This is a genomic window from Streptomyces sp. NPDC056361 (genome assembly GCF_042262805.1).
GTDB lineage: Bacteria > Actinomycetota > Actinomycetes > Streptomycetales > Streptomycetaceae > Streptomyces.
In genome coordinates this window covers 1-110,014 of record NZ_JBHJQI010000010.1, presented here as the reverse complement: position 1 = coordinate 110,014, position 110,014 = coordinate 1, and the positions used below count along the sequence as shown (strand labels likewise).

The 110,014-nt window shown below is 71.0% G+C and carries 80 protein-coding genes and 7 pseudogenes; 43 read left to right on the top strand and 44 right to left on the bottom strand.

The window, feature by feature from the left end:
- Positions 1–476 precede the first annotated feature (476 nt).
- Positions 477–845: a low affinity iron permease family protein gene (locus tag ACFCY7_RS05560; RefSeq protein WP_376481561.1), complete on the bottom strand. Its 369-nt coding sequence runs from the start codon at positions 843–845 to the stop codon at positions 477–479.
- 247 nt (positions 846–1,092) lie between these two features.
- Here ACFCY7_RS05560 and ACFCY7_RS05555 point away from each other — a divergent pair, with 247 nt between their 5' ends.
- Positions 1,093–2,715, top strand: coding sequence for a phospholipase D family protein (locus tag ACFCY7_RS05555; protein ID WP_376481559.1), 1,623 nt, complete (start codon positions 1,093–1,095; stop codon positions 2,713–2,715).
- A 147-nt stretch (positions 2,716–2,862) separates the two neighbouring features.
- Here ACFCY7_RS05555 and ACFCY7_RS05550 read toward each other — a convergent pair whose 3' ends face one another.
- The 5 genes from ACFCY7_RS05550 to ACFCY7_RS05530 form a co-directional block, all read right to left on the bottom strand.
- Entirely contained in the window at positions 2,863–3,018 is a 156-nt protein-coding gene (locus tag ACFCY7_RS05550) for a DUF6131 family protein (RefSeq protein ID WP_376481557.1), read from the bottom strand.
- A 43-nt stretch (positions 3,019–3,061) separates the two neighbouring features.
- Positions 3,062–3,448: a flavin reductase family protein gene (locus ACFCY7_RS05545; RefSeq protein WP_376481556.1), complete on the bottom strand. Its 387-nt coding sequence runs from the start codon at positions 3,446–3,448 to the stop codon at positions 3,062–3,064.
- Positions 3,445–4,491 (bottom strand): iron-containing redox enzyme family protein, encoded by a 1,047-nt coding sequence (locus tag ACFCY7_RS05540; RefSeq protein WP_376481555.1) that lies wholly within the window; start codon positions 4,489–4,491, stop codon positions 3,445–3,447. Before ACFCY7_RS05540 ends, ACFCY7_RS05545 begins: the two co-directional genes overlap by 4 nt.
- Positions 4,488–4,712 carry a CDGSH iron-sulfur domain-containing protein gene (locus ACFCY7_RS05535; RefSeq protein WP_376481576.1) on the bottom strand — a complete coding sequence of 75 codons (225 nt, stop codon included), beginning with the start codon at positions 4,710–4,712 and terminating at the stop codon, positions 4,488–4,490. The genes ACFCY7_RS05540 and ACFCY7_RS05535 overlap by 4 nt, the downstream gene beginning before the upstream one ends.
- 85 nt (positions 4,713–4,797) lie before the next feature.
- Positions 4,798–5,457: a HemK2/MTQ2 family protein methyltransferase gene (locus ACFCY7_RS05530; protein ID WP_376481554.1), complete on the bottom strand. Its 660-nt coding sequence runs from the start codon at positions 5,455–5,457 to the stop codon at positions 4,798–4,800.
- 547 nt (positions 5,458–6,004) lie between these two features.
- On the opposite strand from ACFCY7_RS05530, the gene ACFCY7_RS05525 reads away from it, so the two are divergent.
- From ACFCY7_RS05525 to ACFCY7_RS05515, 3 genes are all read left to right on the top strand, one after another.
- A complete protein-coding gene (locus ACFCY7_RS05525; protein ID WP_376481552.1) occupies positions 6,005–6,178 on the top strand; it encodes a CsbD family protein in 174 nt (57 codons plus the stop codon).
- A gap of 151 nt (positions 6,179–6,329) precedes the next feature.
- The gene (locus ACFCY7_RS05520) at positions 6,330–7,451 is read left to right on the top strand and encodes a glutamate--cysteine ligase (protein WP_376481550.1); all 1,122 of its coding nucleotides are present in this window, start codon (positions 6,330–6,332) and stop codon (positions 7,449–7,451) included.
- A 118-nt stretch (positions 7,452–7,569) separates the two neighbouring features.
- A complete protein-coding gene (locus ACFCY7_RS05515) occupies positions 7,570–7,866 on the top strand; it encodes a DUF2188 domain-containing protein (protein ID WP_376481549.1) in 297 nt (98 codons plus the stop codon).
- A 951-nt stretch (positions 7,867–8,817) separates the two neighbouring features.
- Here ACFCY7_RS05515 and ACFCY7_RS05510 read toward each other — a convergent pair.
- A complete protein-coding gene (locus tag ACFCY7_RS05510; RefSeq protein ID WP_376481574.1) occupies positions 8,818–10,863 on the bottom strand; it encodes an alpha-galactosidase in 2,046 nt (681 codons plus the stop codon).
- A gap of 274 nt (positions 10,864–11,137) precedes the next feature.
- Between ACFCY7_RS05510 and ACFCY7_RS05505 the strand changes: the two genes are divergently transcribed.
- From ACFCY7_RS05505 to ACFCY7_RS05450, 12 genes are all read left to right on the top strand, one after another.
- Positions 11,138–12,295 carry an ROK family protein gene (locus ACFCY7_RS05505; RefSeq protein ID WP_376481547.1) on the top strand — a complete coding sequence of 386 codons (1,158 nt, stop codon included), beginning with the start codon at positions 11,138–11,140 and terminating at the stop codon, positions 12,293–12,295.
- A gap of 180 nt (positions 12,296–12,475) precedes the next feature.
- Entirely contained in the window at positions 12,476–13,747 is a 1,272-nt protein-coding gene (locus ACFCY7_RS05500; RefSeq protein ID WP_376481545.1) for an ABC transporter substrate-binding protein, read from the top strand.
- The gene (locus ACFCY7_RS05495; RefSeq protein WP_376481544.1) at positions 13,747–14,736 is read left to right on the top strand and encodes a carbohydrate ABC transporter permease; all 990 of its coding nucleotides are present in this window, start codon (positions 13,747–13,749) and stop codon (positions 14,734–14,736) included. Before ACFCY7_RS05500 ends, ACFCY7_RS05495 begins: the two co-directional genes overlap by 1 nt.
- Before the next feature lie 5 nt (positions 14,737–14,741).
- Complete coding sequence (locus ACFCY7_RS05490; protein WP_376481542.1) at positions 14,742–15,587, top strand: carbohydrate ABC transporter permease; 846 nt, start codon at positions 14,742–14,744, stop codon at positions 15,585–15,587.
- 84 nt (positions 15,588–15,671) lie between these two features.
- Positions 15,672–17,639 (top strand): glycoside hydrolase family 5 protein, encoded by a 1,968-nt coding sequence (locus tag ACFCY7_RS05485; protein WP_376481540.1) that lies wholly within the window; start codon positions 15,672–15,674, stop codon positions 17,637–17,639.
- Between the two features lie 39 nt (positions 17,640–17,678).
- Positions 17,679–19,436, top strand: a complete 1,758-nt coding sequence (locus tag ACFCY7_RS05480) for a beta-galactosidase (RefSeq protein WP_376481539.1) — start codon at positions 17,679–17,681, stop codon at positions 19,434–19,436.
- Positions 19,437–19,518: 82 nt separating this feature from the next.
- Positions 19,519–22,659: an alpha-mannosidase gene (locus ACFCY7_RS05475; RefSeq protein ID WP_376481538.1), complete on the top strand. Its 3,141-nt coding sequence runs from the start codon at positions 19,519–19,521 to the stop codon at positions 22,657–22,659.
- Positions 22,660–22,694: 35 nt separating this feature from the next.
- Complete coding sequence (locus ACFCY7_RS05470; RefSeq protein ID WP_376481536.1) at positions 22,695–24,845, top strand: DUF5054 domain-containing protein; 2,151 nt, start codon at positions 22,695–22,697, stop codon at positions 24,843–24,845.
- Between the two features lie 118 nt (positions 24,846–24,963).
- Positions 24,964–27,849 (top strand): AAA family ATPase, encoded by a 2,886-nt coding sequence (locus ACFCY7_RS05465; protein ID WP_376481534.1) that lies wholly within the window; start codon positions 24,964–24,966, stop codon positions 27,847–27,849.
- A gap of 348 nt (positions 27,850–28,197) precedes the next feature.
- A complete protein-coding gene (locus ACFCY7_RS05460; RefSeq protein WP_376481533.1) occupies positions 28,198–30,198 on the top strand; it encodes a glycoside hydrolase family 5 protein in 2,001 nt (666 codons plus the stop codon).
- Between the two features lie 496 nt (positions 30,199–30,694).
- Entirely contained in the window at positions 30,695–31,942 is a 1,248-nt protein-coding gene (locus tag ACFCY7_RS05455) for a hypothetical protein (protein WP_376481531.1), read from the top strand.
- 169 nt (positions 31,943–32,111) lie between these two features.
- Entirely contained in the window at positions 32,112–33,290 is a 1,179-nt protein-coding gene (locus ACFCY7_RS05450) for a GDSL-type esterase/lipase family protein (RefSeq protein WP_376481529.1), read from the top strand.
- Between the two features lie 112 nt (positions 33,291–33,402).
- Here the strand turns inward: ACFCY7_RS05450 and ACFCY7_RS05445 are convergent.
- Positions 33,403–33,618, bottom strand: a pseudogene (locus ACFCY7_RS05445) (ATP-binding protein); the annotation flags it as partial.
- Here ACFCY7_RS05445 and ACFCY7_RS05440 point away from each other — a divergent pair.
- Positions 33,553–34,036: pseudogene (locus tag ACFCY7_RS05440) on the top strand (sensor histidine kinase); the annotation flags it as partial. The pseudogenes ACFCY7_RS05445 and ACFCY7_RS05440 sit on opposite strands and share 66 nt — an antisense overlap.
- On the opposite strand, the pseudogene ACFCY7_RS05435 reads toward ACFCY7_RS05440, so the two are convergent.
- Positions 34,017–34,494: pseudogene (locus tag ACFCY7_RS05435) on the bottom strand (IS110 family transposase); the annotation flags it as partial. The pseudogenes ACFCY7_RS05440 and ACFCY7_RS05435 overlap by 20 nt on opposite strands.
- Positions 34,495–34,651: 157 nt before the next feature.
- Here ACFCY7_RS05435 and ACFCY7_RS05430 point away from each other — a divergent pair.
- Both ACFCY7_RS05430 and ACFCY7_RS05425 read left to right on the top strand, forming a co-directional pair.
- A complete protein-coding gene (locus ACFCY7_RS05430; protein WP_376481527.1) occupies positions 34,652–36,253 on the top strand; it encodes an FAD-binding oxidoreductase in 1,602 nt (533 codons plus the stop codon).
- Positions 36,254–36,623: 370 nt separating this feature from the next.
- Positions 36,624–36,860: pseudogene (locus ACFCY7_RS05425) on the top strand (transposase); the annotation flags it as partial.
- A 440-nt stretch (positions 36,861–37,300) separates the two neighbouring features.
- Here ACFCY7_RS05425 and ACFCY7_RS05420 read toward each other — a convergent pair.
- The 11 genes from ACFCY7_RS05420 to ACFCY7_RS05370 form a co-directional block, all read right to left on the bottom strand.
- Entirely contained in the window at positions 37,301–40,507 is a 3,207-nt protein-coding gene (locus ACFCY7_RS05420; RefSeq protein WP_376481525.1) for a glycoside hydrolase N-terminal domain-containing protein, read from the bottom strand.
- 304 nt (positions 40,508–40,811) lie between these two features.
- Positions 40,812–41,507 (bottom strand): FadR/GntR family transcriptional regulator, encoded by a 696-nt coding sequence (locus tag ACFCY7_RS05415; RefSeq protein ID WP_376481523.1) that lies wholly within the window; start codon positions 41,505–41,507, stop codon positions 40,812–40,814.
- A gap of 39 nt (positions 41,508–41,546) precedes the next feature.
- A complete protein-coding gene (locus ACFCY7_RS05410) occupies positions 41,547–42,425 on the bottom strand; it encodes an amidohydrolase family protein (protein WP_376481521.1) in 879 nt (292 codons plus the stop codon).
- Positions 42,413–42,724 carry an L-rhamnose mutarotase gene (locus ACFCY7_RS05405; RefSeq protein WP_376481519.1) on the bottom strand — a complete coding sequence of 104 codons (312 nt, stop codon included), beginning with the start codon at positions 42,722–42,724 and terminating at the stop codon, positions 42,413–42,415. Before ACFCY7_RS05405 ends, ACFCY7_RS05410 begins: the two co-directional genes overlap by 13 nt.
- Positions 42,721–43,371: a lactate utilization protein C gene (locus ACFCY7_RS05400; RefSeq protein ID WP_376481517.1), complete on the bottom strand. Its 651-nt coding sequence runs from the start codon at positions 43,369–43,371 to the stop codon at positions 42,721–42,723. The genes ACFCY7_RS05405 and ACFCY7_RS05400 overlap by 4 nt, the downstream gene beginning before the upstream one ends.
- On the bottom strand, positions 43,371–44,840 hold the full coding sequence (locus ACFCY7_RS05395) for a LutB/LldF family L-lactate oxidation iron-sulfur protein (protein ID WP_376481516.1): 1,470 nt from the start codon (positions 44,838–44,840) through the stop codon (positions 43,371–43,373). The genes ACFCY7_RS05400 and ACFCY7_RS05395 overlap by 1 nt, the downstream gene beginning before the upstream one ends.
- A complete protein-coding gene (locus ACFCY7_RS05390) occupies positions 44,837–45,577 on the bottom strand; it encodes a (Fe-S)-binding protein (RefSeq protein ID WP_376481513.1) in 741 nt (246 codons plus the stop codon). Before ACFCY7_RS05390 ends, ACFCY7_RS05395 begins: the two co-directional genes overlap by 4 nt.
- On the bottom strand, positions 45,577–46,569 hold the full coding sequence (locus ACFCY7_RS05385; RefSeq protein WP_376481572.1) for an aldo/keto reductase: 993 nt from the start codon (positions 46,567–46,569) through the stop codon (positions 45,577–45,579). The genes ACFCY7_RS05390 and ACFCY7_RS05385 overlap by 1 nt, the downstream gene beginning before the upstream one ends.
- Positions 46,570–46,571: 2 nt before the next feature.
- Positions 46,572–47,333 carry an SDR family NAD(P)-dependent oxidoreductase gene (locus ACFCY7_RS05380; RefSeq protein ID WP_376481511.1) on the bottom strand — a complete coding sequence of 254 codons (762 nt, stop codon included), beginning with the start codon at positions 47,331–47,333 and terminating at the stop codon, positions 46,572–46,574.
- The gene (locus ACFCY7_RS05375; RefSeq protein ID WP_376481509.1) at positions 47,330–48,667 is read right to left on the bottom strand and encodes an L-fuconate dehydratase; all 1,338 of its coding nucleotides are present in this window, start codon (positions 48,665–48,667) and stop codon (positions 47,330–47,332) included. The genes ACFCY7_RS05380 and ACFCY7_RS05375 overlap by 4 nt, the downstream gene beginning before the upstream one ends.
- A gap of 11 nt (positions 48,668–48,678) precedes the next feature.
- Positions 48,679–49,530 (bottom strand): fumarylacetoacetate hydrolase family protein, encoded by an 852-nt coding sequence (locus ACFCY7_RS05370; RefSeq protein WP_376481507.1) that lies wholly within the window; start codon positions 49,528–49,530, stop codon positions 48,679–48,681.
- A gap of 385 nt (positions 49,531–49,915) precedes the next feature.
- On the opposite strand from ACFCY7_RS05370, the gene ACFCY7_RS05365 reads away from it, so the two are divergent.
- The 4 genes from ACFCY7_RS05365 (at position 49,916) to ACFCY7_RS05350 (ending at position 54,403) form a co-directional block, all read left to right on the top strand.
- Positions 49,916–50,959, top strand: a complete 1,044-nt coding sequence (locus tag ACFCY7_RS05365; RefSeq protein ID WP_376481506.1) for a sugar ABC transporter substrate-binding protein — start codon at positions 49,916–49,918, stop codon at positions 50,957–50,959.
- Positions 50,960–51,060: 101 nt separating this feature from the next.
- Positions 51,061–52,617: a sugar ABC transporter ATP-binding protein gene (locus tag ACFCY7_RS05360; RefSeq protein WP_376481504.1), complete on the top strand. Its 1,557-nt coding sequence runs from the start codon at positions 51,061–51,063 to the stop codon at positions 52,615–52,617.
- Positions 52,601–53,632, top strand: a complete 1,032-nt coding sequence (locus ACFCY7_RS05355) for an ABC transporter permease (RefSeq protein WP_376481502.1) — start codon at positions 52,601–52,603, stop codon at positions 53,630–53,632. The genes ACFCY7_RS05360 and ACFCY7_RS05355 overlap by 17 nt, the downstream gene beginning before the upstream one ends.
- An 87-nt stretch (positions 53,633–53,719) precedes the next feature.
- Complete coding sequence (locus tag ACFCY7_RS05350; RefSeq protein ID WP_376481501.1) at positions 53,720–54,403, top strand: FadR/GntR family transcriptional regulator; 684 nt, start codon at positions 53,720–53,722, stop codon at positions 54,401–54,403.
- Positions 54,404–54,626: 223 nt separating this feature from the next.
- Here the strand turns inward: ACFCY7_RS05350 and ACFCY7_RS05345 are convergent, their stop codons facing one another.
- Positions 54,627–58,262 carry an NACHT domain-containing protein gene (locus tag ACFCY7_RS05345; RefSeq protein ID WP_376481499.1) on the bottom strand — a complete coding sequence of 1,212 codons (3,636 nt, stop codon included), beginning with the start codon at positions 58,260–58,262 and terminating at the stop codon, positions 54,627–54,629.
- Positions 58,263–58,271: 9 nt separating this feature from the next.
- Positions 58,272–58,631 carry a hypothetical protein gene (locus ACFCY7_RS05340; RefSeq protein WP_376481497.1) on the bottom strand — a complete coding sequence of 120 codons (360 nt, stop codon included), beginning with the start codon at positions 58,629–58,631 and terminating at the stop codon, positions 58,272–58,274.
- A 775-nt stretch (positions 58,632–59,406) separates the two neighbouring features.
- On the opposite strand from ACFCY7_RS05340, the gene ACFCY7_RS05335 reads away from it, so the two are divergent.
- Positions 59,407–63,315 carry a Pls/PosA family non-ribosomal peptide synthetase gene (locus ACFCY7_RS05335; RefSeq protein ID WP_376481495.1) on the top strand — a complete coding sequence of 1,303 codons (3,909 nt, stop codon included), beginning with the start codon at positions 59,407–59,409 and terminating at the stop codon, positions 63,313–63,315.
- A 44-nt stretch (positions 63,316–63,359) separates the two neighbouring features.
- Entirely contained in the window at positions 63,360–64,739 is a 1,380-nt protein-coding gene (locus ACFCY7_RS05330) for a M1 family metallopeptidase (protein ID WP_376481494.1), read from the top strand.
- Positions 64,740–65,006: 267 nt separating this feature from the next.
- On the opposite strand, the gene ACFCY7_RS05325 is transcribed toward ACFCY7_RS05330, so the two are convergent.
- Complete coding sequence (locus tag ACFCY7_RS05325; protein ID WP_376481492.1) at positions 65,007–66,146, bottom strand: PP2C family protein-serine/threonine phosphatase; 1,140 nt, start codon at positions 66,144–66,146, stop codon at positions 65,007–65,009.
- A gap of 532 nt (positions 66,147–66,678) precedes the next feature.
- Here ACFCY7_RS05325 and ACFCY7_RS05320 point away from each other — a divergent pair.
- The 10 genes from ACFCY7_RS05320 to ruvB all read left to right on the top strand — a co-directional run bounded on the left by ACFCY7_RS05320 (position 66,679) and on the right by ruvB (position 75,777).
- Positions 66,679–67,122 (top strand): SRPBCC family protein, encoded by a 444-nt coding sequence (locus ACFCY7_RS05320; protein WP_376481570.1) that lies wholly within the window; start codon positions 66,679–66,681, stop codon positions 67,120–67,122.
- Positions 67,123–67,371: 249 nt separating this feature from the next.
- On the top strand, positions 67,372–68,016 hold the full coding sequence (locus ACFCY7_RS05315; RefSeq protein WP_376481490.1) for a dihydrofolate reductase family protein: 645 nt from the start codon (positions 67,372–67,374) through the stop codon (positions 68,014–68,016).
- A 379-nt stretch (positions 68,017–68,395) separates the two neighbouring features.
- Positions 68,396–69,001 carry an antibiotic biosynthesis monooxygenase gene (locus tag ACFCY7_RS05310; protein ID WP_376481489.1) on the top strand — a complete coding sequence of 202 codons (606 nt, stop codon included), beginning with the start codon at positions 68,396–68,398 and terminating at the stop codon, positions 68,999–69,001.
- Between the two features lie 345 nt (positions 69,002–69,346).
- Positions 69,347–70,264, top strand: a complete 918-nt coding sequence (locus tag ACFCY7_RS05305) for a RecB family exonuclease (RefSeq protein WP_376481487.1) — start codon at positions 69,347–69,349, stop codon at positions 70,262–70,264.
- Positions 70,265–70,516: 252 nt separating this feature from the next.
- Complete coding sequence (locus tag ACFCY7_RS05300) at positions 70,517–71,473, top strand: ATP-binding protein (protein ID WP_376481485.1); 957 nt, start codon at positions 70,517–70,519, stop codon at positions 71,471–71,473.
- Positions 71,470–71,985, top strand: coding sequence for a hypothetical protein (locus tag ACFCY7_RS05295; protein ID WP_376481483.1), 516 nt, complete (start codon positions 71,470–71,472; stop codon positions 71,983–71,985). The genes ACFCY7_RS05300 and ACFCY7_RS05295 overlap by 4 nt, the downstream gene beginning before the upstream one ends.
- Positions 71,982–72,764, top strand: a complete 783-nt coding sequence (locus tag ACFCY7_RS05290) for a hypothetical protein (RefSeq protein ID WP_376481481.1) — start codon at positions 71,982–71,984, stop codon at positions 72,762–72,764. The genes ACFCY7_RS05295 and ACFCY7_RS05290 overlap by 4 nt, the downstream gene beginning before the upstream one ends.
- A gap of 118 nt (positions 72,765–72,882) precedes the next feature.
- On the top strand, positions 72,883–73,389 hold the full coding sequence (locus tag ACFCY7_RS05285) for a single-stranded DNA-binding protein (RefSeq protein ID WP_376481480.1): 507 nt from the start codon (positions 72,883–72,885) through the stop codon (positions 73,387–73,389).
- Positions 73,390–73,450: 61 nt separating this feature from the next.
- Complete coding sequence (gene recA, locus ACFCY7_RS05280; protein WP_376481478.1) at positions 73,451–74,620, top strand: recombinase RecA; 1,170 nt, start codon at positions 73,451–73,453, stop codon at positions 74,618–74,620.
- A 62-nt stretch (positions 74,621–74,682) separates the two neighbouring features.
- Complete coding sequence (ruvB, locus tag ACFCY7_RS05275) at positions 74,683–75,777, top strand: Holliday junction branch migration DNA helicase RuvB (protein ID WP_376481567.1); 1,095 nt, start codon at positions 74,683–74,685, stop codon at positions 75,775–75,777.
- Positions 75,778–75,983: 206 nt separating this feature from the next.
- On the opposite strand, the gene ACFCY7_RS05270 is transcribed toward ruvB, so the two are convergent.
- On the bottom strand, positions 75,984–77,267 hold the full coding sequence (locus ACFCY7_RS05270) for a DUF2254 domain-containing protein (protein WP_376481476.1): 1,284 nt from the start codon (positions 77,265–77,267) through the stop codon (positions 75,984–75,986).
- 223 nt (positions 77,268–77,490) lie between these two features.
- Here ACFCY7_RS05270 and ACFCY7_RS05265 point away from each other — a divergent pair, with 223 nt between their 5' ends.
- Positions 77,491–79,371, top strand: coding sequence for a glycoside hydrolase family 15 protein (locus ACFCY7_RS05265; protein ID WP_376481565.1), 1,881 nt, complete (start codon positions 77,491–77,493; stop codon positions 79,369–79,371).
- Positions 79,372–79,395: 24 nt separating this feature from the next.
- Here ACFCY7_RS05265 and ACFCY7_RS05260 read toward each other — a convergent pair whose 3' ends face one another.
- The 7 genes from ACFCY7_RS05260 to ACFCY7_RS05230 form a co-directional block, all read right to left on the bottom strand.
- Positions 79,396–81,171 carry a cation:proton antiporter gene (locus ACFCY7_RS05260; protein ID WP_376481475.1) on the bottom strand — a complete coding sequence of 592 codons (1,776 nt, stop codon included), beginning with the start codon at positions 81,169–81,171 and terminating at the stop codon, positions 79,396–79,398.
- A gap of 44 nt (positions 81,172–81,215) precedes the next feature.
- Complete coding sequence (locus tag ACFCY7_RS05255) at positions 81,216–82,274, bottom strand: cytochrome d ubiquinol oxidase subunit II (RefSeq protein WP_376481474.1); 1,059 nt, start codon at positions 82,272–82,274, stop codon at positions 81,216–81,218.
- Positions 82,271–83,752: a cytochrome ubiquinol oxidase subunit I gene (locus ACFCY7_RS05250; RefSeq protein ID WP_376481472.1), complete on the bottom strand. Its 1,482-nt coding sequence runs from the start codon at positions 83,750–83,752 to the stop codon at positions 82,271–82,273. The genes ACFCY7_RS05255 and ACFCY7_RS05250 overlap by 4 nt, the downstream gene beginning before the upstream one ends.
- A gap of 33 nt (positions 83,753–83,785) precedes the next feature.
- Positions 83,786–84,625: an SDR family oxidoreductase gene (locus ACFCY7_RS05245; protein ID WP_376481471.1), complete on the bottom strand. Its 840-nt coding sequence runs from the start codon at positions 84,623–84,625 to the stop codon at positions 83,786–83,788.
- Positions 84,626–84,787: 162 nt separating this feature from the next.
- Complete coding sequence (locus ACFCY7_RS05240) at positions 84,788–86,392, bottom strand: GMC oxidoreductase (protein WP_376481469.1); 1,605 nt, start codon at positions 86,390–86,392, stop codon at positions 84,788–84,790.
- Between the two features lie 123 nt (positions 86,393–86,515).
- On the bottom strand, positions 86,516–87,433 hold the full coding sequence (locus ACFCY7_RS05235; RefSeq protein WP_376481563.1) for a cyclase family protein: 918 nt from the start codon (positions 87,431–87,433) through the stop codon (positions 86,516–86,518).
- Between the two features lie 38 nt (positions 87,434–87,471).
- On the bottom strand, positions 87,472–89,001 hold the full coding sequence (locus ACFCY7_RS05230; protein WP_376481468.1) for a gluconokinase, GntK/IdnK-type: 1,530 nt from the start codon (positions 88,999–89,001) through the stop codon (positions 87,472–87,474).
- Between the two features lie 508 nt (positions 89,002–89,509).
- Between ACFCY7_RS05230 and ACFCY7_RS05225 the strand changes: the two genes are divergently transcribed.
- From ACFCY7_RS05225 to ACFCY7_RS05205, 5 genes are all read left to right on the top strand, one after another.
- A complete protein-coding gene (locus tag ACFCY7_RS05225) occupies positions 89,510–90,361 on the top strand; it encodes a universal stress protein (protein WP_376481466.1) in 852 nt (283 codons plus the stop codon).
- A 284-nt stretch (positions 90,362–90,645) separates the two neighbouring features.
- A complete protein-coding gene (locus ACFCY7_RS05220) occupies positions 90,646–91,995 on the top strand; it encodes an MFS transporter (protein WP_376481465.1) in 1,350 nt (449 codons plus the stop codon).
- A gap of 33 nt (positions 91,996–92,028) precedes the next feature.
- Positions 92,029–93,360 carry a hydantoinase/oxoprolinase family protein gene (locus ACFCY7_RS05215; protein WP_376481463.1) on the top strand — a complete coding sequence of 444 codons (1,332 nt, stop codon included), beginning with the start codon at positions 92,029–92,031 and terminating at the stop codon, positions 93,358–93,360.
- A 16-nt stretch (positions 93,361–93,376) separates the two neighbouring features.
- Positions 93,377–94,513 (top strand): DUF917 domain-containing protein, encoded by a 1,137-nt coding sequence (locus ACFCY7_RS05210; protein WP_376481462.1) that lies wholly within the window; start codon positions 93,377–93,379, stop codon positions 94,511–94,513.
- Complete coding sequence (locus ACFCY7_RS05205; protein WP_376481460.1) at positions 94,510–96,024, top strand: PucR family transcriptional regulator; 1,515 nt, start codon at positions 94,510–94,512, stop codon at positions 96,022–96,024. Before ACFCY7_RS05210 ends, ACFCY7_RS05205 begins: the two co-directional genes overlap by 4 nt.
- 103 nt (positions 96,025–96,127) lie before the next feature.
- Here the strand turns inward: ACFCY7_RS05205 and ACFCY7_RS05200 are convergent, their stop codons facing one another.
- The 3 genes from ACFCY7_RS05200 to ACFCY7_RS05190 all read right to left on the bottom strand — a co-directional run bounded on the left by ACFCY7_RS05200 (position 96,128) and on the right by ACFCY7_RS05190 (position 100,457).
- A complete protein-coding gene (locus tag ACFCY7_RS05200; protein WP_376481458.1) occupies positions 96,128–97,822 on the bottom strand; it encodes a hydantoinase B/oxoprolinase family protein in 1,695 nt (564 codons plus the stop codon).
- On the bottom strand, positions 97,819–99,852 hold the full coding sequence (locus tag ACFCY7_RS05195) for a hydantoinase/oxoprolinase family protein (RefSeq protein WP_376481456.1): 2,034 nt from the start codon (positions 99,850–99,852) through the stop codon (positions 97,819–97,821). The genes ACFCY7_RS05200 and ACFCY7_RS05195 overlap by 4 nt, the downstream gene beginning before the upstream one ends.
- Positions 99,853–99,980: 128 nt before the next feature.
- Entirely contained in the window at positions 99,981–100,457 is a 477-nt protein-coding gene (locus tag ACFCY7_RS05190) for a YybH family protein (RefSeq protein WP_376481454.1), read from the bottom strand.
- Between the two features lie 747 nt (positions 100,458–101,204).
- On the opposite strand from ACFCY7_RS05190, the gene ACFCY7_RS05185 reads away from it, so the two are divergent.
- Positions 101,205–101,534 carry a hypothetical protein gene (locus ACFCY7_RS05185; RefSeq protein WP_376481453.1) on the top strand — a complete coding sequence of 110 codons (330 nt, stop codon included), beginning with the start codon at positions 101,205–101,207 and terminating at the stop codon, positions 101,532–101,534.
- 359 nt (positions 101,535–101,893) lie between these two features.
- On the opposite strand, the gene ACFCY7_RS05180 is transcribed toward ACFCY7_RS05185, so the two are convergent.
- Positions 101,894–103,252, bottom strand: coding sequence for a chloride channel protein (locus tag ACFCY7_RS05180; protein ID WP_376481452.1), 1,359 nt, complete (start codon positions 103,250–103,252; stop codon positions 101,894–101,896).
- A 463-nt stretch (positions 103,253–103,715) separates the two neighbouring features.
- The gene (locus ACFCY7_RS05175; RefSeq protein ID WP_376481450.1) at positions 103,716–103,940 is read right to left on the bottom strand and encodes a three-helix bundle dimerization domain-containing protein; all 225 of its coding nucleotides are present in this window, start codon (positions 103,938–103,940) and stop codon (positions 103,716–103,718) included.
- Positions 103,941–104,867: 927 nt separating this feature from the next.
- Between ACFCY7_RS05175 and ACFCY7_RS05170 the strand changes: the two genes are divergently transcribed.
- Positions 104,868–105,044 carry an integrase gene (locus ACFCY7_RS05170; protein WP_376481449.1) on the top strand — a complete coding sequence of 59 codons (177 nt, stop codon included), beginning with the start codon at positions 104,868–104,870 and terminating at the stop codon, positions 105,042–105,044.
- Between the two features lie 161 nt (positions 105,045–105,205).
- Here the strand turns inward: ACFCY7_RS05170 and ACFCY7_RS05165 are convergent.
- The 8 genes and pseudogenes from ACFCY7_RS05165 to ACFCY7_RS05130 all read right to left on the bottom strand — a co-directional run.
- Positions 105,206–105,522, bottom strand: a pseudogene (locus ACFCY7_RS05165) (transposase family protein); the annotation flags it as partial.
- A gap of 56 nt (positions 105,523–105,578) precedes the next feature.
- Positions 105,579–105,823, bottom strand: a pseudogene (locus ACFCY7_RS05160) (ester cyclase).
- Positions 105,824–106,581 (bottom strand): annotated as a pseudogene (locus ACFCY7_RS05155) (transposase).
- A gap of 287 nt (positions 106,582–106,868) precedes the next feature.
- A complete protein-coding gene (locus tag ACFCY7_RS05150) occupies positions 106,869–107,789 on the bottom strand; it encodes a peptidoglycan-binding protein (RefSeq protein ID WP_376481447.1) in 921 nt (306 codons plus the stop codon).
- Positions 107,790–107,820: 31 nt separating this feature from the next.
- On the bottom strand, positions 107,821–108,774 hold the full coding sequence (locus ACFCY7_RS05145) for a penicillin-insensitive murein endopeptidase (RefSeq protein ID WP_376481445.1): 954 nt from the start codon (positions 108,772–108,774) through the stop codon (positions 107,821–107,823).
- A 128-nt stretch (positions 108,775–108,902) separates the two neighbouring features.
- Positions 108,903–109,058, bottom strand: a complete 156-nt coding sequence (locus ACFCY7_RS05140; RefSeq protein ID WP_376481444.1) for a hypothetical protein — start codon at positions 109,056–109,058, stop codon at positions 108,903–108,905.
- A 372-nt stretch (positions 109,059–109,430) separates the two neighbouring features.
- Positions 109,431–109,583 carry a hypothetical protein gene (locus ACFCY7_RS05135; protein ID WP_376481442.1) on the bottom strand — a complete coding sequence of 51 codons (153 nt, stop codon included), beginning with the start codon at positions 109,581–109,583 and terminating at the stop codon, positions 109,431–109,433.
- Positions 109,580–109,756 (bottom strand): hypothetical protein, encoded by a 177-nt coding sequence (locus ACFCY7_RS05130; protein WP_376481440.1) that lies wholly within the window; start codon positions 109,754–109,756, stop codon positions 109,580–109,582. Before ACFCY7_RS05130 ends, ACFCY7_RS05135 begins: the two co-directional genes overlap by 4 nt.
- Positions 109,757–110,014: the final 258 nt, after the last annotated feature.

The window sequence follows — 110,014 nt, the reverse complement described above, 5'->3', positions numbered from 1 at the left end:
GCCCCACCCCGGTTCGCCCCGGGGTGGGGCCCTTCCTGTTCGTGCTGGGTAGCGGCTGACCGGACGCCCATGCGGGATCGACGTCCGGTCGTGGGCCCGAGGGTTGCTCCAAGGCCCGGGGAGTCGGACGGCCGCGGGCCGGCGTCGAACGAGACGAAGCAGTGGGCGCCTGCCTGGAAAAATCCAAGGTCAGACGTCCTTTTTGTATCCCTGCCGGATCTTGATCGGGGTCCTCGCAAGGTCGGTGGTCCGGACGAGGCCCTCGGGCCGCCAAGGGGCATTGGCGCCGACGCCGCCAGGCCGGTGACTGCCCGCGGCCCTGCTTACCACCCTGCGTTCCCTTCTGCCGGTGCGAACGCAGCGACAAGGCATGGTGGTCGCGCTCGTTCCGGCCGGCACAGGCTTTCGTCCGAACCTATCGGCCTGCTCGTGCGTGCCCAGTCGATGCCGGGGCGCGGACGATGTCACGGCGTGGTTCAGGAATCCTCCTCCAAACCGATGGCCTCCTCGAGAGAGTCGAATACCTCGCCAGTAGTACGTCGGTGTTCCTCCAACAGTGCCAGCGCAATCGCGTCGAGCTTGCGCTGGACAGCACGGTCTGCCCGCCGCTCGGCGTTCTTGAGGAGGGCCAACAGCAGCAGGGTCACCGACACCATGGTGTCCCCGACAAGAAGCTGCCAGCTCAGTGACAAACCCGCGGCATGGACCCCGATGAAGGCTCCGACGAGCAGCAGGCAGAACGAGAAGAACAGAGGGGAGCTCGTCAGGTTCGACGCTCGCTCCGCGAGGCGTTCGAACGGGCCTCGCCCTTTGCTTCCTCGTTCCGAAGGGTGCTGCAGGGTCATACTCCGTGAGTACCGCAGGAGGACGTGGACCGCATCCTGCCAGTGCGCCCGCAGTGCGTGCCCGGTCTGCCGCACGGGTGATCCGCTCCGGTCCGCTACCGCGCGCACACTGCCCGGCAGCTTGAGCCGTAGGCCGCCCTGGAGTGGGAGGCTGAAGGGTGAGGGTGCCGACGAGACTCGGGACAGCCGAACGGGATGGGGCATCCCGTCTGCCGCAGAAGGTGGCAGGAGCGCCTTGGAGGCCGACGTGACGCGCGCAGAGTGGCTCCTGGTCCCCGGTGAACGCGGCAACACGGCGACGGGCCTGGACAGGCGTCGCCCGGACGCGAAGGCATGGTCCGACGGGAATCAGGCACACGCCCTGGTTCACGGCGCCGCGTACTTCAGCGAACTCCTGGCGGCGATCCGAGTGATGCGCTCGGGCGACCTGCTTCTGTTCACCGACTGGCGCGGCGATCCCGAGGAGCGGCTCGCCGGGCAGGGCACCGAGATCGGCACGGTCCTGTGCCGGGCGGCGAGGCGTCACGTCGTCGTCAAGGGGCTGCTCTGGCGTTCCCACCTGGACGGTCTCCGGTTCAGCCAGGAGGAGAACCGCCGATTCGGCAAGGAGATCGAGGAGGCGGGCGGCGAGTGCCTGCTCGACATGCGGGTGCGGCCCGGAGGCTCGCACCACCAGAAGATGGTGGTGCTGCGTCACCCCGGCCGCCCGGAGTTGGACGTGGCGTACGTCGGAGGGATCGATCTCTGCCGCAACCGCAACGACGATGACATCCACCGCGGCGACCGCCAGTCTCTGCCCATGGCCTCCGCCTACGGTCCGCACCCACCGTGGCACGACGTCCAGCTCGCCCTTCGCGGCCCGGTCGTCGGGGATGTCGAAGCCGTGTTCCGCGAACGATGGCAGGACCCCGCCCCGCTCAGCCGCAGTCCGGTCACCCGCCTACGCGCGCTGATGCACCGGGAGGACACCGACGCGGACATCCTGCCGCCGCAGGTCGCCGATCCGGTTCCGTGCGGCACGCACACCGTGCAGGTGCTGCGCACGTATCCGAACCGACTGCTGCTCGGGTACCCCTTCGCACCCGACGGGGAGCGGAGCATCGCACGGGGGTATCTCAAGGCGCTGCGCCGGGCCCGGGCGCTGGTCTACGTCGAGGACCAGTACCTGTGGTCGCCGAAGGTCGTGGCCTGCTTCGCGCAGGCACTGTCCAGGAACCCCGGACTGCTGATGATCGGAGTCATCCCCACGGTCCCGGAGCAGGACGGCCGGCTCACCCGGCCCATGAACCTGGTCGGCCGGGTCACCGCCCTGGACGAGCTGCGTCGCGCGGGCGGCGACCGGGTCGCGTTGTACGGACTCGAGAACCATGCAGGGACCCCCGTGTACGTGCACGCCAAGGTGTGCGTGATCGATGACGTGTGGGCCTCCGTGGGCTCCGACAACATCAACCTCCGCTCGTGGACCCACGACTCCGAACTCAGCTGCGCCGTCGTCGACGAGTGCCCGGACTCTCGGCAGCCACGCGACCCCGGAGGGTTGGGCGACGGTGCCCGCGTCTTCGCCCGGGAGCTGCGTCTGGGGCTCATGCGCGAGCACCTCGACGTGCAGGGGGCCGAAGGGCAGCAGGCGGCGGACCCGGACGCGCTGTGTGACCCGGCGACCGCCTTCGGCGCCTTCGAGGAGGCTGCCGCCGCGCTCGACGCATGGCACGAAGGCGGCCGCCGTGGTCCACGGCCGGCGGGCCGTCTGCGCCGGTACACAGCCCCGGACCTCTCCGGAGCGCAGAGGGCGCTGTCGACCCCCCTGCACCACGTCCTGGTCGATCCGGACGGTCGTCCGCTGGGGCTGCGGCGCCGCAACACGTTCTGAACGAGTGAAGGGCAAGCCGAAGGAAGCCGCCGGAAAGGCGACGGGCACAAGCGCCTGGAGCCGGAAGGCAAGACGGACCAGATGGAGGGCAAGGCCCGGGAAGCGGGCGAGGCGGTCCGTGACCGTGCCAAGGGCGCAGCAGGCTGTCTACCAGTAGTGCCGGCGTCCGCCGACCTCGCGACCGACCGCGCCGAGGATCCAGAGGATGGCGCCGATGACCACGAGGATGATCCCGATGGTCCAGAGAATACTGATGCCGGCCACGAGGCCGATCACGAGCAAGATGATGCCGAGGACAATCATGGTGTCCTCCGATTCCGCTGAAGATTCCCTCCCAGCGTAGGCGTCACTTCCGCTCGTGGCTTCCGGGACCGGAGCTTCGGCCGGGGACTGTCCGGCACCGTGATCTCAGGACGGGTGTCCTGGTGAGAGCTTCTCCCGGCCGCCAGGCCACCCTGCCGAACTCGTCGATGTCGTCGCCGGTCCGCCCGCCGAACAGCTCGGCGACCTGTTTCTGGTCGCGGCGCAGGGCGTGTACGGCGAGGTGGGAGGCGTGGTGTGCGGTGCGGTAGGTGCGGTTGGCGGTGGAGATCCACACCATGAAACGGGGCGGCTCGATCGAGCATGGTGACGCGAAGCCCACCAGGCAGCAGCCCTGCTCGCCGTGTGCTGCCGCCGTGACGGCGTACATCGGGTGGTCGAGCACGTCGGTGAAGCCGTCGAGGCCGGTCACGTTCGGCTCCTCGGCTCCGTAGGCAGCAGGGGACTGCGGAGCGCTGAGCGCCCCGACCTCCAGGCTTCGTGCAGGTGGGCACCCAGTTCGTCCTCCAGCAGGACGGTGGCCGCGCACCCGAAGGCGATGTCCGGCTCCAGTGCGGGTTCGTCGGCGAGGAGACCTCCGATGACCTCACGACGTACGACCTGTTCGTGGACGGCGTCCGCTTCGGCGTGCTCTGCGTAGAAGTGCTCGGCGGCCGGCCCCGCGCCGCAGCGCCGCACGGCCTCGGCGAGCCTTCGGGAGCCGGGAGGTGAGGTGACCTCGACACAGGCGAAGTGGCCGACCAGGGCTCCGCGCAGGGCCCGGTGGAGTCCGAAGAGGGACATCAGGTTGACCGTGGCGAGCAGCGGGGCGGGGGCGTGGTCCAGGTAGTGGCCGTAGGTCGGATCCAGGTCGAGGTCGGTCATGAGGTCCGCGAAGAGCTGCGCGTGAATGCGCTCGGGGTGACCGGCGCCGAACTCGTCGTACTCGACGGCCACCATCGCGGCCTTGGCTCGGCCGGTCAGCCTCGGGATGACCCAGGCGTGCGGGTCCGCCTCCTTGAGGTGGTAGAGGGAGCGCAGGGCGGCGTACTCGCGCAACTGCCACAGCTCGCCCTCGGTTTCCAGGTAGTGGGTGACGCTGTCGGCCGGATTCACCTGTTCGACGAGCAGCGGGGCGAAGGCATCCTCGACGGATCGGGGCCCACCGGTGAGTGTGGCGCGCAGCGCGTCGAGGAACAGGGATTCCGACTCCTGCCGCAGACGGAGCAGGTCCGGGTCCCATTCGCGATCGTCGTCGACGCCCTCGAAGCCCCGGTAGTGGAGTTCGTACAGCAGGTACAGCGCGAGCTGGAGGTCTTCTCCCCAAGGGTCCGCTCTTCGGATGCTGGCCTCGGTGTACGCGGGTGGCCGGTCGGTCCGCAAGGCTCTCTCCACGGCGCTCGACAGGTCGCCCCGCGCGGCGGCGAGGCGGGGGCCGGTGGTGGTTTCCGGGGCGCTCGGGCTGGGAGGGGTCATCGGGGTCTCCCGTCCTCGGTGGGCGCGACGGCTCGCTCGCGGGATCGGTGGCTGGTGTCGCACCAGGGATACGCACGGCTGCGGCGGCACATGCAGACCGCGACCATGAACCGATCGGATCGGGCGAGGGTCCCGTCGGCCAGCACGATTTCCACCGGGCCCTCGATCAGGATCGGGCCCTGCGGGTCGATGGCGATCCGGCGGGCAGGAGGTGAGGGGATCGGGGCGGTCGCGGAGGTGGCCGACGGGGCCGTGGCGGAGGGTGCTTCGACGGCCGCCGCGGTGATGGCGCACGGCGCCACACCGTCAGGGGTGCGCGGCACGGATGATCACCAGTTCCTCGCGCTCGTCGCCGTCGCCCGCCAGGCCCTGCCTCCGCAGCCAGGTCCGCCGCGCACGCAGTACCGGACCCCACGGGACCGAGGCGCGCGCCGTCACCTCGGCGGCCAGCCCGCCCGCTTCCAGACGGGCCACGGTGGCCGGTGGACCGCACATCCCGGAGTGCACCATCAGCAGGACCCCGCCGGGTCGCAGCAAGGCCGGCGCACACGCGCAGACGCGGTCGATGACTCTCCGCCCGTCGGGGCCGGCGTCCCAGGCGCGGGTCGCCCCGTGCGGCGGCGGCCGGGGTCGCGCCGAGGGAACGTAGGGCGGGTTGGTGAGGACGACGTCGAAGCGTCGGCCCTGGGTACGGGTCGCGAAATCGCCGTGCATCACTCTCAGTGGCAGTCCCTGCCGGAAGGCGTTCAGGCCGGCCGCGATGACCGCGGGCCACGAGACGTCGACCGCTTCGACTCGGGCCCCGGTACGCGCTGCGGACAGGGCGAGAGCACCTGTTCCGGTGCCGATGTCCAGCACGTAGGTGTCAGCGTCCATCCGTTCGTGGGAGAGAGCCTCCGCGAGGAGCCAGGTGTCGGCCTGCGGGCGATAGACGCCAGGCAGGGCGATGAGCCGTCTGGGAGGCATGCCGAAGCTCAGAGCCGTAGTGGGCACCATGAACCTCCGGATCTCTGGGGCCGTCGGGCTGGGAAACGTCGTCGATGACGAGGGAACGAGTGTCCGGGATCGCGACCCCTCACCGGCGTCCGCCGTTTCCTGCGACTCGGAGGGAACGGGGTCGCCTGCCTTGCTCGGCCGCCGACATACGGGAGGGGACTCCTTCGTGTCAGGACACTGCTCCATTGTTGCGCGGAGCTACGTCGTCCGCTTGCTCGGTGCGTCCGCATCACCTGTCGGGGCGTTGGCGGGCCGCGGACGGTGGACGCAGGGCGGCTTCGACTTCTCGCGGGGGTTGCCAGGTGGCCAGGGTGGAAATCGAGCGGTTGTTCGCTCTATCCGGTCAGGTGTGGCGGACCACGACGGCGTTCGGCATCGCCCGGCTCGCCGCGTTGGGTCTCTCATTCGGCACGGCGGTGGTGGTGCGGAACGGCGCTTCCTCGGGTTCCTCGATAGGCGTGCCCAGTCAGAACTAATATGTACGGGTAGTCCTAATTTGTTAGGGAAGTGGTCGATCATGTCGGGCAAGGAGAAGGGTCGGGCCAAGGCCGAGCAGGCCAAGGGCAAGCTCAAGGAGACGGCGGGCCGTGCGGTGGGCAACGAACGCCTGACCGCCGAGGGACGTACCGAGAAGGCGAAGGGGAACGCCCGCCAGGCCAAGGAGAAGATCAAGGACGTCTTCAAGGGCTGACCCGTCGGCGGTGCGAGTCGTGGTCGAGGAGCTGCGGTGGGTGCCGAGCATGGTGGGTCGGCGAAGAGCTGTTCGCCCACGAACGCAGAGGAGGCGCCCATGTGAGACGGCATGTTCCTGCTCGTGGAGAGGGGCGAACGGCGGTGGCTGAATGAGAAGCGTGGGCGTGGAGGAAGAGCTGCTTCTCGTGCATGCCCGCAGTGGGGAGCCCCTCGCTCTGGCCGGTGCTGTCCTCGCGGCTGCGGACCGGTCCGCAGGGCAGCGGCCGCGCGGTGATGGCGCGCCAGGACACGCCTTCGAGAAGGAACTGCAGAAGGAGCAGCTGGAGTTCGCCACCAAACCGGTGACGGAGATGGGCGAACTCGCGGATGAAGTCACCCGGTGCCGCGCCGAGGCCGGTCGGCACGCCGCGTCCGCAGGCGCCGTCGTGGCGGCCCTCGCCACCTCGCCGCTACCCGCCCGGCCCTCGCTGAACGCGGGCAAGCGATACGCATGGCTGGGCGAACAGTTCGGCCTGACCGCACAGGAGCAACTCACCTGCGGCTGCCACGTCCACGTCTCGGTCGAGTCTGACGAGGAAGGTGTCGCCGTACTGGACAGGATCCGGCCCTGGCTCTCCGTGCTGACCGCGATGAGCGCGAACTCGCCCTTCTGGCAGGGGCAGGACAGCAGGTACGCGAGTTATCGCAGCCGGGTGTGGAACAGGCTGCCCTCGGCCGGCCCCATGCACGTCTTCGGCTCGGCCGATCGCTACCACGAGCAGGTCCGTGCCATGCTCGACACCGGAGTCCTGCGAGACGAGGCGATGATCTACTTCGATGCCCGGCTGTCCGCGACCTACCCCACGGTGGAAGTCAGAGTGGCGGACGTGTGCCTCGAAGCGTCGACGCCCGTACTCCTCGCCGCCTTGGTGCGCGCCCTCGTCGAGACCGCCGCCAAGGCTTGGCGCGAAGGAGATCCGCCCTCCCGCGTCAGCACGGACCTGTTGCGGCTGGCGTCATGGCAGGCCGGCCGTTCGGGTGTGGACGGCCCCCTCCTCCATCCCGAAACCATGAGGGAGGCGTCGGCGGCGGAGGTCGTCCAGGCGCTGTACGCCCATGCTCGGGACGCCTTGGTCGAGAGCGGCGACGACGAACGGGTCCGCGAAGGCGTCGCCGGTCTGCTGGAAGGGGGCAATGGGGCTCGCATCCAGCGCGAGCTCCTGCGCACGCATGGCAGCCTCGCCTCGGTGGTCACCCAGTGCGCGCGCATCACGAGCGACTCCCGAGCCTGAGATGCCAGAACCGACGGAGGAGGCGGGCGCGAGGAAGCCCCAGGCCACGAAGCCGGCTTCGTAGCGGGCGGCGACGCTCCGGCGCCGGGCGTCCGCCTGGAAGGCGAGGAGAAGGATCATGGCAGCGAAACGGACCGTCTACCACGTCGCACCGTCCGGCGAGCGGGCCGCCGCCGCGGGGGTGAAGTGGCAGGTCGAGGGCAGGGAAGGCCGCCGGCTGCTGCACGAGCCGCACCGGACCCAGGGAGACGCGATCGACTCCGCACGCCGGCATGCCAAGGAGCACACCCCCGCACAGGTCGTCGTGCATGCCCGCGACGGGCACATCAGAACCGCCTACACCTACGGCGACGCCCCCGCGGCATCCCCCGATGAACGTGGCCGTAGGGCAGGGGAACGCGGGGGCCTCTTCTAGGGCATCCCTGCGCGCTTCCTGTCCTGGCCGCCACCGTGCGGCATGCCGGACCGTGGCGGCGTCCACTGGAGCGCGGCGCCATTCATCCTGAAGCGGGTCACCTCGGCGAGCGGCGCGCCCGAGGTGATCACCGGGTGGTCTGCAGCACGCCCGAGGGCCCGTCCGGCGCGGTGCGTGGTGGGGCCTGGATGCGGTGGCGGCGTCATTCGCGCGTAGGACACCAGCAGATTCTTCGTCTGCTGGTGGTACGGAGTAAGCATCCCCCTGACCAGTGGGAATGATGGTCTATCACGTCATTGTCGGGGCACTGGACCGCGTATGGTCCGGATCTTCGTGAGGGACAGCGAAGGCGCAGGCGGCGTCGGCAGAGCTGGCGTATGGGGCCTGGGCTCGGGGGGCATGCCGGCTCGGACTGCATTCGGCGCCCGTCGAGGGCCATCCTGTAGCCGGACACGGCGAGCCGAGTGTTCCGCTGCTGACTCCAGTGTCGGGCGACGCAGCGCCATCGGGTACACCGGGCAGTCCTGGTCCGGGATTGGTGCGCGATCCCGCTGATTCGCCGGCGCCCGCGGCCTCGCCGCCGCTGGACACAGCGACGTGGCGAAATTCGCGGCGGCCGCCTCTGTGGCTGCTCTGGCCTACCGGTCGTCCGACGAGGCCGGGCGGCTTCATTCGGCGGCCACGGGGATGCTCGAACCGGAGCGCGCCCAGGAGCTGTTGCGCCGACATCTCCCACCTCCCTCCGTGAGGATCCTCGACGTCGGTGGTGGCCCGGTGCCCACGCGCGCTGGCTCGTTGAAGACGGCCGCACCGCGCACCTCGTGGGTCCCGTGTCGGAGTCCCACGGGCACGCAGCGCATGCTCCCAGGCGGATCAGCCCCGCAGCACGGTCCTGGCCAGGAAGTGGTGGCGCGTGTCCTCGTATTCGTGGGAGCGGTGCACCTGTGGTGCTCAGGCCATCCGGCGAAGCCGGATCACCGAGCTGGCGTAGTCGCCCTCGGGCAGGGCCGGGTCGATGCCGCGCCGGGCCAGGACGGCTCCGCTGTGGGCGGTGCCCTCCTCCACGTCCAGGTATCGGGCCGAGGGGTCCAGGGCCGGCAGGGCGAGTGCCGTCGGCGGGTGGCCGAAGCGGGTGGTGGGGCGCCAGGCGAGGACGGCGTGTTCGGTGCCGTCTTCGGAGGCGTAGTGCACGCCCGTCACGCCGCCGGGGCCGCTGAGGCGGTGCTGTCGCCCGTGCTGGACGAGGGGGCGGATCTCCTTGTAGCGGGCGACGAGCGCCGAGGCCTCGTCGAGTTCCTCCTCGGACCAGTGGGTGAGGTCTCCGCCGAGGCCGAGCGCTCCGGCCATCGCCACGTGGAAGCGGAAGCGCAGGGGCGTGGCGCGGCGGGTGGTGACGTTGGGGCTGTCGGTCACCCAGGCGGCCATGGCCTGGGCGGGGAAGAGCTGGCTGAAGCCGTGCTGGATGCCGATCCGGTCGACGGGGTCGGTGTTGTCGGAGGTCCAGGCCTGGTCGGTGCGGGCGAGGATGCCGAGGTCGACCCGGCCGCCGCCGCCCGCGCACGCCTCGATCCGCAGGCCGGGGTGGTCGGCTCGGAGGCGGTCCATGATGCGGTACACGGCGCGGGTGTGGTCGATCCACAGGCGGTCGGGGTCGGGGTGTCCCGGCCAACCCGCTTCGGTGACGACCCGGTTGGCGTCCCACTTGAGCCAGTCGACGGCATTGCCGCGGACCAGTCGGTCCAGGGTCCGGAGCGCCCACGCCTCGACCTCGGGGCGAGCGAAGTTCAGCATGAGCTGGTTGCGGAGCTCGGTGGGCTCCCGGGTGGGTGTGTGGACGACCCAGTCCGGATGGGCGCGGTAGAGGTCGCTGTCGCGGTTGACCATCTCCGGCTCGACCCACAGCCCGAAGTCCATGCCCAGGCGGTGCACCTCGTCGGCGAGCGGCCGCAGGCCGTCGGGGAAGGCGGCGGGGCGGGGTGTCCAGTCGCCGAGGCCGGCCAGGTCGCTGGTGCGTGCGCCGAACCATCCGTCGTCCACGACGAACAGCTCCGCTCCCAGGCGGGCGGCGAGGCGCGCCAGGTGCAGCTGTCCGGGATGGTCGACATCGAAGCCGGTGGCTTCCCACGAGTTGTAGAGGACGGGCCGGTCGCGGTCGGGGGAGGGGAGCACATGGGCACGGAGGTACGTGTGCCAGGCGCGACTCGCGGCACCGAAGCCGCTGTCGGTGTAGAGGCCCGCGAAGACCGGGGTGTGCAGGGTCTCGCCCGGGCCGAGCGTCCAGCCGACCCCCTCGTGGCCGAAGCCGCCGGTCCAGGTGGTGCGGCCGACCGGATCCCGGTGCACGGTGACGCGCCAGCTTCCGCTCCAGGCCAGGGCGGTGCTCCAGACCTCGCCGTCTTCCTCGCCTGCGGTGCCGTCGTCGAGGGCGAGCCAGGGGTTGGCGTGGTGGCTGGTGAGGCCGCGGCGGCTGGTGAGGACGGTCTCGGCGGCCGGGAGCCGGTCGCGGTGCAGCTGGAACTCGCTGTTCCAGCCGCCGACGAGGTGGCTGAGCCGGTAGTCGGGGAGGGCGGGGGCTGTCCAGGAGGCGGAGTCGAACCGGTCGACCGTGATCGGACCGGAGTCCTCGGTCCCGGTGTGGGTGAGTTCCGTCCAGCGTTCGATGACGTCGCCGTCGGGGCGGACCCGGTAGCAGAGCTCGGCGGCCAGCGGGTAGTGGCGGTCGGCGAGGCGAAGGCGCAGCTCGCCGCCTTCGACGTGATGGCCGGCGAAGTGCCACTGGGCGCCCCGCGTGCCGTCGGCGAAGCGGACCTGGAGGCCCGCGGGCCCGAAGCGCGCTCCGGTCTCGGGGGCCAGTTCGTCCGGTGCGGCGTCGGCTTCGAAGCTGCTGGCCGCGGGGGAGGCCGCGTCGGGGAGCGCCTGGAGCTCTGCGGTGTCGAGGGCAGGCCCCCAGTGCAGATGTCGGGGGCTGCCGTCGGCGCCGATGCGTACGGCGTACATGGTGTGCGGGGTCCGGAGGACCGCGAGCCCGAGGGCGCGGTCGAACGAGACGTTCGAGGACGTTCGAGGCACGAGTGGTCCCAGGGAGAGGTCGAGCGAAGGTGAGGGTCGGCGCGCAGCGCAGAGGCAGCCGTCGCCGCAGCAGCGCAGAGGCAGCCGTCGCCGTAGAGCCTCGTAGAGCCTCCGACGGCACGTAAGTGACCCGAGAGTAGGATCGCCGGCCGCCGAAAATCAATACTGGACGAACTTATTTATTTGCCGGTACGTTGCCGCCGTGTTTCCCAACCAGACAAGGCCGTTGGTCACCGCTCCGGCCGAAATCGCCATCCTGAGCAGGCTGTTGGCCGAGAGCCCGCTCAGCCGGGTCGAACTGGCCCGCCGTACCGGGCTGTCGTCGACCGCGGTGACGAAGGCCGCCCGGCCTCTGATCGACGACGGCTACCTGCACGAACTCCCACCGGAGCGCACCGCTCCAGGGGCCGGACGCCCGGTGAACCCGCTGTCCGTCACCCCCGACCGGGAGTTCTTCGTCGGAGTGAAGATCAGTGCCGACACCCTGTACGGCACGGTGTGCGACCTGCGGTCCCGGCCCCGCGTCCATGCGAGCCGCCCGCTGGTCGACCGTGGACCGACGGCCGTGTGTGCCCTGATCGCCGACCTCGTCGACGAACTCCTCGACTCGGAGCCCGAGTTCCGGTCCCGTACGAGGCACGTGGGCATCGCCGTCTCCGGTGACGTCGACCGTCCCGGTGGGCGCGTGCGCTACTCGGTGCTCCCCGGCTGGCGCGACGTGCCGCTGGCCGAGACCGTGGCCCGTGCCACGGGGCTGAACGTCGTGATCGACAACGATGTCAAGGCCCTGACCGCCGCCGAGCACTGGTTCGGCGACGGCATCGGGACCGAGTACTTCGCGCTCGTCACGATCGGCGCGGGCATCGGCTCCGGGATCGTCGTCAACGGCCAACTGGTCCAGGGGGCCTACGGTGTGGCCGGCGAGATGGGCCACATCAGTGTCGATCCGGCGGGGCCGCGCTGTCACTGCGGCTCGATCGGCTGTGTCGAGGCGATCGCCTCCAGCGACGCCATCCTCGGCACGGTACGCCGGGCCACCGGCCGCACCGACCTCGACTTCGACGGCACGGTCCGCCTCGCCCGCGACGGAGATCCCGCCGCGCGGGAGGCCTTCGCCCGGGCCGGCAAGGCCATCGGCGTCGGCATCGCCAATCTCGTGAGCCTCCTGGGGCCCGAACGCGTCGTCGTCACCGGAGAGGGACTCGACACCTACGACCTCTTCGGCGTGCACATCAGGGAGGCGTACGCCGCGCACTGCTTCAAAGCGGCCGCGAAGTGCCCGCTGACCCTGCAGCCCCTTCCCTGGGAGGAATGGGCCCGAGCGGCGGCCGTCGTCAGCATCCAGGCGCTCTTCCCGTGAGGGCGCCACGGACAGCGACGAAGGGGCACCCCATCGACGCCGTGTGACCGGGACCCCGATCACCGGCCCACGTCACCGACGTGACCGATGTCCGTCACCGCCTGCCAGCCGTGAACGCCGGACACCGGCCCCGCCGGACAACACAACCCGCACGCCCACATCACCACGCAAGGAAGCGACATGAACGGACAGAGAGCCCAGCTTAGCCGCAGAGGATTCCTCGGCGGATCCCTCCTCTTCGTCGCCGGCACGGCGATCGGCTGCACCACCAGCCCGACCGGCGGTTCCTCGTCCGGGGCGAAGACCACCCTGAACGTCTGGTCCCACGCCTACGGCGAGGCCGGCACCCAGCAGGCCCTGACCCGCTACGCCACCGAGTTCACCAAGGCGAACCCGGACATCGCGGTCAAGGTCACCTGGGTGCCCGGCGACTACACGGCCAAGCTCAACGCCTCGCTGCTCACCGACGCGGCGCCCGACGTCTTCGAACACGGCGACTTCACCCAGGGGCTCGCCCGGCGCGGCCAGGTCGCCGCGCTGGACACGGAGTACGGCGGCGCCAAGGACGACTTCAACCAGGGCGCCCGCGACCTGGTGACCGTCGACGGGAAGCTCCACGGCGTCAAGATGATCGACGACGTGCAGATGCTCTACTACCGCAAGAGCGCTCTCGCGAAGGCCGGCATCACCCCGCCCACCACCTTCGACGCGCTCGTCGCCGCCGCCAAGGAGCTGACCACCAAGAAGAGCAAGGGCCTGTTCGTCGGCAACGACGGAATCGGCGAGACCCCGGCCCTCTCGGTGTTCTCCAACGGCGGCGAGCTGGTCGCCGACGGCAAGATCGCCTTCGCCTCGCCCCAGGGCGTCGAGGCCATCACGGGCCTCAAGCGCCTGCACGACGACAAGTCCCTGCTGCTCGGCTTCACCACCGACTGGTGGGACCCTTCGGCCCTCGTCCAGGGCGTCGTGCCGATGCAGTGGGGCGGGCTCTGGTCCATGCCCGCGATCGAGAGCGCGCTCGGCGACGACTTCGGCATCCTGCCGTGGCCCGCGTTCAAGGCCGGCGGCACCCCGGTCCTGCGGGTCGGCGGCTGGACGAGCTGCGTCAACGCCAAGGGCAAGAACGTGGAAGCGGCCAAGAAGTTCGTCAAGTGGCTCTGGATCGAGAAGACCGACCTCCAGCAGGACTGGTCCGAGGGCTACGGCTTCCACGTCCCGCCGCGCACGTCCGTCGCCGCCACGGCGACCAAGCTGAGCAAGGGCACCGCCAAGCAGGCCGTCGAGCTGGCCGCGAAGTACGGCCGGAGCAACCCGAACACCTGGGACTCCGCCTCCGGCGCCCCGTTCGGCGCCGCGGTCTCGAAGATCGTCACCGGCCAGGGGGACGCCGCCACACTGCTGGCCGACGCGGCCAAGCAGGCTCAGGGCGCCGTGGACAAGCAGCTGTCCTGATGAACGCCACCACGCACTCCGTGCCACGCTCCGAGAGTGCCGGGCGCCCCGCGGACATCCCGCGGGGCCCCGCCCGGACCCGGGGTCGTCGGGCCGACTGGCGCTCCTGGGGCGCGTTCGCCCTGCTCACGGCGCCGATGCTGATCGGCCTCGGCCTGTTCAAGTACATCGCCATCGGCTGGAGCTTCCTGCTCAGCCTCAGCGACGCCCAGGGCACCATCGCGCTCGGCGAGTGGGTCGGGTTCGACAACTACCGGCAGCTGCTCGAAGACGCCGTGTTCCGGACCTCGCTGGTCAAGATCCTGCTGTTCACCGTGATCATCGTGCCGATCACGTTCGCGGCCTCGCTCGGCCTCGCGCTCCTCGTGCACCGGATCCGCCGGGGTCGGGCCGTCCTGCGGACCGCGTTCCTGATCCCGGCCGCCGTTTCGTACGTCGCGGCCTCGCTGGTGTGGAAGATGTCCCTGTTCAGCGGCATGCCGGCGGGCATCGCCAACATGATCGGCGGCTGGTTCGGGATGGAGGTGACCCCCTGGCTCCAGGCCGGCTCGCCCCCGTTGTACTGGATCGCCCTGGTGACCCTGCGTCTGTGGCTCCAGGTCGGCTTCTACATGGTGCTCTTCCTCGCCGGACTCCAGGCGATCCCGAAGGAGCTCTACGAGGCCGCCGCCCTGGACGGAGCCACCGGGCTCCGTCTGCTGCGCCGGATCACCCTGCCGATGCTGCGCAACACCTCGGTCGCCGTCCTGATGCTGCTGTTCATCGCGGCCTTCCAGGCGTTCGACGAGTTCTACAACCTGTTCGGCGGCGGCCTCTCCGGAACGAGCACCGCGCCGGTGAAGACCCCGCTGATGTACCTCTACGACACCGCGATGGGCGTCCAGAACTACGGTCTCGGATCGGCCGGCGCCTTCGTCCTCACGGCCCTGATCGTCGGAGTGACGCTGGTCCAGGGACGGATCACGGGCTTCGGAAAGAGCGAGGAGTGAGCCCGGTGACGACCGTACGAGACGGGGCGCGTGCCCTGCGGCGCCCCGCGCGCGGCCTGCTGGCCGGAGTCCTGATGGTGGCGTTCCTCGCCCCCTTCTACCTCATGCTGCGCAACGCGCTGATGGACACGCGGACCCTGACATCGCCTGAGTGGAGTTGGTGGCCCTCGACGATGCACTGGGAGAACTTCACCTCCTTGTTCAGCGACCCCATGGTGAACATGGGCCAGGCCCTGGCCAATTCCCTGCTGATCGCCGCGATCACGGCCCCGGTGTCGACGCTGCTGGCCTCGGCCGCCGGATTCGCGCTCGCCCGCATCCCCGTGCCCGGACGCGGCGTCGTACTCGGCCTCGTCCTGGCCACGCTCATGATCCCCGGCTCGGCGACCTTCGTGCCCACCTTCGTCGTCGTGGGCTCGCTCGGTGGCATCAACACCCTGTGGGGGATCATCGCCCCGGGACTCTTCAACCCCTTCGCGGTCCTGCTGTTCCGCAACTTCTACCTGCAGTTCCCCCGTGAGATCGAGGAAGCCGCCCGCCTCGACGGCCTCGGGTGGCTCGGCATCTACCGCCGGATCGCCCTGCCGTCGTCCGGAGCCATGCTCGCCTCCCTCGGCGCACTCGCCTTCATCGACAGCTGGAACGCCTTCCTGTGGCCCCTGGTCATCGGCCAGGACCCGACCGCCTGGACGGCGCAGATCGCCCTGTCCACCTTCCTGACGGCGCAGACCGTCAACCTGCCCGGCCTGTTCGCGGGCGCCGTCGTGACCATCACCCCTCTGGTGGTCATGTTCCTGGTCGCCCAGCGCCACATCGTCGAAGGCATCGCCCACACCGGCCTCAAGGGCTGACGGCGCCTTCGGTTTCCCCCGGTTCCGGACCGCCGGTCCGGAACGCGAGCACCTCCTTCACACCCCACCCTGGAGGACTGCACCATGAGATCACGTACGCCCGGCGGCGGCCTCGCGCGCACCGTCACACGGGCCCTGACCACCGCGCTGGCCACCGGCGCCCTGCTCGTCGGCGCACTCCCCGGCACGGCGACCGCCCTCGCACCCGCCGCCGTGACCGACGCCCCCGTCGCGCTGACCGGCCCGCAGCTGGCCGCGTCCTGGACCGGCCCGCTGAGCACGCGGGGCCGGTACATCGTCGACGCGCAGGGCAACCGCTTCAAGCTCAAGGCAAGCAACTGGGCCGGCGCCCAGGGCACCTATGAGGGCAGCGGCAGCGAAAGCGACGTGGCCAACCACCAGGCCGACCAGATGTCGAACAACATCCCGCTCGGCCTGGACCGCGTCCCGATGGCCGAGATCCTCGCGGACTTCCACGCGCTGGGCATCAACAGCATCCGCCTGCCCTACTCCGACGCGATGATCGACGACGAGACCCTGGTGCCGAACTACGCCGTCGCGGCCAACCCGCAGCTGGCGGACAAGACCCCGCTCGAAGTCTTCGACGCGGTGGTCGAGGCGCTGACCGCCGACGGCTTCGCCGTCATCCTCAACAACCACACCACCACCTACCGTTTCTGCTGCTCCCTGGACGGCAACGAGCGCTGGAACACCAGCCAGACCACCCAGGAGTGGATCGACAACTGGCTGTTCCTGGTGAACCGCTACAAGTCGAACAAGCGGGTCGTCGGCGCTGACCTGCGCAACGAGGTCCGCCGCGACTGGAACGACGACCCCAACTGGGGCTGGGGCAACGACCACGACCTGTACGAAGCCTTCCAGCAGGCCGGCAACGCGATCCTCGAAGCCGACCCGGACATGCTGATCATCATGGAGGGCATCAACTGGCAGGGCATCCCGCAGGGGATGTTCCCCCACGGCCGGCCGACGCTCACCCCGGTCCGCAACCTGTCCAACACCCTGATCCACTCCGGCAAGCTGGTCTACTCGGCCCACTTCTACGGCTTCACCGGCCCCCACCACACCGGTTCGAGCGGCGGCTGGCAGAACGGTGAGACCAACGACCCGCGCTACCGGGACCTCTCGCCCGAAGACCTGATCAAGGTCGTCGACGACCAGGCCCTGTTCGTCACCGAGGAGGGTCAGCACTTCACCGCTCCCGTCTGGATCAGCGAGTTCGGTACCGGCGGGCGCGGGCAGACCGACCAGAAGGAGAAGGACTGGTTCGCGCGCTTCACCGACATCCTGGTGGAGAACGACACCGACTTCGCCCAGTGGCCGCTGGTCGGCTGGACCACCAACGGCAAGATCAACGACAACTGGGCGCTGATCTCCTACGACGACGACGGCACGCGGCAGAGCGTCCTCGACCCCGGCGACTGGCGCACCACCGCCTGGAACAAGCTCGTCAACGCCACCGGCAAGACCGGCAAGGTCGCCAAGGCCGACCACTGGAACATGCTCAACCTCGACTACGGCGACCAGATGCTCTCCCTCTACCTGGGCAGGAAGACGGAGTGGAGCCACGGCAACCGCAAGGGCGTCTGCCCCGACGGCCAGCGTGTCGTCGGCCTCGCCCGCAGCAACAACCGCGGCCTGTGCACCGACGCCGGCCGGCCCGCCAGGGCCGAGGGCGACGCGATCACCGTCCCCGACGAGCGCTACGTCAAGAACGGCGACTGGGCGAGCGGCTACAACAAGCTCGAATGCCCCAAGGACACCTTCGCCGTCGGCTACAGCGTCAACGGCAACTCGATGGTCGCCCTGCTCTGTGCCCCGTCCGCCAGGTCGCTGTCCATGACGAACCGGCTGCTCTGGTTCGACAAGGGCGACAACCGGCCCGCCTCCGGCGGCTCGACCGCCAGCGACTGGGCCCCCGGGGCCTACAAGGGCCAGTGCAGGGACGACGAGTACCTCGCCGGTGTCGCCTTCACCTGGCGGTGGCAGCACGGCGGGGCCCCCGACGCCCTGCTCTGCCGCCCGCTGAACTGACCCACACCTCAAGCACCGCAACCTAGGAGCACCACAGCCATGCCTCGACTGGAGATCGCCGCAGACGGCTTCCGTCTCGACGACCGACCGTTCCGCATCATCTCCGGCGGACTGCACTACTTCCGCGTCCACCCGGAGCAGTGGGCCGACCGGCTCCACAAGGCGCGGTTGCTGGGGCTGAACACGGTCGAGACCTACGTCCCCTGGAACCTCCACGCCCCCAGGCCCGGTGAATTCCGGCTGGACGGAGGTCTCGACCTCCCCCGCTTCCTCGACCTCGCCGCCGCCGAAGGGCTGCACGTCCTGCTCCGGCCCGGCCCGTACATCTGCGCCGAATGGGAGGGCGGCGGCCTGCCCTCGTGGCTGCTCACGGACGAGGACATCGAACTCCGCAGCCGCGATCCCCGCTACCTGAAGGCGGTGGACCACTACCTCGCATCCCTCATGGCGGCCGTGGGGCCCCACCTCGCGACCCGCGGGGGACCCGTCATCGCCGTCCAGCTGGAGAACGAGTACGGGGCCTACGGCGACGACTCCGGCTACCTCGCCGATCTGGCCGAACTGCTCCACCGGCACGGCGTGGACGTCCCGCTGTTCACCTGCGACCAGCCCTCCGACCTCAAGCGCGGCGGCCTCGACGGCGTCCTGCGCACGGTCAACTTCGGCAGCCGCGTGGACGCCGGGCTCGCCGAACTCCGCACCCAGCAGCCCGAAGGCCCGCTGATGTGCTCCGAGTTCTGGATCGGCTGGTTCGACCGGTGGGGCGGCACCCATGTCACCCGCAGCGCGGAGGACGCGGCAGCCGACCTCGACCGGCTGCTCGCGGCCGGCGCCTCGGTCAACCTCTACATGTTCCACGGCGGCACCAACTTCGGCTTCACCAACGGTGCCAACGACAAGGGGACCTACCGGCCCACCGTCACCTCCTACGACTACGACGCCCCGCTGGACGAGGCCGGCGACCCCGGACCCAAGTACACGGCGTTCCGCGAGGTCATCGCCCGGTACGCCCCCGTCCCCGACGAACCGGTCCCCGCGCCCGCACCCAAGCTCACCGAGGCCGTCGCCGAACTCACCACCTGCGCCGGCCTCCTGGACCAGATCGACCTGCTCGGCGGCCCCGCGGTGCACGCCGACCACCCGGTCGCCATGGAGCAGCTCGGCCAGTCCTTCGGATTCGTCCTCTACGAGACGACCCTCCCGGACGCCGGCCGCACCGTGCTCCGCGTCGAGGAGGTGCACGACCGGGCCCAGGTCTTCGTCGACGGGCAGCCGGTCGGCGTCCTGGAACGGGAGAACCACGAGCACGCGCTCAGCTTCCTCGCCCCCCGGCGGGGCGCCCACCTGGCCGTGCTCGTGGAGAACCAGGGCCGTGTGAACTACGGGCGGGCGATGCACGACCGCAAGGGGCTGATCGGTGCCGTCACCGCCAACGGCCTGGTCCTCGTGGACTGGTACAGCCGTCCACTGCCGATGGAAGACCCGAGCGCGCCGACCTACACGGCCCTCGACACGTCCGCGCCCCCGGTCGGACCGGCCTTCCACCGCGGACACGTGGACATCGCCAGCCCGGCCGACGGCTTCATCGCCCTGGACGGCTGGACCAAGGGCCAGGCGTGGATCAACGACTTCGCACTCGGCCGCTACTGGTCCCGAGGCCCGCAGACCACGCTCTACGTCCCCGCCCCGGTCCTGCGCGCGGGGCGGAACGAGATCACCGTCCTCGAACTGCACGGCTCCACCACCCGGACGGTGGAGCTCCGCGGCACACCCGACCTGGGCCCCCTCGAGGACTGAGACCCGACTCGGCCCCGGACCAGGCCCCACGGGCCGGTTCACCGGACCCTGACATCACTCCCGTACGATCCCGGAGACGTCCATGCACAGCAAGCAACGCCTCACCGAGCAGCGGCTCGCCCGTGTCCTCGACGAGCGGATCAGGCCCGCCGTACACGCCCGTACCGTCCCGCTCGACATCGCGATCTGGAACGTCCCGGGCGAGCCCGTCCCCGTCGCCGAGGGCCTGGCCGCGCCGTACGAGCCGGTGACGCTGGGCCACCGCTGGGGGCCAGCGTGGACCACCAGCTGGTTCCGGGTCAGCGGCAGGGTGCCGGAGGAGTGGGCCGGCCGCCGTGTCGAGGCCGTCGTGGACATCGGCTTCAACTTCACCGGTGCGGGCTTCTCCAGCGAGGGCCTGGTCTACCGCGCCGACGGCACCGTCGTGAAGGCCCTCAACCCCCGCAACGCCTACATCCCGGTCGCCGACCCGGCGGTCGGCGGCGAGGAGTTCACGTACTACGTCGAAGCCGCCGCCAACCCGAACCTGAACGACGACCACCTGCCCAGCCACACCGGCGACCGGCCCGCCTGGCTGACCGGCGGCGCCGGCGACCACGGCAGCCCCTTCGCCGACAGCCGCGACGTCGGCAACCCCCACATCGGCCGCCCTCACGTGGACGCCCCGATCTACCAGCTGCTCCGCTTCGACCTGGCGGTCTTCGACCGCGAGGTCTGGGAACTCGCCCAGGACCTCGGTGTCCTCGGCGAGTTGATGCGCGAGCTCCCCGAGTCCGAGCCGCGCCGCTGGCAGCTCCAGCGGACCATCGAGCGCGCCCTCGACGGCATCGACCTCCAGGACGTGCCCGGTAGCGCCGCCGCCGCCCGTGAGGTGCTCCGCCCCGCCCTCGCGGCCCCCGCCGCCCCCAGCGCCCACCGCATGTCCGCCGTCGGGCACGCCCACATCGACACCGCCTGGCTCTGGCCGCTGCGCGAGACCGTACGCAAGGTCGCGCGGACGCTCTCCAACGTCACCCACCTCATGGACGACCATCCCGACTTCCGCTTCGCCATGTCCCAGGCCCAGCAGCTCGCCTGGCTCAAGGAGCGGCGCCCCGAGGTCTACGGCCGCGTCCAGGAGAAGGCGAAGACCGGGCAGTTCCTTCCCGTCGGCAGCCTCTGGGTGGAACCCGACACCAACATCATCGGCGGCGAGGCCCTCGCCCGGCAGCTGATCCACGGCAAGCGCTTCTACCTCGACGAGTTCGGCGTCGAGACGAAGGAGATGTGGCTGCCCGACACCTTCGGCTACAACGCGGCCATGCCCCAGCTGATGAAACTGGCCGGTGTGCGCTGGTTCCTCACCCAGAAGATCTCCTGGAACACCACCAACAAGTTCCCGCACCACACCTTCTGGTGGGAGGGCGTCGACGGCACCCGGATCTTCACCCACTTCCCGCCCGTCGACACCTACAACGCCGAGATCACCGGAGGTGAACTGGCCCACGCCGTACGGAACTTCCAGGACAAGGAAGCCGTCAACAGCTCACTGCTCCCCTTCGGGTACGGAGACGGCGGCGGCGGCCCCACCCGCGAGATGCTGGCCCGCCTGGCCCGCGTGGAGGACCTGGAGGGCTCGCCGAGGGTCACGATCGAGAGCCCGTCCGACTTCTTCGAGCGGGCGCAGGCGGAGTACCCCGACGCCCCGGTGTGGGTCGGCGAGCTCTACCTGGAGTTCCACCGCGGCACGCTCACCAGCCAGTTGCGCACCAAGCAGGGCAACCGGCGCGGCGAGCACCTGCTCCGGGAGGCCGAGCTGTGGGCGTCGACCGCGGCCGTACGCTCCGGATTCCCGTATCCGTACGATGAGTTGGACAGTCTCTGGAAGACGGTCCTGCTCCACCAGTTCCACGACATCCTGCCCGGCTCCTCCATCGGCTGGGTGCACCGCGAGGCCGAGGCGACCTACGCCGCCGTGACCGCCGAGCTTGAGGAGATCATCGCCGGGGCCCAGCGCGCGCTCGCGGGTGAGGGGGAGGAGCAGGTCGTCTTCAACGCCTCCCCGTACCCCCGGGACGGCGTCCCCGCCCTGGGCGCGTCGCCGTGCGCGGACACCTCGGCCCGGCCGGTCGCGCCCGCGCCGGCCGACGGCGGCGAGCACGTCCTCGACAACGGGCTCGTCAGGGTCCGTGTCGACCACCGGGGCCTGGTGACCTCGGCGTACGACCTCACGGCCGGCCGCGAGGCCCTGGCCCCCGGCACGACGGCCAACCTCCTCCAGCTCCACCAGGACTTCCCCAACCAGTACGACGCCTGGGACATCGACGCCTTCTACCGCAACACCGTGCACGACCTCGTCGACGCCCAGTCGGTGCGCGCGGAGTCCGACGGCGTGCGGATCGTGCGGACCTTCGGCGACTCCCGCATCGAGCAGTTCCTCTCCCTCCGCGAGGGATCCAGGCGTCTGGACATCGACACCGAGATCGACTGGAACGAGCGGGAGAAGCTCCTCAAGGCCGCCTTCCCGCTCGACGTCCGCGCCGACCACTCCAGCGCGGAGATCCCCTTCGGGCACGTCCAGCGCCCCACCCACACCAACACCAGCTGGGACGCGGCCAAGTTCGAGTTCTGCGCCCACCGCTTCCTCCACGTCGGCGAACGGGGCTGGGGCGCGGCCCTGGTCAACGACTCGACCTACGGACACGAGGTCACCCGCGACGTCCGCGCCGACGGCGGGACGACCACCACCGTCCGCCTCTCGCTGCTCCGCGCCCCCCGCTACCCCGACCCGGACGCCGACCGGGGCCGGCACCACCTGCGGTACGGGTTCGTGATCGGCGCCGACATCGCGGACGCGGTACGCGAGGGGTACGGCTTCAACCTGCCCGAGCGCTCCGTGCCCGGCGCCCCGGCCGAGGTCGCGCCCCTGGTCGCCACGGACGACGACGCCGTCGTCATCGACACGGTCAAGCTCGCCGACGACCGCTCCGGCGACCTCGTCGTACGCCTCTACGAGGCGCACGGAGGACGGGCCACGGCCCTGCTGACGACCGGCTTCCCGCTGGACTCGGCCACCGTGACCGACCTGCTGGAACGCCCGCTCGCCCCCGAGGAGGACTCCGGCGCCGCCCGGGAGACCGCCGCCGGACAGGTGTCCCTGACCCTGCGCCCGTTCCAGATCCTGACCCTCCGGCTGCGTGGCAGCGGGGCTCCGGCGGCCGGTGAGGCGCGCGGGAGCCGGTGACCCGACCCCCGGACCGAACTCCATGAAGGACCATCATGCTCCGAGAGAGCCGCATGCCCCACGCCGCCGATCCCGTGGCCCGTGACGCCGCCGCCGGGCCGAGCCGGGTTCACGTGGTCTACAAGACCCATCTCGACCTGGGGTTCACCGACCTCGCGGTCAACGTCCTCAGCCGGTACCGGGACGAGTTCATCCCCGCGGCCATCCGGCTCGGACGTGACCTGCTCGACGCGACCGGGAAGCGCGAATTCGTCTGGACCACCGGATCCTGGCTGATCGCGCACGCGCTGGAGCACGGTACGGCGGCCCAGCGCGCCGGTCTCGACGCGGCCATCCGGGACGGGGTCGTGGCCTGGCACGCCCTGCCGTTCACCTGGCAGACCGAGCTCATGAGCCGGGCCACGATCGAGCACGGTCTCCAGGTGGCGAAGCGGCTCGACGCGCGGTACGGCCGCGAGACGTGCGCCGGCAAGATGACCGACGTCCCGGGGCACACGATCGGCATCGTGCCGCCCATGGCGGAAGCGGGAGTGCGGTACCTCCACATCGGGGGGAACCCGGCCTCGCCCATGCCGGACGTGCCGGACCACTTCGTGTGGCGTGCGCCGGACGGCAACGAGATCGTGGTCTCGTACGACCCCGTGTACGGCTCGGACCCGGAGACGGCGCGGGTGCGCCGACTGCCCGGATCGGACGAGGCACTGTTCCTCGCGTTCACGAACGACAATCACGGTCCGCCCACCCGGGAGAGCGTGGAGCGCCTGCTGTCGGTGCTGCGCGAGCAGTACCCCGACGCCCGGGTCGGCGGGTCGACCATGGACGCCTTCGGCCGGGCGGCCTGGGCCGCCCGCGAGCACCTGCCGGTGGTGGACCAGGAGATCGGTGACACCTGGATCCACGGCGGCGCGGCCGACCCGATCCTCACCTCCCGGCTGACCCGGCTCCAGCGCCTGCGCGACCGCTGGCTCGCCGAAGGCCGACTGGAGCGTCACGGCGAGGTGGACCGGGCGCTCGCCGTCGCCGCCGAGCACACGGGTGGCTACGACGTGAAGCGGTACCTGCCGGACTACACGGTCTACACCAAGCCCGAGTTCCGGGCGGCCCGCGAGCGGGACGAGATCGACCTCGACCAGAGCATTCCGGCCGGCCTGGCCCCTCTGCGCCCATGGGCGGTCGGGCCGGTCGGCTATGCCGCGACCCTCGCCTCGTTCGAGGAGAAGCGCGCGCACACGCGGACCGCGCTGGACGTCCTCCCGGCCGACCTGCGCGCCGAGGCGGACGCCGAACTCGTGGTGGTGCCCGCCGCACCGCCGGCCGACGCCGCCGAGGTGTACGGCAGCGCGGTCCACGACGGCGTGGAGCTGGAGATCGACGCACACGGCGCGCTCGTCGCCCTGACGGTCGCCGGGCGCCGGGTCCTCGCGGCGCAGCCGACCACCGGTGATCCGCGCGGCCACGGCGAGCTGGGCGGGTACTCCTACATCGCGTACGGCGCGGGCGACGAGCAGCGCTGGATGCGCGAGTACGTGCAGGACCCGGAGCGCCACGGGGAATGGGCCTTCCCCGACATGGGCAAGCCGGGTCTTGAACTGGTGCGCCCCGAGCGGGTGACCGAGGTGTTCCGGCCGTCCGTGCGGACGGCACACAGCTGGACCGACGCCGACGGTTCCCCGGTGCTCCAGGTCACGGCGGGCATGCCCGCGCGGGCCACCGAGGAGTTCGGGGCGCCCCGCACCGTCACGCTGGAGTACCGGGTGTCGCGGGGGGACGTGCTGCGGCTGGGCGTCACCGCGTTCCTGTCCGACAAGGACGCGTTCTACGGCCCCGAGGCATCCTGGCTGCACCTGCGGCCGATAGGGGCGACACCGTCCCGATGGCGCCTGCGGAAGTCGGGCGTGCCGGTGAACCCGCTCGATGTGGTGCGCGACGGCGGGCGGGCGTTGCACGCGGCGCATGAGCTCGTGTACACCGACTCCCGGAGCTCGGTGCGGATCACGCCGCTGGACACTCCGGTGCTGGCCGTGGGCGGGCCGCGGTTGTTCAGCCACGACAACACGTTCGGCGACCCCGGCGAGGGGTTCGCCTTCTGCCTGCACAACAACGCGTGGGGCACCAACTACCGGCAGTGGTTCGAGGAGGATCAGCGCGCGGAATTCCTGCTCGAATTCGCGGAGCGCACCTCCTGACCCCACGGTCAGGGGCCGCCGCAGCATCGACACCGGGGTGCCAGGCCGCCCCTCCAGGACCACGGGGCCGGCCTGGACCGCACCCGGCCCCCCATGACAGCGCAGGAGGCTGACTCCCTTGGCGAACGTCCTCGACCGCGGTCACCCCGCGCACGGCGGAGGTTTCCCGTTCGTGGGGCGGCAGCGTGAGCTCGACCGCCTCCTGGCCGCGGTCCGGCGTCCTCCGGCGGTCGTCCTGGTCGAGGGCGAGGCGGGGATCGGCAAGTCCCGACTCGTGCACGAGGCGGCGCGCGTGCTGGCCGGGGAGGGCGGCCGGGTGCTCACCGGCTCGTGTCATCCGCTGCGCGAGCCGTTCCCGTACGGCCCGGTGGTGGACGCGCTGCGGGAGGCCGGCGACTGGCTGCCCACGGCGGGGGTGCCCCCGACGGCGGGCGCTCTCGCCCCGCTGCTCCCCGACCTGGCCGACCGTCTGCCGCCCCCACCCGACCCGGTCGAGGACCCCCACACCGAGCGCCACCGGCTGGTCCAGGCGGTGCGGTCCTTCCTCGCCGTGCTCGGACCGGCCGTCCTGGTCGTCGAGGACCTTCACTGGGTGGACGGTGCCACGCGGGATCTGCTGCTTCTCCTCGCCCGCGACCTGCCCGAGCGGCTCTCGCTCGTCCTCACCTACCGTGCCGAGGACCTGCCGGCGGGGACCCCGGTGCTCGGCGCCGCCTACCGCCACCCGCCGGGGGTGGGCGGAGCCACGGTCCGCCTCGGCGCCCTCACCGAGGAGGACATCCGGGAACTGGCCACCGCGACCCTCGGCCACCACGCCACCCGGGCGATCGGCCGGGCCCTCTACCAGCGCAGCGAAGGACTGCCGCTGGTCGCGGAGGAGGACCTGATCACGCTGGTGGAACAGGGCCGGCAGAGCAGCTCCGACGACGACGCCGTGGAGAGACTGCGCCGGGCGGACGTGCCGCACGGGCTGCGCGAGGCCGTCACCGAGCGGCTCGCCGCGCTGACGCCCGCCGGTGCGGCCGTCGTGCACGCGGCCGCGGTGCTGGCCGTCCCGGCCTCCGAGCCGCTGCTCGTCCGGGTCGCCGGGCTCGACCCGGACGAAGGCGCCACGGGCATCATCGAGGCGCTGGCGGCCTCGGTCCTCCGCGAGGCGGATGCGGGCCGCTACGCCTTCCGGCACGTACTGGCCCAGCAGGTCGCGTACCGGCACGTTCCCGGACCCCGGCGCCGACGGCTGCATCAGAAGGCGGTCGAGGAACTGCAGGCGCAGCGCCCCGTGCCGCTGGTGCAGGTCGCCCATCACACGCTCGCCCTCGGCGACCGGGAGGAATGGCTCCGCCGCACCGAGGAAGCCGCCGACCAGGCCGTCTCCGTCGGCGACACCGGTACGGCGGCCACGCTGCTCCGGCAGATCCTCGAACAACAGCACCCCGACGAGGCCCTCCGCTCCCGGGCGGCGCTCGCCCTCGCCCGCATCGCGACCTTCGGCGCGGACCACACGGCGAACGCGGCGCTGCTCCGCCGCATCCTGTCCGACCGGCAACTTCCCGAGGTCAGCCGGGGCGAGGTCCGGCTCGGCCTCGGACTGCTCATGGCCACGCAGGCCGGGGACCGCGCCGGCTTCGGCGAGATCGAGCGGGCCGCCGCCGAGCTGGAGAGCCGTCCGGAGCGGGCGGCCAGGGCGATGATCGCGCTCGCCACGAACGAGTGGGGCGGCGCGGTCGAGCAGGCCGGGGAATGGATGGACCGGGCCGAGGCCGCCGTCGCCGGCAGCCGGAACGAAGGCATAAGGGCTGCCGTCCGGGCCACCCGGATCACCCTCATGGCGCGGGAGGGCGACCCGGCGGTCTGGTCGCTCCTTGAACGGCTGCCCTGGGAGTCGGATGACCGGGCGGTCATCCGGCAGACCGCCCGCGCCGTGCACAACGCGGGCACTCTGACCGCGGAACTCGGCCACGACAGGCGCGCCCGGCAGCTTCTCGCCGGAAACCAGGAACGGGCCGACACGTCGGGCATCCCGTACCTGGGGGTGTACGGACAAGCCACCCTGCTGAGCCTGGACTTCCTGGGCGGCCGATGGGACGGCCTGGAGGAGCGCCTCGCCGCCCTCGCCGACGAATACCCCGACATCACCCTGGTCGGCGTCGAACGCGCCCTGCTCCTCGGAGGCCTGGCCGCGGCCCGGGGGCGGCGCAGCCTGGCGCGCGAGCACTTCACCACCGCGGCGGCGTACGGGGAGGGCCACTCCGAGGTGAGCGTGGCGCTCAGGGCGGCCACCGGACTCGTCAACCTCCGGCTCGCCCAGGGCAGCGCCGAGCAGGCCGCGGCCACGGCCGCGCCCGCCGTCGCGCTGCTGCGGGAGGCCCGGGCCTGGCCGAGGAGTGCCGGGCTGCTCCCCGCCACGGTCGAGGCGGCTCTGGCCACCGGCGACCGCGGCGGCGCCGAGAACCTCGTGCAGGACGCCGAACGCGGACTGTGCGGACGGGACACGCCCGCCGCGGACGCCGAACTCCACCTCGCGCGCGGCCTGCTGCTGCGCCACGGCGCGCCCGCCGAGGCAGCCGAGCGGTTCGGGCGGGCCCGTCGTGCGTGGCAGGAGATCGGCCGCCCCTACGAGGCCGCCCGCGCCGCCGAGCGCCTGGGGCGCATCGAGACGCGTACGCGGCCCGGCGGCGAGCCGCGGCACCTCGTCGAGGCGCTGGACGCCTACACGCGGCTCGGCGCGTCGGGCGACGCCGCACGCTGCCAGCACGCCCTGCGCGAGCTCGGTCTCGGGCAGCGGGCGTCGCAGGGGCGCCGGGGGTACGGTGACCGGCTGTCCCCTCGCGAGCTCCAGGTCGCCGAGCTGCTGTCGCGCGGAGCGACCAACCAGGACATCGCCACCGGGCTCTTCCTGTCGACCCGCACCGTCGAACAGCACGTCGCCCGGGTCCTGCGCAAGCTCGGCACCACGCGGAAGACGGTGGGCGAGGCGCTGCGCAGGCACGGGCAGGTCCACTGATCCGGGGACCGGTTCCGTTACGTATACCTACTCCGGCCACCCCTGATTGCCCCTGGAAACCGGTTGCGGAAGGGTCAGGTCCGCCCCGGCAGGCACGGGGCTGCCGGGGCGGACCGGGAGCTGGCATGGCCACGGCGTGCCGGACGTAGCCCGCACCTTCCGCCGACCTGGTCGCAGAGCGCCGCGTCGTCGGAGGTTCGCCGCCGGCGGCCCCAAGGGCCGAGCCGCACGAACAGCCCGCCCTCCCGACTCCGGACCGACGGCCCGGACCGCCCCCATGACGGGCCGTCGGTCCGGTCCGCACCATCCGCAGATCCACGTTCCCACCCCCACTCCGGAGGGAAAGACATGACGTTCAAGAGGCCGGCTTCCACCGGCGGAAGGGCCGTGACCCGCGTCCTGCCCGCCACTGTCGCCGTCTCGGCGCTGGTGCTCGCAGGAATCACCGCGGCCGATGCGGCACCGCTCGCCACGGACGCGAGGGCTGCCGCCGTGATGGCCCCCACCGCTCTCACCGGGCCGCAGCTCGCCGCTTCCTGGCGAGGGCCGCTGAGCACGCAGGGCCGGTACATCGTCGACGCCGACGGCAACCGCTTCAAGCTGAAGGCCGGCAACTGGGCCGGCGCCCAGGGCACCTGGGAGGGCAGCGGTAGCGAAAGCGACGTGGCCAACCACCAGGCCGACCAGATGTCGAACAACATCCCGCTCGGTCTGGACCGCGTCCCGATGGCCGAGATCCTCGCGGACTTCCACGCGCTGGGCCTGAACACCATCCGGCTGCCCTACGCCGACGCCATGATCGACGACGACACCCTGGTGCCGAACTACGCCGTCGCGGCCAACCCGCAGTTGGAGGACAAGACCCCGCTCGAAGTCTTCGACGCGGTCGTCGAGGCGCTGACCGCCGACGGCTTCGCCGTGATCCTCAACAACCACACCACCACCTACCGCTGGTGCTGCGGCCTGGACGGCAACGAGCGCTGGAACACCAGCCAGTCCACCCAGGAGTGGATCGACAACTGGCGGTTCCTGGTGAAGCGCTACAAGTCGAACGAGCGGGTGGTCGGCGCGGACCTGCGCAACGAGGTCCGCCGGGACTGGAACGACGACCCGAACTGGGGCGAAGGGAACGATCACGACCTCTACAAGGCGTTCCAGGAGGCCGGCCTCAGGATCCAGGACGCCAACCCGGACATCCTGGTCATCATGGAGGGCATCAACTGGCAGGGCATTCCCCAGGGCATGTTCCCCCACGGCCGGCCGACGCTCACCCCGGTCCGCAACCTGTCCAACAGCCTGATGTACTCCGACAAGCTGGTGTACTCCGCGCACTTCTACGGATTCACCGGCCCCCACCACACCGGCTCGAGCGGCGGCTGGCAGAACGGCGAGACCAACGACCCGCGCTACCGTGACCTGAGCCCCGAAGACCTGATCAAGGTCGTCGACGACCAGGCCCTGTTCGTCACCGAGACCGGGCAGCACTTCACCGCCCCGGTGTGGGTCAGTGAGTTCGGCACGGGCGGGCGCGGGCAGACCGACCAGAAGGAGATCGACTGGTTCAACCGCTTCACCGACATCCTGGTGGAGAACGACACCGACTTCGCGGTCTGGCCGCTGGTCGGCTGGACCACCAACGGCAAGATCAACGACAACTGGGCGCTGATCTCCTACGACGACGCCGGCAAGCGGCAGAGCGTCCTCGACCCCGGCGACTGGCGCACCACCGCCTGGAACAAGCTGGTCAACGCCACCGGCAAGACCGGCAAGGTCGCCAAGGCCGACCGCTGGAACATGCTGAACGTCGCCTCCGGCAACCAGAACGCCGCGTCCTGGATGCGCGCCAACGCCCCGGTCCAGACCCCGGGCAACCGCCAGGGCTCCTGCCCTGACGGTCAGCGCCTGATCGGCATCAGCCGGGAGAATCGCCGCGGCCTGTGCACCGACGTCAACCACCCCGCCACCGGCTCCGGCAACTGGGTGGTCGTCAAGGACCAGAGCACCGTCACCAACGACTGGGCCCCCTGGTACGAGAAGTTGGAGTGCCCCACGAACCACTACGCGGCCGGGTTCGCGTTCTGGGACACCGCGATCTCCGGCCTGCTCTGCGCGCCCGCGACCGGGACGCTGCCGAAGACCAACCGCGTCGCCTGGTTCGACCGGGGTGACAACCCGGCGCTGAACGAGACGCAGATCAAGAACGACTGGGCCCCCTACGACTACAAGGGGCAGTGCGACACCGACGAGTACCTCGCGGGCGTCGCCTACACCTTCAACCGGTTCCAGGGCGCCCCGGCCCACGGCAAGCTGGGCGTCCCCGACGCCCTCCTCTGCCGCCCGCTGACCTGACCGGCCAACACGCCGCCAGAGCGCCCAGCAGCCGTGCCATGCCAGCAGCCCCGCCGCAGACGCTTCCGTCTCGACGACCGGCTCGACAAGGCACGGCTGCTGGGGCTCCCACAGGGTCCGCCGGGCGGGCTGCGGCCCGGCGGCACCCACTCGGTTGAAGAGGTGGCTCTACGGGCCCTCGGTGACGTGCCGCTCCACTGTCCCCGCGGGAGGGGGAGCGCGCGGGTGGCTTGTCACCACGCTTCCCCGAGCCGTCGTTCGCAGGGGCCGTTGCGTGGTACCGCGCCGATTTCTGCGTAGTCCGCGGACCGGTCTACGGATAGCAACCCTGATCGTTCGCCGACCATGATGCCGCTCGGCGATGTGACGGGTACGGGCGGCCGGCCCGCCCGGCAGTGACTCTCGAAGGCCGTACCGGGCACTTCGATGTGGCGATCCGTCAGTTATTTCGTAACGCCGTTTCTCCCTGCCCCCCACCAGAAGGCGGCACTACCTCATGTCCATACGCAAGAAGACCGCTTCCGTCCTGGCGGTCACCTCGGTGCTCGCGCTCTGCGGCCTGGCCGCGGCGCCGTCGGCGAGCGCCGCCGCGGCCCCGGTCGTCGCACCCCTCGTCACCGGCGCGGGTGGAGTCGAGTTGCTCTCGTACGACGAGGAAACCGGCGACGCCGTGCTCTCCGCCGGTGCAGCGTCCACCGTCAAGGTCGGCCAGGTGATCGACAGCCTGCCGTGCGAGGCGGCTCCGGACGGCGTGCTGCTCGTGGTCACGGCCGTGCGGAAGACTGCTGACGGCACGGTGGCCGTCAGCACCCGCCCGGGCGCCATCAACGAGCTGCTGGGCTCCCAGACCGCCTCCGTGCGGACGACGCTGTCCCCGTCGAGCTTCGACATCACGCCGGAGGTGTCCGGGCTCAAGGTCAGCTACGTGCCCCGGATCGACGGCGCCTCGGCCTCGGCCTCGCTGGCCCTGAGGCTCAGCGCCGACACCGACATCGAGCTGCCCGACGGCAGCTCGGCCGAGTTCTCCGGCTCGATGGAGGTCGTCCCGGCCATCGAGTTCGACTACACCGGCGCCGTCTTCGACGTCCAGAAGGCCCACGTCGGCTTCTCCGCCGACACCACGGCGGACTGGCACGTCAAGGGGAGGTTCAAGACGGACGACACCTCGATCAAGGTTCCGATCGCGTCCCTCAACGCCGCGCCGGTCGTCAAGGCGGCCGGGCTGCCGGTCGTCGTGAACCTGGACCTCACGCTCTACGCCCACATCACTGCCAACGGCAGGGTCACCGTCGACATCGAGCAGAGCTACGCCGACGACTGGGGCGTGTACGCCGACTACACGAAGGGGCAGGGCTGGCGCAAGGGCACTGACTCCGGCAGCAACACGGAATCCCCGGTCACGGGGGCGATCTCCGGCCAGGGCGACATTCGCACCGGTCTGCTCACCGAGGGCACCGTCGCGATCTTCGACAGCCTGGGTGCGAGGGCCGGCATCGAGCCGTACGTGCGCACGGTGGTCAGCGGCAGCGTCGTCTTCGACGGCGAGGGCGGCGTGGAGTCCCAGACCGGTCCGGTCGAGCTGTACGGCGGCCTGGACATCGGCGGCGCGCTGTTCGCCCGGCTCCGGATCCTGGGCACCACCCTGTTCGAGCGGGAACTGCCGTTCACCATCTACCACGAGGAGTGGCCGCTGCTGGGCATCCCGGGCACCTCCTCCGACGACGACGTGTTCGCGGCGAGCTGACCCGGCGACGCGCGTAGGTGCGGACCGCTCCACGAGCGGTCCGCACCCATCCCTCCGCGGCCCAGCCGCGTCGACGGGACTGCGGACACGGTCCTCCCCGCAGCCCGGACCCATCCCTCTCATGTCTCGCTGTGTCAGGCAGCCGAGGCGGATCGCAGGAGTTCCCCCCATGTCAGAGCGCAAGGCCGGCGCCGCATCCGCCGGCCGATCCAGGCGGCTCTCCGCCGCCGCACTCACCCTCCCCCTCGTCGCCGCGGGCCTGCTGCCGGCGGCGACCTCCACGGCCCACGCCGCCACGAGCGACGAGCCCGGCATCGCCGTGGCGATGGGCGACAGTTACATCTCCGGCGAGGCCGGCCGCTGGATGGGCAACAGCGTCACGTTCACCGGCTCCCGCGCCGGCACCGACCGCGCCTGGACCGGCATCGGCTACAGCACGAGCAAGGTCTACGGCACCAGCTACACGAGCGGGTGCGACCGTTCCGACTCCTCCGAGGTGGTCAGCGCCTTCGGCGCCGAGGCCGTGAACATCGCCTGCGCCGGCGCCCACACCGAGGACCTCTTCCGGGCCGGCAGCGGTGGCGAGTCGTTCAAGGGCGAGGCCCCGCAGGCCGATCAGCTCGCCGCCATCGCCGAGCGGGAGCGGGTCGGGCTGATCGCGCTCTCCGTCGGCGGCAACGACCTCGGCTTCACCGACATCATCGCGGAGTGCGTGAAGAGCTACGAGCTCTCGGCCCCCGACTGCGTCCCCGACGTGCGGAAGGCGGTCGACGCCGAGATCGACATGGTGATGGAGAACGTCGGGACGGCCGTCGACGAGATCCGCGCGGTCATGTCCGCCCGCGGCTACTCCGACTCCGACTACCGGATCGTGCTCCAGTCGTACCCGTCACCCGTCCCGCGCAGCTCGGAGGCCCGCTACCCGGAGAGCGGCTGGAGCCGCACCGACCAGGGCGGATGCCCGCTCTCGGACGACGCCCTGGACTGGGCCCGCGACGGCATGGTCCCGCAGGTCGCCGAGCGGCTCGCGCAGGTCGCCGCCGACCGGGGCGTGCAGTTCCTCGACGTCCAGGACCTCCTGCAGGGCCACGAGGTCTGCTCGACGTCGGCCCGCCTGGCCACCTCCTCGCAGAAGCCCTCGGCCGCCACGAGCGAGTGGGCCCGCTTCCTCACCACCGGCCTCACGCAGGGAACCGCGCGGGAGTCCTTCCACCCCAACCACTACGGGCAGTCGGCCCTCGGACGATGCCTCAGCCTGATCGCCGACGAGCCCGCCGACCGGCACTACGCCTGCCACAACAAGCCGGGCGAGGGCGCCTACGGGGTGTACCTGGACGAGGTCTCCTGAGGCCGGATCCACGACCTGCCGCGGGCGGACGGGCGTTCCGCCCGCGGCACTTCCGCTGCGGGTGATCGCCCGCGCCCCTGGCACGGCGACCGGTCATGACCTCCGGACGGCCTCAGCTACCGAAGCCGAGACCGAGGCGGTCCAGTGAGCGCAGCCACAGGTTGTCGTGAGCCTCCCGCTCAAGCCGCCCGTCCGGCAGGGGCAGTTCGCACCAGATGACCTTGCCCTCCGCCGTGTAGCGGGTGCCCCAGCGGTGGGCGAGCTGGGCGACCAGGAAGATGCCTCGGCCGCCCTCGTCCGTCGTGGCCGCCCAGTGGTCGAGGAACGGCTGCGCACCTTCGCCGCCGACGCCGGACACGAACTGCTTACCCCCGTGGCCACGGTGCGGTCCCGCGCCGAGCTCGTCCTGCGCAGCCATGGCGACACCCTGCCCGGCGATGTCCGGCACGCCCTGGAAAGCATCGACGCCGAGTCCCGCCGCATGAGCCTCCTGGTGGACGAACTGCTGCTGCCCGCCCGGCTGGACGCGGGCCGCAGCCTGCGCCGGGACGACGTGGACCTGACTCGTTTGGTTCTCGACACCGTGGCGGACGCGACCGCCCGGCATTCGGGGCACCACTGGGAGATGGACCTTCCCCGAGGAACCCGTTCACGTCACCGATGACGACGACCGGCTTCACCAGGTCCTCACCAACCTCCTCACGAACGCCGGTCGGCACACCCGGGCCGGCGGCCGGCCTTGCGTATCTGGGCCGGTGACCCGAACCGTTCCAGCAGCGTGAGGATGGCCGGGCGCTGCAACCGTGGCCCCAGGACCCGTTCCAGCGATGGATGGATCTGGGTCAGCAGCCCGTGGAGCCGGTTGGCGACCCTGGTCGCCTCGCCGGCCAGGTCGTCGTCGAACCCGACGATCATCTCCAGCTCTCCAGCTCTCCAGCTCTCCAGCTCGGCGATGGTCTCGTCCTCGCCGTCGATCGCCCGCAGCGTGTGCGGCATCGTGCGGGCCGTGTCCGCGATGATGAACGCGTCCTTCGCGTCGGTCTTGGCCTCACCGGGGTAGAGGTCGGCGATCCGTCGCATCGTCAGACCTGGCAGGTGGGCGACCGGGCAGCTCATGTCCGGGCGACCGTCAGGGGAGAGCCCCGATCGAGGCCGGCAGGTCGACCACGACGAGCACCGTTCCGTGCTTGGCCTGGAGTTTCGCGAACAGCTCGCCGGTGCGAGCACCGGCTCGGTCTACGCCACAGCACGGTCAGGCTGCGGGGTGAATCCTCGGAGCGCAATTGTCCACCACGCGGAACCATCACCCTTCATTCGCACTCTGCCTAAGAGACAGCAGGGCATCGTGAACGGAGGCCGCCATGAATCGGCGCACACTGCTCGCAGCGGGTACCGGCTACGCGGCGGCCGCCTGGACAGTGGGCTGGGGTAGCGGTCAGGTGAGGGCCGCGCCCAGCGGCGGTTCTGCCCCTGCTACCGGCGGGCAGCGGCCCCTGGGCTCCGCATCCGCCGCAGTCGGCAGCCATGCGGTCGCGCCCCGCGCCGCTGACTGGTCCGCGCTCGACAGGGGTCTCCAAGGTGGTCTGATACGTCCGGGTGATGCCGACTACGCCACCGCCCGCCTGCTGTACAACACCCGCTTCGACAGTCTGCGCCCCGCCGCCGTCGCCTACGTGTCCAACACCGCCGACATCGCCGAGTGCCTGGCCTTCGCACGCCGCCACGGTACCTCCGTCGCCATTCGCAACGGCGGCCACTCCTATGCCGGTTGGTCCAGCGGCAACGGACGCCTGGTCATCGACGTCTCTGCGCTGAAGTCCATTCGCAGCGGCTCCGGCAGTGCCGTCATCGGGGCCGGCGCCAAGCTCATCGACGTCTACACCCAGCTCGGCGCACGAGGTGTCACCATCCCCGGCGGATCTTGTCCCACGGTCGGCATCTCCGGCCTGACGCTCGGGGGCGGTCACGGTGTGGTCTCGCGCGCCTATGGGCTCACCTCCGACAACCTCACCGGCGCCCGCATCGTCACTGCCGACGGCAGGACCCTCGACGTGTCCAAAGACCGGGAGACTGACCTGTTCTGGGCACTGCGCGGCGCAGGAAACGGAAATTTCGGCGTCGTCACCGAACTCCGGTTCCGCACCCACAAGGCCGCCGACGGCGTCACCGCGCACATGACCTGGCCCTGGTCCAAGGCCGCTGCCGCACTCCGCTCCTGGCAGGAGTGGGGCCCGGCCCAGCCCGACGAGATCTGGTCAGCGCTGCACCTGTCCGCTGTCGCCGGCCGGACTCCCACCGTCTCCATCAGCTGCTTCTCACTCGGCACGTACGGCGCTCTGCAGAACGCCGTCGACCGGCTGGCGGACCGCGCCGGCGGCCCCGGCGCCGCCTCCCGCATCACCATGCGGCGCCGCGGCTACCTCGACACCATGCGGATGTACGCGGGTTGCGCGACGAAGTCCACCACCCAGTGTCATCTGCCCGGCAGAACCCCGGGGCGCCAGCCCACCGGCGTGCTCCAGCGCGAGACGTACGCGGCGCGCTCGGACTTCTTCGACCGCTCGCTCAGTACCGCCGGCATCCGGTCGCTGCTCGACCAGGTCGAACGCCACGGGCGCAGCAGCAGCGGCGGCGCCGTATCCGTCGCGCTCACCGCCTTGGGCGGAGCTGTCAACCGCGTTTCCCCGCAGGCGACCGCCTTCGTACACCGGAACTCGCGCTTCCTGGCGCAGTACACCGCATCCTGGCCCGCCGGTCATACCGCGGGGGCGGCGACGGCCTGGCTGGACGGCACGCACACCGCGATGCGCCGGCACGCTTCGGGCGCGGCGTACCAGAACTACACGGACGCGAGTTTGAGCAACTGGCGCTCCGCGTACTACGGCTCGGCCGCTCACCGGCTGGCTGAGCTGAAGAGGCGTTACGACCCGGGCAGGGTTTTCGACTTCCCGCAGGCTCTGTGAGCCGACGTGGGTGTCGTCACGCAGCAGCGCCCCGGACCACCGGCGCCGGAGGTGCGATGTGCGCTGCCCGCGCACGCGGGACCTGCGGTGTCCTCGGTGGCGAGGTCGGCGGACTGCGCCCCGCGAGTGGTGGGGCGGGCGCCGTCGGTGAAGTACGGGTAGTGGTTGCAGAGTTCATCGCACGATCTGCCGGGTGGCGCCCGGCCTCCGGGCCCGGTAGGTGCCGTCGGAGACGCTGATGAGAGGCCCGGCCACCGCCCGGTCCGGCGCAACGCCGGGCAGCTCGCGGGCGACAGGTCTGCATAACGTGGATGCGCGCGTACGACACCACTGCCGAGGCCGGCACGTTCAACTCACGCGGAAAGGTGCGATGTTCGACACCGAAGACGTGGGCGTGTTCCCCGGCCTGGACGTCGGCAAGAGTGCTCACCACGGCCACGGGCTCACCCCGGCCGGAAAGAAAGTCTTCGACAAGCAGCTGCCCAACAGCGAGCCGAAACTGCGGGCCGTCCTCGACAAACCGACCGCGAAGTTCGGCACGGTCCTCGTCATCGTGGACCAGCCCGCCTCCATCGGCGCCCTTCCGCTGACCGTCGCACGCGACGCCGTGCCGAAGGTGTGGATGCCCGCGGCCCAGGCGGCGTCGACGGCCAGCGCGGTGGTGGTGACCACAGCGGACTGCGGCGGCGCCGGGTGGGCGATCGCGGCGGCGACCTCATCGGCCGTCACGAGCTGTCCGGTGGGCCGGCGGTGAGGTCCGAGAGTCCGTGCACGGTGCCGTCACGGGTGCGGACCGCCGGGATCTCCTTGTCGGGCGCGCCCAGGCGCATCAGTTCATGGTGTAGCCCCCTGACGGCCCGGAGGACGTTGCTCCGGGCCTGGTCGGTTCGGATGAATGGCCGGCTCGGTTGACGGAGAGGGGATGTGTCCGGCGTAGGGGAACGTGGGGCGTCCATGGCGCTGCGGCGGGCCCGGTCTTCGGGGCCGGTGCTCCCGCGACACGCGTTCTGTGGCGACGGCTGTCGGAGGAGCACCGGTCCGGCCGGTTCACCCGGAAGGTTGGAGCGGCTTCACCTTCCGGGCTGTGCCGTTCATTCGCACCGTGACGTTCCCTCGGTTCCGCGCCCGGTCGGCCACGATCCTGTATGACGTCACCTTCCCGTCCCGCCACTCGCAGCTGACCTCGTAACCGCCACGAGCGCGGAGCCCGGTGAACGAGCCGTTGGCCTTCCACGTGTCCGGCAGGGCGGGCAGCAGGTGGATGACGCCGTCGTGGCTCTGCAGCAGCATCTCCGCCACCGCGCCCGTGATGCCGAAGTTTCCGTCCATCTGGAAGGGCGGGTGGTTGCAGAACAGGTTGGGCAGCGTGTTGTAGGTCAGCAGTCCGCGCAGCATGATCTGGGCGCGCTGCCCGTCACCGAGCCGGGCGAAGAGGGCCGCCCGCCAGGGCCAGGTCCACGAGCGGCGGCTGTCGCCCGACACGGTCGCGGCCGTGAAAGGGACGCCCTCCCGCTCGCCGCAGCGTGCTTTGAGCGAGACGAGGGCCGCGGCGGCGAAGTCGGGCGTCTTCGGGGTGATCTGGCGCCCCGGGTAGACCGCGAAGAGGTGCGAGGTGTGGCGGTGGATGTCGGTGGGGCTGTCGATGTCCTCCTGCCACTCCTGCAGCTGACCCCACCGGCCGATCTTGTTCGGCGCGAGCCGGGCCTGCATGTCCGCGACCTTGGCCCGGTAGACGGCATCCGCGTCGAGCGCCGCCTCGCAGTCGAGGTAGTTCTGGAACAGGTCCCAGATGAGCTGCTGGTCGTACATGACGCCGTCCTCGCGCGGACCGTGCTCGGGAGACCAGCCGTCCGGCGCGACGAGGAGTCCGTCCTCGCGTTCCTTGAGGCGGTCCTCCCAGAACTCGCAGATCTCCTTGATCATGGGGTAGGCGACGGTACGCAGGTAGCCAAGGTCCTGGGTGAACGCCCAATGCTCGTAAAGGTGTTGTGCGTACCAGGCGCTCGCGACGGTGTTCCACTCCCACGCGTTGCCGCCGAAGACGCTCTGGCTGGTACGGGCGGTCCAGCCGCGCGTGTCCTGGCCGAAGGCGTTGCGGGTCGCCACCCGGCTGGGTACCGCCACCTGCCGGATGAACCCGACGAGCGCCTCGTGGCACTCCGGCAGGTTCGTCGTCTCGGCTCCCCAGTAGTTCATCTGGACGTTGATGTTGGTGTGGTAGTCGGAGGCCCACGCGGGCTGGTTGCTGTCGTTCCAGAGACCCTGGAGGTTGGCGGGCAGTCCTTTCGGGCGCGAGGAGCTGATGAGCAGGTACCGGCCGTAGTCGAACATCGACTGCTCGAGTTCCGGGTCCGCCCCGCCTTCCGCGTACCGCACCAGCCGGGACTTGGCAGGCAGCGCGACGACGGCGGCGTCGGTGGTGCCCCAGGTCACCGAGACGCGGTTCATCAGGGCGCGCGTCTCGGCGGTGTGCTCGTCGCGCAGCTCGCCGTAGGAACGGGCGGCCGCCCTGCCGAGGGTCTTCGTGACGACCGGGGCCGGATCGGCTCCGCGCCACCCGGCGGCGGCGTCGAGCTTGTAGTCCGTGCGGGCGTCGAGGAGCAGGGTCAGGGTCGTGCAGCCGTCGAACCGGAGCACCGAGCCGTCGGCGTGGAAGGTGCCGTCGGTGTGTACGGCCTGGACGGTGCACGCGTGCTTGAGGCCGTTGCCCATGACGCCGGTGAAGGCGATCCGTCGGGCGCCGGCGTCGACGGTCGTCGGGGTGTTGTCCTGTGCGGACGTGAGCGAGATCGCTCCGGTGAGTCCGCCGACCCTGTCCGACGTGTACCGGAAGACCATGACGTCCGCGGCCCGGCCGGCGAAGGCCTCTCGCAGCACGCGCCGTCCTGGCGCGCCGAAGCGGGTGACGTGGATGCCGTTCACGAAGTCGAGGGCGCGCTGGTAGTCGACGACCGCGCGCTGCGTGCGCGTGTCGAAGCCCGCGCCTTCCAGCGCGATCTCCGCGATCTGCAGGCCGGTGGAGGCAGTGCCGGGAGTCAGGGTGAGCCGGTAGCTGCGGTAGGCCGTGGTGTTGGGGATCCGGAAGGTCCGGGTCTCGCCGCGGCCGGCGAAGGGCGCTCCTGGGTTCTGCGTATCGAGGGTCACCCAGGCGTCACCGTCCTTCGACGCCTGGAGCGCCCATCGCCCGGGGTCGTCCTGCGGACGGTCGCCTGCCGCTGTCAGGGAGTAGGAGGCGACGACGACCGCGCGTGCCAGGTCGATCTGCCAGACGACCGCAGGCGCGGCAGCGTCGACCCGCCAGACGGTGGCCGGGTCGCGGTCCACGGAGCACGAGAGGTCCGTGGCCGGGCGGTTGGTCCCCGCGCCGGATCCCTCGGCGTGCCCGCTCGGCGACGAGACGTACATCGCATCGCCTCCGAGGTCGACACCGGTCAGCCCGATCTCACTCACCTGGAAGTGGCTGACGCCTGCCTTGGGGACGAAGTCGAACCGGTAGAAGCGGTAGGACCCGGCGTCGGCGCAGGTGAATTGCTTCGTCTGGAAGCGGCCCTCGAAGGGTGTCGCCAGAGTGCGGCTGTCCAGCGCGGTCCACTCGACGCCGTCGGCGGAGCCGGAGAGCGTCCATTCCTGCGGGTCGCGCTGGGGCACGTCGTTGGCGCTCGTCAGGCGGTAGGACGGGACCGGGACGGGCTCGGGAAGCTCCACCTGCCACTGCACCTTCGAGCCGGGTGCCTCGATGCACCACTTGGTTCCCGAGTTGCCGTCGTAGGTCTTGTCGACCTCTTCCGACGGGGAGGTCCGGTACGGCCCTCCCGGGGCCGTGACCTTGGGGGCGGGAGTGAAGGCGACGACGACGTCACCGAAGTTCCGGTACGAGCCGAAGCCGGTCATGCCGGTGTCGAAGTCACTGTCCGGCTTGCCCGCGAGGGCGTTGTCGTAGTCGTTGACGCCGCCCCACAGACTCTGCTCGTTGAACTGGATGCGCTCCACATGAGGATCGGCGAAAAGCATGGCGCCGAGTCGGCCGTTGCCGATCGGCAGGGCCTGCGACTGCCAGTCCGTGGCGGGGGCGGTGTACCTCAGCGCCTTGCGCGACAGGGTCGGCCACTGGACGGGGGGCGGGGCGGCGGTGCCTGCGGCGGACGCCTGGGCGACCGGGGTACCGCCGGTCAGCTGAGTGACCAACGGCGCGAGGGCGAGGGCACCGCTGAACTTGAGAAGGCTTCTGCGCTTGGGTTCGTTTTCATGGATCACGACGAGATCTCCCGGCCAATTCATCGGTTCTTTCACGGAGAAAGTGGCGGCCACGGCGCCATGGAGCGAAGCGTCGTCATCATTTCCAATGAATAGATCCGATGTCTAGAGGCGTGCAATGATGACTCACCGAACGCGGACGGACGCAGAGCGTGACTCGTCGAGGGGTGGGGCGAGCAGGGGCGTACCGGTTGGACCCGGAGTCGTACGGCTTCGCCGGCCGTTCTGCGCCGCTGCCCGAGGGCAGTCCTCGGCCGGAATCCGACACGCGGATCCACGTCCCGGCCTCGGCCTCTCGGCTGGGTCAGGCGTGCGCGGACCCGTCCACGCCGAGGGTCTCGCGCAGCCACTGCTCGACCTCTCCGACGTGCACCGTCGCCCACGCCTGCGCGAGTTCGGGCCTGCGGGCGGCGATGGCCTCGTAGATCGCCCGGTGCTGCTGCTGGGTTCGTTCCACGGCGCCGTCGTCCGCACGGCCACGCCACAGCCGGGCGCGTGCGGTGGGCCCGGACAAGCCCTCGATCAACGACGCGAGCACCGCGTTGCCCGAGCCCACTGCCAGCAGACGGTGGAATTCGAGGTCGTTGTCGATCAGGGCGTCCAGCGAAGGCGCGTCATCGAGCCGGTCGAGGACCTCGCCCAGCGCGGCGATCTGCTCGTCCGGCATCACGCGGGCGGCCATCGCCGCGGCGGCCGGTTCGAGGATCCGCCGGACCTCCAGGAACTGGAGCACGGTGTCGTCCTGCTGGAGGTCGGCGACGAACGTCAGCGCGTCGAGGAGCAGGTCGGGTTCCAGGCTCGTCACGTACGTGCCGTCGCCCTGGCGGACGTCGAGGACCCGGATGAGCGAGAGCGCCTTCACCGCCTCGCGGAGGGAGTTGCGGGAGAGGCCGAGCCGCTCGGCCAGGTCGGCCTCGCGCGGAAGCTTGGAGCCGGGACCGAGTTCACCGCCGACGATCATGGCCTTGATCTTCTCGATCGCCTCATCGGTGACTGGCACGACCTCGCCCCTCTCGAGTTCTGGTCCGTGCAGGATAGGTCACTCCCGTGGGTGGGGCCCAAAACCGTAGACATCGATCGCGTTGTCATGGAAGACCGCGTCCCGCTCCGCCGGGCTCAGTCGGTCGGTGAGGCGTTCGGCGGTCCGGACGACCTCGCGGTAGGAGGCCTGGAGCGTGCAGACCGGCCAGTCCGAGCCGAAGAGCAGCCGTCGTGGGCCGAAGGCGTCCAGGACGGTGTCGGCGTACGGAGCGAGTTCCTCGACCCGCCATGTGTCGGGGGCGGCCTCGGTGACCATGCCGGAGAGCTTGCACACGGTGTGGGGCAGGGCGGCGAGACGGCGTACGTCGGCGGCCCAGGGTTCGAGTGCGCCTGCGGCGATCGGCGGTTTGCCGAGGTGGTCGAGGACGAAGGTCAGCCCGTCGAGCCGCGCCGCCGCCTCCTCGCAGGCGGCCAGTTGATCCGGTGTGACGACGAGGTCGTAGGCGAGCCCGGCGTCGGCGACGGCGGCCAGCCCGCGCTGTACGTCGGGCCGCAGCAACCAGTCGGGGTCCGCTTCCTCCTGCACCTGGTGGCGGATGCCCACCAGCCGGTCACCGCCCGGTCCTTCGCGCAGGGCGACGAGCGCGTCGGCGACGCCGGGGGCGGTCAGGTCGGTCCAGCCGACGACGCCGGCGACGAGATCGCTCTCGGCGGCGAGGGCCAGGAGCTCGGGTGTCTCGTCCGGGACGCAGACCGTCTGGACGACGACGGTGGCGGCCACGCCGGCCGCCCGCGCCTCGGGAGCGAGGTCGTCCGCCGAGAACGAGCGGGCCAGCGGTGCGAGCGCGTCGCCCGTGATCCAGGGCTGCGGGCGCACCGACAGATCCCACACGTGGTGGTGCGCGTCGATGATCTGCCGGTCGTTCACAGCTGCCACACCACCGGAAGTCCGGCTCCGGCCCCGAGCTCGGAGTAGTCGTGGGTCACGTCGAGGAGGTCGGCCATCCGCGCCTGCCAGCCCACGTTGACCGGAAGGTGTTCGAGCTCGCCGAGCAGGCGGGCGTAGTCCTCGCATTCGAGGACGTGGAAGAGTTCGCGGCCGCTGCGCCAGATCGTCCAGGAGTCGACCCCGGCGGCGCGGATGGCGGCGGTGAGTTCCTCGGGCACCGCCCGGTGTGCGGCCTCGTACTCCTCGATCCGGTCCGCGCGGACGCGCGTGTGCAGGGCGATCCTCATGGTTTCTCCGGGTGGGTGGGGTCGACGACGATGACGTCCAGGGTGCGCGGGCCGTGGACGCCTTCGACGCGGTCGAGTTCGATGTCGCTGGTGGCGGAAGGCCCGGAGACGAAGGTGAGCGGCCGGGTCGGGTCGAGCCGGGCGAGGGCGTCGGGGACGTCGGCGGCGATCTGCTCGGCGTACACGACACAGAGGTGATAGTCGGGGATGAGGGTGAGTGCGCGGCGGCCCTGTCCGGGGCCGGTGTCGAGGACGACGGTCCCGGTGACGGCGATGCCGGCCGCCGCGAGGGTGAGCGTCCCGTCCAGCGCGTCCAGGTCGGAGACATCCTGGGGTTCCCTGTGCCAGGTCCAGGGGCCGGGAGGCAGCAACTCGACGGGAAAACCGCCCGGTAGGGCAAGGTGGTGAACACCGCGGGAGGCGAGCGTGGCGGCGAGGGTGGCGGGGAGCCCGGCCTCGTCGGTGCGGTGGACGGTGGCACGGTAGTCGGCGACCCGTTCGGCGAACAGGGCGACGAGATCCTCGCCGGGCGTGGTGTGGCTGCGGAGGTACGCACGGGGTACGGGCACGTCGTCGGGTGTCTCGTCGGGTGGGACGTCGGCGAGTGCGGCACGGATGCGGCCGAGTACGGCGTCGCGGCTGCTCATCACTCCTCTTCCTTCGCTCTGTTCTCGCGCCACCAGGTACGGAAGGACTCGGCGGGCGGGGCCGGGGTGTCGCGGGTGTCGGACCAGCCGTGCAGCGGGCCGGGCAGGTGGCCGATGCGCCCGCCCCTGGCGAGGGCGCGGCCGCCGATGCTCGCGGCCTTCTGCGCGGCGGTGAGCAGTGCCGGTGAGTCGAGGACGGTGGCGGCGGCCTTCATGGCCAGGGCCTCAGTGGTGGGCAGGCGTTTCGCGGACCGCTTGGCCTCGACGACCTCGGCCCGCAGGTGGGCCAGCACCTCCGGGATGTCGATCTTCACGGGGCAGGCGTCGTAGCACGCGCCGCACAGTGTCGAGGCGAACGGGAGGGAGGCCGCGTTCTCGACGCCCACGAGCTGTGGAGTGAGGACGGCGCCGATCGGGCCGGGGTAGACCGATCCGTAGGCGTGACCGCCGGTCCGCTCGAAGACCGGGCAGACGTTGAGGCAGGCCGAGCAGCGGATGCAGGCGAGTGCCTGGCGGCCGACGGTGTCGGCGAGGGTGTCGGTGCGGCCGTTGTCGAGGAGGACCAGGTGGAACGCGGACGGTCCGTCGCCGTCCGTGGTGCCGGTCCAGGTGGACGTGTACGGGTTCATCCGCTCGCCGGTGGAGGAGCGGGGGAGGAGCTGGAGGAAGACCTCCAGGTCGGACCAGGTGGGGATGACCTTCTCGATGCCCATGACCGTGATGAGGGTCTGCGGCAGGGTCAGGCACATGCGGCCGTTGCCCTCGGACTCCACCACGACGACGGTGCCGGTGTCGGCGACGGCGAAGTTGGCACCGGAGACGGCCACCTTGGCGGTGAGGAACTTCTCCCTCAGGTGGCGGCGGGCCGCCTCGGCGAGTTCGGCCGGGTCGTCGCCGAGGCCGTCGGGCGCCGGCTCCCCCCAGCGGCCCATCTCGGCGGCGAAGAGGTCCCTGATCTCGGTGCGGTTCTTGTGGATGGCGGGGACGAGGATGTGGGAGGGGCGGTCGTCGCCGAGCTGGACTATGAGCTCGGCGAGGTCGGTCTCGTACGCGGTGATCCCGGCGTCGGCGAGGTGCTCGTTGAGGCCGATCTCCTGGGTCGCCATCGACTTGATCTTCACGACCTCGCGTTCGCCGGTGGCCCGGACGAGGTCGGTGACGATGCGGTTGGCCTCGGCCGCGTCGGATGCCCAGTGGACGGTGCCGCCGGCGGCCGTGACGGACTGCTCCAACTGGACGAGGTAGTGGTCGAGATGGCGGGCGGTCCGCTTCTTGATCGCGGCGGCCGACGTCCGCAGCTCTTCCCAGTCGTCCAGCTCGGAGGCGACGGCGAGACGCTTGTCGCGGATCGTGGACGTGGCCCGCTTCAGGTTGGCCCGCAGCTGAGGGTCCTTGAGCGCGTCGCGGGCGGCGTCGGGGAAGGAGGGGGAGCCGAGCCAGACGACTCCGCGGTCACCAGGGGTGCTCATCGTTCGGCTCCTTCGACCTGCGCGAGGATCTCCGCCAGGTGCATGGTCCGTACGGTGCTGTCCTGGCGGGACAGTCCGCCGCCGATGTGCATCAGGCAGGAGTTGTCGGCGGCGCACAGCACCTCGGCGCCGCTGTCCAGGATTCCTCGGGTCTTGTCGGCGAGCATCGCGCTCGACGTCTCGGCGTTCTTGACGGCGAAGGTGCCGCCGAAACCGCAGCAGGAGTCGGCGGCCGGGAAGTCGACGAGCTCGATGTCCTTCACCGCACGCAGGAGTCGATGCGGCCGATCGCCCAGGCGCAGGCCGCGCAGGGAGTGGCAGGTGGGGTGGTACGTCACCCGGTGCGGGAACCGCGCGCCGACGTCCGTGACTCCCAGCACGTCGACGAGGAACTCGGTGAACTCATGTACGCGGGGCACCACTTCGGCGACCTTCCGCTGGAGCGCGGCGGATCCGTGGTCCCGGGCGAGGACGGGGTGCTGGTCGCGGATCATGCCGGCGCACGACGCGGAGGGCGTGACCACCGCGTCGTACCCGTCGAAGGTCCGCGCGAAGCGGTCCACCAGGGGAACGGCCTCCGGCCGGTAGCCGGTGTTGAAGTGCATCTGCCCGCAGCAGGTCTGCTCCTGCGGGAAGTCCACGGTGTGGCCGAGCCGTTCGAGGACGGTCACCACGGCCCGGCCCGTGTCCGGGAACATCGTGTCGTTGAAGCAGGTGAGGAAGAGGGCGACGCGCATCAGCCGGCCTCCCCGGGGGTCGGGACGTCCGAGGGCAGCAGCCCGCGTTCCTTGAGTTCCGCCCACAGCGCGTCCGGGACGGGGTGGCCGAGCATGGCGCCCGCGTCGCGGGCCTCGGCGGCGCTGCGGGTGCCGACCAGGACACTCGCGACAGCCGGGTGCCCCAGGGGGAAGCGGAGGGCGGCGGCGCGCAGCGGCACCCCGTGGCGTTCGCAGACGGCCTTGAGGCCCAGTGCCCGGGCCAGCAGGTCGGGCGGCGCGGCGGTGTAGTCGTACGTCGCGCCGGGTCGCGGGTCGGCGAGCAGGCCGGAGTTGAAGGCGCCGCCGATGACGACGTCCACGCCGCGGTCGGTGGCGAGTGGCAGCAGCTCGGTGAGGCCGCGCTGGTCGAGGAGGGTGTAGCGGCCGGCAAGGAGGACGGCGTCGATGTCGGTCTCGCGGACGAAGCGGGCGAGGAGGTCTGCCTGGTTCATGCCCACGCCGATCGCGCCGACCATCCCCTCGTCCCGCATCCGGGCCAACTCGGGGTACGCCTCGTCGAGAGCCGGCCCGGCGTGGTCGTCCGGGTCGTGGAGGTAGACGACGTCGATCCGGTCGAGGCCGAGCCGCTCCAGGCTCCCTTCGATCGATCGTCGTACACCCCGTGCGCTGAAGTCCCAGCGCCGGCGGTGGGTGGCGGGCACGGCGAAGCCGTTCGCGAGGTCGTCGCCCGGGGCTCCCGGCGTCGGCTCCAGGAGGCGGCCGACCTTGGTGGACACGACGTAATCGTTCCGGGGGCGGGAGCGCAGGGCGGCGCCCAGGCGCCGTTCGGACAGGCCGAGGCCGTAGTGCGGGGCGGTGTCGAAGTACCGTACGCCCGCGTCCCAGGCGGCGTGCACTGCCTGCTCCGCCTCGGCGTCGGCGACGGCGGTGAACAGGTTGCCGATCCCGGCCGCGCCGAAGGCGAGCTCGGTGACCCGTACGGCGCTGCGACCGAGTGCGTTCTGGTCCAGGGTCAAGGCTTCGGCTCCGGTCGCAGACGCAGTCCGGCCATGCCGCCGTCGACGGCGAGGGCGGTTCCGGTCACCGAGGCGGCGGCCGGGGAGGCGAGGTAGGCGATGGAGGCGGCGACCTCGTCGGCGGAGACCAGCCGTCCGGTGGGCTGGCGCGCTTCGAGTGCGGAGCGCTCCGCGGCGGGGTCGTCGGCGGCGCCGAGAAGGCGGCCGACCCACGGGGTGTCGACGGTGCCGGGGTTGACGCAGTTGACCCGGATGCCTTCGCGGACGTGGTCGGCGGCCATGGCGAGGGTGAGGGACAGCACCGCGCCCTTGCTGGCCGAGTACAGCGCGCGCTGCGGCAGTCCGGCGGTCGCGGCGATCGAGCAGGTGTTGACGATCGCGGCGTGTGCCGACCGCCGCAGGTGCGGCAGGGCGGCCCGGGTGGTGCGGACGACGCCGAGGACGTTGACGTCCAGGACGCGGTGCCACTGTGCGTCCGGGTTGTCCTCGACGGTGCCGGCGGCCCCGATACCGGCGTTGTTGACCAGGATGTCGATCCCTCCGAGAGTCTCGGCTGCCGCCTGCACGGCGCCGTGGACCGATTCGTCGTCGGAGACGTCGGCGGTGAAGCCGCGCAGGGGGGCGGGGACGCCGCTCGGGTCGAGGTCGAGGACGGCGACGTCCGCTCCGCGCTCGGCGAGCAGCCGGGCGGTGGCGAGGCCGATGCCGGAGGCACCGCCGGTGACCAGGGCGGTGAGCCCCGCGAGTTCGGTCGTCATGCCCGTCCCTCCGTGTCCTCGGCCGCGTCGGCGACCCAGAAGGCGCCGTGCGGGAAGGTGTACGTGTCGATGCTGGCCTGCTTCATGGTGGCGGAGAAGCCGGGCGTGACGGGGGCCCGGTAGTGTCCGCGGTCGATCACGACCGGGTCGAGGAAGTGCTGGTGGAGGTGGTCGACGAACTCGACCACCCGGTCCTGGGTGGTGCCGGAGAGCGCCACGTAGTCGAACATCGACAGGTGCTGGACGAGTTCGCACAATCCGACGCCGCCGGCGTGCGGGCACACGGGGACGCCGAACTTGGCGGCGAGCAGCAGGATGGCGAGGTTCTCGTTGACACCGGCGACGCGGGCGGAGTCCAGCTGGAGGACGTCGACGGCGCCGGCCTGGAGGAGCTGCTTGAAGACGATGCGGTTCTGCACGTGCTCGCCGGTGGCGACCTTGACCGGCTGGACGCCGCGACGGATGGCGGCGTGGCCGAGGACGTCGTCCGGGCTGGTGGGTTCCTCGATCCAGTACGGGTCGAACTCTGCGAGCGCGTTCGTCCACTCGATCGCCTCGTCGACGTCCCAGCGCTGGTTGGCGTCGATCGCCATGCGGATGTCCGGTCCGACGGCTTCCCGAGCGGCGCGGCAGCGGCGTATGTCGTCGGCGAGGTCGGCGCCGACCTTGAGTTTGATCTGGGTGAAGCCGTCCGCGACGGCCTTCTTGGCGAGGCGGGTGAGCTTCTCGTCGGTGTAGCCGAGCCAGCCGGGAGAGGTGGTGTAGGCGGGGTAGCCCTGCCGCAGCAGGCCGGCGGCGCGCTCGGCCGCACCCTGCCTGCCCTTGGTCAGCAGCTCCAGGGCCTCGTCCCGGGTGAGGGCGTCGCTGATGTACCGGAAGTCGATCTGGCTCACCAGCCATTCCGGGTCGGAGTCGGCGAGGAACTGCCAGACCGGCTTGCCCTCGCGCTTGGCCGCGAGGTCCCAGACCGCGTTGACGACGGCGCCGATCGCCATGTGCATCACCCCCTTCTCCGGCCCGAGCCAGCGCAGTTGGCTGTCGCCGACGAGGGCGCGGTAGACGTCTCCCGGATCGGCGCACACCTCGTCGACGCTCCTGCCGACGACGTGCTCGCGCAGGGCGTCGATGGCGGCGACCTGGACGTCGTTGCCGCGGCCGATGGTGAAGGTGAAGCCGTGGCCTTCGTGCTCGCCCGCGGACGTGCGCAGGACGACGTAGGCGGCGGAGTAGTCGGGGTCCGGATTCATGGCGTCGGACCCGTCCAGCTCCCGCGAGGTGGGGAAGCGGATGTCGTAGGTGTCGACCGCGGTGATCCGGGCTTCGGCTGAGGACAACTCGGTGCCTTTCACGCGTTGATGAACGTCTGGCGCTGGGTGCCGAGGCCGTCGATGGACAGCTCGACGGTGTCACCCGCGCGCAGGTAGGGGGTGCCGGGCAGGCCGAGGGCCACGCCGGCCGGGGTCCCGGTGTTGATGACGTCTCCGGGGCGCAGCACCATGTACTGGCTCAGGTACCAGACGAGGTGCGCGACGTCGAAGACCATGTTCTTGGTGTGACCGTTCTGGCGGACCTCGCCGTCGACGGCCAGGGTCAGGCCCAGGGTCTGGGGGTCGCCCGCCTCGTCGGGGGTGACCAGCCAGGGGCCGAGCGGGTTGAAGGTCTCGCAGGACTTGCCGAGGTCCCACTGGGCGGAGAACTCGAGCTGGAACTCCCGCTCGGACACGTCGTGGCTGACGGCGTAGCCGGCGATGTGGCCGTGGGCGTCGGCGGGGCTCGCGAGGTAGCGGGCCTCCCGGCCGATGACGACCGCGAGTTCGACCTCCCAGTCGGTCTTGACCGACCCGCGCGGGATCAGCACGTCGTCGTACGGGCCCACGACGGTGGAGGGGTCCTTCATGAACACCACCGGCCGCTCGGGGACGGGCGCGCCGGTCTCCTCGGCGTGGTCGCGGTAGTTGAGGCCGACGCAGACCACCTTGCCGGGACGGGCCACCGGGGCCCCTGTCCGCCGGCCGGCGACGTCGAGGCGCGGCAGCTCGCCTCGCGCGAGCGCCCGCCGGACGCGGTCGATCCCGCCCGAGGCGAGGAACGGCCCGTCGATGTCCGTGGTGAGGGTACTGAGGTCGAACGCGGCGCCGTCCTCGTCCAGGACCGCCGGGGTCTCGTCCCCGGGCATGCCGATACGCATCAGCTTCATGTCTCGTCTCCTGTCGTCGCTTCGGGGATCACGCCCCTCAAGCCGACACATCTGATGAATCCGCGGCGGCATGACCATACGAGCCTCCCTCGCCTCACCGCAAGGAGTCATCCGATGTTTGTCGACCGAGCGAGGCGCTCATCCCTCTCTCCACAGGTCAGCACGCTTGTGCCTTCACCTGACTATGCATCAAAGGCGCCCGGAAGCTGTTTCGTCATTCATCCGAGGTTTCCTCTTGTCAGTCAGGTTTCCGACTCGTAAGGTCCTCGTTGCCCCGAGCCATCCGATGACTCGGGAATCTCCGGCCGTTCCGCATCGCCGGATCACGCCCCCGGCTCCCCACCCCGTCAGGGGCACCCGCACTCCAGCCAAGGAGATCAGCACGATGAAGCCTCGCTCCTCCAGAATCGCGGCCACGGCCGCCGCCGTGGCCGTCCTGGCGGGGTTCGCCACCGCCTGCAACCGCGGCAGCGACACGGCCTCCTCCGGCGGCAAGCCGGCACTCGGCATCGACCTGCCGCGCGCGGACTCCGACTTCTGGAACTCCTACGCGCAGTACATCGAGCGGGACGCCAAGGGCCAGGGCCTCAACACCCTGCCGGTGAGCAACTCCCAGAACGACGTGACGAAGCTCGTGGCCAACGTCCAGGTCTTCCAGAACACCGGCGCCAAGGCCGTCGTCATGGCCCCGCAGGACACCGGCGCGATCGCCTCCACCCTCGAGACGCTCGCCTCCAGGAAGATCCCGGTGGTCAGCGTCGACACGCGTCCCGACAAGGGGGACGTCTACATGGTGGTGCGCGCCGACAACAAGGCGTACGGCACCAAGGCCTGCGAGTTCCTCGGCAAGCAGCTCGGAGGAAAGGGCAAGGTCGCGGAGCTCCAGGGCGCCCTGAGCTCCATCAACGGACGCGACCGCTCCGAGGCCTTCGCCGCCTGCATGAAGGAGAACTACCCCGGCATCAAGGTGATCGAGCTCGCCACCGACTGGAAGGGGGACGTCGCCTCGGCCAAGCTCCAGTCCACCCTGGCCGCCCATCCGGACCTCGGCGGCATCTACATGCAGGCCGGCGGCGTCTTCCTCCAGCCCACCCTCGCACTGCTCCAGCAGAAGGGCCTGCTCAAGCCCGCCGGACAGCCGGGACACATCAGCATCGTCTCCAACGACGGCATCCCGGCGGAGCTCAAGGCGATCCGCGAGGGCCAGATCGACGCGACCGTCTCGCAGCCCGCGGACCTCTACGCCAAGTACGCCCTCCACTACGCGCAGGCCGCCGCCGAAGGCAAGACCTTCAAGCCCGGCCCGACCGACCACCAGTCGACGATCGTCGCCCTGCCCAACGGCCTCGAGGACCAGCTCCCCGCCCCCTTGATCACCAAGGAGAACGTCGACGACAAGGCCCTGTGGGGCAACAACGTCGGCAAGTAGTCCCTCCCGGACCCCGTGAGCGGCGGCCTGCCGAGCACCTTCCGGCGCCGCCGCTCACGGTCCTGACCGCACGCCGCTCCAGCCGAAAGGACCCTCCCGCCATGGCGGACCCCAGCCCCGTCCGGGGCCCCGTCGTCGAGGCCGACGGGATCAGCAAGCGCTTCGGTGCCACGGTCGCCCTCAGCGACGCACGCATCTCCGTGGCACCGGGCGAATCCCACGCCCTCGTCGGCCGCAACGGCGCGGGCAAGTCCACGCTCGTGTCGATCCTCACCGGCCTGCAGCAGCCCGACACCGGCACCCTGCGCTTCCAGGGGCAGCCGGCGCCTGCGCCCGGTGACACCGACGCGTGGCGCTCCAAGGTGGCCTGCGTCTACCAGCGCTCCACGATCATCCCGGGCCTGACCGTCGCGGAGAACCTCTTCCTCGACCGGCAGAGCTCCGGTGCGCTGCGCCCGATCAGCTGGAAGCGGTTGCGGCACCGCGCGAGCGACCTGCTCGCCGAGTACGGCGTGGAGGTCGACCCGACCGCCCGCGCAGAGGACCTCACCGTCGAGCAGCGCCAGTTCGTGGAGATCGCCCGGGCCCTCTCCTTCGGCGCCCGGTTCATCGTCCTCGACGAGCCCACGGCCAAGCTCGACGCCCGCGGCATCGAGAAGCTCTTCGACAAGCTCCGCGCCCTCCAGCGGCAGGGCGTCGCCTTCCTCTTCATCTCCCACCACCTGCAGGAGGTGTACGAGCTCTGCTCCACGGTGACGGTCTACCGGGACGCCCGGCACATCACCACCGCCCCGGTGGCCGAGCTCGACCAGCAGGCCCTGGTGGAGGCGATGACCGGTGAGAGCGTCCGGGGTACCGAGCCCGCCTGGTCGGTGACCGGCCGCACGTCCGCGCACGGCGCTCCGCTCCTCGACGTCTCGGGCCTGAGCCTGACCGGCGTCTATCACGACGTCACCCTGACCGCACGCGCGGGTGAGGTCGTGGGGCTCGCCGGAGCGGCGGCCAGCGGCAACGTCCAGCTCGGCGAGACCCTGGCCGGACTGCGGCGCCCCCGGTCCGGCACGGTCACGGTCGCCGGCCGTCCCGTCCGCACCGGACGCGTTCCCGACGCCCTCGCGGCCGGCATCGGCTTCGTACCCGAGGACCGGCACATCCAGGGACTCGTGCCGGAGCGCAGCGTCGCCGAGAACGCCACCCTCACCGTCACCGATCAGCTCGGCCCGTTCGGCATGGTGCTGCCTTCACGGACCAGGGCCTTCGCCGAGCGGATGATCGCCGACCTCGACATCAAGACGCCCGGGGCCTCCGCCTCCGTCTCCGACCTGTCCGGCGGCAACCAGCAGAAGGTCGTCATCGCGCGCGCCCTCGCCACGGAGCCGCACGTCCTGGTCGCCGTCCGGCCGACCAACGGCGTGGACGTCAAGTCCAAGGAGTCCCTGCTCGGTACGGTCCGCGAGGTCGCCGACGACGGAAGGAGCGCCCTGATCGTCTCCGACGAACTCGACGACCTCCGGGTGTGCGACCGCGTCCTGGTCATGTTCCACGGACGCGTCGTCGCCGAGTTCCCGCACGGCTGGAGCGACGAACAACTCGTCGCCGCCATGGAGGGCATGACCGGCCTGAACCACACGAAGGAATCAGATGTCTCCCACCACTGAGATCCGCGCGGTCCCGACCGCGGCCGTTCCCGCGCCGGCGGACCGCCGCTTCACCCTGGCCCGCTACCGCGACCTGTCTCTCGTACCCGTCCTGCTCGTCCTGTGCGTCATCGGGTTCGCCGTGTCACCGGCCTTCCTCACGTCCGACAACCTCCTCGGCGTCGCACAGCAGGCCACCGAACTCAGCCTGCTCGTCCTGGCCCAGGCCCTGATCCTGATCTCCGGCCGGATGGACCTCTCCCTGGAATCCACCATCGGCGTCGCCCCGGTCATCGCCGTCTGGCTGGTCCTGCCCGACCACGGCGCCCGGTTCAACGGCCTCGGTCTGTTTCCCTACTGGGCCGCGATCCCGCTGTGCCTGCTGGTCGGCGCGGTCATCGGAGCGGTCAACGGCTTCCTCATCCTGAAGCTGCGCCTCAACGGCTTCATCGTCACGCTCGGCGCGCTCACCCTGCTCCGGGGCCTCCAGGTCGCTGTCTCCGAGGGCCAGTCGATCGTCAACCTGCCCAGCTCCTTCACGTACCTCGGCCGCGCGAGCTGGCTCGGCGTACCCGCTGCCATCTGGATCTGCGGACTCCTGTTCCTCGTCACCGGCAGCGCGCTCGCCTGGTTGCGCCACGGCCGCGCCCTCTACGCGATCGGCGGCAACTCCGAGGCCGCGCGCGCCGCGGGCATCCGGGTCGACCGCGTCGTGTGGACCGTTCTGATCCTCGGCAGTCTGATTGCCGCCTTCGCCGGAATCCTCTACACGGGTCACTACGGGTCCATCTCCGCCGACCAGGGCAACGGCTGGATCTTCCAGGTCTTCGCCGCCACCGTCATCGGCGGCGTCAGCCTCAACGGCGGCCGGGGCACTCTCTTCGGCGCGCTCACAGGCGTGCTCACACTCCAGCTCGTGGTCAACGTCATGACCCTCGCCGGAGTGCCACCGTTGTGGAACCAGTTCCTCAACGGCGCGATCATCATCGTCGCGCTGATCATTTCCCGCTTCGCCTCCGGCGAGAAGCAGGAATAGACCTCCGCCCTCACCGCCGAAGCGACGCTGTCCGTCCCTCGGGTGCGGGCAACGCCGCTTCGGCGCTCACCCCAGGAGAACCACAGCATGGCGGTCACCGACCTGGCCATCGAGAAGATCAAGGAAATGATCGTCTCCGGCGCCCTGCAACCGGGCGCCCGCCTCCCCAACGAGGCCGATCTGGCCGACCAGCTGGGCCTCTCCCGCAGCTCGTTGCGCGAGGCCGTCCGGGCGCTCACCGCGATGCGGATCCTCGTTCCCCGGCAGGGCGACGGCACGTACGTGTCCGGCCTGGAGCCCCATCTCCTCCTGGAGTCGCTCGCCTTCGCGGCGGACGTCTCCCACGGCCACACGGCAGGTCAACTCCTCCAGGTACGGAGGCTGCTGGAGCCGCAGGTCACGGCTCTCGCGGCCGGCTGCCTCACGGACGAACAGCTGAAGGAGCTGCGCGGCATCCTCGACCGGAGTGCCGAGGAGGGCATCGACATCGAGACGTTCGTCGCCCTGGACATCGAGTTCCATCGCGCGATCGCCGATTCCGTGGGCAATCCGGTGCTCTCGACGCTCCTCGGCATCCTCTCGACGCACACGCAGCGCCTGCGCATCGTCCGCGGCACCCAGCACGCCCCGGCCCGCGAACAGGCCCACCGCGACCACGAGGCCATCTGGCGGGCATTGTCCGCGGGCGACGCCCAACTGGCGGCCTCTGCCAGCATGGTGCACGTCGTAGCCGTCGAGGACTGGCTGGCATCCGGCCTCCCGGTCGAGTGACCGGCATGCGAAAGCGGACCGCACGGGCGTGGCGATAGGCGGGCGCTGCACAGAGCGGGCGCATGTGCGGCTCTGCCCGGAACCCAGGCCCTTCCACAGTGATGCAGCACCGCCGCCTGGCGCGTGACTGCGAATCGAGGGGTGGCCGGTGTGGCGGCGGCCCATGCGGGCTGGTGTGGGCGGGCTGGGCCCCGCCGGCACGGGTGGCCGGCCCTTCACGGCGTCACAGCACGCAAGGGTGATCCGCCGTAGGGAAGGCGCAGGTCTGCGCGAACGCATCGTTCACGATCTTCTGCGCCAACTCGGCCTGCTCTTCCGGCACGTCGACCCTGATCCAGAGGAGATACGCATGCGCCCTGCCGTCGCCGCCCCTGAAGCCCCACCGCTGTTTCAGGGACATGCGGTATCGGCCGGGCTCCGGGTGGTCGATGCCGTAGTGCGTCGCGTCTCCGTGCTTCAGCCACCGGCTCTGGGCTTCGCCGGGGATTGATTCCTGGAAGACGCGGACCTCCTTCGTGTCGCACCGCGCACCGCAGTAGTGCGACCGGGCATCGATCCCGAGCCGTGGGATGAGCTCCGCGCGAACGGCCTCCTCCTCGCCCTCGCAGCGGGAGATGCCGTTCGCCTTGTCGTCGGGCTTCAGTTCGTGGTGCTCGTCCAAGACGCACTTCAGGTATTTCGGGACGCGGGCGGTCAGTGCCGTCCCCGGGATCCGGCGGATCACAGACCGCTCTGCGCCCTTCCACCGGGCGCCGTACACCGGCTGGTACGGCGTCCCGATGTACTGGACAAACCGGTTGTCCCCAGCGGGGATCCGAGCGCGCGGCAAGTCCTTCAGTGCGCGGGTGCCCCCCAAAGCGATGGCATCCGTGAGCCCCGCCTTGCGCAGGGCGGCCCCGGCGAGGATCCGGGCGACCTCGGTGACGCGGTCGAGGTCAGCGAACTCCTCGGCGTACTGGACGTCGATCACCGCGTTGCCCTTCCTGATGATCACCTTGGCCACCTTGGGGAACGGATATCCGGCTTCGACGATCCATTGGGATCCCGTGATCAGTTCGGCCTCGTCGCCGAGCCCGTCGATGGCCCGGGCCGTCCCGCCCGTCAGGCCGAGATCCCGCATCCCGAATCTGTCGAATGTCGACTTGGCCATGGTCACGGCCCCCGTGGTGTGGAACGCCGTCACGACTTGCGCCGACAACTTGATTTGTACCGCCGGGGCGAAGGGTGACTGTTCATCGACGATGCATGAGCTCGGCGAATGCCGACCCAGGACCGTCGGAGGAGTCTGCTCCAGGGTCCGTTCCTGGGCGTCGTCGATGAGGGCTGCCACGTCTTCGTCTTCCAAGAGGTCGCACGCGGCGGGCAGTGCGCGCACCGGACCGGGGGGCGCGTCGGCTTGTGCGGCGCCCTTGACGATCACGGTGTAAGCCCCCGCGAGGAGGACGAGGGCCAATGCGCCGGCTGCCAGCTGGCGTCGTTTCCCTGGCGATCGGGTCGCGTCGTGAGCGTCTGCGCTTGCCGTGTTCGCCAGTCGGTCTCGCAGCTCGATGTGGCGGAAGCGGTACGCTCCGCCCGACTGGCGCAGCACCCCCCGCTGGTGCGCATCCTTGAGGAACGCCATGATCCGCAGCGGGAGTCTGCCGGTGGCTGCGAAGTACAGGCGGGCCACCTGAAATCTTCCCCACGCCGAGACCGCGATGACGTACAGCAGCCAACTGGCCAGTGTTCCAGCCACGGTGAGCACCCAGTCGCCGGTGTCGACGAAACCCTCTGCCGTGCCGTGGACCGCCCACAGGCCGAGCAGTGCCGGCGGCAGCAGAAGAGTGAGAGGCACGAGGCGTGCGCGATGTTCCCAGGCGGCGAACAGCAAGGGGGCGAAGACGATGAGCAGCGACTCGGCCAGGTCGAGCGCGAATCCGATCACGCGCTCATCGGCGGTGAAAACGACCGTGTTATCGGCGAAAGGCGTGAAAGGCAGCATTCCCACGGGCACAAGGCACAGCAGAAACAGCGCGGGGCGCCCTGCTGGGGTGAGCCATCCGAGCACCGCCACCGCTTGCCGATCGGTGCGCAGAAGTGCGGCCGGGGATGGCGCCAGGGACGGGTCCGCGGCGCCGAGCAGCAGCCGACGACAGCATCGCTGCAGGGTCGTCAGGCTCGCGGCGACCATGGCCCACAGCCACAGGCCGGAATCGCCGGCTGTCGCGGCGGTCCAACCCGCCGTGAGAAGCGCCGCCACGAGGACGCCCACGACCCGGCCGCGCCGGCTGCCAAGGGCCTCCCGCAGCCGCTTCCCGGTGAGGCGCACGACCTCCTGCGGCGGCCGATGCTCCGTGCCCTCCGCGGAGGTAGCCGCGTACAGGAAGGCCACGAGGCACAGCAGAGCGTAGGCACCCCACAACGGCAGGCCCCATCGCGCGTGCCAGGCGGGGGCTCCGTGCACGCTCGACGAGACCAGGGCGGTGCTCAGTGCGAACGGAGGCACCAGGCCCAGGGCGCGCACCCGCCATGGCATGTCCTCGTCGAGGCGCCACCAGGCGAGGTCCTGCCGGTTGTCGGCCTTCATGCGCGCGGCCAGGAAGCCCGCCCACGCGCGTGCCTGCTCCGGGTCCCTGGCGCCGCGTGCGGCACGGATGTCGTGGGACGCGCTGTACACGGTGTCGAGATAGGCGTCGTACAACCGGCGCTCGATGTCCTTGATGTCGGCGAAGCCACCCGGCTCGAGCAGTTCGCCCGGGTCGGCACTGCCCGTGCCGTATGCCTCCCGGGCCAGGCTCAGGTGCAGCGGCACCCGCAGCACCATGCGCAGCCGCGCCTCAGGGGATTCGTCGTCAGCGGCGGCCAGGCGGTCGAGGACGGCGGACCAGCGGGCCTTGGGTCTGCCGCCCGGGTTCAGATACGCGGCCACCGCATCGTCCGTCAGCGGGCACAGAACGATCTCGGTGCGGGCGAAGCGGCTCTGGTCGAGCGCGTGCTCGGTGTATTCCTCCGCCCGGCTGGTCAAGACGAACGGGTTCCCGCCCTTCGTGCTCGCCTGAAGCTGCCGCATGGCCTCCTCCCGTACGCCGTGCGGCAGTTCGTCGAAGCCGTCCAGGACGGGCAGGATGCGCTGTGACCGCAGCAGTTCCAGGGCGACGCCGGCGGGTGGGGCACCCGAGACCGGTGTGCACGCGCGCGGATGGTCGTCCGCCACCTGCCCTGCGATCCAGTGGTACAGCCCTTGGCGTGGGTTCCAGGAGGCGAGCGATACGATGACGGGCACGGGCCCTTGCCTCGCAGTGAGGCGCTCGCGTTCTCTGAGCAGCCCCTCCGCAAGGCGCAACACCAGGATCGACTTCCCTGCGCCCGCACCACCCAGGATGACCAGCCGCTGCGGGGGTTTCTTGGAGATGTACTCCAGGAAGGAGCCCAGTTGGGGTTCCGGTGGGCCGTCCGCCTCCCGCCAGGCCACCTCGATGGGCTCTGGATCGTGGATCTGCGCCCAGCGTTCGTCCCGTCTGTACCGCACGCACAGGTCCTCGGCCAGAGTGTCGGCAGCCCCCGCGAGATTCTTCTCGGACCGCCAGGCGCCTTCGCGGCGCTCCCGGACCCGATCCAGCACGCGTTGCGCGAGGTCGACGGCCATGAGGGCCGCGAGGAGCAACCAGCCGACGGTCGCGGGCCCGGGGCCGAGACCGGACGGCAGCGGCAGGGCGGGCTCGGCGACGAGCAGCACCACGGCGAAGGCGGCGAGGCCGAACCAGCCGCCCACGTCGACCGCGATCACGATGTTGTCGACGTGCCCGGCCTGGACGACCGTCTTCTGCCGTCCACCCGAAATCCCGAGGCGCGGCCATCCCCACCCCCGCTGCCCTGCCACCGCGCTGCCTCAGCTCAAGTTGATGGGGCCATGAATGTTCTCGGCCTGGATGACGTTGTGCTGGGTGCCGCCGGTGATCCAGAAGCCGCCCGAGTGCCCCTCGGCCTGTCGCTGAACCTGCGCGAGCGCTTCGGCGAAATCGGGGTCCTGCGCGGCCCTGAGCCGCAGGACGTTCGCCAGCTCGCGAGCACGTTCGGCGCTGTCCGGGTGCTCTTCCAGGCCTGTGAGCTCCGCGTCTTCTGCGCGTTGTCCATCGCCGTGTGACCTGCGTGTCACCAGAGTGCGCAAGGACTCCCACAGCTGCTGCCCGGCGCTCCCAGCCGCGGCTCCCGCCAGTGTCATCAACAGTTGTGCCGAGATGGGTTCCACGGAATCTCCTCCGCCTCTGAGCATGGACACGCAGCCTCCGTGTGAAGAACGCGACGCAACCGTACTGCGGTTCCAACTCCTCCAGCAGCACAGTCCGCGGTAACGGAGCACCCCCCCGCATTTCTCATCGAGGTCGTCACGGGCGTCGATGAACACGGCCGAACCTATGGCCATCGGCCGCGGCGTTCGGTTCAGGGCGGTACTGGACCGGGCTGTGCTGGCAGAGCCGGGCGTCCTCGACGAGGGTGGTGGCGGTGGACGCGAGTTCGGCGGGAGGTCCCCGCCCACGCCGGCGGACAGTGGATCGTCCGTGCTGCGCGGTCGAGGTTGTCTCCGCAGGACGAGGTCCAGTGGTCGTCCCTCATAGGACTCCGGGAATTGCATCCGCTGCGTGAATGCGGGGCAGACGTGATGGTCGGCGGGGGATTCGCCGTGAGTCGACGTGGTGAGGTCGTCGAGCTGCCAGTCGGGGTCGAGGCCTTCCGCGTGCCGTCTGGTTTGAGGTTCGTGGCGCCTCCCGTCACGAGTGTCGGATCCGGTGACGCCGGGTCACCGAGCACGGACGTCGGCGGCACTGCGCTGTCAGGTTTTGGCCGGAACCCCACGGAGAGAAGTCGCTTTACCGGATTTCCTCGGCAACGCGCAAGGGATTCGACAAGGAATTCCCCGTCGGCGCACTAGACTGGCGGGCTGTTTGGCGCCGGATCGGAACAACCCGGGCAGACCCGGGCTCCACCGGCGACCCGGACGTTCCGGGAGCGAGACGCGAGGGCCGATGTCAGCCACACCTGAGCGCGGTGAACTCACTCTGCTCGACGACGGGGAGACGCACGAAGAGTCCGACAAAGCGGCCCGGTTCTCCGCCGGGCCCGCCGCCCCGCCCCGTACGCTCGTCGACATCCTCGACGCGACCGTCCTGGCGCACCCCGACGAACTCGCCCTGGACGACGGCTCCGCCCAGCTGACCTATCACGCGCTGGCAGCCGAGGTCGAGCGGCGGCGCCGCGCCCTCGCCGCAGCCGGGGTCGGGCTCGGCGACCGGGTCGGCGTACGCGTGCCCTCCGGGACCAACGAGCTGTACGTGGCCATCCTCGCCGTGCTCGCCGCGGGGGCCGCCTACGTGCCGGTCGACGCCGAGGACCCGGACGAGCGGGCCGACCTGGTCTTCGGCGAGGCCGGGGTGCGCGCGGTGCTCGGCGCCGGACAGTCCGTCGAGGTCACCGGGGACCCCGAGCCCGGCCACGCCCCCGCTGCCCGCCCCGGGCCCGAGCACGATGCGTGGATCATCTTCACCTCAGGCTCCACCGGCACGCCCAAGGGCGTCGCCGTCGGCCACCGCAGCGCCGCCGCCTTCGTGGACGCCGAGGCCGCGCTCTTCCTCACCGAGGAACCGATCGGACCCGGCGACCGGGTCATGGCCGGACTGTCGGTCGCGTTCGACGCCTCCTGCGAGGAGATGTGGCTGGCCTGGCGCCACGGGGCCTGCCTCGTGCCCGTCCCGCGCTCCCAGGTGCGCAGTGGCGCCGACCTCGGTCCCTGGCTGGTGGAACAGGAGATCACGGTGGTCTCCACCGTGCCGACCCTGGCCGCGCTCTGGGAGCCGGAGGACCTGGGCGAGGTCCGGTTGCTGATCTTCGGTGGGGAGGCCTGCCCGCCCGAACTGACCCAGCGCCTGGTGACCGAGGGGCGCGAGGTCTGGAACACGTACGGTCCCACCGAGGCGACCGTCGTCGCCTGCGCTTCGCTCCTGACCGGTGAGGAACCGATCCGCATCGGTCTTCCGCTGAACGGATGGGACATGGCAGTCGTCGACGAGTCCGGCGAGCCGGTGCCCATGGGCGGCAGCGGCCAGCTCGTGATCGGCGGCGTCGGCCTGGCCCGCTACCTCGACCCCGCCAAGGACGCCGAGAAGTACGCCCCGCTCGCCTCCCTCGGCTGGCACCGCGCCTACCGCAGCGGCGACCTCGTCCGCGCGGAGCCGGAGGGGCTCGTCTTCCTCGGCCGGGGCGACGAGCAGATCAAACTCGGTGGACGCCGCATCGAACTGGGCGAGGTGGACGCGGCGCTCCAGGCCCTGCCCGGCGTCGCCGGAGCGGCCGCCGCCGTCCGCACCGCGCGCGGCGGCAACCAGCTCCTTGTCGGCTACCTCATCACAAAGGAGGGATGGGACCATGCCGCGGCGGTCGAGCGGCTGCGCGCCGAACTGCCGGCGGCCCTCGTGCCGCTCCTCGCGCCGGTCGACGACCTGCCGACCCGTACCTCCGGGAAGGTGGACCGGAACGCGCTGCCCTGGCCGCTGCCCGACCTGGAGTCCACCGGCTCCGCCGAGCAGCTCTACGGCACCGAGGCCTGGCTCGCCGAGCGGTGGAGCGAGACCCTGGGCGTGACGGTCACCCGTGCCGACGACGACTTCTTCGCGATCGGCGGTGGCAGCCTTTCCGCCGCCCAGCTCACCACCCGGCTGCGCGCCCGCTACCCGAGCGCGGCCGTGGTCGACGTCTACCAGCAACCCACCCTCCGCAAGCTCGCCCGCCACCTAGAGCAGTCCGTACAGGTCGGCGGCGCGGCCCGGACCGTCGCTCCCGTCCCGCTCCGGTTCCAGGTGACGCAGTCGCTGCTCCTGCTCCCGCTGTTCACCCTGGTCGGACTGCGCTGGACGGTGGCGCTCCTCGCCCTGGGCAACGTCCTGCACCGGTTCGGGTCCTACCCCTGGGCGCCCACCGCCTCCTGGTGGCTCGTCGCCGTCGGCGCCACCCTGCTCTACAGCCCGCCCGGCCGGCTGGCCCTCGCGGCCGGCGGCGCACGCGTCCTGCTGCGCGGGGTCGAGCCGGGACGCTACCCGCGCGGCGGAAGTGTGCACCTGCGGCTGTGGACGGCCGAACGACTGGCCGACCACGTCGGCGCGACCTCCCTCACCGGGGCCTGGCTGGAGCGCTACGCACGGGCCCTCGGTGCCAAGATCGGTCCGGAAGTCGACCTGCACTCCCTGCCTCCGGTGACCGGCATGCTCAAGCTCGGGCGCGGCTGCGCCGTGGAGTCCGAGGTGGATCTCAACGGGCACTGGCTGGACGGGGACCGGCTGGAGATCGGCCCGGTCAAGGTCGGCGCGGGCGCGGTCGTCGGCACCCGCAGCGTGCTCTTCCCGGGCGCGCGGGTCGGCAAGCGGGCCGAGGTGGCCCCGGGTTCCGCCGTGACCGGGCAGATCCCGACCGGTCAGCGCTGGGCCGGAGTACCGGCCGTAAAGCTCGGCAAGTCCAAGCGGAACTGGCCCAAGGAACGCCCGCCGCGTGCCTTCCGCTGGCGCGCCGTGTACGGAGCGACCGGCTTCTGTCTCCCACTCCTGACCGTGCTCGCCGCCCTGCCGGCGCTGCTCGTCGTCAGCCTGTTCGTACCCGCGGACGCCAGGCTCGCCGAGGCCCTGCGCAGCGCGCTGACGGCCGTGGTGCCAGGAGCGCTCGCCTTCGGGTTCGTGTACGCGCTGCTCCTGCTCGTCTCGGTGCGTCTGCTCAGCCTCGGGCTGCGGACCGGGACCCATCCGACGCACAGCCGGGTCGGCTGGCAGGCCTGGACCGTCACGCAGTTGATGGACCTCTCCCGGGAGACCCTGTTCCCGTTGTACGCGGGGCTGATCACTCCCGTGTGGCTACGGCTGCTCGGGATGAAGATCGGCCGGGGCGCCGAGGTGTCCACAGTGCTCGCGCTCCCGAGCCTGACGACCGTGGGTGACGGCGCGTTCCTCGCCGACGACACCCTGACCGCTCCTTGCGAACTGGGCGGAGGCTGGGTCCGCATCGGACATTCCGAGATCGGCCGCCGGGCGTTTCTCGGCAACTCCGGAATGACCGCGCCGGGCCGTAGCGTGCCCGACGAGGGGCTGGTCGGCGTCCTGTCGGCCACTCCGAAGAAGGCCAAGAAGGGCAGTTCCTACCTGGGCCTGCCGCCGGTCAAGCTGCCGCGATCCGCGGCCGGCGCGGATCGGAGCCGTACCTACGACCCGCCCGCGCACCTGCTGTGGGCCCGGGGCCTGGTGGAGCTGTGCCGGCTCGTCCCGGTGTTCTGCTCGGCCGCGCTCTCCGTCCTGACCGCGGCCGCGTTGTGCGCCCTGATCGCGACGAGTGGCGTCGGGGCGGTGGGAGCCGCGGCGCTGTCCGGTGTGGTCCTGCTCGCCGCCGGGGCGACCGCCGGTGTGGTCTCCGTGGCCGGGAAATGGCTGCTGGTGGGCCGGCACCGAACGGGGGAGCACCCGTTGTGGAGCGGCTTCGTCTGGCGCAACGAACTGTCCGACACGTTCGTCGAGGTCCTGGCCGTGCCCTGGCTCGCCGGTTCGGTGCCGGGGACGCCGGTCCTCACCCTGTGGCTGCGTGCTCTGGGGGCCCGGATCGGCCGGGGCGTGTGGTGCGAGAGCTACTGGCTTCCCGAGACCGACCTGGTGCGGCTGGGCGACGCCGTCACCGTGAACCGCGGCAGTGTGTTGCAGACTCATCTCTTCCACGACCGGATCTTGAGGACGGATACTGTGGTCCTCCGTGAAGGCGCCACCCTGGGCCCGAACGGCATCGTCCTGCCCGGAAGCACGGTCGGGGCCCGCAGCACACTGGGACCCGCCTCTCTCGTGATGGCCGGGGAATCCGTCCCCGCCGACACCCGCTGGCTGGGCAATCCGATCGAGGCGTGGCGGTCCTGAAGGGGCTACGGCGTACGAGCACAGTGCAGGGAGCGGAAGCGGCAGTGAGCGGCCAGAGGACAACGGCGTCGGACTCGTACTTCCCGGCCAGCGGCGATCCCCGATACCGCGTGCACCGGTACGAAATCGCTCTGGACTACCGTCCCGGCCCCAACCGGCTGGCCGGGACGGCCCGGCTCAGCGCGATCGTCGGCCGGGCGCAGCTCACCGAGTTCGCCCTCGACCTGGCCGAGTTCAAGGTCGGCCGGGTCCAGGTGAACGGCCGGGCGCCCCACTACACCCACCGGGGCGGCAAACTGCGCATCCGGCCGGCCAAGCCCCTCGCCGCCGGCGTCGCCTTCACCGTGGAGGTGCACTGGTCGGGCAACCCCAAGCCGGTACGCAGCCCCTGGGGCGGCCTCGGCTGGGAGGAGCTGTCCGACGGCGCGCTCGTCGCGAGCCAGCCGGTCGGCGCGCCTTCCTGGTACCCGTGCAACGACCGGCCCGCCGACAAGGCCTCCTACCTGCTCTCGGTCAACACCCCTTCTGCGTACGCGGTGGTGGCCGGCGGCCGGCTGCTGACGCGGACGACCAAGGCCTCCACGACCACCTGGGTGTACGAGCAGACCGCCCCGACCTCCAGCTACCTGGTCGGCCTGTCCATCGGCATGTACCAGACCGTGCTGCTCGGCGACCCCGGACTCGGCGGTGTTCCGCAGAGCGCCCACGTACCGGCGCATCTGCTGCCGAAGTTCTCCCGGGACTTCGCCCGGCAGCCTGCGATGATGCAGCTCTTCGAGGAACTGTTCGGCCCCTACCCCCTGGGCGAGTACGCGGTCGTCGTCGCCGACGAGGACCTGGACGTGCCGGTGGAGGCCCAGGGGCTGGCCCTGTTCGGAGCCAACCATGTGGACGGCGTGCGGGGTTCGGAGCGGCTCATCGCCCATGAGCTCGCGCACCAGTGGTTCGGCAACAGCGTGACCATCGCCGACTGGCGGCACATCTGGCTGAACGAGGGCTTCGCGAAGTACGCCGAATGGCTCTGGTCGGAGCGCTCCGGCGGTCGCACCGCGCATGAACTGGCACTTGCCGCACACCGATTGCTGGCCGTGCGGCCGCAGGACCTGGTGCCGGCCGACCCCGGTCGCAAGCTGATGTTCGACGACCGCCTGTACCAGCGTGGGGGCCTGGCGTTGCACGCGATCCGCTGCGCGCTGGGTGACGGGGCGTTCTTCCGCATGCTGCGCGACTGGGCCGGCGTGAACCGCCACGGCGTGGTGACCACCGCGGGCTTCGCCGCCCATGTGGCCCGCTACGCGGCCGACCCGCTGGACGGCCTGCTCTCGTCCTGGCTCCATGAGCCCTCCCTCCCCCCGCTGCCCGCCCCGCCGACCCCGGCCCGCCCCGGGAATCCGCCCGCGATCGGCGGGCCGAGGGGAGTGTGAGACGAGCCGTCCAGTGAGGGTCCTTCGTCTCCTGGCGGTACGTACACGTCTTGCGCGGGGGCCGGATTGCGGCACGGCGGCGGGACCTGTCAGTGCTGCGATGTCCCGTTCGTCCCCTGCGGTGAGGAGGGCGGGCGGTCCGGCGATGGATTCGAGGCCGTGGTCGGGTGTTCCGGAGGCGGCGCGCTGATCCTGTCGAGGATGCGCTCGGTCGTTCCGGGGGTGGCCCGAACACGAGAGAACCGTGCGGCAGGTTCGTGGACCGGGTCACAGGGCCGGCGGATGGCCAGACGGCAGGCGCCGGATCGCGACGACGGCTGCGTCGTCGTCGAGGTGTCCGTGGACGTGGGCCAGTAGGTCGCTCTGGAGACGGCGCAGGAAGTCGTCGGGGTCGTCCGTGGTCCACTGCGGCGCGCGCTCGGTCAACGGGTAGAAGAGCCCTTCTCTGTCGCGTGCTTCGATGACGCCATCGGTGTAGAGGAGCAGCAGGTCGCCGACCTCGAACGGGAACGTCTGGACGGCGTAGTCGGTGATGCCGAAAGCCCCGCCGAATCCGATCGGGAGGTGGCTCGCCTCGGCCACGAGCGGGATGAGCCGATTTCCGCGGAGGACGAGCGGCGGCGGGTGACCGCAGCTGATGAGATGGACGACCGGCTCGTCGTCGGGGATGTCGAGCAGGACGGCCGTGGCGAAGTCCTCGATGGTGTCCTGCTCTGCCTGCGGCCGCCACTGGCTGGTGTCCCAGCGGAACGCTCCGTCCAGGTGGACGGCGAGGCGCGGCAGGGTGGCCTGCCGATGGGCGGCCGCCCGGAACGCACCGAGCAGCAGGGCGCTGTTGCTGATGGCGCCCAGGCCGCTGCCACGCACATCGCCGATGAGGAGCCGGGTGCTCCGGTGGGCGGTGCGCGCGGCCGCGTAAAGGTCTCCGCCCAGCTCGGCTTCCTCCTCGGCGGGGATGTACAGGCCGGCGATCCGCAGGGGGCCGGATTGTGCGGGCAGCGGCCGCAACAGCACTCTTTGGGCCGCCTCGGCCACCGACCGCATCTGGTGCAGCTGCCGCTCGTGGCGGTCCCTCACCACGCAGACGGCGACGCAGACGGCCGAGACGACGATCAGGGCGGCGATCTGGGCCTGGATGTTGGCGGTATCCGAGACCCCTCTGAGCACGCCGATCAGCACCTGGGCTGCTACCGCGAGCGCCCCCACTGCCGCCGTGGTGCGGGCGCCGGCGAACGCCACCGTGATCGCGGGCGCCGCCACGAGCAGTGGACCGAGGTGGATGTGCGGCGGAGACAACACGTCCACCACGCACACTGTGACGATCAGCCCGAGCGGGATCACGAGCAGCGCGGGCGCGTGTCCCGGCCGCCAGGAACGCCGGACGTCCGACCATGCTCGAAGGACCATGCCCCAAGCCTTCCACCCGCCTCCGCAAGCCGAGGACGCGGCGCTCCGGGGGAGGAGGCGATGCCTGTGGTCGTGTGAGACGGGACAGGAACGCGAAGAGTGCCCGACCGCCTCCCCTTGCGATGGAAGCCGCTTCTGCTGAGTCCGTCGTCGGACCAGGTCTCCTCGCCACGTTGGCGGCGGACCAGGCGACTGCTGCCCATCGACAGGGGGATGCACCGGGCCCCGCCTCCATGATCGAGCGGATCAAGGCCACGGCCGGGACCCGGCTCGGCGAGCCTGAGCGAGCCGTTGGCGTGAGGGCGCCCGTGCACGGCGGAACTCCGCGACGCCCTGACGGTGACCTGGTAACGGAGCCGGCCGAGCAGAGTGGCGCGCAGGTTCGGTACGAGGTGCCGGATATCGGCGCAGCGTGGAGACGCGCACGGGGGACCGGCGCCCACCCCGCTGCCCTGCGGCCGGGAGGCAGCAGTCGGATCTCTCTGGGATCCTGGCCGTGAAGCGTGTGCCGGGCACACAGCGAGGAGACGCAATGTCCGGAGAGTTCGAGGCCAGCGTCGAGGTCGACCGTCCGGTGGAGGAAGTCTTCGCCTACCTCGTCGACGGCCGCAACGATCCCGAGTTCAGCCCCAGGGTCCTGGAGATCACGAAGACTCCGGACGGCCCTACCACTGTCGGGACGGTCTTCCGCAGCACCGTGAAGGACGCCGGGATGAAGACCTCCCGCGAGTTCCGCATCACCAGCCTGGACGTGCCACGCACGATCCGCTGGAGTGAGCAGAGCAAGAACATCATCACGGCCGAGGGAGGCTATGACCTCGAACCGCTGCCTGACGGCCGCACCCGGGTGCGGATCTTCAACGTGCTCGAGGGTCACGGACTTGGCCGAATCCTGCTGGGACCGGCGCTTCGCGCGGCTCGTAAAGATGCTCCCGACTTCGGTCTCCGGATCAAGGCCGCCGTCGAGCGGTCCTGACCCGGCGGCGGCCCGAGGCCGCGTGACGTGCAGCTCCTGGAGCGAGGGTTCGCTCTCGAATGTTTCTTGGCGATGGGGACGTGAACCCGGCAACCAGTTCCGGTTTGGGTAGTGGTGGGCGAGATCGGACGAGCGTCCGCCCGACTGATGACCGTGCCGGAGGTGAACGTGGTCTCCGTGAGGGCGACGCCCGGCGGCCGCCCGCGAGTCGATCTCCGACGGACGTAAACGACTCATCAGGAGCAAGTCATGGGCCTCATCCAGATCGAACTGTTCGCGACCCTCGACCTCGTCGCGCAGGCGCCCGGCGGCCCGGATGAGGACCCCGTGGGCTTCCCGTTCGGCGGCTGGCAGGCGCCCCTGCTGGACGAGGTCGCCGGGGCGCAGATCCTGGCCGCGTACGAAGGCACGGATGCTCTCCTGCTCGGCCGGCGGACGTACGACATCTTCGCCGCCTACTGGCCGCACCAGGAGGGCGGCGAGGACAACGAAATCGCCACGCTCTTCAACAGGGTGCCGAAGTACGTGGCCTCGCGCGGCACGCCCGACCTCTCGTGGGCCGGGTCCACGCATCTCGGCCCGGACCTCGCCGACGCCGTGCGCGAGATCCGCGACCGGCACGAGCACGTGAAGGTCGTCGGGAGCCTGAACCTCGTGCAGACCCTCCTGCGCGAGAAGCTGTTCGACCGTCTCGACCTCTGGCTGCACCCCATCGTGCTCGGAGTGGGGAAGACGGTGTTCGACGCCGGCGCGGTGCCCAGCAACCTCACACTCCTCGCACCTCCGGTAGCCAGCCCGAAGGGAACCGTGTTCCTGCGCTACGGGCTTGCCGACGGCATGCCCGCCACGGGAGACATGAGCGCACCCGATCGCGGTGTCGGAAGCGACGACTGAAGCCCCTTGGATCATGCGAACCGGTTGATCGACGAGTCCATGCGGTGCTGGGAGGATCCGGCGGCTGATGTGGAGGACGCTTGAGCGGCGTTCTGGCCCGGAAATGCCCCGGAACAGCTGGTCAGGACTGGGATGCGGGTGGGCCGAGTATGGTCCGGATCTTGGTTCCCCATTGCCGGACCTGTGGGCGTGGCTGGGCCGTCCGCGCAGCCGGGTGAGTGTGGTCTGCAGGATTCTCTTCGATCGGTCCTGCTCTTCCTGCTGTTCGCCCGAACGGGCCGTCCGTGTTGCTCCCGGCCGCGTGGGCGCCTCGGATGGAAGAGGTGAGAACGAGAGTCGCCCCGGCGAGCGTCGGCCCGATGAACAGGAGCGCACCCCCATGTACGTTCGCACCATCTACGCCATCGGTGATCCCGCCAAGATCGACGCATGTGTGGACGCGCTCCGCGAGGAGGCCCCCAGGGCGTTGGCCGGCCAGCCCGGATACCGGGGCTTCGCGCTGTTCACCGACCGCGAGCTCGGCAAGATTCTCACGGGTTCCTGGTGGGAGAGCGAACAGGCGCTGCGGAACAGCGACGATCAGCTCAAGGAGCGACGCGCGACGATGCTGGCTCCGTTCGCGAACACCGTGACGGTCGACAGCTGGGAGGCAGCGGTGTTCACTTCTCCCGCGGAGGTCGGACCCGGCGCGGGTTTCCGCCTGACCCGGTTCGAGATCGACCCGTCCGGCGCCGACCTGCTGGTGGAGACGTTCCGGGGCACCACGCTGCCCAAGGTGCAGGCCATCGCGGGCTTCGAGACCGCGGCGATGCTCCTGGACCGGGCCAGGGGTCGGGGCTGCGTGGGCGTGCTTTATGCCGATCAGACCGCGCTGGCGGCCTCCCGCGGCAAGCAGTCGGCGGCCCGCGGCGAAGCGGTCACGAAGACGGGGGTGTCCATCTGCGGCCTTGAGGAGTTCGAAGTGGTCACGCTCGAACGCCGGTAGGCCGTCTACGCGTGAGCGGGTAGCAGAGTACGGCGTGGCACCGGCCTCCTGGGTCGCCCGAGCACGGGTGCGATGTGGTGGCGTACATCGGGCGCGGATCGATGGTCCTGATTCCCTCGGGGCAAAGGTTCCGGAGGTGGTGCCCATCGGAAGCGACAGCAGCCGGAGGACGCTGTTGCCGGTCGGTGCGGGCGGGGGTGCCGGTGGAGAGGATCTGCTCGACGACGGGGCGTCCGATCTCGAAGGCGTCGGCGGCCTGACGGCCCCGATGGGGTGGTCACGTGGCCTCCGCAGGCGGAGGCGGTGCCGGAGCGGTGCGTCGGCCTCCGGCGTAAGGTCAGGGGTGTGCAGCCGATCAGCACCTCCGGCGCACCGGCCCCGCCCGCAGCACTCCGGCCCGCCGCGCCGCCGTCGTCGCTGTCGCCGTCGCGGGCGGGCGACTTCATGCAGTGCCCGCTGCTCTACCGGTTCCGGGTGATCGATCGACTGCCGGAGAAGCCGAACGCGGCGGCGGTTCGGGGCGTGCTGGTGCACGCGGTGCTGGAGCGGCTCTTCGACGTCCCGGCGGCGGAGCGCACGGCCGTCCGGGCCCGGGCCATGGTGGCGGGCGAGTGGGAGCGGTTGCTGGCGGCGCGGCCGGGGCTCGCGGAGTTGTTCGCGCGGGACGGCGGGACGCCCGCCTCGGAACGGGTCGCGGAGTGGCTGGCCACGGCGGAGCAGCTGGTCGAGCGGTGGTTCACCCTGGAGGATCCGACCCGACTGGAGCCCGCGGAGCGAGAGTTGTTCGTCAGGACCACGCTGGATTCCGGGCTGAGGCTGCGCGGGATCATCGACCGGGTGGACGTGGCGCCGACCGGCGAGGTGCGGATCGTCGACTACAAGACCGGCCGGGCGCCCCGGCCTGAGTACGAGGCGGAAGCGCTGTTCCAGCTGAAGTTCTACGCCCTGGTGCTGTGGCGGCTGCGTGGCACCATGCCACGCAGCCTGCGGCTGGTCTACCTGGGCAGCGGGGACGTGCTCACCTACGACCCGGTGGAGGCCGATCTGCGGGCCGTGGAGCGCAAGCTGCTGGCGCTGTGGGACGCGATCGGGCGGGCGACGCGGACGGGCGACTGGCTCCCGAGCCCGAGCCGACTGTGCGACTGGTGCCCCCATCGGGCGCTGTGCCCGGCCTGGGGCGGCACTCCGCCGCCCTATCCCCTGGCCGTCACCACGGACCCGGCCGCGGGGGAGGGCGAGCGCCCGGCCGCCGACGCCGGCTGAGGCCGGAGGTGTCCGACGCGTGCGGAGGGCATTATACGCCTCCTTTCTGACATTTCATCCTTTCCTGCATTTTTCTTGCCGAAAAGGGTGGATTGCTACCTCTTGGGCGCCTAGTGTGGGTGTAGACAGTAATTCGAATACATATTCGATCCGAGGGTGGTCGCGCGGGGGGCACGTCCTGCCGGACGAGGACCGCGTCCCCTGCCGGCCGGACCCACCCGGAACCGCCGTCGCAGACGCCAGGAGAACGGCGTGAACCTCACCTTCACCACCGCCACCAAGGAACAGGCCAAGGCCCGCATCGCGCTCGCCGGCCCCACCGGGTCGGGCAAGACCTACACCGCCCTGGTCACCGCCGCCGGGCTCGGCGAGCAGGTCGCCCTGATCGACACCGAGCACGGCAGCGCCGCCAAGTACGCCGACGAGTTCGCCTTCGACACCCTCCCGCTCACGACGTTCCAGCCCACCACCCTCGTCGACGCGCTCGCGGTGGCCGCCCACGACGGCTACGACGTCATGATCGTCGATTCCCTGAGCCACTTCTGGTCCGGCACCGGCGGGATGCTGGAGCAGGTCGACAACGCGGCCAAGCGCCTCGGGGCGGGCGGCAGCTTCGCCGGCTGGAAGGAGGCCCGCCCCCAGGAGCGGGCGATGATCGACGCCCTGCTCGCCTACCCCGGTCACCTCATCGTCACCATGCGCACCAAGACCGAGTACGTCGTGGAGGCCGACGAGCGCGGCCGCAAGGTGCCGCGCAAGATCGGGCTCAAGCCCGAGCAACGGGAGGGCATCGAGTACGAATTCGACATCGTCGGCGATCTCGACCACGAGAACACCCTGGTGATCTCCAAGTCCCGGGCGAAGCTGCTGTCCGGGACGGTGCTCCACACGCCGGGCCCGGAGTTCGCCGAGGCCGTCCTCGGCTGGCTGGAGGCCGGCAAGCCCGCCCCCTCCGTTTCCGACTACGTCACGGCGGCCACCGCGCCGGGCGTCGGCCACGAGGAGCTGCGCACCCTGTACGAGGAGGCCCGCCGGCACAACCTGCTGGGCGCCGCCGTCCTGGACGACACCGGGGAGACCCGCACGCTCGGCCAGCTGATAGTGCGCCACGGCACCGCGGCAGCGAGGAACAGGGTCGCCGAGGACGTCGAGTCCGGGGCCGGGACCAGGCGGGAGAACGGGACCGAGCGGAAGGGCAAGTCCGCATGAGCCTGAAGGAGCACGCCACCCGGGTCGCCGTACTCCGGGTGCTGCGCGACGCCGTCGACGCCGAGTACCGGACCGAGCGCCACGAGGTCCTCGAAGGGCTGCGCGCGGCCCGCGCCGAGCTGAACCTGAAGTCGGTCCGGGTGGCCCTGCCGGACGACACACCGGTCGCCACCCTCACCCTCGTCGACCCCAAACCGACGGTCGTGGTCGCCGACGAGGAGGCCTTCACCGCCTGGGTGGCCGACAACCACCCCGGCGAGGTGGAGAAGCTGGTCCGGGTGCACCCCGGCTGGCAGCGGCAATTCCTCGCCCGGCTGACCTGCCTCGATCCGGTCGCCGACCCGTACACCGGCGAGGCGATCCCGGGGCTGGGTGTGCTGTCGGCCTCCGAACCGCGGTCGTTCAGTCTGCGCCCCCTGCCCGGCGGGCGGGAACGGATCGCCCGCGCCTGGCACACCGGCACGCTCGACCTGCGCCGTCTGCTCCCCCTCAAGGGTGGCGAGGATCCATGACCGCTGTCATCGCCCACCCCGACCGGGACACGCTCGGCACGGTGTGGTTCCTGGTCTCCCAAGCCGGTCACCTCGATTGCGGCCGCTGGACGTTCGAGGACGACAAGCGACTGCGGTGCGCCTGCGGGGCCGTCCTGTACGTGTACCAGCAGCCGGTGGACGCGGCGGGAAGCGGCACATCGGCGTCAGCCGGGACGTTCCCCCGCGGAAGGGAGGAACGCATGCTGCCGGCCGAGACGGCCCAGCTCGTCGCCCTGGTCGCGGCGATGTGCCCGTCGATGCACCTGGAGGACACCACGACGGATGCCTGGCACCTGCTGCTCGCCGACCTGGACGTCGCCGATGGGCGGGCGGCTGTGACCAGGCTGGGCAGGCAGCGGTCCCGTATCGCCGCCGCCGACATCCGCGCCGAGGTGCGCGCGATCCGGGAGGAGCGGCTCGCCCGCAACCCGCTGCCACTCCCGGACAGCGACCCTGACGACCCGCGCCGTTATCGTGCGGAACTCCTCGCGCTGGTGACCGCGATCGCCTCAGGACAGCGAGTCGAGCGCGTACCCGCCGCCCCGGTCGGTCCGCCCTCCCACCTCACCCGCTCGAAGCGCGACCCGCGCGTCCGCTTCCTCCGCGTGCCCTGTCCCTGGTGCGGGGCCGCCGTAGGCCGTCCCTGCACCGTCCCCCGGCTCGGGATCCCGCTGAGGAGGGCCCCTGCCCACCAAGCACGACTCCTCGCAGCCGGGCCCGCCGAGCCCGGGCCGAGGCAGGAGGGGGAAGCGAGGTGAACCCGATGATCGCCCCCCATTCGATGAAAGGCCGCCGTACCGGAGCCCTGCGAGGCTGCCCGTCGAACTCGAACAGGCACGGGTGAGGAATCACCCGTCGCACGAGAGGAAAGCCGCCATGGTCGGTGAAACCGTCATCACCGTCGTCGGCAACTTGACCGACGACCCCGAGCTGCGCCTCACCCCGTCCGGCGACACGGTCGCGCACTTCACCGTCGCGTCCACGCCCCGTACCTTCGACCGCCAGAGCAACGAATGGCGGGACGCCGAGACGCTGTTCCTGCGCTGCTCGGTCTGGCGGCAGGAGGCGGAGCACGCCGCCGAGTCCCTGACCCGCGGCACCCGCGTCATCGTCCAGGGCCGGCTGCGCCAGCGGACGTACGAGACCCGGGAGGGCGAGAGGCGGACCGCCATCGAGCTGGAGGCCGACGAGATCGGCCCGTCGCTGAGGTTCGCCGCCGCGATGATCACCAAACCCCCGCACACCGGCGTCCCCGCCGGTTCACGCGGCGGCCCCCGTGCTCCCGCAGAGGACCCGTTCACCCGGCCCGACGGCGGCGGCGAGCGACCGGTCCCCGCCGAGGACGGACGACATGCCCCCCGCGAGGAGACGGAGCCCTTCTGACGGGTCGGCGCACCCGTGCGCCGGCCGCGACCACACACCGCACCCATCCGAGGCGGACCCCATGAAGGAACAGGACCGCGAGGAAGCGCTCGAGCTCGCCCTCGCCCAGATCGAGAAACGGTTCGGCGCGGGTTCGGTGATGCGCCTGGGCGATGAGCCGGGGGTCCCCATCGAGGTCATCCCCACCGGCTCGATCGCCCTGGATCTCGCCCTCGGCGTCGGCGGCCTGCCGCGCGGCCGCGTGGTGGAGATCTACGGCCCGGAGTCCTCCGGCAAGACGACCCTGGCCCTGCACGCCATGGCCAACGCGCAGAAGGCAGGCGGGACCGCGGCGTTCATCGACGCCGAGTACGGCCTCGACCTCGAGTACGCCAGGCGGCTCGGCGTCGACATCGACGCCCTGCTGGTCTGCCAGCCGGACAACGGCGAACAGGCCCTGCAGATCGCCGACACCCTCATCCACTCCGGCGCCCTGGACCTCATCGTCGTCGACTCCGTTGCCGCGCTGGTGCCGCGCGCGGAGATCGAAGGCGAGATGGGCGACCCGCACGTCGGCCTGCAGGCCCGGCTGATGAGCCAGGCGCTCCGGAAGATCGCCGGTGCGCTGAGCCACTCCGGAACCACGATGATCTTCATCAACCAGCTGCGCGAGAAGATCGGTGTGATCTTCGGCTCGCCAGAGACCACCCCTGGCGGCCGGGCGCTGAAGTTCTACGCCTCGGTCCGTCTGGACATCCGCCGGATCGAGACCCTCAAGGACGGCACCGAGCCGGTGGGCAACCGCACCCGCGTCAAGGTGGCCAAGAACAAGGTCGCCCCGCCGTTCAGGCAGGCCGAGTTCGACATCCTCTACGGCCGGGGCATCAGCCGCGAGGGTGAGCTGATCGACCTGGGCGTCCAGCAAGGCCTCGTCCGCAAGTCCGGCACCTGGTACACGTACGAGGGCGACCGGCTCGGCCAGGGCAAGGAGAACGCCCGCGCCTTCCTCAGGGACCACCCCGACCTCACCGACGAGATCGAGAAGAAGACCAGGGAGAAACTGGGCATCGGGGCGAAGCCGGAGGTCCCGGCGGCGGAGCCCCGGGCGGATACGGTGAACCGAGTGGCCGCACCCGGCACCGTGCCGTTCGACTCGGCTGCGGCCGGTCGGCGCTCCACCGGGCCGACCCCGTCGGCCCCGAGCGGTCCGGCCCCCCGCGTCCTCCTCGACGGCACCCCGGCCGGGCCATGAAGACCAGCCCGCCGCTCCCTCACCCCGGCGCGAGGCGAACGCCGGTGAACCGGGGCGGCACCATGTTCCCCGGCGCCGCCACGCCCCGGGACGAGACGCCCACCCCGGGCAGGACCGCCGTCGGCCGGCCCACCGCGGCGGAGCCGGTCCACCAGCTGGTCGCAGCCCCCGCCGACGGCGAGGACCGGGCCACCGAGGCGGCGTTGCGCCCCAAGGACCTGGACGGGTTCATCGGCCAGGAACGGGTCCGCGAGCAGCTCGACCTCGTCCTCAGGGCCGCGCGGCAGCGGAGCGCCACCGCCGACCACGTGCTGCTCTCCGGTGCCCCGGGGCTCGGCAAGACCACCCTGGCGATGATCATCGCCGCGGAGATGGGAGCCCCGCTGCGCATCACCTCCGGCCCCGCCATCCAGCACCCCGGGGACCTGGCGGCGGTCCTGGCCTCGCTCACCGGGGGCGAGATCCTCTTCCTCGACGAGATCCACCGCATGTCCCGGCCCGCCGAGGAGATGCTCTACCTGGCGATGGAGGACTTCCGCGTCGACATCGTCGTCGGCACCGGCCTCGACGCGACCGCCATGTCCCTCGAGCTGCCGCCGTTCACCCTCGTCGGCGCCACCGTCCGGGCCGGCCTGCTCCTCCCGCCGCTGCGCGACCGCTTCGGCTTCACCGCCCACATGGAGTTCTACGACCCGGCCGAACTGGAGCGCGTCATCCACCGCTCCGCCCGGCTGATGGAGGTGGAGATCGAGCCCGCGGGCGCCGCCGAGATCGCCGGCCGCTCCCGCGGCACTCCCCGCATCGCCAACCGGCTGCTGCGCCGGGTGCGGGACTACGCCCAGGTCACCGCGGACGGAGTGGTCACCCGCGAGATCGCGTCCGCGGCCCTGGGGGTCTACGAGGTCGACGGCCGTGGCCTGGACCGCTTGGACCAGGCCGTGCTGCACGCCCTGCTGAAGCTGTTCGGCGGCGGACCGGTGGGCCTGGCCACCCTCGCGGTCGCGGTGGGGGAGGAGCGGGAGACGGTGGAGGCGGTCGCCGAGCCGTTCCTGGTTCGGGAGGGGCTGCTGGCCCGGACGCCCCGGGGGCGGGTCGCGACGCCCGCCGCCTGGGTCCACCTCGGGCTCGTACCGCCGCCCGGGCCGCCCCGGTCATGAGCTGGACAGGGTCCTCGGCGGGGGCCCGGTGCACGGTGCCGTCGTGCTGCTCGCGGGCGAGCCCGGCGTAGGCAAGTCGCCACAGCGCCCTCACACGACGCCGAGAACGGCACCTCCACGATGCTGCCGGGCCGGCCCTGTCGACGTACACGTGGACGAGGTCGCGCCCCTGATCGAACCGACGCCCTGGCGACCCGTGCGTGCTCCTACAAGGGGTACCGTCCGCCGATGCCCTGGTGGTCGGGTTGTTGCGCCATGGCCCGGCGGGCCGGGTCGGTGAACTCTCGCTCGACCGTCTCCTGCAGCAGACGCATCTCCGCTCGCACAGCGGCGTGCTGGGGTGGCGGCAGGGTGTCGAGCAGGCCTTCGAGCATGGCGCGGAGCCGACGGCAGACCTGCACGGACGACCCTCCGTACTCGCGGATCTCGCATACGGCGAGCTGAAGGAAGTTCTCCCAGTCCCGCCCTGGGAGCACGAGCCGGGGGCGCTCGTGGCGATCGGCCAGCACGTATCGACCGGGGAGACGTGTGCTGCCGACCGTGTGCAGGAAGGACTCGATGTAATTGATCACCTGCACCGCGGTCGTAGGGTCGTTCACCGCGGGGGAGAGGGCCCTGATGGCGATGTCGACGAGGACCCTCAGGGCGAATGCGGGATCCTGCTCGATGGTGCGCTCGTCCCCGAGGGCGACGAGATCGGTCACCCGGTCCGGGTCCGGTTCCGACGTGCCCCCGTGGACCTCGATGAGGACGGAGCCGGGCGGTACGAAGTCGCCGATGAGCCGGGTCACCACGAAGACGCAGTCGTGGCGCGCCGCCTCGGCGACCAGCCCGGCCACGTTGAACGCCTGGATGGCTCCGCCGATCCCGGTACGCAGGCTCAGCACCGGACCGTCGGACGTCACGGTCCCGTCTCCGCGTGGTGCCGCACCCCGGATCGCCGCGGCCCCGCTGGTGAAAACTGCCTCTCCCATGCGGGTGACGAGATCGGCGATGGCCACCGGCCTGAGGTTGTGGGTGAACCGGTTGAGGTAGACGAGCAGGAGTACGAGGCTGACGGCCACCGCCATGCCGGCCAGGGTGACACCGAGGTCGGGGACGGAGTCGGTTTCGACACTGCGCAGCAAGGAGAACGCGAACGCGAACGTCCCGGTGAAGGTTGCCAGCACCGCCTTCTGCAGCCGGTCCCGGTACCACAGGCGCATGTAGCGAGGGGAGAGGGTGCCCGTCGCCTGCTGCACGACGAGCACGCCGATGGTGACGACGAATCCGAGCAAGGCCACCATCGCCCCCACGATGGCGGAGAGGACACCGCTTGCCGTCGTCGCCGAGTAGTGCCAGCCGCTCGGCCAGTCCGCGCCGTCGGCCGCGAGGGCAAGCTCGGCGAGCAGGACGCCGAGGACCAGGCCCGACAACGGCACGATCCACAGGCTTGCCTTGACGTATTGCCGCAGCCTGAACCTGGCTGCCCAGGACGTCAGGACACCCACGTCACGCCTCCTTACCCGGAGGAGCCCGGTGCTCTTGGGACACACGAGACCGAGGGCCTGAGCGGGAGCACTGACACCTCACGGTAGAGCCCTTCTCGGAGCGGCGCAGTGGGAGGGCAGCCGCGTCGCCGGTGCGACCGGCTCACCAGGCCGGGACGACACCGTCGGCCTAAGCTGGCCGAGTGGTGCCCGGACCACTCAGGGCGCCGCGCAATGGTGCCCGATCGTTGTCCGTCGGCGCCGAAAGGGGCTCAAGATGGATGAATACCCCCTGATCGAGAACCACGGCCTGATCGGTGATCTGCAGACCGCGGCCCTGGTGACAACCGATGCGACGATCGACTGGTTCTGCTGTCCGCGTTTCGATTCGCCCAGCGTCTTCGGTGCTCTGCTCGACCGGCGGAAGGGCGGCCATTTCACCGTCAGGCCGGCCGCGGATGCCTACACCACCAAGCAGCTCTACCATCCGGACACCGCCGTTCTGGTGACGCGTTTCATGACCGAGGCCGGAGCGGGCGAGGTGGTCGACTTCATGCCGGTGACCGGTACGACGGCGACCGACCGGCACCGTCTGGTCCGCATGCTGCGCTGCGTGCGGGGCAGCATGACTTTGGAAGGGGAGATCGCTCCGCGCTTCGACTACGGGCGCAAGCCCCACGAGCTGCACATCACGGAGCACGGAGCCCTGTTCACCTCGGAGGACCTGGACCTCGCGGTCCACGTCGTCCGTGAGCCGCAGGACGACCGGCTGCTGACCAGCCTCTCGGGTGGCAAGGACCTCCGCTTCAGTCTGACCCTGCAGGCGGGGCAGCAGCGCGGCATCGTCGTGGAGTCGTCCCCCGCCGGGCCGCCGCACGAGGTCCGCTCGGCGGAGTTCGACCAGCTCTTCGACGGGACGGTCGGCTTCTGGCGTTCGTGGCTCGGTCAGTCCACCTACTCGGGTCGGTGGCGGGAGGCGGTGGAACGTTCCGCCGTGGCGCTGAAGCTCATGACCTACGCACCGACGGGTGCCCTGGTCGCCGCGCCGACGACGGGTCTGCCGGAGCAACTGGGCGGAGAGCGCAACTGGGACTACCGGTTCACCTGGATCCGTGACGCGTCGTTCTCGGTGTACGCGTTGCTGGGACTGGGTTTCAAGGAAGAGGCTTCCGCGTTCATCGGCTGGTTGCACGACCGGGTCAAGGAGAAGGCCGGCGAGGGGAACGGCACCGGACCGCTGAACATCATGTACCGCGTCGACGGCACCTCCGATCTGGTCGAGGAGACCCTGGACCATTGGGAGGGGTACCGCGGTTCCGCGCCGGTCCGCATCGGCAACGGAGCCGCGAGCCAGCTGCAACTGGACATCTACGGCGAGGCGCTCGACAGCATCTACTTCGCGCACCAGCACGGCATGCATCTCGACACCGGGGGCTGGACCGCGCTGCACACGCTGCTCGACTGGCTGGTCGACCACTGGGACCAGCCCGGAGAAGGGCTGTGGGAGACCCGGGGAGGCCGGAAGGACTTCACCTACGGCCGCGTGATGTCCTGGGTCGCCTTCGACCGTGCCCTGCGGATCGCCTACGACGACGGTCGTCCCGCGGCCGGCGGCCGCTGGGTGGACGCGCGCGACGAGATCTACGCGCAGGTCCTCAGCCGAGGATGGGACCCGGGGAAGCAGGCCTTCGTGCAGCATTACGGCGACGACGTACTGGACTCGTCGTTGCTGCGCATGCCGACGGTCGGCTTCATCACGCCGGACGATCCGAAATGGAAGACCACCCTTGAGGCGATGGACCGTGAGCTGGTCAGCGACAGCCTGGTCTACCGCTACAACCCCGAGGCGTCACCCGACGGACTGCGCGGCTCCGAGGGCACTTTTTCCCTCTGCACGTTCATGTACGTCGACGCCCTGGCGCGGGCCGGACACACCGACACGGCCCGGTTGGTGCTGGAGAAGATGCTCACCTACGCCAACCACCTGGGCCTGTACTCCGAGGAGATCGCCCTGACGGGGCAACAGCTGGGCAACTTCCCCCAGGCCTTCACGCACCTGGCCCTGATCGACGCGGCCATCACCCTGGACGCGAAGCTCAAGGAAGTACGCGGGGGCGGGAGGTAGTCGCACGCGGCGGGCTCGCGGGGTTCACTGCTCTCCGGTCGTCGGGACCGAACCGAGGAGAACGACCGTGTCGCCCTCGTGGAGGACGGTCTCCTGCCTCTCGGTGACCGGGTCAAGCCGCTGGTCGGCCCGCACCACGAAAAGAGCGTCCTGCTCCGACGACAGCGGGGTGGAGGCCGGCTGCACCACGAACCGGGCGCCCTGCTCGTACCGCTCCGCCAGGACACGGCGGACGAGGGAACGGCCGAAGAGGATGTCGCCGCCGGTGTAGGGAGCCACCACTCCATGGCTGTCGTGTGGGGGGCCGACCCGGTACACGGGCCCCTCGACGTTGTCCTGCATCACGACGGAGGCGAGCGCGTTGAAGTCGTCGTCGTCGGTGGCCAGGAACACGGCCGTCACTCCCTCGAGCCGCGCCCCGGGGTTGATGGCCGTGGCCAGCAGATCGCCCTTGGCCAGGTCGAGCCCCGCCTCCTTGATCCGTTCCCGTTCCTCGTCGAGCCCCGCCCACATCAACACGTCGAGTCCGGCGGACCGCAGGGCTCTTCCCAGGTCGACCACCCACGCCTCCCCGCCCACGAGGAGGATGCGCGTGCCCGCTGGTTTGACGACGCCCAGGCGCCTGGCCATGGGTGCGGCCGTCAGCGAGTAGAGCAGGACGGTTCCCACGATCACCAGGAACGTGACGGGAAGGATCTTCGCGGCCCCGCTCTCCCCTCGCTGGACCAGGCTGGCGGAGAACGTCGACGCCGTGGCGGCCGCGACGATGCCGCGTGGGTCCATCCATCCGATGAAGGCCCGCTCCTGGCGTCCCAGGCCCGAGTGCGTCGTCGCGGCGAAGGCCACGAGCGGTCGCACCACCAGGACGAGGATCGCGATGAGGGCGAGCGCGGGAAGGAGCACCGGTACCAGGGATGCCGGAGTGACGGTGGAGGAGATCGAGACGAAGAGCAGCCCGATGATCAGTTGTACAAGGGTCTCGAAGAAGGGACGCCGAGCCGGCATGTCGAAGCCGCGGATGTTGGCGACGGCCAGGCCCGTGAAGATGGCGGCGATGAGCCCCGTGTCGTCCCGCACGATGTCGCAGCCTGCGGACACGGCGATCACGGTGGCGAGTTGCGCCAGCGTACCGAGGATCTCGCCGAGCCGAAGGGTCCGCAGGGTGAACCACAGCAGCGCGGTTCCCACGAACCCGCCGACCAGCCCCACGGCCATGCTGATGCCGAACTGGCCCAGCTGGTACCCCCGGCCGATGTCGACCTGGTGCGTCGTGGCGATGGCGTGGAAGGTGAGCGCGCCGAGAATGCCGCCGATCGGGTCGGTCAGCGTCCCTTCCCAGATCAGGATGCGTCGCACCTTGTCGGTCGGCCGCACGAAGTCGAGCAGGGGACCCACGACGGTGGGGCCGGAGACGACGAGGATGACGCCGAGCATCGCGGCCACGCGCAGAGGCATGCCGAACATCGCCGGTGCGATGGCCGCGATGACGAGGAACGTCAGCAGCACGCCGTACAGGAGCAGCCGTCCCACGGTCCCCCGGGTGTGGCCGGTGAGCTTGCGCAGGTCGAGCCCCTGGCCGGCGTCGTAGAGGATCACCGCCACGGAGAGCGACACCAGGGCGTCGAACGCCGACCCCATCAACCTGTCCGGATGGATGACATCGGTGATCGCGCCGGCGGCGAACCCGACCGGCAGCAGGATGATGAGGGCCGGGAGGCGCACCTTGCTCGCGAGGATCTGCGAGCCGGTGGCGAGCACCACCGTCAGGGCGAGCCCGAGAAGGATCTCGTCGTCGGTCACAGCGGCTTCCTTCGTCGGATTTCAGGCGCGAGGAGGGTGGGCGGTCAGCCGCCCGGTGCCGTGTTCTCGCCGTCCGTGCCGCTTCCTCCGCGCAGCTCGGCGTCGGTGAGTTCTTCCAGCTCTCCGCGGGTGTCCAGCCAGTAGAGGAGGACGACGGCCGGCACGACGAGCACGAGGGCCACCAGGGTGACGATCGCCAGCCACGCCAGTGTGGCGGGCGCGCCCGCGGCGTCGGCCACGGTCAGCGAGGTGGGGAGGAGGTACGGGCGCTGGGCCATGCCCCAGGCGACGACGGCGGAGGCGACGACCCCGACCGCCGTGACGCGCATCCACGCGCCGGGCGTCCGCCGGAGCAGCCAGGCTGTCGCGAGGGCGGCCACTCCGGCCAGGACCACGAAGAACAGCCCGAGACCGTGGGTGAGTCCGTGCCACACGTAGGGGGAGTCCTCATGGGTGACGAACCCGGTGATCACGGCCAGGACGGTGAGGACGGCGAGGCTGCTCAGGGCCCGCCACCTGAAATAGCCGACCAGATCGGTCGCGTCGAAGCGGCGGGCGTCCCCCGTGAGGAAGACCGCGCCGACGAAGGCCGTCGCCGCGATGGCGATCAGACCGAACATCAGAGACGTGGGATTGGCCCAAGCGTCCACCGAGGCTTCGGTACCGGGTGCCACCCGCCCTGACGCGACGCCGCCGACGGCTGCGCCGAGGAAGAACGGCGTGACGACCGAGGCCACGGCGAACACGGCACCGTACAGCCGTCGGCCGGCGAGCCGCCGGGAGGGCTTGCGGAACGCGAAGCCGGCGCCGCGCAGGACCATGCCCACGGCAGCCAGTGCCAGCGGGAGCCACATCGCCGAGAACACGGTCTGGAACAGAGTGGGGAATCCCGTCCACATGATGACGAGAACGAAGATCAGCCAGACGTTGTTGACCTCCCACACGGGAGCCATGGCGTGGTCGATGAGCCATCGGGGGCGTCTTCCGCGCTCGGTGCCCCCTGCCGTGAGATCCCAGAAGCCGGCCCCGTAGTCGGTGCCGCCCGCTGAGGCGTACGCGGCCACGGCGAGGAGCAGCACCACGGCGATGAGGTCGGCGGTCATCGGTGGTCGCCTTCGGCCCCGGCGTCGCCGGACGCGGCGGGGGCGTCACCCGCGGGGACGGGTGCCCGTGGCCCGTAGGGAGTGTCCGCCTCCGGCGCGTCAGTCGGCGGCCCTCCTGCTGCCCGCTGCTCGTCGGCGAGCCGCCAGCGGGTGCGCATCTTGAGCAGGATGACGAGGAACGATCCGAACAGGAGCACGTACACCAGCATCACCACACCGAGCATGATCCACAGGGTCGTGGAGCGGGTGAAGGTCACGGCCTCGGCGACACGCATGTTCTGGTAGACGATCCAGGGCTGGCGTCCCACCTCGGTGGCGATCCAACCCGACTCGACGGCCACGACGGAGGCGACGCCCGCACAGGCCGCGGAGCGGTAGAACCACTTCGACGCGGGAAGCCGTCGGTACCGCAGCCAGACCAGGCCGTACCAGAGGGCGAGCAGCACCAGTACGGACCCGATCAGGACCATGAGGTCGAAGGCCCAATGGGCGATGGTCGCCTGTGTGGCCGTGGGGCGCTGGTCCGCCGGGACGGAGGTCAGCCCCACCACCTTCGTGTCCGCGCTGAATCCGGCCAGGAACGAGTCGAGCAACGGGATCTTGATGCCGCCCTTGACGCTCCCGTCCTCCTGTAGGCGCCCGAAGAGGTACTCCGGTACCCGGGTGTCGGTCTTCCAGACGATCTCCATCGCGGCGAACTTCACCGGCTGCTTGTGGAACACCGACCGGGCGATGGAGTCGCCCAGGACGAACTGCACCGGAGTGGCCACCGCGGCGATCGTGAACGGAACGGCGAAACCGAGCCGGTGGTAGTGGTCCCGGCGGCCGCGCAGCCAGCCCACGGCGTAGACACCGGACACCACGAAGCCCGCGGTGAGGATCATCGCCACGACGAAGTGCCAGTACTGCGGCCCGAACATCGGCGTGAAGATCGCCTTCCAGACGTCGACGTCGACCGGGTTTCCCTCGGAGTCGAGGGAGAAGCCCTGCGGCGTGTTCATCCAGGAGTTGGCGGCCAGGATGCCGAACGCCCCGAGCAGCGCGGCTGCCGGGAGCGGCAGCCCGAGCAGGAAGTGCGTCCGGGGCTTCAGCCGCCGCCATCCGTACAGATAGATCGCGATGAGTACGGCCTCCAGGAAGAACGCCCAGGCCTCCACGCCGAATCCGATGCCGAAGACATCACCCCACCTCCCCATCATGCCGGGCCAGAGCAGGCCGAACTCGAAGGACAGCACGGTGCCGGTGACGATGCCGAGCGCGAACTGCACCGCCATGACGGCCGACCAGCGCCGCGCCAGGAGCAGCGCCGTGGCGTCCTTGCGGCGCAGCCCGCGGTAGTGCATGACCAGGGTGATGAAGGGGAAGGCCACGCCCAGGGGTACCAGGATGATGTGGGACGCCAGGGTGAAGGCCATGAGTTCCCGGGCCGGTAGAAGTTGGGCCGGGGCATCCGCCAGCAGGTGGAACGAGGTGGACATGCTCGCCTTTGCTGTTCGTGACGTCCGGGAGGGTCAGCCGCCGGTGGCGAAGCCCGGGAAGAGGGTCATTCCGCCGTCGACGTAGAGGGTGGCTCCCACCACGTAGTCCATGAGGTCGGAGGAGAGGGCGACCACGGCGTTGGCGATGTCCTCGGGGTCGCCGATCCGGTCGTACGGGATCAGCCTCAGCAGGTCCTCCCGGGCCTCGGCCGTCTCCCAGGCGGCGCGGTTGATCGGCGTCTTGATCGCCCCCGGGGCGACCGCGTTCACCCGGATCTTCTCCGGCGCGAGCTCCTGGGCCAGGGTCTGCATCATCATCTGCACACCGCCCTTGGAGGACGCGTAGTTGACGTGGCCCGCCCACGGGATGATCTGGTGCACCGAACTCATGCAGATGATCTTCCCGGCGGCGCGGGACACCTCGGGGACCACGCCGCGGCGCCGGAATTCCTTGGCGGCCTCCCGGGCGCACAGGAACTGACCGGTGAGATTGACGTCGATGACCTTCTGCCACTGGGCGAGCGTCATGTCGGTGAGCCGGGCGTCGCGCTGCAGTCCCGCGTTGGCCACCAGGACGTCGATGGTCCCGAACTCCTCGACCATCCGGTCCATCATGGCCGTGACCTGGTCCTCCTGGGACACGTCGGCCTCGTAGGCCGCCGCGCGCACGCCGAACGAGGCGATCTCCCTGACCACTTCCTCGGCCGCGTCACGGTCGGCCACGTAGTTCACGACCACGTCGGCGCCGGCTCGGCCCAGACCGATGGCCGTGGCCTTGCCGATGCCCGAGTTGGCCCCGGTGACCAGTGCCTTCTGGCCCTGCAGCAGACGTGCGGGGATCACACCCTGCGGTGTCTCCACGGTGGAACCCATGTTGCCCTGCCTCCTCGCTGCATGACTGCGCCCCGCCCGGTCGCTGCCGGGCGGGCATCGAGGTCACGCAATCACCGACATCGGCGGGCGGCATGGGGGGAGAACCGCTGTTGGGCCGGTAGGCCGACTTACTTCGTCCGATCGGCCCTACGGCCCCTGGTCTCAGCCCAGCCGAGCCAAGAGGTGGTCTCCGACCCGGAGGGCATTGGCGATGGCCGTCAATGACGGGTTGACCGCGCCGATGCTCGGGAAGAAGCTCGTGTCGACGACGTACAGGTTGTCGAGGTCGTGGGCCTTGCAGGTGACGTCCAGCGCGGAGGCGGCGGGGTCGGTGCCGAAGCGTACGGTGCCCGCCTGGTGCGCCGTCGCACCGATCGGCATGCCCTTGTGCAGATAGATGCTGTGGGACAGCAGGTGGTGCTCGTGCATGCCCAGGTGGCCGAGCATGCCCTGCAGCTTGTGGCGCAGCCGCTTCAGGCCTTCGACGTTGTTCTTCTCGTCGAGAGCGAGGTGGATGCGGGCGTCACCGTCGAGGGTGACCCGGTTGTCGGCGAGTGGCAGGTCCTCGCCGCACAGCCAGAAGTCGACGGCGTGATGTGCCAGCACCTCGAACGGCATGTCCGGTGTGACCGCACCGGCCCACCGCGGCGCCTCGCCGTGGATCTGCTCGGCGTCCGACTTGCCCAGCATCTGGATGCCACCGAGCGGGTAGTCCCAGTCGTCCGCCCCGAGGTACCAGTCGTGCAGGGCGAGGGTCTTCTGGAACTGGGTGTCGTTGGGCTCCTTCGACACCGCCATCAGGGCCAGGTTGTTGTGGCGCATGTAGAAGCGGCCGACCACGTCGGAGCTGTTCGCCAATCCGTTGGGATGGTGCTCGTTCGCCGAGGCCAGGAGCAGCGCGGCGGAGTTGACCGCCCCGCAGGAGACGACGACCACGTCCGCCGTGAACCGGACCTCCGAGCCGTCGGGCAGCCGGCCGACGACCGCGCTGACGGTGCGTCCACTCGCATCGGTCTCCAAGCGGACCACCTGCGTATTCGTCACCATCTCGACGTTGGGATGCCGCAGAGCGGGCTCCACACAGATGACCTCGGCGTCCGACTTGCCGCGAACCAGGCACGGAAAGCCGTCCACCCGGTTGCACCGGATGCAGACACTGGAGTGGGTGGCCCGGCCCCCGTCCTCCTGGCTGAGATTGACACCGATCGGCAGGTGGAAGGGGTGCAGACCACGCTTCTCGAGGTCGTCGCTCAACTGCTGGATGCGCGGCTCGTGCTCCACGGGCGGATGGGCGTACTGGGCGCTCGCCGCGCCCTCGGTCGGATCCTCGCCGTGCCGTCCGTGCACGAGGTAGAGGTGCTCGGCCTGCGTGTAGTACGGCTCCAGATCCTCGTACCGGATCGGCCAGGCGGGAGAGAGGCCGCCGTGATGACGGAGCTCGCCGAAGTCCTCGGGCCGCAGTCGGAAGAGGGCGGCGCCGTAGAACTTGGTGTTTCCGCCGACGTAGTAGTTGACCTCGGGCGGGAACTCGCTGCCGTGCTTGTCCAGCCAGAACTCCGGTGCCCGGTACTTGCCCTTGACGAACACGGCCGTCGAGTCCCAGTTGTCCCGCTCGCGCGGCAGATAGCCGCCGCGTTCGACGAGCAGTACGCGTTTGCCCGACGGTGCGAGCCGATGGGCGAGGGTGCCGCCGCCGGCGCCGGTACCGATGATGATGACGTCGTAGTGAGGGGCGTCACCCACGGCGACCACCGTCCTTGCGATCATGGCCCGGAACTGGCGTCGGGTCCGTTTTCCCGCCGTGCGGGGCCGAGCGTCCCACCCGTTCGAACGTATCCGCCCTCCCCCTGAACGGCGACCGGAGTGGCGGTCGCCGCCCGGCCCCGTCGGTCACAGCACAGCGATCGGGTTCACCGGCGAGCCGGTGGCTCCGGGCAGCCGCAGGGGGGCGACCGCGCACAGGAAACTCCATCGCCCCGCCTGCGCGCAGACCGGGACCAGGTCCTCGAACTGCAGGTAGTCCATCAGATGGATGCCCATGGCATGGATGGCCAGGACATGCACGGGGAAGGAGATGCCCTGCACCGCGCTGGGCGCGGTGTCGTTGTTGCCGTCTCCGCCCAGGACGGCGACCTTCCGCTCGGCCAGGAACCCCAGGGCGTTCGGGTGGAGGCCTGCCCGAGCCGTCGCCGCGTTCCACGGTCCGAGTTCCGTACGACGGAGGCGATGCCCCACCCGTACGAACAGCAGGTCTCCCGGTCCGACGCGAACCCCTTGCGCGGCCTCGGCGGCCGACAGATCGTCCGACGTCACCTGATCGCCCGGTTCCAGCCAGGGCACGCCACGCAGCCGCGGGATGTCCAGCAGGACGCCCCGGCCGACGATGCCGTCCGCGGCCAGGCCCACGGAGAGCGCACGGGCACCCTCGGGCGTCACGCTGCTCGCGGGCACCCCGCCGTACAGCTCCCCGTCGAGCACCACGTGGCAGAGCGCGTCGAGATGGCTGTCCGCGTCCCCGTGCACGTTCATGGCGAAACGGTCGGTGGCGAAGTGCAGTCCCTCCGCGTCGAGGTCGTCCGGAGCAGGCCCGGTCATCCGGTGCACCGCGGGCTCGGGGTCGTCGGGGCCCGGCACGGTCTCGATCGGAGCGGCCAGCGACACCGTACGTCCGAGGCGGACTTCCGCGACGGCCGCCACCACCCGCTCGGGCGTCACACGGCAGAGTGCGCCACGCCGACCGTCACCCGTCGACTGCGCGGACTCGCGCCGCAGCCGCTCGTAGAGCGCCCGGAACTCGTGCGCGGGCATACCGGGATCGGGCACGGCCACGGGCTGTGCGGTCGGGGTCATGGCGGCCCCCAGGGGCTGAGGCCCCACCGGAGCACATGCGTGGCGCCCGGCTCGAGCACGGTGAGATCCGTGCCGCTGCGAAAGGCGTCCGGGGGACAGGACATGGCCTCCACGGCGACGCCACGCCTACGCCTCTCGGGTTCCGCCAGTGTGTCGCCCGTGTACACCTGTACGTACCGGGCGCCTTCGCCGAGCCACAGATCGACACCCCGCAGCCCCGAGGGATGTGCCAGTCGCACGACGGCCCGGCCGTCGGGGGCGCGGTCGAGTCCGGTGAAGGCGGTGTCCAGGCGCAGACCGCCGAGGGGGCGGGCGGTGCGGAAGTCGTACGGGGTGCCGTCGACGGACTCCCTGCCGATCGGCAGACCCCGTTCGTCGGTACGCAGCAGATACCGGGCGGGAACGGTCAGCAGGGCGCTGTCGACGAGGTCGGTGCCGATGGTGAGATAGGGGTGCTGGCCCACCCCGTAAGGGGCGGGCTCCGTACCGGTGTTGGTGGCGTGGACGGTGGTCCTGAGCCCTTCCGGACCAAGCCGGTACTCGACACGGACCTCCAGGAGGAACGGATACCCGGGCTGAGGACAGAGCGTCGTGCCGAGCATCACCGCGTCATCGGTGCGGGCGACCGGTTTCCACAGGGTCCAACGGAGCAGTCCGTGGATCGCGTTGTTCCTCTCGACCTCCGTCAGGGGGAGTTGCAGGCTCCTGCCGCCGAAGTCGTAGCGCCCGCCGCCCACGCGGTTCGGCCAAGGGATGAGCAGTTGTCCTCGTCCGCCCGTGATGGCGGACCCTGCGGAGAACCCGTCGAGCAGAGGTCGGCCGTGCACGACGTAGTCGCGCAGGGCGCCGCCCAGCTGGACGACAACCGCACTCTGTGCTCCGCGAACCAACCGCCATGACTCGCCCGTGGGGTCGGCGGGCTCGGAAGGCCCGTTGCGCGCGACGGCGCGGACGGGTTGCTCCGTGTCCGACCCGGCAGGCCGTCTCCCGGAAGCGGACTCCCGGCGCATCAGCGAGAGAACCGCTGTGACGACGGCCTCGGGAGGCTGGTCGACCTCCACCACCAACGGGTGCTCGTCGGGCGTCGGCTCCTGGAGTTCCGCGAGCTGGCTCTCCAACAGGCCCGCCGGGAAGAAGTGGCCGTGCCGAGAAGCCAACCGCGAGCCCAGCAGCTCGCGCGAGCCGTGCAGGTACACCAGCAGAACTTCCGGGCGCCCTGCCAGCAGGGTGTCCCGGTACGCACGCTTGAGCGCGGAGCAGGTCACGACGGCCTGGCGACGGGTGGTGATCGCCTCGCCCATCCACTCCCGGATGGCTTCGAGCCACGGTCCCCGGTCGCTGTCCGTGAGGGGATGACCGGCGGCCATCCTGGCGCGGTCGGCCTCTGAGTGGAACTCGTCCCCGTCCCGGAACACCCAGCCGAGGCGCTCGGCGAGGAGGCGCCCCACCGTCGTCTTGCCCGACCCGGCGACGCCGACGACGAGCACGAGTCGCGGCAGCTCCTCTGTCGCTGTTCCGTCCGCCACGGGTACGGGTCCCGGACCTCAGGCCCGCACCGGCCGGGGCGCGACGCGTGAGCTGAAGGTCATGACGGCGGCGGCGCACACCATCCATCCGCCGCTGTGCGCTTCCGCTCGCCGACCGGGCGCAGTCGCGTGGGTCGTCATGGACAGGCTCCTCCGCTCGTCCGGCCTGGCCGCCGAGGCGTCGCCTCCGGTGGGTCGTACACCTCCAATCTGACCCCCGGCGCCATGCGGCGCACGTCGGCCGAGAGCCCTGGTGACCTTTGCCGAGGGACACCGGTCACCGCGTACGCTGCACCGACGCCTGCGCCACGCCATGGACCTGGCCGGAGTCAGGACCCGGATGCAGCGCGGTCCGCCGGATGGGGTACTTCGTCAGCGCCGCCGAACGCTGCGCGCGGCATATGTTTCAGCGACTCGGTAGCTTCTTGATCAGGTGTCCTCGCAGCAGGATGCCCATCGGCGCCCCTGCGAGGGCCTGCCGACGACGGCCCGAGGCGAGGAGAGCAGCGTGTCCCGACCTGTCACTGTGGGAGTGGACGGCTCTGAAGGAAGCGTGGCTGCGGTGGACTGGGCCGCCGACGAGGCGGCGCTGCGCGGCGACGGCCTGCGACTGGTGTACGCCACACGGTGGGCGGAGCATCAGCTGGGGGCGATGAAGGTGTCGCACGAGGACCGTGCCGGCGCGGCGGAGGGCGTGCTGGCTGAGACCGAGCGGCGTGTCGGGTCCCGGCAGCCGGGCCTTGCCATGACCGCTGACGAGGTCGAGGACGCGCCCGTCAGCGTGCTGCTCGCCGCCGCTGCCGAGGCGGATCTGCTCGTCGTCGGCTCTCATGGGCTGGGGAGCGTCCGCGGGTTCGTCGTCGGTTCGGTAGGGCAGGAGGTCGTCGCGGCAGCAGAGCGTCCCGTGGTGCTCGTTCGCCCCGGATACGAGAAGGACAGCTCGGGTGCATCCGAAGGGAACAGTCGCCGGAAGGTGGTCCTCGGACTGGATGTGAACGAAGTCAAGGACGAGCTCCTGCACTTCGCGTTCGATTTCGCCGGGCGGCACCGCGTCCCGCTGGAAATCGTGCACACCTGGCATGAATCCTTCGTTCACCACCCCAGCGCAGCCGCGAAGGACGAGATGGCGGCAGCGCTCGCCGGCGCGATTCGACCGTACCGGGACAGGTTTCCGTCGACGGAGGTGGCGGAGGTGTCCGCTCCGGGACGGGCGGCCGAGCATCTCATCGAGGCCGCGTCGGATGCGCGCCTCGTGGTCGTCGGTCGACGCAGGGCAGCGAGGGGCGCTCACATCGGATCGATCACCCACGCCGTCATCCACCACGCCTCCTGCCCTGTCGCAGTCGTCCCGCACACCTGACGAGCACGCCCCGGCATCGGCGCCGGGGCGAGCGCGTTCGTAGGCGCGGATCGGTTCGCCGCCGGACGGTCCCGGCAGGTCACTGCTGTCTCTGCGGCTGCGGACGCAGAGGACGGGTGGACAGCAGATCGGTGGCAGACGGATATCTGTGCGCTGCGCACACTCACCACCGAGAAGGCTGTGCTCCGGGCATGGTTCCGGCCGTGGTGGCCTGTTTATGGTGCCTCGCATTCACACCGAACCCGATGGTGTGCGTCTCGGTACCAATGCCAGGAGGGCAGCCGATGAGCGCAGTCTCAGTACAGTCCGGAACCGCCGGAGTCCCGGACGGGGCCGACGGTCCGCAGCCCGTGGGCGCCTACTTCGAACGCATGCCGTTCGGGAGGGCCCACGTGCTGATCGCCCTCGCGCTGTTCATGGCCTTCGTCATCGAATCGTGGGAGCAGCTCGCCCTCGTCTACGTCTCCGCCGACCTGGGCGACGCCTTCGCCCTCGACGCCGGACGGATCGGGTGGGTTCTGTCGGCCGTGGCCCTCGGCATGATCCCCGGTGCGCTCGTCTGGGGGCCGGTCGCCGACCGGATAGGCCGCCGGGCCGTGTGCTTGTGGAGCCTCGGCTCGTACGGGTTCGTGGCGCTGGCCAGTGCCTTCTCACCGAACTTCACCACGTTGATGGTCACCCGGGTGATCTCGGGGATGGCCCTGGCCGGCATCTACACCGTCACCTTCCCCTACTTCCTCGAGCTGCTCCCGGTCAGGCTGCGCGGCAGGGCCGCGGTCTACCTGTCGATCGGCTGGCCCATCGGCGTGCTCGCCGCCGTGGGGGTGACCCAGGCGCTGTCCGGGATGGGCTGGCACGTCGTGGCCGTGGCCAGCGCGCTGGCTGCCCTGTGGGTGTTCGCGATCCGGGCGTGGGTACCCGAGTCGCCGTACTGGCTGGCGGCCCGCGGTCGGCACGCCGAAGCTCGTGCCGTGCTCCTGAAGCTCGGCGCCGAGGTCCCCGAGGGCACGCGCTTCGCCGTGGTCGAGCCCGAGCGGGCCGGTAACCCCCTCGCCCTGCTGCGCGGTCGGCTGCTCCGGATCACCGTGCTCATGCTGATCGTGAACTTCGCGTTCAACTGGGGCTACTGGGGCCTGCAGACCTGGCTTCCCACGCTGCTCATGGAGAAGGGGCTGAGCATGTCCAGCAGCCTCGGCTTCGTGGCGCTGAGCGCCCTCTTCATGATCCCGGGCTACATCTCGGCCTCGTACCTGACCGGGCGCTTCGGCCGCAAGAAGGTCTTCCTGCCCTACGTGGCGGCCGCCGCGGTCAGCGGCGTGCTGTTCGCCTACTCCGGCAGCCTCACCCAGCTGTACGTCGCCAACTTCGCCCTGTCGTTCTTCAGCCTCGGCGCGTGGGGGGTCTGGAACACCTGGAACGGCGAGTTCTACCCGACCGCGCTGCGCGCCACCGGCTACTCCTGGGCCACCGCGGCTCAGCTGATCTCCACCTCGGTCGCACCGTCAGCGGTCGGGTACCTGCTGGCGCGTGCCACCGGGTTCTCCTCCACCGTGCTGTTCATCACCGCGTTCCTGGTGGTGGCGCTGGTCGTGGCCGTGCCGCTGCCGGAGACCGAGGGCCGTGATCTGGAGTGACGTACAGGGGCAAATGGTGACAGGATCGGGCGGGTGAAACTGGGAGTGGACGTGGGACGCGTCACCACCGTCGCCGTGCTGGTCGACCCGGGCGGTCAGACGGTGGCGCGCGCGGTGGTGGACAGCGTTCCCGGCCTCGGTGAGTGTCTGCGGGCGGTGCTCGCCGCGCTGCCCGGGGATCGGAGTAGCGGTGAGGTGGACGCCGTCGGCCTCACCACGGACTTCGAGCGTCGTCCGTCGCGCCTGCGACCGGTGGCCGCGCTGCGGATCGCCCCGCCCAGCCATCCGTCCCTCGGGCCGCTCGCGGGCTGGCCCGCGCAGGCCGCCCGCGAGGTAGGGACGCTCCACGCGGTCGTCGCGGGCGGATCCGCGCTCACCGGGCGGCGACTGGCTCCGCTCGACCGGGCAGCGGTCGCGGACTTCGCGCGGCGGGCCGCCGACGACGGTGTCACCGCCTTCTCGGTCGCGGCGGCCGGCGCGCTGACCCGCCCCGACCCGGAGCTCGCCGCCGCCGAGGTCATCGCCGAAGCCGTGCCAGGGGCGGACATCACCTTGTCGCACGAGCTCGGGCGGTCGGGGCTGCGGGAACGCGAGAACACCGCCGTCCTCAACGCCGCCCTGCGGCCGTGGGCGGCACGCGTGAGCGACACGGCCGAACGCGCGCTGCGCGTCGGCGGTCTCCGGGCGCCGCTGCACCTGGCCCGCAACACCGGCGGACTGGTTTCCGCCGCGTACTTCCGCCGCTATCCGGTCCTCGCCGTCGCCTCCACCACGGCGAGCGCCGTGCGGGGTGCCGCGCTCGCGGCCGGGGCGGACCGCGCCGTGGTCGTCGACGCCGGGGCCGCGGAATTCCGGTGCGCGAGCGTCACCGACGGCGAAGTGGAAAGCTCCGACGTCGGCCCCGGGCTCGGCGGCGTCGACCTGGACCTGGCCCGGATCCGCACCGACGTGTTGCCCCGCGCCGACCTGGACCGGACCGGCTCCGAGCAGGTCGCCGACCTGGTGGCCAGGGTCCGGCGACGGGCGCCCGGCGGCGTGCTCCTCGCGGCGGGCGGCGACTGCGGTCTCGTGCCCGTCCGCGCCCAGGATCCGGCGGCCCCGATCGCCGCCGCGGCCTACGGAGCCGCCCGCTCGGACATCGTCGCCGAAGTCGACCAGGTCGCCGTCGCCGGGGGCCGTGCCGAACTCGACCGGCTGCTCGGGCTCGCCCGTGACCAGGCCCTGGCCCGGGTCGTCGCCGCCGGTGCCGCCCCGGCGACCGCCCGCGTCGCGTTCGCCGCCCACACCCCCGTGTCCTACCTGCCCGAGGGCGTTCACCGCCTCCGCGTCCGCGCCGTCGGATCCCCCTCGGGAATCCCGTCATGACCCGTAGCCGCCGCACATGACGCCAGGGGAGGGGACCGCGCTGGACGCCGCACGGCTGGAGGAGCTCGCCAAGGGGGCGCTGGTGCTCGCAGCGGGCGCCGAGCATTCCTCGTACCGGGCGAGCCTCGACTGGGCGCGGGCGACCATCGCGGAGTACGGGCCGGTGCCGCTGGTCCGCCCCGGCGACCTGGGCTCCGAGCGGACGTGCGTCACGGTCAGCCTCCTCGGCTCCTCGGCCGCGCTCGCCGAGCAGCTGCCCACGGGCGAGGAGCCGCGCCGGGCGGTCCGGGCGCTGGAGCGCCGCCTGGGCAGGGCGGCGGGCGCCGTCGTGCCGCTCAACACCGCGGCCGAGAACGCCCTGCTCGCCGTCGTCACAGCGGCGTCCTGCGGGCTGCCGTTGGTGGACGGGGACGGCTGCGGACGAGTGCTCCCCCTGCTGGAACAGACCACGTTCACCATCGCCGGGGTCGATGTCGCCCCGGTCGCCCTGGCCACGCCCGCCGGGGACGTGGTCGTCGTGGAGGCGGCCGGCAGCCGCGTGGAGGAGCTCGTACGGCCGCTGGTCCTCGCGGCCGGAGGCTGGGCGGTCGCCGCCTGCTACGCGATGGACGGCGAACGCCTGGCGGCCGCCGTGGTTCCCGGCACCGTGAGCCGGGCCCTGGCGGCGGGGCGCCCGACGCATGGCGACCCGTTCGCGCTGTGGCAGCCGCGGCCCCGTCGACTGGGCATCGGGCGGATCACCGCCGTGGAGCATCCCGCGACGTCGGTATCGGACACCGTCGGGGGTACGGCGCTCCCGTCCAGGCCGACCAGCGTGGTCGTCACCGAGACCGAGGGCCTGCACAGACGGTTCCGTCTGGAGGCGCACAACGAGGTACTGCTGGTCCTCGCCGACGGCGCACCGGCCGCGGCCGCGCCGGACCAGGTCCTGATGCTGTCGGCAGCGGACCAACGGGTGCTGGACGTCGAACGTGCCATGCCCGGCATCGAGGTGGAGATCGTCGTGATCCCCGCCGCGCCCGCCTGGCACACCCCGCAAGGACGCCGACTGGCGGCTGCCGGTGGGCTCATCCTGCTGGACCCGGACCCGGACCCGGATGCGCGGCAGACGAAACACCCAGACGGGGAACGACCCGAGGAGACCCGGTGGTGAGGCGTCCCGACCTGTCCGCACCCATGACCGTCGCGGAGCTGGTGCAGTACGGCCCGTTGCCCGGCGTACGCGTACTCGGCACGACGGGGCGCGACGCCCAGGTCCTGGACGTGCGCATCGTCGACCGGCGTGAAGCGCTCGACGACCTGCGTCCGCACACCGCGGTCGTCCTCACCGAGGCGCTCGCCCGGTCGGGATGGATCGTGGAGATGGCCCTGCGCAAGGCTTGGGAGCAGGCGGCCGCCTGCGTGGTCGTACCCGAGACGGCGGCGGCCGTGCATCCGCCGGGGGCACTCGCGGACCGCCTCGGCGTTCCGCTGCTGCTGATCGGCGGCGACGCGCTGGAGGGCGCCGTACGGATCGCATCCGCGGTGTCCCGGCCGGACGCCGGCCGGACCGCACTGCTGGCCGACGCCGCCCAGCGCCTGGCCGCCGCAGGCCCGCACGTCGAGCGCGTACTGGCCGCGCTGCACACGGCGCTGCCCTCGACGTCCCTGGCCCTGACCGATCCGGTGGGCGGGATGCTGGCCGGGCGGCGGGCGGCACTCGACTCCGCGCAGCCGGTGCGGCTGGACGTGCCGGGGCCCGACGGACACCCGCTCGCGGTGCTCGTGGCCGACTCCCGGTCGAAGGAGGCGGGTTGGGCGTCGACCGTCGAAGCAGTGCTGCGGCTGGCGGTACCCCCGCTGACCGCATGGGCCGCCACACGCCGCCTCGCGGAAGAACAGCTCGACCGCCGCAGCGAGTTGCTGCTGCACCAACTGACGCATCCTTCCGAGGACGAAGACGAACAGGCCCGCGCCCATGTCCGGGCCGAGGCCGCGGCGCTCGGCTGGCCGCTGGCCGGGCCTTTGATCGCGTTCGCCCTGCGACCGGCCGTCGCCGCGGACGGCGGCGCCGCGCCCGTGCCGGGACCCGTGCTGCGTGCGCTCTGGGCCAGGTACGGCATCGGTGGACCGCTCATCGCGTACGAGGACTGCTGGGTGTCATGGCGTTCGGCGGCAGTCGGCAGTCCGGTCCCCGACCCGGAGGTGTGGCTACGGCAGGGCGAGGCACAGCTGCGTACGGCCGTCCGGGCGATCGGTGACCAGCTGCCGCTCGCCGGGGGAGTAGCCGGTCCGACCGGCGGTACCGACACACTGGGCATGGCGCTCGCCGACGCCAGAGCCGCTGCGGCCGTCGCCGCCGTACCCGGGTCGGTGGTCCGCGCCGACCGTATGGGACCCGCCCAACTGCTGTCCGCGTTGCCCGCGGAGGCGCTGCGGCGGCCCGCCGAGGTCGTGCTGGCCCCGCTGCTCGCCGCGGACCGGGACGGAACGTTGCTGCGTACGCTGGCGGTCGTCCTGGACCAGGGTGCCGCCCCCTCGGCGGCGGCGGAGATCCTCGGTGTCCACCGGAACACGGTCGCGGCGCGCCTGGAGCGCATCCGCGCACTCGGCTTCGACCCCGAAGACCCCGCCCAGCGCCTCCCTCTGCACCTGGCCTGCCGCGTCCTGCTGGCCGAGTCCTGAGCGGGAAGCGGCGATGAACACGCCACCCCATGAGGAGGGCCCGGTCGCCGAGGGGGATTCGGCAACCGGGCCCGGTTCGGGGCGGAGGCGGAGCGGTGGGACCTCAGGACTCCACGCCGTAGGCGGACGCTGCCCGCTCACGGCTCAGCAGGCCCTGCCGGAGGTCTTCCCGGACCGCCTCGGCGGGGCGCTCCGCGACGGGACCGAAGCCGCCGCCTCCGCCGCTCTCGCAGCGCAGCACGTCGCCCTGGCGCACGGCCAGCGCGTTCGCCTTGAGCAGTTCGCGCTCGCCGTCCCGGCCGGGGTTGAGGACGACGCGGGGCGCCGCGCCGGTGCCGCCGCCGAAGACACCCCACGCGGGGGTCACGGAACGCTCCCACCACAGCGACAGGTTCTGGTCGGCCTCGAACGTGTACTGGCGCACCACGCCGTTGCCGCCGCGGGTGCGACCCGCCCCGCCGGAGTCGGTACGGATCGCGTACTCGGTGACTCGTACGGGGAACAGCGTCTCCAGCACCTCGACGGGCATGTCCCGCAGGGAGCCGTTGACGTTGTTGATCAGGCAGGACTCGCCGTCGTCGGTCTGCCAGGCGCCCCAGCCGCCGACCGTCGCCTCCTGGGATACGAAGAGCCTGCCGTTGCGCGGGTCGGTGCCGGTGAACTGCACGATCATCGAGTCGCCGTAGCTGGCGGCGGCCGCTCGCGCGGGCACCGCGGGCGCCAGCGCCTTGACCACCAGGTCGATGACCAGGCCGAGGTGGGAGTAGTAGTACTGGCACGCCGCCGGCTCCACGGCGGCGAGCATGGTGCCCGGCCGGGTGACCACCCTCAGGGGCCGGAAGGAACCGCCGTTGAGCGGGACGTCGCCACTGACCAGCAGCTTGTAGCCGACCCGGCAGGCGGCGACGGTCTGCGCCGCACCGCAGTTGACGGGACCGGTGGCCTGGTCGGCGCAGTCGGTGACGTCCATGGTCATCCGGTCGCCGTCGATCTCGACGCGTACGGTGACGTGGAGCGGGGTACGCAGGTCGATGCCGTCGTTGTCCAGATAGCCGGTCGCCTCGTAGACGCCGTCGGGAATGGCGGCGATCTGCTCCCTCTCCAGCCGCTCGGTCTGCGCGAAGATGGCGTCCCGCGCGGCGAGGACGGTCCCCAGTCCCCAGCGGCGGACGATCTCGGCGAACCGCCTCGCACCGGTACGGGCGCAGGCCACCTGGGCGCGCATGTCCCCGAGGGTGGGCTGCGGGAAGCGGACGTTGCGGGCGATCAGCGAGTGTGCCTGCTCGCAGGGTTCGCCGCCCTCGTAGATCTTCAGCGGGCCCATCCGCAGGCCCTCCTGGTAGATCGAGGTGGAGTCCATCGAACCGCCGGGGTCCTTGGAGCCCATGTCGATCCAGTGCGCACGGGACGCGGCGAAGCCGATCAGCTCGCCGTCGGCGGTGTCCTCGGTGAAGATCGGCGCGTAGACGGTGACGTCGTTGAGGTGGGTGCCGCCGATGTAGGAGTCGTTGAGGACCCAGACGTCGCCGGGCTTCCAGACGTCCGCGCCGTACCTCTCCTCGGTGGCCCGGGTGCACACCTCCAGGTTGCCCAGGAAGATCGGCAGGCCCGAGGACTGGCCGAGCACGTTGTGGTCCCGGTCGAGGAGGGCGACCGCGCAGTCCTTCGCCTCGTAGATGGTGGGCGTGTAGGAGGACCGGATGAGGGTGGTGTTCATGTCCTCCGCGGCCTGCAGCAGCGCGCAGCGGATGATCTCGGTGGTGACCGGGTCGACGACCCGGCTGCCGGTGTCGGTCATGCCGTGGCTCCAACCTTGATGACGAGGAAGCCGTTCTCGTCGACGGTGACCGACGAGTCCGGGGGGACGACGGTGGTGGAGGTGGCCTCCACGATGACCGCGGGACCGTCGACGCGCTGCCCGGGTGCGAGCCGCTCGCGGCGCAGAACGGTGGTGTCGTACGAGCGGCCGCCGAACACGACCGGCCGCTGCCGGACGGTGTCGGAGGCTGCCTCGTCGGCGGCGTACGCCACCGGTGCGGCCTCGGGCAGCGCACCGAGCGCGGTGCTGCGCAGGGTGACGAACTCGACGGGCGCCTCGGGCGTGGCGTGCCCGTAGCGGCGTTCGTGGAGGGCGGCGAAGCGCTCGGCCGCGGTGGCGAGGAAATCCTCGCCGGCCGGTTCGGCGGCGGCGAGCAGCGGCACGGCGAGGGTGTAGTCCTGGCCCTCGTACCGCATCTCGACGACGTGTTCGACCCGCTGCCGCTCCGCGGGGACGCCCTGCTCGGTGAGCGCGGCCAGCGACTCGTCCTCCAGGTCGGCCAGCGCGCGGGCCATGGCCTCGCCGTCCAGGTCGGCGCCCGGGGTGAAGAACTGACGGGTGAGGTCGCGGCGGACTTCGGTGCCGAGCATGCCCCAGGCGGAGAACGCGCCGGGGAAGCGCGGCACGACGACCTCGCCGATGCCGAGCTCGCGGGCGATCTCCACCGCGTGCATCGGGCCCGCGCCGCCGAACGCCAGCAGGACGAACTCGCTCGGCTCCAGGCCGTGTTCGACGGTGAGCGTACGGATCGCCTGGGCCATCTTGGCGTTGGCGACGTCGCAGATCCCGCTCGCCAGTTCCACCGGCTCCAGACCGAGCTCATCGGCGAGATCAGCGACGGCCCGCTGGGCCGCGGCCACGTCGAGCGTCATGTGGCCGCCGGCGAACCAGTCCGGGTCGACGCGTCCGAGCACCGCGTTGGCGTCGGTCACGGTGGCCTGGGTACCGCCGCGCCCGTAGCAGGCCGGGCCGGGGACGGCTCCGGCGGACTCCGGGCCCACGCGCAGGCCACCGGCCTCGGCATAGGCGAGGGAGCCGCCGCCGGCGCCGATGGTCTGCAGGTTGACCAGCGGCATCAGGACCGGGAAGCCGTCCGCCGAGCCCTCGTTGGAGACGTCGGGGCGGCCTTCGAGGACCAGCGACACATCGAAGGAGGTGCCGCCCATGTCCACGCAGATCGCGTTGCGCCGGCCCAGCAGGCCCGCGGCCGCCGCGCCGCCCATGGTGCCGCCGACCGGCCCGGACAGCAGGGTCTGCAAGGGGTGGCGGCGGGCGTAGGAGGCGTTCACGATGCCGCCCGAGGACTGCATCACCTGGACCGGGACGGTCAGGCCGTGCTCCGCGAACCGCCCCTCGATCCGGCCCAGATAGCGGCGCACCACGGGGCCCGTGTACGCCTCCAGGACGGCCGAGGACGTCCGCTCGTACTCGCGCCACTCGCCCGCCACCTGGTGCGACAGAACCACGACGAAGTCTTCGCCGTCCTCGCCGAGCTCCTGCTCCAGGATCTTCCCGGCCAGCAGCTCGTGGTCCGGGTTGACGTACGAGAAGAGGAACGAGACGGCGACCGCGTCGAAGCCCTCGTCCTTCGCGCGTCGGGCGGCGGCCCGTACGGCGTCCTCGTCGAGGGGTTCGAGCTCGGTGCCGCGCCAGTCGAAGCGGCCGCTCGCCTCCATCGTGTCGCAGCGCTCGACCAGCGGCTTCGGCTTGCGGTAGTGCAGGTCGAACATCCGGTCCCGGTTGCCGCGGGCGATGTGGTAGACGTCCCGCATCCCGGCCGATGTGAGCAGCAGGACACGGGCGCCCTTGCGCTCCAGCAGGGCGTTGAGGCCCTGCGTGGTGCCGTGCACGAAGAAGGAGATGTCGCCGGGCGAGTCCACCGCCCGGCCCAGCGAGGCGAAGACTCCCTCGGCCAGGTCGCCCGGGGTGGTGGGAGCCTTGGCCGCGAAGTAGGTACCGCTGTGTTCGTCATAGGCGACGACGTCGGTGAAGGTTCCACCGATGTCCATGGCCACCCGGTATGTCATTGCGCCTCCCGGCTTTCTCAGGGGATCGCCGAGGACGCTAGCCCGAGGCTTCCGGGGAGGGCTGTGCGCGGCGCACGGGTGGCGGGCCGCCACAGTGCGCCGTGCCCGGCTCAGTGATCGCCGACGGGGACACCGCCCGGCTGCTGCACGTCCTCGTGCAGGTGGACGATGCGCCACGCCGCGTCGACGCCCTGCCGCAGGACCGCGGTGTTTCGGACCAGCTCGGGGCGCAACTCGCCGGCCGACGGGTCGGGCGCGAAGTCCACCCGCAGCCAGAAGCGCAGCACCGCGATGTCACCGAAGACGTCCACGACCTGCCCGTACGACTCCAGCCCGGTCTCCACCGGCCCCTCACCACCGGCCGGGCGTTCCTCGCGCACCCGGTCCAGGTCCGGCTTCCCGAAGAGCAGCCCGGCAGTCCCGGAATCCCACACGGTCGCCTCCGGGTCCAGGCAGGCGTCGATCCGGGCGCGGTCCCCGGCCGAGTAGGCCTCGTACATGGTGGTGATCACCTGCCACACAGCGGCTGCCGTCTCAGGGGCGGCGCCGGGGCGGGCACCGACGGAGAACGAAGGGGATGCGGGCATGGCAGGGCCTCCTGGAGCTGCGCGGGAGAGGTCGCGCCTCCGAACGGGACAGCGACGGGCAGTCAACCTACACACCCAGGCCCGGAGCCCGTGGCGCGTGCCCATGCGCCCTTCTCTTGGCGAGGCCTGGTCCGGAGACGGCCCGGACCTTGGCCCGGGCGCTCCCCGGCGGAGAGACTGGGCCGGCTTGGGGCGTTCTGGGAGTGGCCCACAAGCGACGACGCTCTCCAGGTTGTAGCGGGCCTCGCGGTCGTCCAGGTCGAGGGCGGCGGACCGGACGAAGCCTCGGCGGCCCGGGTCCACGAGCCGGAACGGAGCCAGCGGCGGCGCAGAGGGAGCAGCGAGAAGTCGTTGTGGGCCTGGCTGCCGTCCGGGGCGAGGCGCAGCGCCGTCTCGTATGCCTGCTGGAGGCTTGCCCAGTCCTCCAGGTGCGCGGCGGCGCGTAGGCCGCCGGCCGCATGGGCGATTGCCGCCCCGCCGGGCCGACGCTCGGGGGACGCAGCTCGTGGGTGGGCCGCTCAGCAGGGAGGCGCGGCGATCTGGTCGCGATGGCCGTCGTTGTCCGAGAGGGACGACGGCAGCGCCCTCCCGTGCTTGGCGACGGTGGTGCGGTCGGTTGAGAGGTGGCGTAGCGGGTGGGAATCACGGTGACGACCGCGGGAGCGATGTCCAGGGCTGCCGCAGCCATCACGCAGTGCCACGATGAAGGGAAAGAGATTTGTCGCCAGGCGCTTCAGGGAGGCGACCATGGGCCGCGAGTATCACTTTCACAGCGAGCACGCAGGCTGCTCGGTCACGGTGGGCCTGCGGATGGGCGGGACGCGGGAGCTGGAGCTCCTCGTGGACGGGAAGCAGGTCGCCGCTGCCCGCGTCCATGGCCACCACGCGCAGACGGCGGTGATGACCACGATCCTGCCCACCGACCCGCCTCGCGGCATCGAGGTCGAGGTGACGCTCCCGGGCGCTCTCGGCGGCGATCCGGCAAGCATCCTGCTCGCGGGTGGCGAACGCACTCCCATGCCCGCCCGGGAGGTTCCCCGGCGGGCGCGTCCGGCGGAGGCCGACTGGTACTCCTGACCGTGTCGGGGCGCCCGGTACGGTCGCGCACTTCTCCGCGAAGTCGGCCGACGCCCGGTCGAAGGAGTCGCCCGTCCGGTCCGTGCCCGGAGGACTGCGCCACCGAGTAGGGGGCGAAGCCGCGTCATGCAGGGCTGATCCGCGCCCACCACCGGCTTGACGAGCATCGCCGTCGACGAAGCCGACCGGTGGGCCGACGGCTGACCACGGGACGCCCTCGATGGTCAGCCGTCGGCGATCACCAAGACCAGGCGGGTGGCCAAGCGAGTGAAGGCGCGCCCCTTGTGTGCGCCCGTGGTGCACGCCCCGCTCGGTGGGCAGCAGCAGAACGAACGCGCCAACCGGCACTTGACGGCATGTCACCTCGTCGTCGGTTCCTTGTGTGCGGGAGCCTGCGACGCGCCGGCCGGTGGCGGGCTGAGTCGTTTTGACACGACATAGGCGACCACGACCGTGACGATGACGAGTGGCATGACGGTGAGGCCCTGCGATCCCAGCAGCAGGGTGGCCAACAGCACCGAGGTCAGCGGGAGCCCGAGCATGGTGACCGACATGGCTCCGATCCCCATCGCGAACGCGGGGGTGAGCTCCAGCCCAGGAAGGTGGGACAGCGCGATCCCGCCCGTCGCCCCCAGGAACATCGCCGGGAAGATCGGGCCTCCTCTGAACGCGCTCAGTGAGGCGCAGTACGCCAGCCCCTTGCACGCGACGAGCAGGGTCAACGTACCGACGGAGTAGTCGGCGCTGTTCGCGAGCAGCGGGCCCATGGCGGCCTGCCCCGAGTACAGCACGTCGGTCGCGGCTTTCCCCGTGCCTTCGGCGAAGGCGATGGCGAGCCCCGCGACCGCCAGGCCCATCAGCACGGTGGCGGTCACCCGGCGCCGCTCGACACGGGGCTGCGCCAGGAGGGCGAGCCGCCGGATGCCCGTGCCGACGAGGGCCGCCACCAGTCCGATGACGAGTGCCCAGCCGAACTCGGTGACATCGGGCGTGTTGGCGTGCGGGACCTCCGGAAGCGCCAGCGAGTACGTGCCGAGACCGGTCCAGCTGTCCAGGCCGATGAAGACGAGCGAGCCGATGCCGGCGGCGAGCAGGCCGGGTACAAGCACGACCCCGAGCATCGGCCCGCCGATTCCCGAAGCCTCCATGAGCAGGAACGCCCCGGTGATGGGTGACCCGAGCAGGGTGCTCACCGCGGCGAAGCTTCCGGCGGCTCCGACGACGGCCCCGGCCCGCTCCGGCAGGTCCGGCTTGAGCAGGCGTACGAGCCAGATGGCCGTGCCGCTGCCGAGGGCGATGAGCGGTGCCTCGGGGCCGAGGACGGCACCGAGGGCCAGCGTGGCCACGGCGGCGACGAAGATGCCGGGAAGCTCGCGCGGCTTCGGCGCGCCGGTCGTCGACAGCCCCTCGGCGGGCTTGTGGCCACCGATTCCCGGAAGGTATCGGATGCTCGCTCCGACCAGCAGGCCTGCGACGGCGAGCAGCGGCAGGGGCCACCAGGGAGGGGTTGCCTGGAAGCCCAGCGCCTTGGGCAGGTCGGTGTAGGTCCACGGCTGGAGCTCGTTGACCAGGGCGAGGAAGCCGTACGCGGCTGCCGAGATCGGCACTCCGAGCGCCGCCGCCATGACCAGGAGCCCGACGTAACCGCGGGTCCTGACCATGGCAAAGGGATCCGGCGTCAGCTCGCCCGGTGCTCCGACAGGTCTGTCGGCCGACATGCGTATCAGCTCCTTGGCTCGACATTCATCGGGATCGCGGCGGTCCACTGGCGTTTTCCTGACGTGGTACCACGCGGCGGCCGCTGTACCCGGCGGGCTCACCGCCTTTGTGCGGTGGTGGAGTGATGGTCATTCAGGCGGACCAAGGTCCTCGTCGGGTGACTCACCCGATCGGGCCTGCACCGTCGGCGAGCCGGTCCCGTCCCGGGGGTGCGGGGCGCGCGGCCGGTCGAGTCCCACGCGGACAGCGCCCAGGACGGTGTGTGCGGCGGCGCCACACATATGGGTCAGGGACTTGTCGAAGGAGCCGGACGGGCTCCTTGCCATGAGGAGCAAGCCGCTGCGAACAACAGGATGAACAGCGAGCGGGTGGTCGCGAGCGCCTCGCCGGCTCTCAGCCGAAGGTGCGGGGACCGGATGATCGAACCCGTCTGCCGGGGACGATACGCCGAGGAGTCGCGCGTCAGGGGGCAGGTACTCGTTCCGCCTGTTCGTCGGGCGGCAGCAGGTCCTTGGCTCTTCGCTCCATCAAGACCGGTAGGTAGGTACGCACACGTGCGTACCTGAGCTCTTCGTACGCCGTCTGTACTGACCTTTGTACGAGGTCGACCTCCAGTTGGGGGTGCGCCTTCACCAGCCGCTCGGCTACAAGGCGGATGGTGAGGTCGTCCTCCTCCGATTCCGCCATCAGACACCTCGGTCTTCGTTCGGGGATCACCTCTCCTCAGTTTCGTGGAGCGGCCTTCAGCCGGGAAGTCGGTCTTTCGCCGCTGCGCACGGCCGAATGGCGCACCCATGGGTGTGCTCGCCTCCCAACTCGGGGCAACCGCGGTCTCCGCGGTGCCGGACGAGAAAGGCGCTGAGGCCGGCGGTGTGCAGAACGCCTTCACCAGCCTCGGGTCATGGCACCGCACTCGCCGGGTTCATTCCGATCGGCGTGCTGACAACGTCGTTCCTGGCCGACGTCGATCGGAACCCGGCGATCCCGGAGGGAACCAAGGGCTGTGCCTCGGTGGAACTTGCCGGCGGCGTGCCCTCCTCTCGGACCCCCACTCCAGGCGGCTCCGGACGACGCCGGAGTGAATCCGCAGCCGGCCCAGGAAGTGCTCGACGCCAACGCGCCCGGAGGGGCCTATCCGGGGGTCGCCGGCGTTGGCGGTGATCCCATGGGGAAGCGAAGGACCGACCGTCCCGCGGTCGGGGATGCAGCCGTACCGTCCCTTGTCGGTCGACCAGTGGCAGCAGTGTCGGAGGAGCGCTGGTCCCGGAGCAGGGCGGTGTCCGAGGGGCCGTGTTGGGCGTTGAGGCCGGCGGAGCCATGGTGGCCGGCCTCCGAGTCCGGTGCCCGGATGGCGAGGACGGCGAGGACGCCGCGGCGACGCGCGAGCAGCGACTCCCAGACCGCCTCTCCACCACCGGGCAGACGCCAGGTGACCCGGGTGGTGAACGGTCCCGCGCCCTCGGTGCGTTGCTCGGCTTGCCTCACGGCCCGTGACGGGATCGCCGAGCAGGTCTCCTCCCGGTGAAACGCCGCTCCGGTCCCATACCCAGAGGCACCTCCGGGCTGACCAGGCGGCTGCCTGACGATCTCAGGCACGCAGGCATCTCGTTCTGGTTGTACTCCGGTGTGGACCCGGCCGAATGCGCTCGCCGCGCGGGTCAGAGCATCGAGGTCTTCTTCCGGCACTACGCCAAGTTCCCGGACGGCGTGCGGGAGCAGGTCGACCGCCTCATCGAGCAGTCCATGGAGGAGTGGGACCGCGTCAGCCGGGGTGAGGCCCCTGCGGGGTGAGTCGGGGTTCTGGTCCGTGACTGGTCCGGAAGTGCTGGTGAGGAGTGGGATACCGGCGGAATGGACTGGGAGCTTCGGCGTAAATGCGCCCCTCCCTACGCGGGGCGAGCGAGAGGCGCCTGACGGGCAACAGCCAAGGTCAGGCGCATCTTTTCATGCCTCTAGAAGAAGCCGAGCTTCTTCGGCGAGTACGACACCAGGAGGTTCTTCGTCTGCTGCTGGTACAGCAGCTGAACCCATTGGGAAGTGCCGCGGGCTGACGCCGGACGAGGTGAAGGCCCCACATCTCCCTCGTTCTTGAGGCGGCAGTCGCGAAGGATCCTCCAGGTCTTCATGCGGGCGAGGACGTGCTCGACGCGGGCGCGGACCTTGCGGTGGGAGGCGTTTGCTCCTCTTTCCAGGTCGGTAGTCGGGCTTGGCCGTGTTCCCGGCGGTGCGGGATGACCAGGCCGATGCCGCGGTAGCCGCTGTCAGCGATCACGGTTGGGTGCAGATCTATCGAGGGTTCTCCGGGTGGCGACGGCAGACCGGCAGTCAGAAGGGCTCGGCGACGATCCAGTGCTCGACCAATCGGCCGTCGACCACCCGGCCCATGTCCATGCCCGTGAACTCGAACCGCTTTCCGGTCGGGGCTGGCCGAAGAAGTCTCCGGTGTGGGTGCTGGTGATCCGGTAGCGGTTGGCCACCCATTCACCGGTCTCGATGGTTTGCAGCGTGGTGACGGCGAAGTCGGGAACCGCGGCGAGGACGCCTTCCCGCTTAGGGCATCTGATCAACACTCACGCCGGTGTGGGTGGCATGTCCGTTTCGATTCGCCAGGTTGGTGTGGATTCCCCGGTGAGTTCGCGGCTCATTTTGTTGGCCATCGCCCAGTGGATCATCGTTCGGGATCTCTGCTGCAGGGCTTCGTAGTCGCGTGCGAGGCGGCGGTGCTGCATCAGCCGGCCGAAGGTCCGCTCGATCACCCACCGTTTGGGCCGTGGCTGGAAGCCCTTCTCTTTTCGGTCGCCGCGCCACCTCCACGTCGATCCCGAGGCCGGCGCCGTGCTGGATGACGCTGGTCTGGTAACCGCCGTCGGCCCACACCTTGGTCACGCTGGGATGGGCAGCCGCCAGCTCGGTCAGTGCCTGTGATCTTCTTGCCGGCGTCGATGCCCTGGCTGGCCTCGGCGACATTGCTGGAGGTCTTCACGCTCTGGGCGTCCACCACGACCGCGGACGATTCCACCGTTCGGGCGTTCGCCCGGCGGGTCCGGTCCCGCAGCAGATCGTGGACCTGCTCGGTGGTTCCGTCCGCTTCCCACTTGGCGTAGTAGTCGTAGACGGTCTTGAACGGCGGGAAGTCGTGCGGCAGGTACTCCCACGGAATCCCGGTGCGGTTCACGTAGAGGATCGCGTTCACGATCTCTTTCAGGTCATGCACCCGCACTGCCGCCTCGGGCCCTGGGCGGGCCGTCCGCCAGGCGACGAAGACGGGCTCGATCAACGCCCAGCTGGCATCGGAGACGTCACTGCGATACGCACGGCGAGGTGTCACGTCCCGGACAACGAGCCCTACGGCCTACAGTCACAGGAGTATCTCAAAACACCAACTACCTAGATCAGATGCCCTCTAAGGCCTGTTCCGCAACGCGATGCTCGACCGCTCCTTCGAGGACGCCGACTCCCAGCCTGGCTTCACCGCCTAGCCCAGAGGTCCTGCTGCTGGCCTCCAGGATCCAGAGCGGTGCGGCCGACGCCCGGGGGGGGGGGGGGGGCGGGGGACTAGGAGTGTGGGGAGAGGCCGCCCGGGGTGGGCGTCGGCCGCTTCTCTTGCCTTTCGGGCTACTGCCAGGCGCAGTGGACGTGGTTGCCCTCGTCCAGGGCCTCCGTCGCGCCGTACGCGCGGCAGGCGCTGACGAAGGTGGCGTTGCTGACGGACATGTTGTCCGCGTCGAACGCGATGCCCTTGTAGTGGTTCGAGTTCGACGAGTGGTCGCCGCCCGCGATCTCGGTGACCAGGAAGGTGTAGCCCCGCTCCGTGGCCAGCTTCAGCATGCCGTTGAGCATGGCCGTGGAGAGCCAGACCTCGCGCTCGCCGACGTCGCTGTAGTTGCTGGTCTCGGCGGTGGTGCCGTTCTTCGTGTCGGTGATGTTCGCCTGGGCCGTGGAGTCGGCGTCGACGACCCCGCTCACGTGGTAGGTGAGCAGGGAGATACGGGAGTTGGCGTCGATCGACGCTGCGAGCTGGGCGCGGCTGGTGCCGCCCCCGCCGCTGCCGGAGCCGCCGACCAGGGCGTTCCAGGTGTTCGGGCCCACGATGCCGTCCGCCGTCAGGCCGTGCTTGGACTGGAAGTCCTTGGCAGCGTTGGTCGACGCGGTGCCGAAGTCACCGTCGACGACGAGGCCGTACCCGTACCGGTTCAGCTGGGTCTGGGCCGCTTTGGCCGCGTTGCCGGTGCTGCCGCTCTGTACCGTGGCGACCAGCTTGGGCCAGGTCAGCGGGCCCACCGAGCCGTCGGCCGTGAGCCCGTTGGCGCTCTGGAACGCCGAGACCTTCGCCTCGGTCGCGGGACCGAACTGGCCGTCGGCCGCGATCGCGTACCCGCGGTGGTTGAGCAGGTGCTGGATCGTCGTCACCTGGGCCCCGCTGTCGCCGTTGGCGATGACGGGCCAGGTGGCGGCCGAGGCGGTGTTCGGCCCGAGCAGGACGGCCACCATCGCGGCGATGACCGCGGCGACCAGCGCCGGGAAGCGTCTGCGCATGACTCTCCTTCGCGTGCTGCGCCGGCCCGCGTCAGCGGTAGCGGACGTGCAGGTGGTTGTCGTGGTTCGGGTACTGCGTGGTCAGGCCCTCGGAGATCAGCGTCGGGTCGTTGAAGTAGATGACCTCGATGTGCCCGGGGGCCGCCGCGCGGATCGCCTGCACGAGCTGGCGGGTCGCCGACCGGTCGTAGGTGCCGGACTGCCAGGTGATCCGGCCCGCCGAGCACTGCGCGGAATCGGTGCGGATCGGCCAGATGTCGATGTCGAGCCCGACCTCGTGGCTGGCGTGGCCCGGGATGTCGCCGCCGTGCTCGAAGCCCGCGTCGCCCATCGGTACCTTGCCCTGGCCGGTCGAGGCGAACGACGCGGCTGCGGCCTCCAGCTGGCCGACGGCCGCGGCGGTGGCCCAGTTCGCGGTCGCGTTGCCGTCCGGGTTCTGGTCGCAGATGTTGGTGAAGTTCACCAGCTCGTAGTGCCAGACCAGGTTGCGCCAGGTGTCGGGGCCGACGACTCCGTCGGCGGACAGGCCCGCGTGGCTCTGGAAGGTCTTCACCGCGGTGGCGGTCGCCGGGCCGAAGTCGCCGTCGACCGTCAGGCCCGCCGAACGCTTGGCGTTGAGCAGGTACTGCACGGCCTTCACGGCCGATCCGTTGTCGCCCTGGCGCACCGTGGCGACGAGCTTGCCCCAGGTGTTCGGGCCGACGACGCCGTCCGCCGTCAGGCCCTGGGAGCTCTGGAAGGCCTTGACGGCGGTCGCCGTGCCGGAGCCGAAGACCCCGTCGGCGGCCACGGACTGGCCGTGCGCGCCCAGCAGGTACTGGAGGGCGACGACGTCGCTGCCTCGGTTGCCCGAGCTCTGCAGGTGGTACGCCGCTCCTGCGAACGCCTGGGCCGGGGTGCCCGTCTGGACGCACAGGGCCGTGGTCAGGGCGAGGAACAGGGCGATCCGGGCGCTCTGCTTGCGCAGACCGGATGATCGGAGCATGGTGCGATCCCTCTCGTGTCGAATCATGTCGGGCTCGGTTGCGATGGGTTACGGGGGCGGGGTGCGGGGACGGGGGCAGGCCGCGGGGTGTGCCTGGCGCGTTCCCGTGGACGTCCTCGTGACGGTGCTCAGGGGACCGGGTGCCCGAAGGTCAGGCCGTGCCGGTGCTCCGGTTCCCGGATGCGCGGCAGCAGGCCGCGTTCCAGCGCGCGGAGTTCGTCGCGGTGCGCCGCCTCGAAGGCGGTGCGGCGGGCGGTGCGCAGGGGTTCCCGGACCGCTTCCACCGGGGCCGTGCAGGCGGCGTAGGCCGCCCCGAGGCCCCGGTCGGCGCGGGCGACCTCCGCCCCGTCCTCGATGCCCTGGACGGTGCGGTCCGGTCGCGGGCAGCACCATCGTCGTCAGGTCCCGCTCCGCCGGCAGGCCCCGCGCCACCGTCGGCGGCCGTACGGGGCCCGACGCCGTGGGGAGGGACGCCGCGGAGAGGCCGGGCGCGGCGCCCCCGCAGCCCGTCAGGGCGGCCGCCGCGATGACGGCGCCCAGGAGCCGCGGTGATCGGCCTCTTCTTCACAGCGTCTCGTGCCTCTCGGTTGTCCGGGCGCCGCGGGGCCATCCTGCCGGCGGCCCCGCGGCGTGCTGCCGATCCGCCGGGGAGCGGGTCAGTGGGTGGTCTGGACCGTGTCGCCGCCGTCGAGCAGGCTGAAGACGCTGAACTGGGTGCCGGCGGAGAGGCCGGTGACGAGCCAGTAGGTCGAGTCGTTGACGCTGTGGTAGCCGTCGGACGCCTGGACGTACCGCTTCGAGCCGGTCACCCAGCCGGACGACTTCTTGTAACGGCCGGCGTGTAGTGGTCGTAGGTGCGGCTGCCGGCGTTGTACGAGTAGGCCAGGTTCAGGTCACCGCAGCCACTGGAGGCCTTGACGGCGATGGTGCCCTGCGACTCGTACGCACCTGCGGTGAGGGTGGTGCTGCGGATGCGACGCATGTCGTGACTCCTGTGGTCGGATGGGTGGTGCGCGAGGAGTTTGTTCCGGCCGCCGCCGTTTTCGGCCCAGCGGAATCCTGACCATGCCGACCGGTGAATGCGTAGGTCCCAGCGCCCACTCGGGACACTCCCGGGACGCGCGCCCACCGGGACGCACGGGAGGGGACGCGAGGGGACGGGACGGGACGGGGAGGGACGGGCAGCGGGAGGCCAGGGGCCCGAGGTACGGGAGAGGGGGGTGAGGCGGGAGACCGCCTC

Coding starts and splice junctions, on each gene's coding strand:
- ACFCY7_RS05560 (WP_376481561.1), bottom strand. CDS start 845: ATGACCCTGCAGCACCCTTCGGAACGAGGAAGCAAAGGGCGAGGCCCG.
- ACFCY7_RS05550 (WP_376481557.1), bottom strand. CDS start 3,018: ATGATTGTCCTCGGCATCATCTTGCTCGTGATCGGCCTCGTGGCCGGC.
- ACFCY7_RS05540 (WP_376481555.1), bottom strand. CDS start 4,491: ATGACCCCTCCCAGCCCGAGCGCCCCGGAAACCACCACCGGCCCCCGC.
- ACFCY7_RS05530 (WP_376481554.1), bottom strand. CDS start 5,457: ATGCCTCCCAGACGGCTCATCGCCCTGCCTGGCGTCTATCGCCCGCAG.
- ACFCY7_RS05525 (WP_376481552.1), top strand. CDS start 6,005: ATGTCGGGCAAGGAGAAGGGTCGGGCCAAGGCCGAGCAGGCCAAGGGC.
- ACFCY7_RS05520 (WP_376481550.1), top strand. CDS start 6,330: ATGAGAAGCGTGGGCGTGGAGGAAGAGCTGCTTCTCGTGCATGCCCGC.
- ACFCY7_RS05515 (WP_376481549.1), top strand. CDS start 7,570: ATGGCAGCGAAACGGACCGTCTACCACGTCGCACCGTCCGGCGAGCGG.
- ACFCY7_RS05510 (WP_376481574.1), bottom strand. CDS start 10,863: ATGTACGCCGTACGCATCGGCGCCGACGGCAGCCCCCGACATCTGCAC.
- ACFCY7_RS05500 (WP_376481545.1), top strand. CDS start 12,476: ATGAACGGACAGAGAGCCCAGCTTAGCCGCAGAGGATTCCTCGGCGGA.
- ACFCY7_RS05495 (WP_376481544.1), top strand. CDS start 13,747: ATGAACGCCACCACGCACTCCGTGCCACGCTCCGAGAGTGCCGGGCGC.
- ACFCY7_RS05485 (WP_376481540.1), top strand. CDS start 15,672: ATGAGATCACGTACGCCCGGCGGCGGCCTCGCGCGCACCGTCACACGG.
- ACFCY7_RS05480 (WP_376481539.1), top strand. CDS start 17,679: ATGCCTCGACTGGAGATCGCCGCAGACGGCTTCCGTCTCGACGACCGA.
- ACFCY7_RS05475 (WP_376481538.1), top strand. CDS start 19,519: ATGCACAGCAAGCAACGCCTCACCGAGCAGCGGCTCGCCCGTGTCCTC.
- ACFCY7_RS05470 (WP_376481536.1), top strand. CDS start 22,695: ATGCTCCGAGAGAGCCGCATGCCCCACGCCGCCGATCCCGTGGCCCGT.
- ACFCY7_RS05460 (WP_376481533.1), top strand. CDS start 28,198: ATGACGTTCAAGAGGCCGGCTTCCACCGGCGGAAGGGCCGTGACCCGC.
- ACFCY7_RS05455 (WP_376481531.1), top strand. CDS start 30,695: ATGTCCATACGCAAGAAGACCGCTTCCGTCCTGGCGGTCACCTCGGTG.
- ACFCY7_RS05450 (WP_376481529.1), top strand. CDS start 32,112: ATGTCAGAGCGCAAGGCCGGCGCCGCATCCGCCGGCCGATCCAGGCGG.
- ACFCY7_RS05430 (WP_376481527.1), top strand. CDS start 34,652: ATGAATCGGCGCACACTGCTCGCAGCGGGTACCGGCTACGCGGCGGCC.
- ACFCY7_RS05405 (WP_376481519.1), bottom strand. CDS start 42,724: ATGAGGATCGCCCTGCACACGCGCGTCCGCGCGGACCGGATCGAGGAG.
- ACFCY7_RS05400 (WP_376481517.1), bottom strand. CDS start 43,371: ATGAGCAGCCGCGACGCCGTACTCGGCCGCATCCGTGCCGCACTCGCC.
- ACFCY7_RS05395 (WP_376481516.1), bottom strand. CDS start 44,840: ATGAGCACCCCTGGTGACCGCGGAGTCGTCTGGCTCGGCTCCCCCTCC.
- ACFCY7_RS05390 (WP_376481513.1), bottom strand. CDS start 45,577: ATGCGCGTCGCCCTCTTCCTCACCTGCTTCAACGACACGATGTTCCCG.
- ACFCY7_RS05380 (WP_376481511.1), bottom strand. CDS start 47,333: ATGACGACCGAACTCGCGGGGCTCACCGCCCTGGTCACCGGCGGTGCC.
- ACFCY7_RS05370 (WP_376481507.1), bottom strand. CDS start 49,530: ATGAAGCTGATGCGTATCGGCATGCCCGGGGACGAGACCCCGGCGGTC.
- ACFCY7_RS05365 (WP_376481506.1), top strand. CDS start 49,916: ATGAAGCCTCGCTCCTCCAGAATCGCGGCCACGGCCGCCGCCGTGGCC.
- ACFCY7_RS05360 (WP_376481504.1), top strand. CDS start 51,061: ATGGCGGACCCCAGCCCCGTCCGGGGCCCCGTCGTCGAGGCCGACGGG.
- ACFCY7_RS05355 (WP_376481502.1), top strand. CDS start 52,601: ATGTCTCCCACCACTGAGATCCGCGCGGTCCCGACCGCGGCCGTTCCC.
- ACFCY7_RS05350 (WP_376481501.1), top strand. CDS start 53,720: ATGGCGGTCACCGACCTGGCCATCGAGAAGATCAAGGAAATGATCGTC.
- ACFCY7_RS05335 (WP_376481495.1), top strand. CDS start 59,407: ATGTCAGCCACACCTGAGCGCGGTGAACTCACTCTGCTCGACGACGGG.
- ACFCY7_RS05325 (WP_376481492.1), bottom strand. CDS start 66,146: ATGGTCCTTCGAGCATGGTCGGACGTCCGGCGTTCCTGGCGGCCGGGA.
- ACFCY7_RS05320 (WP_376481570.1), top strand. CDS start 66,679: ATGTCCGGAGAGTTCGAGGCCAGCGTCGAGGTCGACCGTCCGGTGGAG.
- ACFCY7_RS05315 (WP_376481490.1), top strand. CDS start 67,372: ATGGGCCTCATCCAGATCGAACTGTTCGCGACCCTCGACCTCGTCGCG.
- ACFCY7_RS05310 (WP_376481489.1), top strand. CDS start 68,396: ATGTACGTTCGCACCATCTACGCCATCGGTGATCCCGCCAAGATCGAC.
- ACFCY7_RS05295 (WP_376481483.1), top strand. CDS start 71,470: ATGAGCCTGAAGGAGCACGCCACCCGGGTCGCCGTACTCCGGGTGCTG.
- ACFCY7_RS05290 (WP_376481481.1), top strand. CDS start 71,982: ATGACCGCTGTCATCGCCCACCCCGACCGGGACACGCTCGGCACGGTG.
- ACFCY7_RS05285 (WP_376481480.1), top strand. CDS start 72,883: ATGGTCGGTGAAACCGTCATCACCGTCGTCGGCAACTTGACCGACGAC.
- recA (WP_376481478.1), top strand. CDS start 73,451: ATGAAGGAACAGGACCGCGAGGAAGCGCTCGAGCTCGCCCTCGCCCAG.
- ruvB (WP_376481567.1), top strand. CDS start 74,683: ATGTTCCCCGGCGCCGCCACGCCCCGGGACGAGACGCCCACCCCGGGC.
- ACFCY7_RS05255 (WP_376481474.1), bottom strand. CDS start 82,274: ATGACCGCCGACCTCATCGCCGTGGTGCTGCTCCTCGCCGTGGCCGCG.
- ACFCY7_RS05250 (WP_376481472.1), bottom strand. CDS start 83,752: ATGTCCACCTCGTTCCACCTGCTGGCGGATGCCCCGGCCCAACTTCTA.
- ACFCY7_RS05245 (WP_376481471.1), bottom strand. CDS start 84,625: ATGGGTTCCACCGTGGAGACACCGCAGGGTGTGATCCCCGCACGTCTG.
- ACFCY7_RS05240 (WP_376481469.1), bottom strand. CDS start 86,392: ATGATCGCAAGGACGGTGGTCGCCGTGGGTGACGCCCCTCACTACGAC.
- ACFCY7_RS05235 (WP_376481563.1), bottom strand. CDS start 87,433: ATGCCCGCGCACGAGTTCCGGGCGCTCTACGAGCGGCTGCGGCGCGAG.
- ACFCY7_RS05220 (WP_376481465.1), top strand. CDS start 90,646: ATGAGCGCAGTCTCAGTACAGTCCGGAACCGCCGGAGTCCCGGACGGG.
- ACFCY7_RS05210 (WP_376481462.1), top strand. CDS start 93,377: ATGACGCCAGGGGAGGGGACCGCGCTGGACGCCGCACGGCTGGAGGAG.
- ACFCY7_RS05200 (WP_376481458.1), bottom strand. CDS start 97,822: ATGACCGACACCGGCAGCCGGGTCGTCGACCCGGTCACCACCGAGATC.
- ACFCY7_RS05195 (WP_376481456.1), bottom strand. CDS start 99,852: ATGGACATCGGTGGAACCTTCACCGACGTCGTCGCCTATGACGAACAC.
- ACFCY7_RS05190 (WP_376481454.1), bottom strand. CDS start 100,457: ATGCCCGCATCCCCTTCGTTCTCCGTCGGTGCCCGCCCCGGCGCCGCC.
- ACFCY7_RS05185 (WP_376481453.1), top strand. CDS start 101,205: ATGGGCCGCGAGTATCACTTTCACAGCGAGCACGCAGGCTGCTCGGTC.
- ACFCY7_RS05180 (WP_376481452.1), bottom strand. CDS start 103,252: ATGTCGGCCGACAGACCTGTCGGAGCACCGGGCGAGCTGACGCCGGAT.
- ACFCY7_RS05175 (WP_376481450.1), bottom strand. CDS start 103,940: ATGGCGGAATCGGAGGAGGACGACCTCACCATCCGCCTTGTAGCCGAG.
- ACFCY7_RS05150 (WP_376481447.1), bottom strand. CDS start 107,789: ATGCGCAGACGCTTCCCGGCGCTGGTCGCCGCGGTCATCGCCGCGATG.
- ACFCY7_RS05145 (WP_376481445.1), bottom strand. CDS start 108,774: ATGCTCCGATCATCCGGTCTGCGCAAGCAGAGCGCCCGGATCGCCCTG.
- ACFCY7_RS05130 (WP_376481440.1), bottom strand. CDS start 109,756: ATGCGTCGCATCCGCAGCACCACCCTCACCGCAGGTGCGTACGAGTCG.